110 protein-coding genes, 3 pseudogenes and 2 other annotated features (1 of these 115 only partly in view) are annotated in these 115,343 nt (G+C 41.5%); of the genes and pseudogenes, 87 read left to right on the top strand and 26 right to left on the bottom strand.

The genetic code is table 11. From position 1 onward, the window contains the following. The 3 genes from CJ483_RS08040 to CJ483_RS08030 all read right to left on the bottom strand — a co-directional run. Positions 1–718, bottom strand: the 5' portion of a protein-coding gene (locus CJ483_RS08040; protein WP_120033848.1) for an ABC transporter ATP-binding protein. Its footprint begins 44 nt before the window's first position; only the first 718 of its 762 coding nucleotides appear in the window; the start codon lies at positions 716–718; its stop codon lies off the left edge, out of view. Between the two features lie 117 nt (positions 719–835). Beyond that, positions 836–1,831, bottom strand: coding sequence for a sensor histidine kinase (locus CJ483_RS08035; protein WP_120033846.1), 996 nt, complete (start codon positions 1,829–1,831; stop codon positions 836–838). Next, the gene (locus tag CJ483_RS08030) at positions 1,828–2,520 is read right to left on the bottom strand and encodes a response regulator transcription factor (RefSeq protein ID WP_120033844.1); all 693 of its coding nucleotides are present in this window, start codon (positions 2,518–2,520) and stop codon (positions 1,828–1,830) included. Before CJ483_RS08030 ends, CJ483_RS08035 begins: the two co-directional genes overlap by 4 nt. 538 nt (positions 2,521–3,058) lie before the next feature. Between CJ483_RS08030 and CJ483_RS08025 the strand changes: the two genes are divergently transcribed. From CJ483_RS08025 to CJ483_RS08010, 4 genes are all read left to right on the top strand, one after another. Beyond that, positions 3,059–3,397 carry a metal-sensitive transcriptional regulator gene (locus CJ483_RS08025; RefSeq protein ID WP_120037860.1) on the top strand — a complete coding sequence of 113 codons (339 nt, stop codon included), beginning with the start codon at positions 3,059–3,061 and terminating at the stop codon, positions 3,395–3,397. A 16-nt stretch (positions 3,398–3,413) separates the two neighbouring features. After that, positions 3,414–3,620, top strand: a complete 207-nt coding sequence (gene copZ, locus CJ483_RS08020; RefSeq protein WP_120033842.1) for a copper chaperone CopZ — start codon at positions 3,414–3,416, stop codon at positions 3,618–3,620. Positions 3,621–3,922: 302 nt separating this feature from the next. Next, complete coding sequence (locus CJ483_RS08015) at positions 3,923–6,646, top strand: response regulator (RefSeq protein ID WP_120033840.1); 2,724 nt, start codon at positions 3,923–3,925, stop codon at positions 6,644–6,646. Positions 6,647–6,664: 18 nt separating this feature from the next. Further along, entirely contained in the window at positions 6,665–7,516 is an 852-nt protein-coding gene (locus CJ483_RS08010; protein ID WP_120033838.1) for a CheR family methyltransferase, read from the top strand. A gap of 52 nt (positions 7,517–7,568) precedes the next feature. Here the strand turns inward: CJ483_RS08010 and CJ483_RS08005 are convergent, their stop codons facing one another. From CJ483_RS08005 to rpsD, 3 genes are all read right to left on the bottom strand, one after another. Continuing rightward, positions 7,569–8,705: a SpoIIE family protein phosphatase gene (locus CJ483_RS08005; protein WP_120033836.1), complete on the bottom strand. Its 1,137-nt coding sequence runs from the start codon at positions 8,703–8,705 to the stop codon at positions 7,569–7,571. A 242-nt stretch (positions 8,706–8,947) separates the two neighbouring features. Continuing rightward, the gene (locus CJ483_RS08000) at positions 8,948–9,388 is read right to left on the bottom strand and encodes a GNAT family N-acetyltransferase (RefSeq protein ID WP_120033834.1); all 441 of its coding nucleotides are present in this window, start codon (positions 9,386–9,388) and stop codon (positions 8,948–8,950) included. Between the two features lie 298 nt (positions 9,389–9,686). Then, entirely contained in the window at positions 9,687–10,289 is a 603-nt protein-coding gene (gene rpsD, locus CJ483_RS07995) for a 30S ribosomal protein S4 (protein WP_120033832.1), read from the bottom strand. A 423-nt stretch (positions 10,290–10,712) separates the two neighbouring features. Here rpsD and CJ483_RS07990 point away from each other — a divergent pair, with 423 nt between their 5' ends. Then, positions 10,713–12,539, top strand: a complete 1,827-nt coding sequence (locus CJ483_RS07990) for a sensor domain-containing diguanylate cyclase (RefSeq protein WP_182916995.1) — start codon at positions 10,713–10,715, stop codon at positions 12,537–12,539. Between the two features lie 78 nt (positions 12,540–12,617). On the opposite strand, the gene CJ483_RS07985 is transcribed toward CJ483_RS07990, so the two are convergent. Beyond that, on the bottom strand, positions 12,618–13,097 hold the full coding sequence (locus CJ483_RS07985) for a GAF domain-containing protein (RefSeq protein ID WP_120033828.1): 480 nt from the start codon (positions 13,095–13,097) through the stop codon (positions 12,618–12,620). Between the two features lie 28 nt (positions 13,098–13,125). Next, entirely contained in the window at positions 13,126–13,944 is an 819-nt protein-coding gene (gene hisJ, locus CJ483_RS07980) for a histidinol-phosphatase HisJ (RefSeq protein WP_120033826.1), read from the bottom strand. Between the two features lie 192 nt (positions 13,945–14,136). Here hisJ and ezrA point away from each other — a divergent pair, with 192 nt between their 5' ends. The 9 genes and pseudogenes from ezrA (at position 14,137) to rarD (ending at position 24,445) form a co-directional block, all read left to right on the top strand. Beyond that, on the top strand, positions 14,137–15,825 hold the full coding sequence (gene ezrA, locus CJ483_RS07975; protein WP_120033824.1) for a septation ring formation regulator EzrA: 1,689 nt from the start codon (positions 14,137–14,139) through the stop codon (positions 15,823–15,825). 145 nt (positions 15,826–15,970) lie between these two features. Further along, on the top strand, positions 15,971–17,107 hold the full coding sequence (locus tag CJ483_RS07970; protein ID WP_120033822.1) for a cysteine desulfurase family protein: 1,137 nt from the start codon (positions 15,971–15,973) through the stop codon (positions 17,105–17,107). Between the two features lie 5 nt (positions 17,108–17,112). Next, complete coding sequence (gene thiI / locus CJ483_RS07965) at positions 17,113–18,315, top strand: tRNA uracil 4-sulfurtransferase ThiI (protein WP_120033820.1); 1,203 nt, start codon at positions 17,113–17,115, stop codon at positions 18,313–18,315. Between the two features lie 353 nt (positions 18,316–18,668). Continuing rightward, positions 18,669–19,337 (top strand): annotated as a pseudogene (locus CJ483_RS07960) (sensor histidine kinase); the annotation flags it as partial. A gap of 170 nt (positions 19,338–19,507) precedes the next feature. After that, complete coding sequence (gene mbcS, locus CJ483_RS07955; protein ID WP_120033815.1) at positions 19,508–21,088, top strand: acyl-CoA synthetase MbcS; 1,581 nt, start codon at positions 19,508–19,510, stop codon at positions 21,086–21,088. A 297-nt stretch (positions 21,089–21,385) separates the two neighbouring features. Further along, entirely contained in the window at positions 21,386–21,715 is a 330-nt protein-coding gene (locus CJ483_RS07950) for a PadR family transcriptional regulator (RefSeq protein ID WP_120033813.1), read from the top strand. Further along, positions 21,702–22,259 carry a DUF1700 domain-containing protein gene (locus tag CJ483_RS07945; protein ID WP_120033811.1) on the top strand — a complete coding sequence of 186 codons (558 nt, stop codon included), beginning with the start codon at positions 21,702–21,704 and terminating at the stop codon, positions 22,257–22,259. Before CJ483_RS07950 ends, CJ483_RS07945 begins: the two co-directional genes overlap by 14 nt. Next, positions 22,256–23,260 (top strand): DUF4097 family beta strand repeat-containing protein, encoded by a 1,005-nt coding sequence (locus CJ483_RS07940; RefSeq protein WP_120033809.1) that lies wholly within the window; start codon positions 22,256–22,258, stop codon positions 23,258–23,260. The genes CJ483_RS07945 and CJ483_RS07940 overlap by 4 nt, the downstream gene beginning before the upstream one ends. Positions 23,261–23,515: 255 nt before the next feature. Further along, complete coding sequence (gene rarD, locus CJ483_RS07935) at positions 23,516–24,445, top strand: EamA family transporter RarD (protein WP_120033807.1); 930 nt, start codon at positions 23,516–23,518, stop codon at positions 24,443–24,445. Between the two features lie 154 nt (positions 24,446–24,599). On the opposite strand, the gene CJ483_RS07930 is transcribed toward rarD, so the two are convergent. Beyond that, entirely contained in the window at positions 24,600–25,400 is an 801-nt protein-coding gene (locus CJ483_RS07930) for an NAD kinase (RefSeq protein WP_120033805.1), read from the bottom strand. Positions 25,401–25,544: 144 nt separating this feature from the next. Here CJ483_RS07930 and sppA point away from each other — a divergent pair, with 144 nt between their 5' ends. The 7 genes from sppA to CJ483_RS07895 all read left to right on the top strand — a co-directional run bounded on the left by sppA (position 25,545) and on the right by CJ483_RS07895 (position 31,268). Further along, a complete protein-coding gene (sppA, locus tag CJ483_RS07925) occupies positions 25,545–26,555 on the top strand; it encodes a signal peptide peptidase SppA (protein WP_120033803.1) in 1,011 nt (336 codons plus the stop codon). Positions 26,556–26,569: 14 nt separating this feature from the next. Beyond that, a complete protein-coding gene (locus CJ483_RS07920) occupies positions 26,570–27,148 on the top strand; it encodes an RDD family protein (RefSeq protein WP_182917151.1) in 579 nt (192 codons plus the stop codon). Positions 27,149–27,275: 127 nt separating this feature from the next. After that, positions 27,276–27,896: a DUF2953 domain-containing protein gene (locus CJ483_RS07915; protein WP_120033799.1), complete on the top strand. Its 621-nt coding sequence runs from the start codon at positions 27,276–27,278 to the stop codon at positions 27,894–27,896. A gap of 27 nt (positions 27,897–27,923) precedes the next feature. Continuing rightward, the gene (gene ytfJ / locus CJ483_RS07910; protein ID WP_120033797.1) at positions 27,924–28,355 is read left to right on the top strand and encodes a GerW family sporulation protein; all 432 of its coding nucleotides are present in this window, start codon (positions 27,924–27,926) and stop codon (positions 28,353–28,355) included. A 97-nt stretch (positions 28,356–28,452) separates the two neighbouring features. After that, on the top strand, positions 28,453–28,953 hold the full coding sequence (gene tpx, locus CJ483_RS07905; protein ID WP_120033795.1) for a thiol peroxidase: 501 nt from the start codon (positions 28,453–28,455) through the stop codon (positions 28,951–28,953). A gap of 74 nt (positions 28,954–29,027) precedes the next feature. Further along, on the top strand, positions 29,028–30,017 hold the full coding sequence (locus tag CJ483_RS07900; RefSeq protein ID WP_120033793.1) for a class I SAM-dependent methyltransferase: 990 nt from the start codon (positions 29,028–29,030) through the stop codon (positions 30,015–30,017). A 60-nt stretch (positions 30,018–30,077) separates the two neighbouring features. After that, the gene (locus CJ483_RS07895; RefSeq protein ID WP_120033791.1) at positions 30,078–31,268 is read left to right on the top strand and encodes an acetate kinase; all 1,191 of its coding nucleotides are present in this window, start codon (positions 30,078–30,080) and stop codon (positions 31,266–31,268) included. A gap of 87 nt (positions 31,269–31,355) precedes the next feature. Here CJ483_RS07895 and CJ483_RS07890 read toward each other — a convergent pair whose 3' ends face one another. Then, positions 31,356–31,919, bottom strand: a complete 564-nt coding sequence (locus tag CJ483_RS07890) for a YitT family protein (protein WP_259455790.1) — start codon at positions 31,917–31,919, stop codon at positions 31,356–31,358. A 269-nt stretch (positions 31,920–32,188) separates the two neighbouring features. Between CJ483_RS07890 and CJ483_RS07885 the strand changes: the two genes are divergently transcribed. Further along, positions 32,189–33,034: an EcsC family protein gene (locus tag CJ483_RS07885; protein ID WP_120037858.1), complete on the top strand. Its 846-nt coding sequence runs from the start codon at positions 32,189–32,191 to the stop codon at positions 33,032–33,034. Between the two features lie 77 nt (positions 33,035–33,111). On the opposite strand, the gene CJ483_RS07880 is transcribed toward CJ483_RS07885, so the two are convergent. From CJ483_RS07880 to CJ483_RS07865, 4 genes are all read right to left on the bottom strand, one after another. Next, positions 33,112–34,761, bottom strand: a complete 1,650-nt coding sequence (locus CJ483_RS07880; RefSeq protein ID WP_120033787.1) for a b(o/a)3-type cytochrome-c oxidase subunit 1 — start codon at positions 34,759–34,761, stop codon at positions 33,112–33,114. Between the two features lie 2 nt (positions 34,762–34,763). Beyond that, entirely contained in the window at positions 34,764–35,246 is a 483-nt protein-coding gene (locus CJ483_RS07875) for a cytochrome c oxidase subunit II (protein ID WP_120033785.1), read from the bottom strand. Positions 35,247–35,261: 15 nt separating this feature from the next. Next, positions 35,262–35,387 (bottom strand): cytochrome c oxidase subunit 2A, encoded by a 126-nt coding sequence (locus tag CJ483_RS07870; RefSeq protein WP_120033783.1) that lies wholly within the window; start codon positions 35,385–35,387, stop codon positions 35,262–35,264. A gap of 154 nt (positions 35,388–35,541) precedes the next feature. Continuing rightward, positions 35,542–35,883: a hypothetical protein gene (locus CJ483_RS07865; protein WP_120033781.1), complete on the bottom strand. Its 342-nt coding sequence runs from the start codon at positions 35,881–35,883 to the stop codon at positions 35,542–35,544. A 210-nt stretch (positions 35,884–36,093) separates the two neighbouring features. Between CJ483_RS07865 and CJ483_RS07860 the strand changes: the two genes are divergently transcribed. From CJ483_RS07860 to CJ483_RS07820, 9 genes and pseudogenes are all read left to right on the top strand, one after another. After that, positions 36,094–37,308: an argininosuccinate synthase gene (locus CJ483_RS07860; RefSeq protein WP_182917150.1), complete on the top strand. Its 1,215-nt coding sequence runs from the start codon at positions 36,094–36,096 to the stop codon at positions 37,306–37,308. Then, entirely contained in the window at positions 37,305–38,699 is a 1,395-nt protein-coding gene (argH, locus tag CJ483_RS07855) for an argininosuccinate lyase (RefSeq protein ID WP_120033777.1), read from the top strand. The genes CJ483_RS07860 and argH overlap by 4 nt, the downstream gene beginning before the upstream one ends. A 442-nt stretch (positions 38,700–39,141) precedes the next feature. Next, on the top strand, positions 39,142–40,218 hold the full coding sequence (locus CJ483_RS07850; RefSeq protein WP_406909365.1) for a putative 2-aminoethylphosphonate ABC transporter substrate-binding protein: 1,077 nt from the start codon (positions 39,142–39,144) through the stop codon (positions 40,216–40,218). Between the two features lie 22 nt (positions 40,219–40,240). Further along, on the top strand, positions 40,241–41,257 hold the full coding sequence (locus tag CJ483_RS07845; RefSeq protein ID WP_120037856.1) for an ABC transporter ATP-binding protein: 1,017 nt from the start codon (positions 40,241–40,243) through the stop codon (positions 41,255–41,257). Beyond that, on the top strand, positions 41,258–43,015 hold the full coding sequence (locus CJ483_RS07840; RefSeq protein WP_120033775.1) for a putative 2-aminoethylphosphonate ABC transporter permease subunit: 1,758 nt from the start codon (positions 41,258–41,260) through the stop codon (positions 43,013–43,015). Positions 43,016–43,025: 10 nt separating this feature from the next. Next, the gene (phnX, locus tag CJ483_RS07835; RefSeq protein ID WP_120033773.1) at positions 43,026–43,829 is read left to right on the top strand and encodes a phosphonoacetaldehyde hydrolase; all 804 of its coding nucleotides are present in this window, start codon (positions 43,026–43,028) and stop codon (positions 43,827–43,829) included. A 15-nt stretch (positions 43,830–43,844) separates the two neighbouring features. Next, positions 43,845–44,942 carry a 2-aminoethylphosphonate--pyruvate transaminase gene (gene phnW / locus CJ483_RS07830; protein WP_120033771.1) on the top strand — a complete coding sequence of 366 codons (1,098 nt, stop codon included), beginning with the start codon at positions 43,845–43,847 and terminating at the stop codon, positions 44,940–44,942. Then, positions 44,939–46,127, top strand: a pseudogene (locus CJ483_RS07825) (saccharopine dehydrogenase family protein). The gene phnW and the pseudogene CJ483_RS07825 overlap by 4 nt, the downstream one beginning before the upstream one ends. 30 nt (positions 46,128–46,157) lie before the next feature. Next, positions 46,158–46,943 (top strand): DeoR/GlpR family DNA-binding transcription regulator, encoded by a 786-nt coding sequence (locus CJ483_RS07820; protein ID WP_120033769.1) that lies wholly within the window; start codon positions 46,158–46,160, stop codon positions 46,941–46,943. 191 nt (positions 46,944–47,134) lie between these two features. Here the strand turns inward: CJ483_RS07820 and CJ483_RS07815 are convergent, their stop codons facing one another. Both CJ483_RS07815 and CJ483_RS07810 read right to left on the bottom strand, forming a co-directional pair. Then, positions 47,135–47,584, bottom strand: a complete 450-nt coding sequence (locus CJ483_RS07815; RefSeq protein WP_120033767.1) for a universal stress protein — start codon at positions 47,582–47,584, stop codon at positions 47,135–47,137. 80 nt (positions 47,585–47,664) lie between these two features. Then, positions 47,665–48,759 (bottom strand): M24 family metallopeptidase, encoded by a 1,095-nt coding sequence (locus CJ483_RS07810; RefSeq protein WP_120033765.1) that lies wholly within the window; start codon positions 48,757–48,759, stop codon positions 47,665–47,667. A gap of 143 nt (positions 48,760–48,902) precedes the next feature. Here CJ483_RS07810 and CJ483_RS07805 point away from each other — a divergent pair, with 143 nt between their 5' ends. From CJ483_RS07805 to CJ483_RS07795, 3 genes are all read left to right on the top strand, one after another. Further along, entirely contained in the window at positions 48,903–49,583 is a 681-nt protein-coding gene (locus tag CJ483_RS07805) for a metal-dependent hydrolase (protein WP_120033763.1), read from the top strand. A gap of 114 nt (positions 49,584–49,697) precedes the next feature. Then, a complete protein-coding gene (locus CJ483_RS07800; RefSeq protein ID WP_120033761.1) occupies positions 49,698–51,011 on the top strand; it encodes a DRTGG domain-containing protein in 1,314 nt (437 codons plus the stop codon). Between the two features lie 21 nt (positions 51,012–51,032). Then, positions 51,033–51,236, top strand: coding sequence for a hypothetical protein (locus CJ483_RS07795; RefSeq protein WP_120033759.1), 204 nt, complete (start codon positions 51,033–51,035; stop codon positions 51,234–51,236). A gap of 46 nt (positions 51,237–51,282) precedes the next feature. Here the strand turns inward: CJ483_RS07795 and CJ483_RS07790 are convergent, their stop codons facing one another. Further along, complete coding sequence (locus CJ483_RS07790; protein WP_120033757.1) at positions 51,283–51,588, bottom strand: YtpI family protein; 306 nt, start codon at positions 51,586–51,588, stop codon at positions 51,283–51,285. Between the two features lie 96 nt (positions 51,589–51,684). Between CJ483_RS07790 and CJ483_RS07785 the strand changes: the two are divergent. Beyond that, positions 51,685–52,622 (top strand): annotated as a pseudogene (locus CJ483_RS07785) (DHH family phosphoesterase). Here the strand turns inward: CJ483_RS07785 and ytrI are convergent. Next, entirely contained in the window at positions 52,619–53,128 is a 510-nt protein-coding gene (gene ytrI, locus CJ483_RS07780) for a sporulation membrane protein YtrI (protein WP_120033755.1), read from the bottom strand. The pseudogene CJ483_RS07785 and the gene ytrI sit on opposite strands and share 4 nt — an antisense overlap. Next, positions 53,125–53,460: a sporulation membrane protein YtrH gene (gene ytrH / locus CJ483_RS07775; protein ID WP_120033753.1), complete on the bottom strand. Its 336-nt coding sequence runs from the start codon at positions 53,458–53,460 to the stop codon at positions 53,125–53,127. The genes ytrI and ytrH overlap by 4 nt, the downstream gene beginning before the upstream one ends. 147 nt (positions 53,461–53,607) lie before the next feature. Between ytrH and dnaE the strand changes: the two genes are divergently transcribed. The 8 genes from dnaE (at position 53,608) to CJ483_RS07735 (ending at position 64,362) form a co-directional block, all read left to right on the top strand. Then, positions 53,608–56,961, top strand: coding sequence for a DNA polymerase III subunit alpha (dnaE, locus tag CJ483_RS07770; RefSeq protein ID WP_259455590.1), 3,354 nt, complete (start codon positions 53,608–53,610; stop codon positions 56,959–56,961). Positions 56,962–57,067: 106 nt separating this feature from the next. Further along, positions 57,068–58,306, top strand: coding sequence for an NADP-dependent malic enzyme (ystJ, locus tag CJ483_RS07765; RefSeq protein WP_120033750.1), 1,239 nt, complete (start codon positions 57,068–57,070; stop codon positions 58,304–58,306). A 4-nt stretch (positions 58,307–58,310) separates the two neighbouring features. Beyond that, positions 58,311–58,919, top strand: coding sequence for a FadR/GntR family transcriptional regulator (locus tag CJ483_RS07760; protein ID WP_120033748.1), 609 nt, complete (start codon positions 58,311–58,313; stop codon positions 58,917–58,919). A 76-nt stretch (positions 58,920–58,995) separates the two neighbouring features. Beyond that, entirely contained in the window at positions 58,996–59,868 is an 873-nt protein-coding gene (gene accD / locus CJ483_RS07755; RefSeq protein ID WP_120033745.1) for an acetyl-CoA carboxylase, carboxyltransferase subunit beta, read from the top strand. Next, positions 59,865–60,815: an acetyl-CoA carboxylase carboxyl transferase subunit alpha gene (accA, locus tag CJ483_RS07750; protein WP_120033743.1), complete on the top strand. Its 951-nt coding sequence runs from the start codon at positions 59,865–59,867 to the stop codon at positions 60,813–60,815. The genes accD and accA overlap by 4 nt, the downstream gene beginning before the upstream one ends. Before the next feature lie 241 nt (positions 60,816–61,056). Beyond that, positions 61,057–62,016 carry a 6-phosphofructokinase gene (pfkA, locus tag CJ483_RS07745; protein ID WP_120033741.1) on the top strand — a complete coding sequence of 320 codons (960 nt, stop codon included), beginning with the start codon at positions 61,057–61,059 and terminating at the stop codon, positions 62,014–62,016. A 28-nt stretch (positions 62,017–62,044) separates the two neighbouring features. Continuing rightward, positions 62,045–63,805, top strand: a complete 1,761-nt coding sequence (pyk, locus tag CJ483_RS07740; protein ID WP_120033739.1) for a pyruvate kinase — start codon at positions 62,045–62,047, stop codon at positions 63,803–63,805. Between the two features lie 170 nt (positions 63,806–63,975). Continuing rightward, on the top strand, positions 63,976–64,362 hold the full coding sequence (locus CJ483_RS07735; protein ID WP_120033736.1) for an FxsA family protein: 387 nt from the start codon (positions 63,976–63,978) through the stop codon (positions 64,360–64,362). Between the two features lie 29 nt (positions 64,363–64,391). On the opposite strand, the gene ytvI is transcribed toward CJ483_RS07735, so the two are convergent. Further along, positions 64,392–65,522: a sporulation integral membrane protein YtvI gene (gene ytvI / locus CJ483_RS07730; RefSeq protein ID WP_120033734.1), complete on the bottom strand. Its 1,131-nt coding sequence runs from the start codon at positions 65,520–65,522 to the stop codon at positions 64,392–64,394. 106 nt (positions 65,523–65,628) lie between these two features. Between ytvI and CJ483_RS07725 the strand changes: the two genes are divergently transcribed. The 22 genes from CJ483_RS07725 (at position 65,629) to rplT (ending at position 86,598) form a co-directional block, all read left to right on the top strand. Continuing rightward, positions 65,629–66,084, top strand: a complete 456-nt coding sequence (locus CJ483_RS07725; protein WP_120033732.1) for a DUF441 domain-containing protein — start codon at positions 65,629–65,631, stop codon at positions 66,082–66,084. A gap of 279 nt (positions 66,085–66,363) precedes the next feature. Continuing rightward, on the top strand, positions 66,364–67,482 hold the full coding sequence (citZ, locus tag CJ483_RS07720) for a citrate synthase (RefSeq protein ID WP_120033730.1): 1,119 nt from the start codon (positions 66,364–66,366) through the stop codon (positions 67,480–67,482). Positions 67,483–67,568: 86 nt separating this feature from the next. Continuing rightward, positions 67,569–68,858, top strand: a complete 1,290-nt coding sequence (gene icd, locus CJ483_RS07715) for an NADP-dependent isocitrate dehydrogenase (RefSeq protein WP_259455789.1) — start codon at positions 67,569–67,571, stop codon at positions 68,856–68,858. Between the two features lie 82 nt (positions 68,859–68,940). Then, positions 68,941–69,879, top strand: coding sequence for a malate dehydrogenase (gene mdh, locus CJ483_RS07710; protein WP_120033725.1), 939 nt, complete (start codon positions 68,941–68,943; stop codon positions 69,877–69,879). Positions 69,880–70,041: 162 nt separating this feature from the next. Continuing rightward, entirely contained in the window at positions 70,042–70,755 is a 714-nt protein-coding gene (locus tag CJ483_RS07705) for a response regulator transcription factor (protein ID WP_120033723.1), read from the top strand. Next, the gene (gene pnpS, locus CJ483_RS07700) at positions 70,752–72,548 is read left to right on the top strand and encodes a two-component system histidine kinase PnpS (protein WP_120033721.1); all 1,797 of its coding nucleotides are present in this window, start codon (positions 70,752–70,754) and stop codon (positions 72,546–72,548) included. The genes CJ483_RS07705 and pnpS overlap by 4 nt, the downstream gene beginning before the upstream one ends. Further along, on the top strand, positions 72,523–75,150 hold the full coding sequence (gene polA / locus CJ483_RS07695; RefSeq protein ID WP_182916994.1) for a DNA polymerase I: 2,628 nt from the start codon (positions 72,523–72,525) through the stop codon (positions 75,148–75,150). Before pnpS ends, polA begins: the two co-directional genes overlap by 26 nt. Before the next feature lie 30 nt (positions 75,151–75,180). Next, a complete protein-coding gene (mutM, locus tag CJ483_RS07690) occupies positions 75,181–76,014 on the top strand; it encodes a DNA-formamidopyrimidine glycosylase (protein ID WP_120033717.1) in 834 nt (277 codons plus the stop codon). A gap of 69 nt (positions 76,015–76,083) precedes the next feature. Further along, positions 76,084–76,716 (top strand): sporulation membrane protein YtaF, encoded by a 633-nt coding sequence (ytaF, locus tag CJ483_RS07685; protein ID WP_120033715.1) that lies wholly within the window; start codon positions 76,084–76,086, stop codon positions 76,714–76,716. 19 nt (positions 76,717–76,735) lie between these two features. Then, positions 76,736–77,338, top strand: coding sequence for a dephospho-CoA kinase (gene coaE, locus CJ483_RS07680; protein WP_120033713.1), 603 nt, complete (start codon positions 76,736–76,738; stop codon positions 77,336–77,338). A 130-nt stretch (positions 77,339–77,468) separates the two neighbouring features. Further along, complete coding sequence (locus CJ483_RS07675; protein WP_120033711.1) at positions 77,469–77,678, top strand: helix-turn-helix transcriptional regulator; 210 nt, start codon at positions 77,469–77,471, stop codon at positions 77,676–77,678. Further along, positions 77,671–77,985: a DUF2178 domain-containing protein gene (locus tag CJ483_RS07670; RefSeq protein ID WP_120033709.1), complete on the top strand. Its 315-nt coding sequence runs from the start codon at positions 77,671–77,673 to the stop codon at positions 77,983–77,985. Before CJ483_RS07675 ends, CJ483_RS07670 begins: the two co-directional genes overlap by 8 nt. A gap of 203 nt (positions 77,986–78,188) precedes the next feature. After that, positions 78,189–79,208, top strand: coding sequence for a glyceraldehyde-3-phosphate dehydrogenase (locus tag CJ483_RS07665; protein ID WP_120033707.1), 1,020 nt, complete (start codon positions 78,189–78,191; stop codon positions 79,206–79,208). 293 nt (positions 79,209–79,501) lie between these two features. Beyond that, complete coding sequence (speD, locus tag CJ483_RS07660) at positions 79,502–79,879, top strand: adenosylmethionine decarboxylase (RefSeq protein WP_120033704.1); 378 nt, start codon at positions 79,502–79,504, stop codon at positions 79,877–79,879. A 116-nt stretch (positions 79,880–79,995) separates the two neighbouring features. After that, complete coding sequence (gene nrdR, locus CJ483_RS07655) at positions 79,996–80,454, top strand: transcriptional regulator NrdR (protein WP_120033702.1); 459 nt, start codon at positions 79,996–79,998, stop codon at positions 80,452–80,454. An 85-nt stretch (positions 80,455–80,539) separates the two neighbouring features. Continuing rightward, a complete protein-coding gene (locus CJ483_RS25465; RefSeq protein ID WP_342753853.1) occupies positions 80,540–81,004 on the top strand; it encodes a replication initiation and membrane attachment family protein in 465 nt (154 codons plus the stop codon). Beyond that, positions 80,980–81,939, top strand: a complete 960-nt coding sequence (locus CJ483_RS07650; protein WP_342753851.1) for a replication initiation and membrane attachment family protein — start codon at positions 80,980–80,982, stop codon at positions 81,937–81,939. The genes CJ483_RS25465 and CJ483_RS07650 overlap by 25 nt, the downstream gene beginning before the upstream one ends. Then, positions 81,926–82,858 carry a primosomal protein DnaI gene (gene dnaI, locus CJ483_RS07645; protein ID WP_120033700.1) on the top strand — a complete coding sequence of 311 codons (933 nt, stop codon included), beginning with the start codon at positions 81,926–81,928 and terminating at the stop codon, positions 82,856–82,858. Before CJ483_RS07650 ends, dnaI begins: the two co-directional genes overlap by 14 nt. 63 nt (positions 82,859–82,921) lie before the next feature. Further along, positions 82,922–83,148: a binding site (T-box leader), on the top strand. A 50-nt stretch (positions 83,149–83,198) separates the two neighbouring features. Further along, a complete protein-coding gene (gene thrS, locus CJ483_RS07640; protein ID WP_120033698.1) occupies positions 83,199–85,139 on the top strand; it encodes a threonine--tRNA ligase in 1,941 nt (646 codons plus the stop codon). A gap of 119 nt (positions 85,140–85,258) precedes the next feature. Beyond that, positions 85,259–85,391: a sequence feature (ribosomal protein L20 leader region), on the top strand. A gap of 72 nt (positions 85,392–85,463) precedes the next feature. Further along, a complete protein-coding gene (infC, locus tag CJ483_RS07635) occupies positions 85,464–85,982 on the top strand; it encodes a translation initiation factor IF-3 (RefSeq protein ID WP_082028145.1) in 519 nt (172 codons plus the stop codon). Positions 85,983–86,005: 23 nt separating this feature from the next. Continuing rightward, entirely contained in the window at positions 86,006–86,206 is a 201-nt protein-coding gene (gene rpmI, locus CJ483_RS07630) for a 50S ribosomal protein L35 (RefSeq protein WP_041097707.1), read from the top strand. 32 nt (positions 86,207–86,238) lie between these two features. Next, positions 86,239–86,598, top strand: a complete 360-nt coding sequence (rplT, locus tag CJ483_RS07625) for a 50S ribosomal protein L20 (RefSeq protein WP_120033696.1) — start codon at positions 86,239–86,241, stop codon at positions 86,596–86,598. Positions 86,599–86,670: 72 nt separating this feature from the next. On the opposite strand, the gene CJ483_RS07620 is transcribed toward rplT, so the two are convergent. Then, on the bottom strand, positions 86,671–86,964 hold the full coding sequence (locus CJ483_RS07620; protein WP_142927218.1) for a hypothetical protein: 294 nt from the start codon (positions 86,962–86,964) through the stop codon (positions 86,671–86,673). A gap of 84 nt (positions 86,965–87,048) precedes the next feature. On the opposite strand from CJ483_RS07620, the gene CJ483_RS07615 reads away from it, so the two are divergent. The 5 genes from CJ483_RS07615 to CJ483_RS07595 all read left to right on the top strand — a co-directional run bounded on the left by CJ483_RS07615 (position 87,049) and on the right by CJ483_RS07595 (position 90,793). After that, complete coding sequence (locus tag CJ483_RS07615) at positions 87,049–88,500, top strand: aldehyde dehydrogenase family protein (RefSeq protein ID WP_120033692.1); 1,452 nt, start codon at positions 87,049–87,051, stop codon at positions 88,498–88,500. Positions 88,501–88,579: 79 nt separating this feature from the next. Further along, complete coding sequence (locus tag CJ483_RS07610) at positions 88,580–88,837, top strand: DUF1294 domain-containing protein (RefSeq protein WP_120033689.1); 258 nt, start codon at positions 88,580–88,582, stop codon at positions 88,835–88,837. Positions 88,838–88,851: 14 nt separating this feature from the next. Beyond that, a complete protein-coding gene (locus CJ483_RS07605; RefSeq protein WP_120033687.1) occupies positions 88,852–89,340 on the top strand; it encodes a dUTP diphosphatase in 489 nt (162 codons plus the stop codon). 77 nt (positions 89,341–89,417) lie between these two features. Continuing rightward, complete coding sequence (locus CJ483_RS07600; RefSeq protein ID WP_120033685.1) at positions 89,418–90,503, top strand: M42 family metallopeptidase; 1,086 nt, start codon at positions 89,418–89,420, stop codon at positions 90,501–90,503. 38 nt (positions 90,504–90,541) lie between these two features. Beyond that, on the top strand, positions 90,542–90,793 hold the full coding sequence (locus tag CJ483_RS07595) for a hypothetical protein (protein ID WP_120033683.1): 252 nt from the start codon (positions 90,542–90,544) through the stop codon (positions 90,791–90,793). Between the two features lie 147 nt (positions 90,794–90,940). On the opposite strand, the gene CJ483_RS07590 is transcribed toward CJ483_RS07595, so the two are convergent. After that, positions 90,941–91,378 carry a YueI family protein gene (locus CJ483_RS07590; protein ID WP_120033681.1) on the bottom strand — a complete coding sequence of 146 codons (438 nt, stop codon included), beginning with the start codon at positions 91,376–91,378 and terminating at the stop codon, positions 90,941–90,943. Between the two features lie 363 nt (positions 91,379–91,741). Here CJ483_RS07590 and CJ483_RS07585 point away from each other — a divergent pair, with 363 nt between their 5' ends. The 9 genes from CJ483_RS07585 (at position 91,742) to CJ483_RS07545 (ending at position 101,283) form a co-directional block, all read left to right on the top strand. Next, positions 91,742–93,562, top strand: coding sequence for an assimilatory sulfite reductase (NADPH) flavoprotein subunit (locus CJ483_RS07585; protein WP_120033679.1), 1,821 nt, complete (start codon positions 91,742–91,744; stop codon positions 93,560–93,562). Between the two features lie 25 nt (positions 93,563–93,587). Beyond that, positions 93,588–95,306, top strand: coding sequence for an assimilatory sulfite reductase (NADPH) hemoprotein subunit (gene cysI / locus CJ483_RS07580; protein ID WP_481747711.1), 1,719 nt, complete (start codon positions 93,588–93,590; stop codon positions 95,304–95,306). A gap of 130 nt (positions 95,307–95,436) precedes the next feature. After that, a complete protein-coding gene (locus CJ483_RS07575; RefSeq protein WP_120033677.1) occupies positions 95,437–95,754 on the top strand; it encodes a hypothetical protein in 318 nt (105 codons plus the stop codon). 238 nt (positions 95,755–95,992) lie between these two features. Next, entirely contained in the window at positions 95,993–96,499 is a 507-nt protein-coding gene (locus CJ483_RS07570) for a DUF1648 domain-containing protein (RefSeq protein WP_120033675.1), read from the top strand. Between the two features lie 77 nt (positions 96,500–96,576). Continuing rightward, positions 96,577–97,251, top strand: coding sequence for a response regulator transcription factor (locus CJ483_RS07565; protein WP_120033673.1), 675 nt, complete (start codon positions 96,577–96,579; stop codon positions 97,249–97,251). Positions 97,252–97,482: 231 nt separating this feature from the next. Further along, a complete protein-coding gene (locus CJ483_RS07560) occupies positions 97,483–98,655 on the top strand; it encodes a sensor histidine kinase (protein WP_259455588.1) in 1,173 nt (390 codons plus the stop codon). Positions 98,656–98,884: 229 nt separating this feature from the next. Beyond that, entirely contained in the window at positions 98,885–99,097 is a 213-nt protein-coding gene (locus tag CJ483_RS07555; protein WP_120033671.1) for a hypothetical protein, read from the top strand. A 205-nt stretch (positions 99,098–99,302) separates the two neighbouring features. Then, positions 99,303–100,511, top strand: a complete 1,209-nt coding sequence (locus CJ483_RS07550; protein ID WP_120033669.1) for a S1C family serine protease — start codon at positions 99,303–99,305, stop codon at positions 100,509–100,511. Between the two features lie 103 nt (positions 100,512–100,614). Further along, positions 100,615–101,283, top strand: coding sequence for a hypothetical protein (locus CJ483_RS07545; RefSeq protein WP_120033666.1), 669 nt, complete (start codon positions 100,615–100,617; stop codon positions 101,281–101,283). A gap of 57 nt (positions 101,284–101,340) precedes the next feature. On the opposite strand, the gene CJ483_RS07540 is transcribed toward CJ483_RS07545, so the two are convergent. Together CJ483_RS07540 and CJ483_RS07535 are read right to left on the bottom strand one after the other, a co-directional pair. Further along, positions 101,341–102,822 carry an amino acid permease gene (locus CJ483_RS07540; RefSeq protein ID WP_120033664.1) on the bottom strand — a complete coding sequence of 494 codons (1,482 nt, stop codon included), beginning with the start codon at positions 102,820–102,822 and terminating at the stop codon, positions 101,341–101,343. Positions 102,823–103,090: 268 nt separating this feature from the next. Beyond that, a complete protein-coding gene (locus CJ483_RS07535; RefSeq protein WP_120033661.1) occupies positions 103,091–104,107 on the bottom strand; it encodes an AI-2E family transporter in 1,017 nt (338 codons plus the stop codon). 568 nt (positions 104,108–104,675) lie between these two features. On the opposite strand from CJ483_RS07535, the gene CJ483_RS07530 reads away from it, so the two are divergent. Continuing rightward, positions 104,676–105,494, top strand: coding sequence for a squalene/phytoene synthase family protein (locus tag CJ483_RS07530; protein WP_120033659.1), 819 nt, complete (start codon positions 104,676–104,678; stop codon positions 105,492–105,494). A 55-nt stretch (positions 105,495–105,549) separates the two neighbouring features. On the opposite strand, the gene CJ483_RS07525 is transcribed toward CJ483_RS07530, so the two are convergent. Further along, positions 105,550–105,693, bottom strand: a complete 144-nt coding sequence (locus CJ483_RS07525; protein WP_120033657.1) for an acid-soluble spore protein N — start codon at positions 105,691–105,693, stop codon at positions 105,550–105,552. Positions 105,694–105,945: 252 nt separating this feature from the next. Here CJ483_RS07525 and CJ483_RS07520 point away from each other — a divergent pair, with 252 nt between their 5' ends. The 7 genes from CJ483_RS07520 (at position 105,946) to CJ483_RS07490 (ending at position 113,783) form a co-directional block, all read left to right on the top strand. Beyond that, positions 105,946–107,418: an N-acetylmuramoyl-L-alanine amidase gene (locus CJ483_RS07520; protein ID WP_259455587.1), complete on the top strand. Its 1,473-nt coding sequence runs from the start codon at positions 105,946–105,948 to the stop codon at positions 107,416–107,418. Between the two features lie 256 nt (positions 107,419–107,674). Next, positions 107,675–109,111, top strand: a complete 1,437-nt coding sequence (locus CJ483_RS07515) for an FAD-binding oxidoreductase (RefSeq protein ID WP_120033653.1) — start codon at positions 107,675–107,677, stop codon at positions 109,109–109,111. Next, positions 109,108–109,644 carry an MFS transporter gene (locus CJ483_RS07510; protein WP_120033651.1) on the top strand — a complete coding sequence of 179 codons (537 nt, stop codon included), beginning with the start codon at positions 109,108–109,110 and terminating at the stop codon, positions 109,642–109,644. Before CJ483_RS07515 ends, CJ483_RS07510 begins: the two co-directional genes overlap by 4 nt. A gap of 46 nt (positions 109,645–109,690) precedes the next feature. Continuing rightward, positions 109,691–109,981 carry a hypothetical protein gene (locus tag CJ483_RS07505; protein ID WP_142927217.1) on the top strand — a complete coding sequence of 97 codons (291 nt, stop codon included), beginning with the start codon at positions 109,691–109,693 and terminating at the stop codon, positions 109,979–109,981. A gap of 232 nt (positions 109,982–110,213) precedes the next feature. Then, complete coding sequence (locus CJ483_RS07500; protein WP_120033647.1) at positions 110,214–111,620, top strand: M48 family metallopeptidase; 1,407 nt, start codon at positions 110,214–110,216, stop codon at positions 111,618–111,620. A gap of 24 nt (positions 111,621–111,644) precedes the next feature. Continuing rightward, entirely contained in the window at positions 111,645–112,073 is a 429-nt protein-coding gene (locus CJ483_RS07495; RefSeq protein ID WP_120033645.1) for an RDD family protein, read from the top strand. Positions 112,074–112,424: 351 nt separating this feature from the next. Then, the gene (locus tag CJ483_RS07490; protein WP_120033642.1) at positions 112,425–113,783 is read left to right on the top strand and encodes an IS1182 family transposase; all 1,359 of its coding nucleotides are present in this window, start codon (positions 112,425–112,427) and stop codon (positions 113,781–113,783) included. Between the two features lie 142 nt (positions 113,784–113,925). Here CJ483_RS07490 and CJ483_RS07485 read toward each other — a convergent pair whose 3' ends face one another. Beyond that, the gene (locus tag CJ483_RS07485) at positions 113,926–115,308 is read right to left on the bottom strand and encodes an APC family permease (protein ID WP_120033640.1); all 1,383 of its coding nucleotides are present in this window, start codon (positions 115,306–115,308) and stop codon (positions 113,926–113,928) included. Positions 115,309–115,343 lie beyond the last annotated feature (35 nt).

Below are 115,343 nucleotides of genomic sequence, written 5' to 3'. Positions count from 1 at the left end.
TAATTTCTTGATAAAACTGCTGCTTGTTTTCACCTCGGTGTATCTTATTATAAAGAATACCGTCTTTTATAAAGATGACACGCTGCGCAAAACTAGCGACATAGGCATCATGCGTCACCATCAAAATAGCTGTGTGAAACACATGGTTAATCGATTCAAACAATGTCATAACGCTATTTACCGATTTAGAGTCCAAGTTTCCAGTCGGCTCATCCGCTAACAATAAGCCGGGTTCATGAATAACTGCTCTTGCAATGGCCACACGTTGTTTCTGTCCACCTGAAATTTCAAATGTGCGTTTCTTTACTATCTCCTCAATACCTAAAAAGTCTACAATTCTTGCTAAGCGTTTTCTCATTTCTTTCTCATTTACAGAATCAAGTGTCAATGGCAATAAAATATTTTCTTCTACTGTTAACGTATGAACAAGGTTAAAATCCTGAAAAACAAAGCCTAATTCCTTGCGGCGAAACTTCGCTAGTTCATCATCATTTAATTCATATGGATTTTTTGAGCGGACTGTAATGAAGCCGCTTGTAGGACGATCGATGGTTGAAATGCAGTTAAGGAATGTTGTTTTCCCACTGCCGGATGGTCCCATTACCGCAACAAATTCCCTCTCCTTTAAATCAAAGTCAATGCCTTTTAAGGCTTTATATGTGATTTCCCCTGTATATTCCTTCTGAAGTTGTTTTACATGTAAAATAGTATCTGCCATTAGCTTTTCGCTCCCTTGCGTCTTTCTTTGCTTTTAGTATAGACAAACCTTTCTGTTCCCTAAAATCTCTGAACGTGACAGCAATATGACAAAAACGTCACATTCAAAATGGCTGCCTCATTTGGCAGCCGTTTCTACTCTTCCAGAAAAGTCAATGGCAAACGTTGTTTCATGATTAATAGAAGACAATGTGTATGGATGGCTTAAGGTAGATAAAATCTTCTTCACTAAGTAAAGCCCAATGCCGGTTGCTTCACCCTTAGTACGTCCTTTAGTGCCTGTATAAAATAATTCAAAAACGCGTTTGATTTCACTTTCAGGTATCGTTTCCCCTTTGTTTTTGATGTATAATTGTTCATTTTCATAAAGAATGATAACGGAAGACTGTTTCTCCCCATATTTAATTGCATTACTTAACAGCTGGTAAATAACGACTTTTAGCCATTTGCGATCTGAATAGATCACTATATTTTCTCCAATGGTACTTTTAGGATATATTTCTTTTTCAATAAAATAGTCTTTTAAATCATTAATAACTTCCTGTACAACACTCTTTAATGAAATTGATTCTATTTTTAGATCCGCCAATAGTTTTGTAGAGCGACTATACGTCAATAATTGATTTAAAGAAAAATTCAACTTGTTGCATTCCGTTTTAACTTTCTGCCACTCTAGTAGTACACTTGGCTCTTCAAACTGATTAGATTGTATAAGTAGCTGAATGACAGAGAGGGGGGTTTTCATTTGATGAACAGCATGAGAAATCATCAATTGCTGTTCTTGTAAGAAATCCCTGTAACTATCGTCTTTTGAAAGAAGAAAAGACTGAATTGATTGCAATTGAGCTGCATATGCTTTTTCAATTGGAGCAACTGGCTGATGAATGAGAAAGTCCCCTGTCTCCAGGCTCCTTCCTTTGACACTTGCATACATTTTCTTGCGGCGTATATAACGAAAGAAAAGGAAAATAACCAGCAGAGTGATGGCTAAAAATATAAAATAGGGATAATGATTTTCCATGCCATCTAGTCGATGGATGACAATTGGCAAGCTAATAAATGTAATGATATAAAGGATAATAAAGCTGAAATGGTCCCGTAAAAAGAGTTTCATACACTTTTCTCCGTTAATTGATAGCCAATTCCTCGGATTGTTATAATTTCTAATGAGGAATGAATCGCCTCTAATTTCTTTCGCAATCTTACGATATTAACCGTAAGTGTATTTTCCTCAACAAACGTCTCATCATCCCAAATAGCCGTAAGTAGCTGCTGTCTTGCCACTACATTCGGGCATGCTTCTAAAAGCAGGGCACATAGCTGGAGTTCCTTTACTGTCAATAACACCTCTTTTTCACGTGTAGACAATCGAACAGTATCCAGGTTTAAAGTTGTATTCCCTTTCTTTAAAATCCGGGTTTGTGAATCCTTTGCATACTCACCATATATACGGCGAATTTGTCCATTTATTTTTGCAAGTATTACGTTCATTAAAAAAGGTTTTGTAATAAAGTCATCTGCCCCATTTTCAATACCATACACTTGATCTAGTTCACTTATACGAGCAGAGAGAATCATGATGGGGCAATTTGATACCCGTCTTATTTTACGGGACCAATAATAGCCATCAAAAGCAGGGAGATTAATGTCCATTATGACAAGATGCGGCTGGAAATCCTGAAACAGCTCAAATACTTTTTCAAAATCTACTACAAGCCGGCATTGATAACCATACTTTTCAAGATGACTTTTCAATGTATGGGAGATATTTATTTCATCTTCAACAATTAATATTTTATACATCCAATCCTCCTGTTCCCTCGTTCACATTGGCGTGTTATTCTTTTCTATCGGCACAATGCTGTTATACGGTCCTAAAATAACTTCACATGAAATGATACTTTTCATCCAATTTACTGAGCAATGGTTGTAACACTAACTAATTCGAGCATCAAGACTCAAATGGAATGCCTTTTCTTTAAATGAGTTTTTAGTAAATCCATGAGTCCGGACAAAAATAAAGTGGGAGACCGCATTCTTCAAAAGTATACGTTAAGCTAATAGTATAAAGTTTGTTTTTAAAAAATCCACCTTTTAGAAGAGGAAAGTCTGATAAAAATGGAGGCTTATTCAACAGAAAACAATGCAAATTGACACCTTATTTGCTTTTAGATTCCCCATTTTAGCTGCGCTAGTCTCAGTTTAAAACAAATCATCTGTGAAGGTGATAAATTCGTTCGTTTTTCTACAAACCAAGAAAATAGTAGATCATCTTTCGAACTCTCTCTTTACATACGGTAGGGGGGTAATGTACAATGAAGGGAGAGGGGGAGGAATGTTAATGAATAGTGAATACGAAGAGCTTTTCGAAGCTGATCATGGTGATTTCAATCATTCTGAGCGAAAAAGCCATCATTCTGATAAGGTGAAAAAGAATTTAACGACCCGTTTAAACCGGATTGAAGGGCAAATCCGTGGTATTAAAGGTTTGATTGAAAAGGATACGTATTGTGATGACGTCATTACACAAATATCAGCTACACAGTCAGCGTTAAACAGTGTGGCGAAAATTCTTTTAGAAGGACACATGAAGAGTTGCGTTGTTGAAAGAATTCAGGAAGGCGATTTCGAAGTTCTTGACGAAGTATTAGTTACCGTACAAAAATTAATGAAAAAATAATAATGGAGGGAAATTTATGAATAATATCACATTAAAAGTAAGCGGAATGTCATGCGGCCATTGTGTGAAAGCGATTGAGGGGAGCGTTGGCGAATTGCCGGGAGTGGAGAGCGTAAAAGTAGCTCTAGAAAGTGGAAAAGTTGAAGTACAGTATGATTTAAACAGAGTGGACTTAGATAAAATTAAAGAGACGATTGATGATCAAGGATACGATGTTGAATAAAAAATGGATGTGCTAGCCACATCCATTTTTTTATTATGGAAAGGTACAAATGGTTTAGAGAGAAAAAGCAGTCAACCTGAAAAGACAGAAATCCAGAGAGGATAAATAGCCAAAACCACTTTTTGCGTACTGATCTAAAATTAACAGGACAGGTTAGTTTTAGATTAATAGCGCTGAAACGTATGATAATGGTAGTGCATCTCTTTCTTGTACCTACAATGCGGCCATACTATCTAATCAACCGTAAAAACATTATAATTAACAACAGAGCATATTTTATAAAAAGGCAGGAATACATAAGGATGAAGAACTTTAGATTTGGAATACGCCAGAAGATTATTACCGGCTATGTGGTTATCATTATCTGTTTGGTTATAGCGATTCTTGCTGTGAATAAACAGTTGGACACGATGCAGGAAGAAAGAAATTTTATCATTCAACGTGATTTTGTCGTAAGGGATCTGACGAATGAAATAGAAAAAGATCTGCTTAAGATGGCAACTGGACAGAGAGGTTTTATCATATCGGGAGGGGAAGAATATCTCCGGTTGTATAATGAAGCGCGTTCTCGATGGACGGAGAATTTCAATAAACTGGACAATCTTCTGTCAGATAATCCGGCGCAGCAAAAAGAGGTAGCTGAGATTAACGAGAACATCAAAGATTGGGTATCGGATGCCGGTGATAAATCCATTAAAATGAAACAGCAGAACGATACAACAAGCATTATGACATTTTTTAAAGAAGATACTGGAAGACAAAAAATTGAGCAAGTACAGCAGCAGTTTGATTCTTTCCGAGACAAGGAGAAAGAGCTGATTGACCAACGTGCTGATAAACTAAATAAACAGAATAAGTATCTAGATATTGGGCTGTACAGCTTGTTGGCTTTTGTTATTATTGTTTCTTTTATTCTGTCCATGATCATTTCAGGCTCTATTATTAAAACGATTAAAGCGGTAGTAAATACTATTCGTGCCATGTCTACGGGTGGAGATCTTAGCAGCCGTATTCAAGTGAAAACGAACGATGAAATTAGGGATCTGGGAAGTGCGACAAATGAGCTTTTGGATTCTTTAGAAGAACGGGATTGGCTGCAAAGAAGTGTGGCAGATGTTATGAGCAAGAATCAGGGGATTTCTTCATTAGAAAATCTCGCGGAGACATTTCTCTCGATAGCCGCACAGATTACAGGTTCATCGTTTGGGGCTTTTTATAGCAGAGAGCAACAAGAAAATGATGTTATTTTAGTAAAAAAGGCTGCATTTGCTGATTCAGCTGATGACGTAGGCCGAAGTAGTTTTGCTCTTGGCCAAGGCTTGATCGGTCAATGTGCACTAGAAAAACGGATACAAGTGATTAACAAAGTTGGCGAAGACTACCGGCTAATTTCCTCTGGACTGGGAGAAACAAAGCCAAGGAGTATTTTAATTGCTCCTATCGTATATGAGGAGGAAATTATCGCGGTGGTGGAGTTTGCAAGCCTTAACGAATATACTTCACTGCACGTTGCTTTTATAGAAAAAGTACTGGAAACATTCGGATTAACGGTTAATAGAGCGATTGACCGAATGGAAATTGCTCGATTGCTGTCCGAATCCCAGGCCATGACAGAAGAGTTACAGGCGCAATCAGAGGAATTGCAAACGCAGTCTGAAGAGTTGAAGATGCAATCGGAAGAACTGCAGATGATCAATGAGCAGTTGGAATCGCGCACACAAGAAGCTGAGCAAAAAACGAAAGATCTTGAAGTGGCAAAAAAAGACTTGGAAGAAAAAGCAAAGCAACTGACACTTGGCTCTAAATACAAATCAGAATTCCTTGCTAATATGTCTCATGAGCTGCGCACACCATTGAATAGCATTTTGATTTTGTCAGAAATGCTCGCCGAAAACAGCAGCGGTTCCCTTTCGGAGGAAGAATTAGAGTTTGCGGGAATTATTCATTCTTCTGGACAAGACTTGCTGAACTTAATCAATGATATTTTGGATTTATCAAAAGTGGAAGCTGGAAAACTGGACGTTGTGATCAATGAAGTAAATATGACGGAGCTTCCTGCGAGTCTTGAAAGGAATTTCACCCATATTGCTAACCAAAAGGGGCTTGATTTTAACATTAGCATGAGCCCAGATGTGCCGGCCATCTTTCAAACGGATGAAAAGCGTTTTCAGCAGATTATTAGAAATCTATTGTCTAACGCCTTTAAATTCACAGAAGAAGGTTCTGTCTCTGCAAATATTAAGAAGGTGGGGGCGGACGCCAACCAGACAAATGTAGATTATTGGCTTGAAATCGCCATAACGGATACAGGGATCGGCATTCCAAAAGAAAAGCATGCGCTCATCTTTGAAGCATTCCAGCAAGGTGAAGGGGCTACTATCCGAAAATATGGCGGCACCGGTTTAGGATTGTCGATCAGCAGTGAATTTGCCAAACTGTTAGGCGGCAATCTTCAGCTCTTTAGCGAAGAAGGAAAGGGAAGTACATTTGTTCTTCTCCTTCCTAATATTTCAGATGGAAACATACCTGCTGACTTATTCACAGAGGCATCGAGAGAAATTGCAGCCACAATTTCACCTCCAGATTCTATGGGGGAGGAGACCACTCCAGTTATAGGACTGCAAGAAAAGCCAAAGGCTCAGGACAATGTATTCTATGGCAAGACGGCATTGATCACAGATGATGATAACCGCAATATTTTTGCTCTAAAGACAGCGCTTGAACAAAAAGGAATGAATGTACTAGTGGCAAACAATGGGATTGAATGTTTGGATATTCTCAGTTCCAGCAAGAGCATTGATCTAATTTTAATGGATATTATGATGCCGGACATGGATGGATATGAAACGATGCAGCGAATTCGCCAGTCGAAAGAATACGATGATTTACCAATTATTGCTCTGACGGCTAAGGCGATGAAAAATGACCGCGAAAAATGTCTCGAGGCAGGGGCATCTGACTACATTAGCAAGCCGCTGAAGCTGGAGCAGCTATTTTCCGTTATGAATGTCTGGATGACAAGGTAAGTGAGGATAAGATTTTAAATGAACAGTATGTGGAATAACGAAGAAGAACAAGACTTTAGTTTTAAAGAAGCAATCGAGATGGATTTATTGCTGGAGGGACTTTACCGTGTATCTGGATTTGATTTTCGGAAATATATGCGGTCCTCCATTTACAGGCGCATTAAAAATCGCATGCAGCTTGAGAAGATCTCAACGATTTCTCAGATTACTGACAGAATGATTCATGATCCGTCCTTCGTGACAAAAATACTTAATGATTTTTCTATTAACGTAACCGAGATGTTTCGAAATCCGGAGTTTTTTAAAGTTTTCCGACAAACGGTCCTTCCCCAGTTACGGGATTATCCGGAAATACGAATTTGGCATGCAGGCTGTGCGACAGGTGAAGAAGTGTATTCAATGGCTATTTTAATAGAAGAAGAAGGGCTTGGGCATAAGACGAAGCTTTACGCCACAGATATGAATGAAGAGGTGCTAAAGAAGGCTCGTAAAGGGCTCATCCCACTCAGTAAAATGAAGACATACACGAAGAATTATATGCTTGCAGGAGGAGCGCGAGCTTTTTCTGAGTATTATACAGCTGATGGGCATTTTGCTTATTTAAATCCTTCGATTTTAAATAAAATCAGCTTTGCCCAGCATAATCTTGTCACGGACCAGTCCTTTAATGAATTTCATGTCATCTTATGCCGAAATGTACTGATCTATTTTACAGTTGATCTGCAAAATCAAGTACACCAACTATTCTTTGACAGTCTTTGCCCGAAGGGATTTCTTGGTTTGGGGGATAAAGAGTCCCTTCAATTTGCAAGTTGCGCAGAAAAATATAAAAGTTTTGCTGAACATGTAAAAATTTATCAAAAAAATTAAAAGCAGAATAAAAAGGAGAATCATTCTCCTTTTTATTCTGCTTTTCACTTTCTTATTTAGCATGAATCATCATGATACACATATCATCGCCTTGTCCAGCATGCTGCTCTTCCGGGATGACAAGATGGATGGGAGAGCGTACATTGCTCCATTTTTGAGAGGCAATATATTTTAACTTGTTCAGCATAGACTGTTCGTCATTGCGATTCACTTCTATTACGCCGTCGGTAAAGAGCAGAAGCTGAATGTTGTCTTCATAACTGATGACTGACTTTTTGACTTCCATTTGATCAAAAAATCCCACGGCACAGCTGCTTCTTTCAATTGTGCATAATGAAGCATTATCAACGAGAACGTACCCTTCTGGGTGACCTGCATTCACATATTCAACGATTTTTCTTTCGGTATCAACCAAAAGATAAATGCCGGTAAAATAGTAATTGTAATCAATTTTCGGATGATGCAGAAGTGCCATATAGCGGTTTAATTCTTTAATGACCAGTTCAGGATCAGACAGTTCTTTAATAATATCTCTCAAGACGGAAGAGATAAACATGCAGACAAGAGAGGAAGAAATGCCATGTCCCATCATGTCTAAAAGAATAACGCCGTATCTGTGATCCTCAAATTTGTGCCAATAATACATATCACCAGCAAGTTTGAAGGAGGGAAGGTGTGAGACATTAATTGTGATATTGTCTGTCTCTAAAGGAGGATTCAAGAGTCCTTTCTGAACTTGCATGGCCAGATCAAGTTCATTTTGAATCTTTTGTTCTTGTTCTGCATGCCAGTCTTTTTCATATTTCAAGCGAAGTGCCACTCTTATTCTCGCCAGCAGCTCAACTTTATTGATCGGCTTTGTAATATAATCCATTCCACCTGCGTCCAGCGCATCGGCAAGTTTATTGGAGTCTTCAAGAGCTGTAATAAAAATAACCGGGATATCTTTAAGGCAGTCATCCTGCTGAAGGCGGCGGCAAGCTTCTATACCATCAATCTCTGGCATCATGATATCAAGCAGGATAAGGTCAATAGAGACTTTGTTGGCGTGTTGCTCATTTTTCTCAATATAATTGAATAGCTGCTGAGCGGATGATAGAGAAACACAGTTCTCATATCCTGCGTTTTTTAATATTTTCTCGATTACAAATAAATTGACTTTGTTGTCATCAACAATTAGAATGGACATTCAAAATTCTTCCCCTTATTTACTATTTATTGTGCGGTACACGCAATGAGTTTTTCTATACAATTAGTATACAAATAAAGAGGAGAGACGTATATTTTTAGGAATCAATGATAGCTAAATTGGTAACAGTTTTGATAGATGATTAAAAGGGGGGATCATAGCTTTACACTGGTCAAAAAGTAATTGGGGGAAGCTAATCTAAATAAAAGCTGGCGACATTTATTTTAGGTTAAAGAAGGAGTTTAGAGAGGTCTTTCAAAAACAGTTAGTACTTCTTTAAAATCAAATTGTTGGCAAAGAGCTGTTGAGTGATTACCAGAAAAAATACTTAATTGAACTTTCTGGTAATGGTCTTGTTTCAATCGTGTTAAGGCTTCATGTGTAAGCTTTTTGGCTATCGCGGATTTTCTATAGTCGGGAAAAACATAAATATCGAGAAGATACCCAATTTCTTCAAGAGAATAAGGGTCAATAGTTGTTCCGACTAAGATCCATCCTAGCAATTTATTTTCTTTCTCAGCCACCAAATAGTAAGCCCCGTTTTGAAGAGCAGGTTCAAACATCTCAGTTACGATATTATGATGACCGGGTTTAAGATATCCCATTGAACTTTCTTCGATTACCTTTTGCGAAAAAGCAAAAATAAAATCTGTCTCTTTCCTATTTGATTTTCTAATAATCATTTATGAGCCTCCATCATACAGGGGAAATTAGAAAGGAAATGACGCAAGTTTACTTGATTATAATATGGATACTTACTTGTTTTTGCTACAAACAAAAGACTTCGTCTCTAGCGCTGGACCCATATAGCATTTGAAATAAAAAGCAAGGAAACTGCCCCCGACAAAAGAGAAAAAGTCAATTCTTTATTCTAAGAGAAGAGTCGATTGGTGAGGTTCTAAGGTAAAATAAAAACCCCAGAAATATTGGTATACCAATATTTCTAGGGTTTTGCCTATTGCTATTTGATAAGCAATAGAATTAACGAGAGTAGAACTCTACGATAAGAGCTTCGTTGATTTCAGCTGGAAGCTCAGAACGCTCTGGAAGGCGAGTAAATGTACCTTCTAGCTTATCTGCATCAAATGTTAAATAATCTGGTACGAAGTTATTTACTTCAACAGCTTCTTTAACGATAGCAAGGTTTCTGGATTTTTCACGAACAGAAATTGTTTGACCAGGTTTTACTTGGTAAGATGGAATGTCAACGCGCTTTCCATCAACAAGGATATGACCATGGTTAACAAGCTGACGTGCTTGGCGACGAGTACGAGCTAAGCCAAGACGGTAAACAAGGTTGTCTAGGCGGCCTTCAAGAAGGATCATGAAGTTTTCGCCGTAAACGCCTTTCATTTTACCAGCTTTTACGAATAAGTTTTTGAATTGGCGCTCATTTACACCGTACATATGACGAAGCTTTTGCTTCTCTTGTAATTGAAGTCCGTATTCAGACAATTTTTTACGTTGGTTTGGACCGTGTTGTCCAGGTGCGTAAGGGCGTTTTTCTAATTCTTTACCAGTTCCGCTTAGAGAGATTCCAAGACGGCGGGAAAGTTTCCAGCTTGGGCCAGTATAGCGAGCCATAATATAGCTCCTCCTTTAATGGTTTTATTTTGTTGTAAAATAAAAACCGGTGAGACAGCAATTAGGTCATTTTGTTTTCATGCACCATCGCCCCAGCAGCAGAGGGTTACGCGATGCACCATTTGCATTTAAAGGCAAAGGAACAAAATGAGCACATAAAGGTGTTCACATAGGCTGCGATATTTTACACAAATGTTAGTATATAATTGACAGGCCCTTCTGTCAAGGTAAGATTGCAATATATGAAAAAATAATAAATTTAGTAAGTCTTTAGGCTCATTTCATGTGGTATAATTATCCTATTGATGAGTAGGTCAGCTCTTCTTTAGATGTTTAAATTTGTAAAAGTGAATAATGTTCCAATAGTGGTATAAAAAGGAAGAACAGCTGTTTTGTCCAATTTGAATGGCAGGTGATTACTACATGAATCAGCGTTATGAAAGCAAGTGGGCGATAAGCTGGAAAGCATTGCTATATGACTTGATGGCCGGCTTCCGGGGTGCTTTATTCGATGTAGAACAACTTCAGAAGGAATGGCTTCGCCTCGTCAGCAGACAGTTTCGCACGTCTCAACTGTACTTGTTTAATGCAAGTAGCCAAGAGAAGTTAGACTGGACTAGAGAACAAAAGGAGGCGTTGAGCCAGGCTTTTACACAGCCATACCTTTTTTGTAAGGAAGAAATAGACGGATGGCCGCTACCTGCTGCCTACAATGTAGGATTTCGACTAACAGGTTTTTGTAAAGAAAAAAACACTTATTTATTCTTGCGGGCGGATAAGGAGGTAATGGCCGTCCTTACAGAAGAGGATTTGTTGTTTTTTACGGAAGAAAGCAGCCGCTTAATTGAATGGGCGAACTATGTCCATGTGATGGAAGGAAGAGTCAATAGATATAAAGAGTTGTTTAATGTAACAGGAAGATTGCATTCCTCTACAGACATTGAATTTGTGCTGAAAGAAATCATTACCACCTTACAGAAGATTTTCCCGCTATGTTCCTATCATTTCCTTATGGCAATGGAGGGATCCTATACCGGCCTGCCAGTAACTCACTTTAATTTTGATGAAGTAAGTGAAGCGGGGATGGCCTCATATACAAATGGAACAATCCAAGTTGATGATATTTCGAAGATTCTCTATGCTCCTTTAATTGGCAAACAGGGAGTATATGGTGTACTGAAAGTGAATTTTTCCGAAGAAAAAAATATCCCTGAGACAAAAAAAGAATTTATCCGTATGCTCGCTAACGCAGGAGGAGGCGCCATTGAGAAAGTAATGCTATATGATCAATCGCGACAGCTTAATTCAGATTTGCAGTTAATTAATGATGCATCCCACGAATTAAACTCCAGCTTGCGCTTTTCCGATGTCACTAATTTTTTACACTCTCAAATCATTCGTTCCTTTAACGCTTGTGCCGTTGGCTTTATTTTTTTTAATGGAAAAGAAACAGAAACATTGCCGGGCAGCAGTTCTTTTTTTTACGAGATGGAAGGAAAAGAACTCATTCATTTTACTGCTGAGAAGCTGATAAAAGATAAAGAAGCTTTTTTTATTGGTGAATTGGCGAATAAGCTAGAAAGGGACTGCTTGACTTTCCATGCGATGATGGCTGTTCCTATGGAACAGGGGAATGAGCTGAGAGGATTTTGTATCGTATTAAAAAAAGAGCCATATAGCTTTACGTTTGAAATGTATAAGCTTTTGCAGTCACTGATCCATCATTCTACACTTGCCTTAGCCAATGCCATGCTCAGAGAAAAATTAGAAGAAATGGTTATTACTGACCATCTAACACATTTATATTCAAGAAACTATTTAGATCAATTGCTTCAAAAGTCCGTTGAGAAAGATGAGAAGGGTGTCTTTTTGTTAATGGATATTGATAATTTTAAAAAGGTTAATGACACATACGGGCATCAAACTGGAGATGAGATACTCATTCAAGTTGCTCAAATTTTGAAAACGGCTATTCGGCAAGAAGACGTAGCTGCCCGTTGGGGAGGAGAGGAGCTGGCTGTCTATTTGCCCAATTGCTCTTTAGAGGAAGGGACGATGACAGCTAAAAGAATCATAAGTGAAGTAGCAGAAAATACTAAGCCTGCAGTCACTATTTCCTGTGGATTATCCTGTTGGTCAAAGGCGAATCCTCCCTCCAAAAAACAATTATTTAATTATGCCGATACGGCCTTATATAAAGCGAAGGAAGCTGGAAAGAACAGAGTGGCTATCGGCTATTGCTGTTTATAGAAAAAAGAGCTGGTTATCCAGCTCTTTTTACGCTATGACTGTCAATTTAAAAAAGCTTCTTATTTGGCAGTACAGACATCACAAGTATTCGACTAAAGCAGTCGCAAAAGCTTCAAGCATTTCTTCGTCTGTTTCATCAAAACGGTTTGTTTCCGGGCTATCAATATCAAGTACGCCAATCAAACGCCCGTCTTTTAGCAAGGGGACAACAATTTCAGATTGAGAGGCAGCATCGCATGCAATATGGCCTGGAAAGGAATGAACATCTGCAATTCTTTGCGTTTTTCTTTCACTGGCCGCTGTCCCGCATACACCTTTGCCAAATGGAATGCGCACACATGCTGGAAGACCCTGAAAAGGACCGAGTATAAGCTCTTCCCCTTCAGCTAAATAAAAGCCGACCCAATTTATGCGGTCGAGAAACTGGTTTAATAAGGCGGAAGCATTGCTTAAATTAGCGACTTGATTGCTTTCTCCTGCGAGCAGCGCTCGCAATTGTTTAATAACGAGTTGATAGTTTTCTGTTTTTTTCCCTGTATAACTAGTTGTTTGAAACATGATGGATGGCTCCTTTATCAAACGTATTTTATGGACGAGGAACGGCTTGCTCTTGCAGAGGGAACATTTCTTTGTAGCCTTGTCCGATATCCTTAGATTGATGAGCATCTGACCCGTATACAAGCGGGATGCCCATTTCCCGGGCTTTTTGGGCAACTTCTAACGGTGGATAAGATTCCAGGCAGAACGGTTTCATCAGACCAGCGCCGTTAAAGTCAATTTCATAGCCATTGGCTTTTATCGTTGTTAAGAGGTTTTCTATTTCAGCGCTGAAGTCTGCTTCGCACGGGAAGCGGTGTTGAAATTTATGCACGAGCGTCAAATGGCCAATTCGCTTCGGTTTGAATGGGCCGAGATCCTCTTCAACAGAGCGCTGTACAGTTTCAAAATACTTTCTATATAGAACAGTAGTCGATCCAAAGATTTTTATCATTTCTCCAAATAAATCCACGCTATAATCAAGACAGTACCAGTTAGATTGCTCTTTTAAAAAGTGAACAGACAAAACAGAGTCATCAAGAAGTGGACCATACTCATTCAAAAAAATGGACGTTTCTTTTTCGAAGCCCTCAATATAATCAACTTCCAGTCCGATTTGGATAGCTACATCGGTTGCATACTCTTGTTTTACTTGCTGCAAAGCAGAAAAGTAGGCATCTAAATCGCTTCGTTTCATTCCGCTGTCCTTTGTAGGCGTACTATCTACAAAGCCGAAGGGCAAGGGAGCGTGTTCAGTGAAAGTGAGCTGGGAAAAACCTTGGTTAATTGCTTCCTCAATGTAGCTGTTCAGCGAATCCTTCGTTCCGTGAGGACAAAAAGGTGTGTGAATGTGTCCGTCTCTTTTCATAGAACAACCTCCTGAAAAATAATCCTATTTATAGTGTAACAAAAATTTTAATCAGGAGCTTAAAAAAAAACGAGTTTTGTCGTCAAAAAATGCTACATCCTGTGGTATCATTAGTAATAATTGAGTGAAATTTATATCTTACCACATAGATGAAACGATTACTTTTGCTGGCAGAAGAACAGGGGGCTTACGATGAAATTCATCATTGCTGCGATTTTAATAGCAGCCATTTTAGTGATTATCGCCTATTTTAATAGAAAAAAAATATACAAAGAAATTAATATGTTAGAAAAAAGGAAAACGGAAATTATGAATCGGCCAGTCACTGACGAATTGGCTAAAGTGAAGCGCCTTAACATGACGGGTCAGACGGAAGAACTTTTCGACCGTTGGCGGCAAACATGGGACGAGGTGCTTGCTGTCGATTTAGCCGACGTTGAAGAAAAGTTATTTGAATCAGAAGAACGATTGGATCAATTCAGATTTGGCAAAGCAAAAGAGATCAATGAAACCATCGTCAGCAGGCTAGAAGAGGCTGAACAGAAAGTGGAAGGCATCCTGACCGAGCTGGATGAATTAATTGGCAGTGAGGAGAATAACCGTGAAGAGAGTGAAGAACTGAAAGAAAAGCGCCGGTCGGCAAGAAAGCAGCTGCTTGCTCATCGCCACACATTTGGCAAAGCTGCATCCGTGCTTGAAATTCAGCTTGATGCTCTATCCTCGGAGTTTGATAAATTTGAAGAGCTGACTAATGAAGGAAACTATCTGGCAGCTAGGGAGATCATTTTAAAGCTGACTCATGATATGGATACCATTTTACATAAGATGGAAGTTATTCCGGTGTTGATGGCTGAAACAACGAATTTGTTGCCGGCACAGTTAAATGAAATTGAATCTGGCTACAAAGAAATGAAGCAAAAGGGCTATTTGCTTGACCATTTGCAGATTGAAAAAGAAGTTGCCAGCTTGCGTCAGCAGCTTTCTCTTTATAAAGATTTTATTATTAAAACGGAGACGAACGAAGTAGAAGTGGGAATTCAAGATGTAAAAGAAAACATAGAATTCTTTTATGAGCTGCTTGAGAAAGAAGTCGACGCCAAGCACTTTCTTGTGAAAAATGAGAAGGCAACGAGGGAGCAGTTAGACAATGTGCGGACTGCCAATGAAGAGTTGCAGGCGGAGACGGAACATGTGCGACAAAGCTATCAGCTAGCAAAAGATGAATGGGTCGTCCCTCAAAAGCTGGAAGAAGATATTTTTCGCCTTGTAAAGCGGTACGATTTATTAGAAGCCAGAATTACCGAACAGAATACGGCCTATTCTTTTTTACATGAAGAATTACAAGAACTGCAATCTCAACTTGAAGAGCTGCAAAAAGAACAAGCGAGTTTTAGCCGCTTCTTAAAAACATTGCGCAAGGATGAGATGGCTGCCCGTGAAAGTCTGGCGGAGCTCCGCAAGAAGATCAATGAAATCTTTCGTATGGTCAATAAAAGCAACATGCCAGGCGTACCGGGGTTTTATCAGTCGTTAACAGAAGAAACAACAGAGCGTATTGGCGAGGTTGTACAGGCATTAAATGAAAAGCCATTAAATATGAAAGCCGTTCAGGAAAAACTAAGTGAGGCGGTTTCCTCTGTAAGCAACCTCGAGCGTAAAACAGAGGAAGTGATCGAGCAAGCCGAGCTTGCTGAGCGTATTATCCAATACGGAAACAGATATAAGCGTTCCCATCCGGCTATCAGTGATCAGCTTTACGAGGCAGAACGTGCTTTTCGCAATTATGACTATCGCTCTGCTCTTGAAGAAGCGGCTACAGCGATCGATAAAGTTGATCCAAAAGGGTTGAAACAGCTTGAGGATATGATGAATAAAAAATAAACAGAAGCGGTGCCGGCAGATTGGCCTTCAATTTAGCCGGGATCGCTTTTGTTATGTTTACAGCTATGTATATGGGAAGTTTTCTTCAACACATAGCTATGTTATGATAAATAGTTGAACAAACTGAAATGAAGCAGGTGCGATCATGATTTATTTTGATAATAGCGCAACGACAAAACCATACAAAGAAGCTTTGGCAACTTTTATAAAGACAAACGAGCAATTTTTTGGTAATCCCTCCTCTCTTCATCAGCTAGGCATGCAGGCGGATCGCCTGATGACGGAAGCTCGTAAGCAAATTGCTTCATTGATAGGCGGAAAGCCAGAAGAGGTAGTCTTTACTTCTGGGGGAACGGAGGCAAATAATTTAGCATTAAAAGGAGCGGTTCTTGCGAACAGGCAACGGGGAGATCATATCGTTACCCAGCAAACTGAACACCCTTCAGTGTTGAATGCGTGCCGGCAGCTTGAAGAGCTTGGATTTCGAGTAACCTACTTGCCGGTTGATGAATCGGGAAAAGTTTCTGTGCAAGAGCTGAAAGAAGCAATGACAGATGAAACGATTGTTGTTTCTATTATGCATGTTAATAATGAAACAGGGGCGATTCAGCCAATAGCGGAAATCAGCCAGCTGTTGAAAGGGTACCCGAAAGCTTTATTTCACGTGGACGATGTACAAGGCCGCGGGAAAGTAGAATTAGATCTTGACGGGATCGATCTTTGTTCTTTATCTGCGCACAAGTTTCACGGGTTAAAAGGAAGTGGTGTGCTGTACAAGAAAGAAGGAGTCAAGCTTTCTGCACTCTTATCCGGTGGCGATCAGGAAAGAGGCTGGCGGAGCGGCACAGAAAATACAGGCGGGGTTGCTGCCATGGCTAAGGCGCTGCGTCTGACAGAGGAAAAACGAGTGAAAAGCGTCCAAGAAATGAGGGGCATTCAGCAATTTTTGCGTACGGAACTGGAAAGGATCAGCGGGGTAACCATCCATACACCGAAAACAGGCTGTGCTCCCCATATTTTAAACTTTTCAATTGCTGGAATGAAAGGGGAAGTACTCATTCATGCTCTTGAAGAACAAGGTTGTTATTTATCTACAACGAGCGCCTGTTCCTCTAGACAGAAAAAAACGAGTACCGTATTAACAGCGATGGGACTGCCGGCAGCCGTAGCTGATAGCAGTGTCCGACTGAGCCTATCTTATAAGAATACAAAAGAAGAAGCGCAGACATTTATCCGGGTGTTAAAAGAAATCATTCCTAAACTAACGAAAGTCCAGAGGTGACAACGATGAATTACGACCGCGTATTAATTCGATACGGTGAGCTTTCTACGAAAGGACGTAATCGTAAACAATTCATAACTAAATTAAAAAGAAATATTTTGTTGGCTTTAAAAGAATTTGCGGGAATAAAGATTGAATTAAGTCATGATCGGATGTTTATCCATTTAAATGACGTACCGTTCGAAGCGATAAGGGATCGGCTAAGTCACGTGTTTGGCATCCAATCATTCAGCCCTGTGGTCCGTACAGCCCAGGATATCGAAGAGATGAAAGTAGCTGCTCTTGAACTCGTTAAACGAAATTTTAGTGCAGGAAAAACATTTAAAGTATCTGCCCGCCGTTCCGATAAGCAATTTGAGTTGGATACGAATGAAATTAATTACGCTATTGGCAGCCACGTACTCAGGAACATCGAAGACTTAACTGTGGATGTTAAACACCCTGATATTAATCTGCTTGTAGAGGTTCGCAAGGGAGGCGTCTTTTTATCATGTGAGAAGTATCCAGGGGCTGCTGGACTGCCGTCAGGGGCAAGCGGAAGAGCAATGCTTTTGCTTTCTGGAGGAATTGATAGCCCTGTAGCTGGCTATTTCATGTTAAAGAGAGGGGTAGAAATCGAAGCTATTCATTTTCACAGCCCGCCATATACGAGTGAGCGAGCAAAGCAGAAGGTGATTGATTTAGCTGAGAGGCTGACTGCATTTGGAGCGGAAATCAAGCTTCATATCGTTCCTTTTACCGCCATTCAGCAAAAAATTCAAGAGCAAGTGCCCGAGAATTATACGATGACCTCAACAAGACGCATGATGCTAGCCATTGCCGACAAAATTCGTCAGAAACGTGGTGGACTGGCCATTGCAACCGGTGAAAGTCTCGGACAAGTGGCAAGTCAGACGCTTGAGAGCATGAGAGCCATTAATGATGTAACATCTACACCGGTACTACGTCCGCTCATTGCAATGGACAAGCTTGATATTATCGATATAGCCAGAAAAATAGGCACTCATGACATTTCGATTTTGCCTTATGAAGATTGCTGCACAATTTTTACACCACCATCTCCAAAAACACGGCCAAAGCTTGAAAAAGTACAGCATTTCGAGAGCTTCGTTAACTTTGAAGAGATGATTGATCAAGCGATAGAAGAAATGGAAACAATTCAGCTTCCTCAAGAAAAAACAGCCAGTGAGTTTTTGGATTTGCTGTAATCATAAAAACCTTACATTCATTAAGTCTGATGAATGTAAGGTTTTTTGATTGGTTTTCTTGCTAGTTATTCCTTTTTAAAGTGTTTTTCGCATCTGTTTTTAAAATCCGGTTGTTTTCACATTAGAAAATCAACGAATTTCTTTATTTATCTTGTAAGATAAACATCAATAGGTGAATGGACATAGAATTATAAAACAAGTGTTTGTTTCATAAATAACAATAAACACCTGTCCTTTTAAAGTAAGGGTAACCGTGTTCAGAAAAGAGATAGATTAAAGCTTAAGAATTTTTAAGGATTTTTGTTCCTTTTTCTTCAGGTTTGAATTTTAAAGTAGGATTACAAATCTAAACCAATGAACTGATTACAAATGTTTCTCACGATTTAAGGACACCTTTAACATCTATTATCGGATATTTAGATTTACTGAAAAAAGAACAATACGTGAGTAAAGCGCAATTTCAAGAATACGTTGAAACTATTTATTCAAAATCGCAAAGACTAAAGCACCTAATTGATGAACTGTTTGAGTATACTCATTTATCAAGTCCAGATGTTACGTTAAACCTTAATGAAGTAGACTTGTCAGGTTTGTTGGAACAAGTAGTTGGAGAATACATGCCTATTTTTGAAAAGGAACAATTAAGTGTTCAAAAATCAATTACAGAAGAAAATATCCCTATTTTAATGGATATAGAAAAGATGGTTCGTGTTTATGATAATCTTTTTATGAATGCGATAAAATACAGTAGAAAACCATCTGAATTATTAATAAGCCTGGAACTTAAAGCAGACAAAGCGATCTTGAAAGTATCAAACAAAGTGGAGAATCTCCCTGTTAACGAGGCAAATAAATTGTTTGAACGGTTTTTCAGGGGCGATAAGGCAAGAAAGGATAATCAAGGCACGGGACTTGGACTTGCTATCTCAAAGAGGATTGTTGAACTTCATCATGGTATTATTCGTGCGGAATATAGAGAAGGTTGGTTGAGCTTTATTGTTGAACAACCTGTACGTATGTAATGGCTTATGGGATCGAATGTTCCATAGGCTTTTTTAAAAGCTGTTGTCTGCGCAAAACAAGTATTAAAAAGAGAAAAGTAAAGATAAAAGTAACAGATCGCTATGTTAAAATATTTTAAAGTTTTCCATTATTCTGTATAATGGAGACATATTATTAAGGGGGTAGAATAATGAAAAGAGAAGACTTGCTTGCACCTGAAAAATATAACATCGTCATGGAAGTAGAAAAATTTGCAAAAGACCCCGATCGACTGGCGCTAAAGTGGGAGAATGAAGCCGGGGAAAAAAAGGAAATTACATATGCTCAATTAATAAAAAATGTAAATAAGATTGGAAACGCTTTCCTTGCGAGCGGATTAAAAAAGGGTGATCCGATTCTTATTATGGTGCCGCGTTTAATTGAAGCATACGAGGTGTTTCTTGCCGCCTTAAAAACAGGCCTGATTATTATCCCAAGTGCAGAATTGCTGCGTACTAAAGATTTAAATTATCGTATCGAGCATGCTGGTGTACGAGGGGTTGTCTGCTACGCGCCATTTACCGAGCAATTTAAACAAGTAGAAAAGATAAAAGAATTAACTGCCTTTTCATTCGGAGGAAAGGTAGAAGGATGGATAAACCTTGAGGAAAAGATGGCCGAAGCTTCCAATGAGTTGGAAATCGTTGACACATCGAAAGACGACATTGCCTTTCTTCCTTACACATCAGGTACAACCGGCAATCCTAAAGGTGTCGTTCATACGCATGCATGGGGGTATGCGCATCTTAAAACAGCAGCGCCAAACTGGCTCGGTATCAAAGAGGGAGATACTGTTTGGGCCACTGCAGGCCCAGGTTGGCAAAAGTGGACATGGAGCCCGTTTATGTCCGTTCTTGGTTCAGGAGCTACAGGATTTGTATACAATGGAAAATTCGAACCGAAAAAATATCTGGAGCTGCTTGAGCAAAATAAAATCAATGTATTGTGCTGTACACCAACCGAATACCGACTCATGGTGAAAGTAGATAACTTGGCAGACTATGATTTATCAAGCCTTCATAGTGCTGTGTCCGCTGGTGAACCGTTAAACCGCGAAGTCATTGACACGTTCCGAAAATATTTTAACGTTGACGTGCGAGATGGGTATGGCCAGACAGAGAGTACACTTGTAATTGGTGTATTAAAAGGAATGGAAGTCAAACCTGGATCCATGGGAAAACCAACGCCGGGCAACCGTGTAGAGATTATTAACGATGAAGGAGAGCCTGTAGGGGCAGGGGTCGTAGGAGATATTGCTGTTCACATCGATACACCGGCTCTATTTAAACAATATTATAAAGATCCAGAAAGAACGGCTATGCAATTTAGGGGAGATTACTACTTAACTGGTGATAAAGCTAAAAAAGATGGGGACGGCTACTATTGGTTTGAAGGGCGCGGAGATGACATTATTATCAGTTCAGGCTATACGATCGGACCATTTGAAGTAGAGGACGCGCTCGTTAAGCATCCGGATGTTAAAGAGTGTGCCGTTGTTGCCAGTCCGGATGAAATTCGTGGCCACATCGTTAAAGCATTTGTTGTCTTGCAAGAAGGGGTGGATGCAAAAGATCCTCAATTGGTGGAAAAGCTGCAAAACCATGTCAAGGAATTAACCGCTCCGTATAAGTATCCTAGAAAGATAGAATTCGTTGAAGACTTGCCTAAAACTACTTCCGGAAAAATTCGCCGCATTGAATTGCGTCAGGCCGAACAGCAAGTGAAAAGTTAATTTCAGAAAAATTAAACATACTGCCGTGAAATAAAAGCGTCTGTTTCTAAAGAATTCGAAAAGCACCTCGCTCATCAATGCATGAATGAGCGAGAGCTAGATCATATAAGAGTACCCCTTAAGTCGGATCATCGCTATAGATCCGGCTTATTTCTTTGCTTGAATGATGGGTGATTGAATCATTTTCCATTTTTATTGTTCAGTACCTTGCATTGATCAGTACTATCGGATATGATATAGCTATCGACTAGTGAATAATATTTAATAGCTGTTATTAATTTATAGGAGGTGAAATCCTTGAACGTACAATTTAAAAAAGGTGTTTTAGAATTGTGTGTTTTGATTTTAATCAAATCAAAGGACCAGTACGGATATGAATTAGCACAAAGTATTTCCGGGAAAATTGAAGTGGCTGAAGGAACACTTTACCCATTATTGAGACGATTAACAAAGGAGGACCTCTTAACAACTTATCTTTTAGAGTCAACAGAGGGGCCGCCAAGAAAATATTATTCAATTACAGCAAAAGGAATCGATTATATGAATAGTTTAATTCAAGAATGGCAGCAATTTTCAAATGCAGTGAATCAGTTCATTGAGGAGGGGATGAAAAATGAAAAGGAATGAATTCATGAAAAAACTGGAGGCCTATCTTGCGAAGGTTCCTCAACATGATCGAAAAGATATGCTTTATGATTTTGACGAGCATTTTACAGTGGGAATAGAAAATGGAAAAACAGAAGAAGAAGTCGTAGAGGAACTCGGAGATCCTCATCTCATTGCCAAGGATTTAATTGCGGATTATCAGATGATAAGGGCAGAAAAAGGACCATCTGTTCCTAATACATCCCGTATGGTCTTCGCAACGATAGGTTTAAGCTTTTTTAACCTAGTATTTCTGCTAGGACCAGTCATTGGGCTGATTGGAGTATATTTTAGCCTATGTGTAACGGCATTTTCATTCACAGTCTCTCCATTGTTGGCTGTGCTTTGGGGAATTTTCACGGGTTTTGAGGACTTTATGATTCAGTTTTTTATGTCCGTTACTTTATGCGGCATTGGAATTTTACTAAGTATAGCTATCATTCATATCGGGAAATTTTCTTACAAAATCATGCTGCGATATGCAAAATTTAATATAAAAGTGATGAAAGGAGGGAAAATATCATGAAAAAACTGGTTATTGTTGCATTTGCACTAATTATCATAGGACTGGTCGGCACAGCCTCTTCACTTTACTTTTCAGATATACACTTGCTTGAACCTGTTAAATGGAAGGAAGAGCAAACGGTTGAAGCCAGTTCAATAGACAAAATCGATATCGATTCGGCTGCTGTTGATACTATAATTGAAAAAGGAAATAGTGATCGTGTGAAAGTTGAATTAATTGGAAAAGAAAGCAGGAAAAGAGACGGAGAATATGATCTAGTCATTGATGAGGATCGTGATACATTGAAAGTTAAGGTGAAGCATCATATCAAGTGGGGAATTACCTTCTATAGCCATGTTCAATTGCATGTAAAACTACCAGAAAAAATGTATAAATCCATTGCCTTAAAGACTACATCGGGTGATATTACGTTGGAAGACGGTCAGGCAAACAAGGCGACATTCCAATCCAATTCGGGAGACCTAATCATTAAAGAGACTGTTTTAAAGGAAGAATTGAACGCTGAAACAACCAGCGGAGATATTGAGGGCGAAAACAATCATGCATACAACCTGTCACTCAAAAGTGGCAGTGGAGATATTTCAATAGATCATACGAAAGTTGAAAAACAGGTAAAGATACAAGGGGAAAGCGGAGCTATTATAGCCAATCAATTAGACGCAGAAAAATCTGATCTGTCGGTTAAATCAGGAGATATTAACCTTAAGGATATAAGTGGAAAAGTTTTAGCGAAAGCACAGTCTGGAGACATCGAGATTCGTCCTAATGAGCAAGCAGGCAACGTGAATTTAGAAACATCGAGTGGTACTGTCCTTGTAGATACAAGTCAAAATTTGTTGCCGTTTTCCATTGATTTTAAAGCCGGATCCGGGGAGGCCAGCATTCGTGCATCTAATGTGACTTACACAACGAAGGAAGAGCATCGAGTGATCGGGAAAATTGCCAATGGAAAACTGCAGCTTATCGTACGAACCAAATCAGGAGACTTCCAGCTAAAATAGGAAACGAGGGGAAACAGCAATGCAGTATTGCTGTTTTTCTTATGTTCAACGGCTTTTACCGTTCGGTCTTTGTTGTGTCTCATCTATAAACCTGCAGACGAATTGCTGCAGGCTATCTTAGAAAACTTACCTAGTTTGGCCTTTGGATAAGTTACTTTTGTTTAGCCCGGTTCTTTCTTAGCTGTTCTATTGATTTTTAAAAGGAAAGGAGTATAATGAAATTTATTTCGGGAGTAGAAGGAAATAGGTGATCACATGAATGAGCAGACAAAAAAAGGGGCTCTATACATATTTTTATCTTACTTACTATGGGGACTATTCCCAATATATTGGAAGATGTTGGAGCATGTAACCGCTCATGAGATTCTTGCTAATCGTGTACTCTGGTCGTTTGTTTCAATGGTGCTGCTGCTCGTGTTTACTAGAAAACTAAGAGACTTAAAAGCTACGCTCCAAACAATGAAAGAGAAGCCAAAGCAGGCAGCGGCTCTTGTCATTGCTTCTTTTCTTGTGAGCAGCAACTGGTTTTTGTTTATTTGGGCGATCAATGCTGAACGTGTGATAGAGACAAGTCTAGGTTATTACATTAACCCGCTCATGAGTGTGCTGCTCGGAGTTTTTGTTCTAAAAGAGTCTTTGTCTAAAGCACAGGTATTTTCTGTTGCTTTGGCAGCCATTGGTGTAGCGATTATTACGATATCCTATGGTCAACTGCCATGGGTATCCCTGGGGCTCGCTGTAACTTTCGCTTTATATGGATTAATGAAGAAAACCATTCAAGTGGAGGCAGCTGTCGGTTTAACGCTTGAGACTTTTTCGGTTACGCCAATTGCAGTTGCCTTTCTTGTTTATTGGTGGTCCAAAGGAGAGCTATTGTTATTTTCTGGCTCATTTTCTACCGATGTACTGCTAATGCTTGGTGGAGCCGTGACAGCACTTCCATTGCTGATGTTTGCAGCGGGCGCACCGAAAATTCCGTTGTCAATGATTGGCATTTTGCAATACATCACACCAACTATGACGCTGTTGCTTGGTGTGTTTGTTTATCAGGAGCCATTTTCTGTTATCCAGTTTGTTTCTTTTTCATTTATTTGGCTAGCGCTGGTTGTGTTTACACTTTCTCAGACAAAATGGTATCAAAAAAGACATTTAATAACGAGAAAACAAGAAAAAGGAAGCGCCTAATAGACGATAGTCCATTAGGCGCTTCTTTTTTCTTGTTCTAGCTGCATACACTAGCAAGTGAGCTGATTTCACACTCTCTATCGAAGGCTGAAAAGCGCCTACTTGTTGGGGAGTCCAATCCGCTGTCATACGGAGCATGTGCCTTGTGCTTTTCTTATAAAAAGGCCCGTTTTACTTTGTGCCAGAATGAGTTATCTTTTAGTTTCAATGTTTTTACGCGTCTATTGCTTAATGAGATGTTTACTTCTTCAATATGCTGGATACTCAGTGCTTCATTATCGATCCCCATAATTGGATAGTTGTTGCTCCCTTTCAGCATTTTCAGCGTTAGTGTACGATCGCCGCTCAATATAAAAGAGGAGCCGAGTGTGCGGTAGCGCTTATTGTTTAGCGAGGCTAGCTCGCTCACCTGCATGCAAGGAAGCAGCGGATCGACTACCGCTCCGCTTACGGACTTATTGTAGGCTGTACTGCCTGTCGGTGTAGCAATGATCATCCCGTCACCGCGGAACATTTCGAAATGGAGGTCATCGATATACACATTCATCTCCATTGTCTTAATAATGCTGGATTTAATGCTGAATTCGTTTAAGCAGTAAAAGACAGCTTCTTCATCGACAGAAATTTGTAAAACGGGATAACGGCGCACTTCCATTTCTGCTTTAGACATCACTTCAATGAGGCTTGCGATATTGTCTGCATGAAAATCACAATACATATTTAACTCATTAAAAATAGAAATACCGGCATATAGGCAATCCTCGCGGAATCCGGTTTTTTGAACAGCCTGCAAAAATGTGCCATCGCCGCCGATGCTGACAATGATATTTGCATCTGCTGATTTTTCAACGATAGTAAAGCCGTGTTTTACGGCAAGCTTTTTTATTTCTGCTACTTTTTCTGCCACATTTTTTCGGCGGGTTTCGTAAAAATAGACATTCCGGCGCTGATCCATAAGAAAGTCTCCTTTTTTTGGGAAAGTTAGTATGGTTGTTATTAAATGATTTGTTAGAATAAGGTGTACCTGTTTCAAGTTTACCATGTGCCAGCTGTTTTTTCGAAGCTGGTGAACTAAAAAGATAGGGAAGGAGAGAGTAAATTGAACAAAAAGAGAATGGTTGCCCTCGCACTGGCTGCTGGATTATTTATTGTTTCCATTATTGTTAATGTAGCATCCATGGCAATGAAAACAGACTTTTCTAAAGCGTTCGAAAGCGCGATGGGAGCCAGTGATGAGGATTTCACCGAGCAGGTGGAGCAAGAAGGGAATGCTGCGAAAAAGATTGCCGTTTTGCCAGTGGAGGGAGTTATCCAAGATACGGGCGCGGCCGAATCACTTTTTTCGTCCCCCGGCTATAATCATCGACAGTTTATGAAAAAACTCGATAAGGTTCAGGAGGATGACACGGTAAAAGCTGTTATTCTACAAGTAAATTCACCGGGTGGCGGAGTAGTAGAAAGCGCTCAAATTCGCGAGAAGATTTTAGAGATTAAAGAGAAAACGAAAAAACCATTTTATGTATCCATGGGTTCGATGGCGGCTTCAGGCGGCTACTATATTTCAGCTCCCGCTGATAAAATTTATGCGAGCCCTGAAACGTTGACTGGCTCACTTGGAGTCATTATGCAAAGCGTCAATTATTCAAAGCTTGCGCAAAAGTATGGAGTTGATTTTGTTACCATAAAAAGCGGTCCTCACAAAGACATTATGAGCCCGACGCGTGAAATGACAGAAGAAGAAAGAAAAATTCTACAATCAATGATTAATAACTCCTATGAAGGTTTCGTTCATGTTATCGCTAGTGGGCGCGGGATGTCGAAAGAGCAAGTCAAAAAAATTGCTGATGGCCGCATCTATGATGGCCGCCAGGCAAAAAAGCTTAACTTGATTGATGATTTTGGTTATCTTGAAGATACCATTGATGCATTGAAACAGGATAAAAACTTAAAAGGTGCCCAAGTGGTGACGTATGAGTCCAATCTTGGCCTGCCGTCTTTCTTAACAGCGAAAGCGCAGCAGCTGATCGGTGGAAATGATGAAGTCCAAGCGTTAATGAAAATCTTTTCACATCCAAATTCTCCGCGGCTGATGTATTTATATGCGGAATAAAGGAGGGACAGATGATGAGAGAAGATTGGAACAATGAAACGGAAGAGACAAAGCGTCCTGAGGAGGAGCAGCCAACAGAAGAGCCTGCGCATGCGTTCGATCCACCGGTAGAAGAAAAAGCGCCGTTGGCTGTTTCTGCTCCACCTGTTTTACATTATGCCGGCTTTTGGATGCGGTTCTGGGCGTATCTTCTCGATTTAATTGTAGTCGGAAGCATTTCCCGCCTTCTCGTCTATCCGTTATTTCGGGCCGTTGGGATCGATACGACAGGCGATGGGCTCTTTTCCGCAGTTAATATAGCGACCGCCCTTGTTTTTTATTTATATTTTGTTTTAATGACAAAATGGTGGGGGCAAACGGTGGGAAAAATGGTGTTTGGCCTAAAAGTTATTTCATTGACGGACTCCGGTCTTTCATGGAAGACGATTTTATTCCGCGAGTGGATTGGCCGCTACTTATCTGTAACCATACCTTTTTTATATGTACTTGTTGCCTTTTTATCAAGAAAACAAGGACTGCATGACTATTTTGCGGGTACAACAGTTATCCACGAGTATTCACTAGCTGTTCAGTCTCCTGTTCATTCCTTATAAAAAAGCTGCCGGCTGATTGCCGGCGGCTTTTTTATGCTCTTTGTAACCATTAGAGAATACGTTGGTTCCTCATGTTTACTTTCTTTTTCTTGCGGACAAACTGTTTAGCGAAAAAGGAGGGAACCGTATGGGTTACGTATGGTGGGGACTGGCTGTTTTTTTAATTCTTTGTTTATCTATATATTTCCTAAAAATCAGGCTCCTTTTTTACTTTTTTCGCGTACCCGAAAGCAAAGAGGCCTATGTCCGTTTTTCCTTCCTTCACGGACTGCTATCTTATACTCTCTATATTCCACTTACAGACAGTTCGATTTCTGAGACTCAAAGAAAAAGAGCAGATGAAGAAGTGACACCTGAGGAGGCGGAAAAATTTTTCATCCAAGTGAAGGAGAAGTTGGAGCACATTGAAAATCTTCATTATATTATTCGTTCATTTTTAAATAAAATAGAAATCCACACTTTTTTGTGGCGGACAGCTATCGGTATGAAGGACGCCGCCTGGACAGGGATGGCAGCAGGTTCGCTCTGGGCTATAAAAGGAAGTGTCCTTTCAGCCGCACATCGCATGATGAATATGACTGCCATTCCTGAAATCGAGGTCACACCCGTTTTTGGCCAATCTATTTGGAAAGTGGAATGTTCGTGTATGATTTCCTTTCGTGCAGGGCATGCTATAACTGCAGTTATTCAACTATTTTTTCACCGGCGAAGCCGAAAAAAACGTTCGAATACCGGGCTGTTTTTTTAAAATGCGTAAACAACTGGAGGGATGAACATGGGCGACCATCCAATCGAAGGATTAATGACCACAGCTATGGAAAACTTGAAAGATATGATTGATGTCAATACAATTATTGGAGATCCGGTGGAAACACCTGACGGAAGTGTAATTATGACTGTTTCTAAAGTTGGCTTTGGCTTTGCGGCAGGCGGAAGTGAATTTATGCTTGATAAGCAGGGAGAAGGCCAGGGGAAAAGCCCGTTTGGCGGCGGTAGTGGGGGCGGTGTGTCCATTACACCTATCGCTTTTTTAATTGTTAATTCAAGCGGTGTACGCATGCTTCATCTAGACGAAAACACACATTTGTTAGACAAGATTATTGACCTTGCGCCAGCTGTCATAGATAAAATTCAAAATATGCTTAACCAAAAAAATCAGTCCAAACAATCGTCATCTAAAAAATCTTCTTCAGATTTTACAATTTAGCAGAGAGATTGAGCAATAGCAGGACTTTTCCTTGCATTTCCCTCGTTCAAACAAGTATGATATTAAGTGTGAAAAAGATGGAGGAGGGATTAGGAATATGGCAAATATAACATTCAAAGGAAACCCGGTCACACTGCTTGGAAACGAAGTAAAGGTGGGCGACCAGGCACCTGCTTTTACAGTGCTTGCAACAGACTTATCAGAGGTTACGTTAGCCGATTCTAATGGCAAAGTGCGTTTAATTAGTGTGATTCCTTCCATTGATACAGGCGTGTGTGAGCAGCAAACACGCAAGTTTAATGAAGAAGCTTCTAAAATTAGCAATGCAGAAGTCATTACTATTTCTGCCGATCTTCCGTTTGCACAAAAGCGTTGGTGTGCGGGAGAGGGACTGGAAAATGTAAAAATTTATTCTGATCATCGCAATATGTCGTTCGGGGATGCTTATGGTGTTCATATGAAAGAACTCCGCCTATTGGCACGTTCTGTATTCGTCTTAGATAGCGAAGGGAAAGTTACATATGTAGAATATGTAAGTGAGGGAACGAACCATCCGGACTATGAAAAAGCGATTGAGGCAGCAAAATCCGCCAAGTAAAAATAAAAAATGAAAGGCTGGCTCTTTATGAGTCAGCCTTTTTAAAGCGATAGAGACTTACAGGAGGAACGAATATGAGTGACTTTTCCCCGATTGAACACCTATTTAAAATCTTCGATGAAACAGCGGCTATTCTTCAGCAAGAGCTAGAATGCTCTTATTTAGATGCATTAGCAGAAACTGCGGAAAACTTATTTCAACAAAAAGTTTTGCAAGAAGAAATGAGCGATTTTACGAAGAAACGGGTATGTAAAAAATATGAGGAAACAAACCTTGACAATTATTCGAAAGAGGAAGTTCGTCAAGCTTATCAGTTCGCTATTTTAAAAGGAATGCAAGAAAATGTACAGCCGCATCATCAAATGACACCGGATTCTATCGGGTTATTTATGAGCTATTTACTGGAAAAATTTATGCAAGAAAAAAAAGAATTTACCCTTCTTGATCCCGCGGCTGGAACAGGAAATCTTTTGATGACAGTTTTAAATCGCCAACCGGAAGCAGCCATTGCCGCTGCAGGGGTAGAAATAGATGATTTATTATTAAAACTCGCCTGGTGTGGAGCCAACTTGATCGAGCAGTCTGTCCAGCTTTATAATCAAGATGCATTAGAGCCACTGTTAATTGACCCAGTGGATGCAGTTATTTGCGACTTGCCAGTCGGCTGGTACCCTAATGATAGAAGGGCAGCAGACTTTGAGCTGCAAGCGGAAGAGGGACATTCCTATGCCCATCATTTATTTATAGAGCAAAGTGTAAAGCATACAAAGCCAGGTGGTTATCTATTCTTGCTTGTTCCAAATGGTTTATTTGAGGAGGCGGGAGCTGATAAGCTGCATCGCTTTTTTCAAAAACATGTTCATATTCAAGGGCTGATTCAATTGCCAATGACTATGTTTAAGAACAAGCAGGCAGCAAAAAGTATTTTGATTTTACAAAAGCAGCAAGTGGAAAGCCTTGCACCAAAACAAGTATTTTTGGCAACCATGCCATCTATGAAGGACAGAAAGGCCATGCAGTCGATCATGATAAAATTGGAGACATGGTTCAAAGAAAATAAGTAAAAGCTAGATAATTGAATATAATCGGCCGTGCCAGCACTTTGTGAAAATGAGGAGGTCTTTATGTCAAAAGTTATTGCCATTAACGCCGGGAGCAGCTCATTAAAGTTTCAGCTGTTTGAAATGCCGGAAAAACGGGTTATCACAAAGGGACTTGTGGAACGAATTGGCCTGCCACGAGCCTTATTTAACATTACAGTAGACGGGCACAAACAAAAAGAAATCATGGATATTCCAAACCATGCAGAAGCGGTCCGGATTCTCTTAGATAAACTGACCGACATGGGGATTATTCAATCGCTTGAAGAAATAAACGGTATCGGCCATCGTGTGGTTCATGGAGGAGAAATATTTACAGATTCAGTCATCATTACGGATCAGGTGATAGAGAAAATCGAACAGTTGTCCGATTTAGCACCGCTCCATAATCCAGCAAACGTAACCGGAATCCGGGCATTTAGGGAAGTGCTTCCTAATGTGCCGGCCGTTGCCGTTTTTGATACGGCTTTTCACCAGACGATGCCCGAGAGTTCGTTTTTATACAGTCTGCCGTATCATTATTACACAGATTACGGCATTCGAAAATATGGTTTCCATGGCACCTCTCATAAATATGTTTCACAGCGGGCGGCCGAGTTGCTTGAACGGCCCATTGAACAGCTGCGCTTAATTTCCTGTCACCTCGGAAATGGTGCGAGCATTGCAGCAATCAGCGGCGGCAAGTCGATTGATACGTCCATGGGATTTACACCGCTTGCCGGTGTTACCATGGGTACGAGATCAGGGAATATTGATCCAGCTCTTATTCCATTTATTATGGAAAAGACAGGGAAAACAGCGGATGAAGTACTAGATGTGTTAAACAAAGAATCAGGGATGCTCGGAGTTTCCGGTTTCTCCAGCGACCTTCGCGATATTGAAGAAGAAGCAGCCAAGGGAAATGAACGTGCTGAGCTTGCTCTTGAAGTGTTCGCCGGTCGAATACATAAATACATTGGCTCCTATGCAGCACGGATGTCTGGGGTTGATGCCATTATTTTTACAGCTGGCATTGGAGAGAACAGCCCTGTTATTCGCGGTCGTGTACTTCGCGGACTTGAATTTATGGGTGTCTATTGGGACCCTGCGCGCAATCAAGTGCGCGGTCAAGAGGCTTTTATTAATTATCCTCATTCCCCAGTTAAAGTTATCATTATTCCAACAGATGAAGAAGTGATGATCGCCTGCGATACGGTAAAACTAGCGGGATTATAATGATATAAGGAAGCTGTCAATTTCAATGATAGCAAGAGGAACATCCTCTGGCATTGTATGGAACTTCCATTCTATGGCAGAGGATGTTTATTTTGAATAAATATTTACTGAGCGAAACGAAGTAAGAATAGTTACTAAAAAGGCAACAGCCATTAGTGTAAGTAAAGAATAGATCATTGTGGGGTCCTTAAAAATCCATAAGCCGGAAGCAAGGATCAACGAATCCATAAAGAAGATAAAAAAACCAGCATTGACAGCCAGGTGTTTTGACAGTAAAAGAGCTAATAAATCCACCCCTCCTGGAGAGATATGATACCTTAGCATTAAACCGGTTCCGGCTCCAATGAATAGACCACCAACACAAGCACTCATCAGGATAGGCAGGTCAATTGTTCCTTTCAGAGGGAGAAGTAGATCGATTGCGACGGGCGTTAAAAGAGTCCCATATAAGCTGTTAAAAAAATAAGATCTTTCCAACTTAAAAGCGAGAAGATAGATTGGGAAATTTAAACATAAAATAGTAATTCCTATTTTAAATCCCCATAAATAGTTGAATAACAAGCCAATTCCAAACACTCCTCCTTCGAGAAGATGAAAGGGAAGAATGAATCCGTTAATCCCTATTCCAATGAGCACAGCTGCAAATCCAATAATAAGTATCTTTTTTACGATCTTATCCTCTCCTTGTCCAAGTCCTCGTTAAAAATTATGCATTGGAAAGGGTTCCTATTCCGAGGGAAAAGCAAAAGCTGCATTTGAACTTCTCTACGCCTTGATCCAGAGTGAGGACGGGGAATCCAGCTAAATAAAGGAGAAGCTACTTGTCAACCACTGTTTTCTGTCAATCCGTCGAAATTGACTTTTACTGGTTGATGATAGAAAATGAAAGGACGGAAATAGCATGGAAAGGGGACGCGAATATGGCTTGGACAGAACGGGAGAAAGCCGTTTGGGAAGAAATCATGGCGTGGGAACAGTCAATGGCTGACTATGACGGCAATGACTTTCAATATACATATTCGAAGTGGTTAAATGCAGCACTGGCAACTATTCCTGAAGAGGCGCTTTCGTCTTTTTTCGGACAGCTAGACAGTGTGCTGTTTCATATGCACTCGTTGCTTCAAGGCTCACAATTTCAAAATGAAGCGAGGGACCGAATTTTAACATCTGCTCGCGTATTTAGAGAAGATGTAGAAGTACTGGATGATTTAAAAAAGCTCACGATTGATCAACTTCGCTACTTGAATAGCCAGCAGTCATCAAGGCATCGACTTTATTCACTCATTCAGGGCGGGATTACCGGGACAGGAGGCGCCATCCCGCTTAGCACTGACTTTGCGGCCATGGCCGTTCTTAACCTGCGAGCCATCCAAATTACTGCAATGACGTACGGATATGATCCTCAGCTGCCATTTGAAATGATGGCTTCTCTGAAAGTCTTTCATGCTGCTGCTTTGCCTGAACGACTCAAAGCCGATGGATGGCAAGAGCTGCTAATTGATCTTGAGGAAAGGGAACATCCTTATTTTTACAATGAAACGGAACAACTGATCGATCCGTCGTGGATGGAAGGCCAGATAAAGCAATTTGGCAAGCTGCTAGCTATTACGTTGTTTAAAAATAAAAAAATGGCAAATCTGCCGCTTATTAGTCTAGCGATTGGTGCCGGAGCGAATTATCGCTTGACGAAAAGCATGACCGAATTTGCTGAAAAGTATTATCAGTACCGTTGGCTGCAGGAAAAGAAAGCGTCTAGAGCCTTTTAGGAGCTGTGTATAGAAAAGGTAATTGGATACTAAAAAAGAGCGTTCGGGTGCCGCAGCCCAAACGCTCTTTTTTACTTTTACCAAAGTTTATATCCTGGGGAACCTGGCGGTGCATGGTGAAGCATATGCATAAATGGAATAGTATAAGCAAGCAAAATCAAAACGATCACAATCACAATCCATAGCCACCATTTATCGAAAAACAACGGTGTTTTCTCTGCTCCTTCTTCCATTTCACCGATTGGAAATTCTTCCTCTCCTTTGGGTGCAAAACATAAAAGCTGAATAACAATATATAATACGAAAATAATGCCAAGAAAAAGCATAGTTCCGCCGACTGCTTGGGCAATTTGATAAGGAATCCATTCAGCCGCTTGAGTTGATTCTCCATAGGTGGAAAAGGATGAACGTCTTGGTGCTCCATAAAGACCTGCCCAATGCATCGCTCCTGACATAATCAACATGCCTAAAGACCATACAACAGCTTGAACAATGGCTAATTGGTTCAATTGTGCAGTAAAAGTTCTGCCCGTCAAATGGGGAATTAGCCAGTAGGCTGCACCAAAAAAAGTCAGTAGAACAGTAGTAGCAATAGTTAAATGAAAATGCCCAGTGACCCAAATGGTATTATGAATGACCTGGTTTAACTGATGAGATGCATTGATGATTCCCCCGGCGCCTCCTGGAATAAAAGCCACCATTCCAATAAAAGGAACGAGAAAGCGAGCATCTTTCCACGGAAGAAATTTGAGCCAGCCCAATAAGTTAGTGGCCCCTTGCGAACGCCCGAATCGTTCAAATGTAGCAAACATGCTAAATGCTGTCATAAGAGACGGGATAACGACCATTAATGTCAGCACAACCTGAATGTACTTCCACATAGGAGAAATACCGGGTTCTGTTAATTGATGGTGAAACCCGACTGGAATAGAAAAGAATAAGAACAAAATGAATGACATTCTTGCTAAAGAATCTGAGAAAATTTTTCCGCCAATGACCTTTGGAATGACAACGTACCAGATCATATAGGCAGGAAGCAGCCAGAAATATACGAGCGGATGTCCAAAATACCAGAATAGCGTACGGCTAACTAATACGTTAATGCCATCTGTCCAGCCGAGAGACCATGGAATAAATTGAAGTAAAACGGTAGCCGCCACTCCTAATGAACAAATCAGCCACAAAGCCATATTAATTACAATCATAAAGCTTAACAGTGGGCCAGCCTGGCCTGGGTGTTGCTTTTTCCATTTGGCATAATGAATGAACATAGCGAATCCGGAAATCCAACTTCCTACAACCACTAAAGCAAGGCCAATGTAAAAGCCAACGTGTGCTTGAAGAGGGGCATAAAATGTATAAAGAACGGAGGCCTCTCCAGTTAGAATATAAAAAGTAGTAATAGATGTACCAATTGTCATTGTCCAAAAGCCAATCCAGCCAGCTAGCCGAACCTTATTAGAAAGAGCACCGGCAGTCCGACTCATGCCAGCAAACTGAAAACCAATAATAAAGAATGTTGTTAAAACGAGAGCAAGTAACACGCCGTGAGCTGTAAGAAGCTGATAATAGCCGATGCCCGCTGGCAGCTCCATCTTCCCGGAGCGGACAAACACTTGCAGAAGACCACAGATGCAACCAAGAAATAAAGCGGTAAATGCAACAATCATATGTGCTAATGCAAGTTTTGCGTCTTTTCGGTTTACTTTCATTGCTGTATCGCCCATGATTAATCAACCACCTTTATTTTTGCGTGCATTAAGTGATGCCCGCTTCCGCAATATTCATTGCATAAAAGGGTAAATTCACCCTCGTTTCGAAAGACTTGCGTTGTTTCGCTGATATGGCCGGGCTCCAGCATCATATTGGCATTTGTGCCAGCAATTTCGAAACCATGAACCACATCCTTTGTAGTAGCGATAATATGAACCGTTGCCCCTTTAGGAATTTCTACTACTTTATCTTCCATACCGACATCAAAGGAAAAGGCAGAAGTTAGAACAACAAGCTCATATTCGTTTTCGCCAACTTTCTTTAATCCGGGCTGGTCGAATGGAGCAGCGGCTTCGACTGTTTTTGGATCTATAATCTTTCCTGAGCTTGGTGGATGATGACCAGAGACAAATGCATTCACCCCTACAATAACTAAAAATAAAATGAGTGAACCGATACCGAAAGTGAGCCATAGCTTTTCGTATTTGTGTAGATGCATAAAACTTCCTCCCCATTACATTCTGGATAAAAATAAATCCCATACAATAAACCATGAAAGAAGAACGAAGACTCCAACTGCAAGAACAGAAAAGAAAGTTCCTTTTAATGAGTCTTTTTGATGAGTTTTTTCTTTTTTCATAGGGTCATCCTCCTTTGTGATTAGGATAAAATATCTATTTTTATCTTAATAGAAAGATTGTGATTAATTTCACATAAATGTGAAGATTGTTTCACATTTATGTGAATAACTGATGAAATGTGTAATTTCTGTATAAAAAATAACAGCCGGCAGTTTATTGATGACGGCTGTTATTGTCGGCTGCATTGATTTCTCTAGGCTGATTTTTTATGGAAGGAGTCGTGCGGAACCAAAGCCATAAATCATTAATAATGGAAGCAAGCTCACTGATTTCTCCATTAAGACGGCAGGAGAGTGAAAAATCTTCTTCGTGATTCAGCTGGTGCTGTAGGATGTTAATCTGCTTCTCAAGCTCTTGTATGCGATCGGGAATACTTCCACGGATGTTTTCCCATTTTTGAAGGATTTTTTCTTGCTCCGCGGCTGGGTATTTTTCCCACTCTTTTTCAGAATAAGGAAGTAAAATACCAAGCCGTTCATTTAAAAGAAAGTGCATATAAGTCTCCTCTTTTTTCTTTTATCGTATCTGTTTTCCGGATTTTCTGCAAAAGAATTTGGGGGATTGATTATTTATTCAACAAAATGAATTTTTTTCAAATAAATGCTTGAAAGCTAAGAAATAACATGTTATATTTTATTCATACAAAAGAATAAAAATAAAAATAAATGTATATTTATACTAATAGATAGCAGCTAAGAGGAGGAAATATCAATGAACAAAAAAGTAGTGTTAGCTTATTCCGGCGGTTTAGATACATCAGTAGCCATCCCGTGGCTAAAGGACAAAGGATACGATGTAGTAGCCTGCTGCTTAGATGTAGGAGAAGGGAAAGACTTAGCATTCGTAAAAGAGAAAGCTTTGCAAGTGGGAGCTGTAGCCAGTTACATGATTGATGCAAAAGAAGAATATGCAAATGAATATGCATTGCTTGCTCTTCAAGGTCATACGCTCTACGAAGGGAAATACCCATTAGTATCCGCGCTGTCACGTCCGCTTATCGCGAAGAAGCTAGTAGAGGTAGCTGAAAAAGAGAATGCGGTCGCTGTGGCTCACGGATGTACAGGGAAAGGAAACGACCAGGTTCGTTTCGAAGTGTCGATTAAAGCATTAAATCCAAACCTTGAGGTGTTAGCGCCTGTACGTGACTGGAAATGGTCGCGCGAAGAAGAAATTGAGTATGCAAAACAAAACAATATTCCGATCCCGATTAACTTAGACAGCCCGTTCTCTATTGATCAAAACTTGTGGGGAAGAAGTAACGAATGTGGAATTTTAGAGGATCCATGGGCAGCTCCTCCGGAAGAGGCTTATGATTTAACCGCCTCTCTTGAAAACACACCGGATGTTCCGGAAATCATTGAAATTCAGTTTGAACAAGGCGTTCCAGTTGCATTGAATGGGCAAAACTACTCTCTAGCTCAGTTAATTCTTGAGTTGAATGAGATTGCCGGCAAGCACGGTGTTGGCAGAATCGACCATGTAGAAAATCGTCTGGTTGGGATTAAATCAAGAGAAGTGTATGAGTGCCCAGGTGCGATGACATTAATTTTGGCACATAAAGAATTAGAAGACTTAACACTCGTTAAAGAAATGGCTCATTTCAAACCAGTCATTGAAAAGAAATTGACTGAATTAATTTATGAAGGACTTTGGTTCTCACCATTGAAAAAAGCGCTTGAAGCATTTCTGAAACAAACACAGCAGTTTGTCACTGGAACTGTACGTGTGAAATTATTCAAAGGCCATGCGATTGTTGAAGGAAGAAAGTCTGAGTACTCATTATACGATGAAAAATTAGCTACTTATACAACAGAAGATCAATTTGACCATGAAGCAGCAGTAGGCTTTATCCAGCTTTGGGGTCTGCCGACAAAAGTGAATTCTATGGTTCAGCAAGAGAAAGTGAAAGTCCAGCAATGAGCAAGCTTTGGGGAGGACGCTTTCAAAAATCAGCTGAAGAATGGGTAGATGAATTCGGCGCCTCTATCCACTTTGATCAGGAGCTTGTTTTTGAAGATCTTGAGGGCAGCATGGCACATGTAACGATGCTCGGAAAAACGGGCATTTTAACAGAAGAAGAAATGAATCAAATTTTGGGCGGCCTTGAAGCTTTAAAGAAGAAAGCTTCAAAAGGTGAATTAATATTCTCGGTTGCCCAAGAGGACATCCATTTAAATTTGGAGAAATACTTGATCGAAGAAATCGGAGCGGTCGGCGGCAAGCTGCATACCGGACGCAGCCGTAACGATCAGGTTGCCACTGATATGCATTTGTACTTGAAGAAGCAAGTCAAACTTATCATTGGATTGATTGAACAGTTTCAAGCAACTTTGGTGGAAAAAGCAGAACAGCATGTGGAAACACTTGCGCCTGGCTATACCCACCTGCAAAGAGCACAGCCGATTTCATTCGGTCACCATTTAATGGCATATTTCTGGATGCTGCAAAGAGATAAAGAGCGGTTTCAGGAAGGCTTAAAGCGCATAGATGTCTCGCCTTTAGGGGCGGGAGCGCTTGCTGGAACCACTTTCCCGATTGACCGTGAATTATCAGCAGATCTGCTCGGGTTCTCCGGGGTGTATGCCAACAGCATGGATGCAGTCAGTGATCGGGACTTTATCCTTGAGTTCTTAAGCAGTTCCTCTATTTTAATGATGCACTTATCCCGTCTTGCTGAAGAAATGATTCTTTGGTCGAGCCAGGAATTCCAATTCATTGAAATGGACGACGCGTTTTCTACTGGCTCAAGCATTATGCCGCAGAAGAAAAATCCTGATATGGCGGAGTTAATCCGTGGAAAAACAGGACGCGTTTATGGAAATCTGTTCAGTTTGCTCACCGTATTAAAAGGCCTGCCACTTGCATATAACAAAGATATGCAGGAAGACAAGGAAGGCATGTTCGATACGGTACATACGATCATTGGTTCCTTGAAGATCTTTACAGGAATGGTTCAGACCATGAAGGTGAATGAGGGCCGCTTAGAGGAAGCTGTCCATAATGATTTCTCCAATGCTACGGAGCTCGCCGATTACTTGGCGTCAAAAGGCATTCCATTCCGGGAGGCACATGAGATTGTTGGAAAACTTGTGCTTCATTGCATTCAAAATCAATGCTATCTTGCCGATCTGTCTTTAGAGGAGCTAAAGTCAGCATCAGCGAACATTGAAGAAGATATTTACCAGGTGTTGTCTCCATATGAGGCCGTTAAAAGAAGGAAGTCTTTAGGCGGCACTGGTTTCGACCAGGTTCAGCTCCAAATCGAGACAGCCAAGCATTTGGTAAATGAAAAACAGCCCCTTAAGAAGTAAGGGGCTGTTTTTGTTATGCCTATTATTTGCGACATCCTCGTTTGCTCCTGTTTTGTGCCTTCCTCTCCCGCTCTCTCTGTTGTTATTCCTGCAGTTACACACTAAACCCTCATCATTCATAAGCAATAACGAGTAGCATCTCTGAAGATTACACTCCTTCCGCTCTCTCCAATTTATTTTCTTCTATCTATCTATCTATCTATCCCCTTCATGTGAAAAAGCCAAGTTATTTTTGTGGGAGTTTATGCCGTATGTTAAGCCAATGTAAAGAATATAGAGCGGAAATTGTGGTATTCGTTTGCTTTTAAGTTAAAAACACATAATTCAACGGTTTCCCATAAAAAACAAACGATTAACAATTTACCTAATCGGTTTTTACTTTTCTTTTTTATAGTGAATGTATAGAGAAACAACCAATTAAAAAGGGGAGAGAAACTTGAAGGTGAAAAAGCAAAGATTAGCTGCTCTAGCGGCCATATTCAGTTTAGCCTTAATGACAGGATGCTCAAGCAAAGAAGGAAAAACTGCTGCAGAGACTGGCGGTGAAAAGCTGGAGGGAGAACTAACCATCTATACAGCGATTGAGGAGGAGCTGGTTCCTGTCTATCTTGAATCATTTGAGAAGAAGTATCCGGAAGTAGACATCAATATTGTCCGTGATTCAACTGGGGTCATCACAGCGAAGCTTCTAGCAGAAGGGAAAAACACTCCTGCTGACGTTGTTTGGGGAACAGCAGCTTCCAGTTTGCTGATGCTTGATGAAAAGAATATGCTTGAGGGCTATTCACCTGAAGGAGTGGACAGAGTACAACCCCTATTTAAAGATTCAAACCAACCGGAGAAGTGGGTAGGAAATACAGCATTCATGACGGGGATTGCTGTGAATAAAAAAGAACTAGAGAAGAAAAACATTCCAATGCCTAAATCATATGAAGATCTGGTCAAACCCGAATATAAAGAAATGATCGTCATGCCGCATCCTGCATCCTCAGGAACCGGATTTTTAACGGTTTCTGCTTGGCTGCAAATGATGGGGGAGGAAAAAGGATGGGCCTATATGAAGAAATTGCATAAAAATATAGCGACGTATACTCATTCTGGATCAAAACCGGCCAAGCTTGCCTCAGCAGGGGAGTATCCGATTGGCATTTCCATGGTTTACAGCAGCGTAAAAGAGAAACAAAAAGGCTCACCAGTTGCTGTTATTTTGCCGAAGGAAGGATTGGGCTGGGAAGTGGAAGCCAATGCCTTAATTAAGAAGGATGAAAAGGAAAATGAAGAGATTGCTAAAGCATTTTTAGATTGGGCCATTTCTGATGAAGCCATGAAGGAATATTTTGAAGCCAATGGATTTGCCACGATTAAAAATAATTTCACAACACCAGACGGGTTTCCTAAAGGTGTATCCGATCAATTATTTACTGAAAATAATTTGAAATGGGCGGCAGAAAACCGGGAGACTATTTTAGAAAAATGGGAAAATGAATTCGGCCAAAAGGCAGAAGCAAAAGAAGAATAAGATAGAAAGGACGGCGAACGCTATGAAGGATTATTTAAGAATTGACCACGTTAAAAAAACGTTTGGAGAGCTTACTACGTTAAATAATCTCTCTTTTAATGTGTCTCAAGGAGAGTTCCTTTGTTTATTGGGGCCTAGTGGCTGCGGCAAGACAACATTGCTTCGTATTATTGCCGGATTGGAAAAACCATCCTCTGGGAGAGTCTTTATTAAAGGAAAAGATATGACTGCTGTTCCGCCGGCAAAAAGGAATGTCGGGGTGGTTTTCCAATCGTATGCCCTCTTTCCGAATTTGACTGCTTTAAAAAATGTTGAATTTGGTTTGAAAGCTAAAAAGATTCCGAGGCCTGAAGTGAGAGAGAAGGCGCTTGAAGCTTTGGAGATGGTAGGGTTGCTAGATAGCAAAGATCGCTATCCTGCACAGTTATCAGGAGGACAGCAACAACGGGTAGCACTTGCCCGCGCACTCGCCCTGTCACCGGACTTTCTTTTGCTTGATGAGCCGTTATCTGCCCTCGATGCGAAGGTGCGGGAAAAACTCAGGTTTGAAATTCGTTCCCTGCAAGAAAAGCTTGGTATTACGACGATTATGGTAACTCATGATCAGGAGGAAGCTTTAACCATGGCAGATAAGATAATCGTCATGAATAGTGCAGAGATTATGCAGATAGGGACCCCTCAAGAAATTTATCAAATGCCAGCTAATCCATTTGTAGCTGATTTTATTGGAGCGATGAACTTTATCCATGCTCATCAGGATACAGAGAATGGACAGATGCTTGCCATCCGCCCAGAAGAGATCATGTTAACCGATGAAGCAGGTATCTGTGCCATTGTAGAAAAACTTGAGTTTAGAGGCCCGATATACAGAGGATTAGTCAGACTTGAGGACGTCGATTCACCATTACATAAGAGGCTGTTGCTGATTGATATAGCTACAAATATCGTTCAGCAGCGAAAAATCAAAAAAGGCAGCCTGCTCACCTTGTCTTTAGGTGAAAAGCAGATGCTGTCATATCGGGAGAAAGTGGGCGTTTAAATGGAGTGGTTAGAAAAAAGTGGAACAGCCGCTGCGCTTAAGAGAATAAAACGAGAAAGCGGGAAAAATGACTGGCTGCAGCGATTGCTCCTTCTCGGATTAATCGGCACTTTTATGCTTCTTCTTGTTCTTCCGCTCTGCCAGTTATTTATTCATGCATTTTATCGGAAAGATGGCTCATTTGCCGGCTTAGAAAATTTCATTCAGTATTTTTCCTCACCGGCACTTGTTCAGTCATTAAAGCATACGGTTTTTATATCTGGCGCTACCACTTTCATCTCAGTTTCCCTGGCGTTTGTTTACGCCTATGCACTCGTTCGGTCAGCAATTCCGGGAAAGGGATTCTTTAAGTCTGCAGCACTTCTTCCGTTGTTTGCCCCAACCATGATGCACGGAATCGCCCTTGTCTATTTGTTTGGCAATCAAGGGCTGCTCACCAATGGATTTTTGGGGATTTTTCCGGGAGTATCACTGGAGTTATATGGCCCGATAGGTATTATCATAGCGGAAGTTATCTATACTTTCCCGCAGGCACTGTTAATTTTATTGGTCGCCTTTCAAGGAACAGATTATCAGATGTATGAAGCGGCTGATATTCTCCAGGCAGGAAAGCTTAAAAAGTTTTGGATAATCACGATGCCAGGGGTGAAATATGGATTGATCAGTGCGTCATTTGTTGTTTTCACTTTAAGTTTTACAGATTTTGGCGCACCCAAAATCGTCGGAGGACAATATAATGTGTTGGCAACAGACGTATACAAGCAAGTGATCGGGCAGCAAAACATAGCCATGGGGGCTGCTGTTGGCATGATTCTTATGCTTCCTGCTATTTTTGCTTTTGTTATCGATAGACTCACACAGCAAAAACATGCTTCATTCATTTCAGCTAAATCGAAGCCATTTCAAATCAAAAAAGGAAGATTACGAGATACATTGTTGTTCCTGTTTTGTTCAGCTATTACAGGAGCCATTTTGTTTATGATATTGGCCGTTTTAATTGCTGCTTTTACAAAAGTGTGGCCATATGATTTAAGCTTTACCCTTGAACACCTCGGGTTTTCCAGTTATACAGGCAACGGAATAGAAGCATTTACAAACAGCTTGATCGTAGCTGGAATTACAGCAATTATCGGAACTTGTTTGACCTTTTTATTCGCCTACGCAATAGAGAAGATCCGCGGGCTATCTCATTTGAGAAAAGTGGGCTATTTTCTATCAGTCATCCCATTGGCTGTGCCAGGCCTTGTAATTGGTCTTGGATATATATTTTTCTTCAGCCAGCCAGACATTCAGATTTTTTCATGGAAGTTGGCCAACCCTTTTCATTTCTTATATGGAACAGTAGCGATAGTCATTATGGCGAATATTATCCATTTCTATTCCGTTGCTTTTGTTACGGCGACGACAGCGTTAAAAAAGTTAGATAAAGAATATGAAGTTGTTTCAGAATCCATGGGGATTCCCATTTACAAAACCTTTTTCACTGTAACGGTTCCTATGTGCTTACCAGCTATTCTGGAAATGGCCATGTACTTCTTTGTCAATTCCATGGTTACCGTTTCTGCGGTCATGTTTTTGTACTCGCCGGACTTTAAGTTGGCGGCTATCTCAATTGTAAACATGGATGATGCTGGAAACTTGGCTGCGGCGGCTGCCATGAGTTCACTCATTTTATTAGCGAATATTATTGTGAAAATTTTGCATGAAGGAATAACAAAAACGATGCGCCTGTGGGTAACCCGTTGGCAGCAAAGGTAGGAGAGACAAGATGAAAACAAAAATTAAAGGAATCATTTTCGATTGGGCAGGAACAACAATAGACTACGGGTGCTTTGCACCTGTGCAAGTATTCATCCGCATTTTTAAGGAGAAAGGCATTGATATTACGATTGAAGAGGCTCGCAAGCCGATGGGGCTTTTGAAAATAGATCACATTCGCGTACTCACTGAAATGCCGCGTATCAAGGAGCTATGGCACACCATTCATGGACGCGATCCAGAAGAAAACGATATTAAAGAGATGTACGACCGATTTGAAGAAGAATTGTTTGCGATTCTTCCTGATTACGCTACACCAGTTCCCGGCTGTTTAGAACTCATGGAGAAACTCCGTCACCGGGGGATCAAGATCGGCTCGACGACCGGTTACACAGCAGAAATGATGAAAGTTGTTGCCTTCCAAGCAGAGAAACAAGGCTATGCTCCTGATTATCTCATTACATCCGATGGAGTGCCTGCAGGGCGCCCTTATCCATGGATGTGTTATCTAAATGCCATACACTTAGGGATTTATCCAATGAATTCTATGATTAAGGTAGGAGACACGATTTCAGACATACAAGAGGGAAAAAACGCTGGAATGTGGACAGTAGGGGTTATTTTAGGAGGCAGTGAACTCGGTCTTTCAGAAGAGGAAGTAAAATCGATGGAGATCAACGAGTTAGACAGAAGAATACAAGCAGTAAGGGAACGCTTTATTGAAGCGGGAGCCGATTTCACTATTTTAGAGCTGGATGACTTGGAAAAGGTAATTGATAAAATCGAATTCGAGCAATCTATAACTGTTTCATAAAGGAGAGATGTTCATATGGAAAACAAACATTATTTACTATTAACGCCTGGACCGCTTACTACTACTGAAACAGTGAAAGCCGTAATGATGAGGGACTGGTGTACATGGGATAAAGAGTATAATGATCTCGTTCAGGAAGTTCGTCAAAAGCTTGTAGCGTTGGCTGTAACAAATACGGATGACTATACAGCGGTTCTTATGCAGGGAAGCGGAACATTTACTGTAGAAGCCACGATAGGATCAGTTGTTCAATCATCCGGTAAACTATTAGTTTGTGTAAATGGAGCTTACGGAGACAGGATTGTCAAAATTGCGATGATTCTCGGTATCCCAACTGTTATATGCAGGACTGAGGAAAATAAACCGATAGAAATTGAACAACTGGAAAATGTCTTAGCTGCCAACAAAGACATTACTCATGTGGCAGCCGTTCACTGTGAAACGACTACGGGAATATTAAATCCCGTACGGGCCATTGCTGAAACAGCCAAAAAGTATGGCAAACGAACAATCATTGATGCGATGAGCAGTTTTGGCGGAGTTGAAATAGATATGGAAAGCTGGCAAATTGATTTTCTAATCAGCAGTGCCAACAAATGCATTCAAGGAGTGCCTGGGTTTGGTTTTGTTATTGCTAATCGTGCGGAACTCCAGAAATGCAAGGGACAGGCACGTTCCCTGTCGCTCGATCTGTATGATCAGTGGCAAACAATGGAACAGTTTAACGGAAAATGGAGATTCACTTCTCCCACCCATGTAGTAAGAGCGTTTTATCAAGCGTTGCTCGAGCTTGAAGAAGAGGGTGGTGTCGGGGCGAGACAAACACGCTATGAGCAGAATCAGAACTTATTAGTGCAACGGATGAAGGAAGCTGGCTTTCAGCCTTTTATTAAAGAAGAATACCATTCACCCATTATCACGTCATTTTGTTTTCCGAACGAAGAGTTTGACTTTACATCGTTTTATAACTATTTAAAAGAACAAGGGTTTGTGATTTATCCAGGAAAGGTTTCTCAAATAGATACTTTTCGAATTGGCAATATTGGTAATGTGCATGCCGCTGATATTTTGGCATTAACAAAAGCTGTTGAAAGAAGGGCGGTTTGTCTATGAAGGTATTCTGCTTAGGAGGAGCCGGGAAAATTTGCCGCGAAGCGATTTTAGATCTCGTTCAGTACTCTAAATTCGAAAAAATTACAGTAGCTGATTTCAATGAACAAGAAGGACAAGCGGTTGTAAAGTGGTTGAATGACCCAAGAATAGACTTTGTCCAAGTGGACGTGACCAACGTAGACGAAACTGTGGAAAAAATGAAGGGATACGATATCGTTTTAGATGGAACGACGATTAAGCTGAATGGTTTGTCTTCCGAATGTATTGCGAAAGCAGGATGTCATGGCGTTAACTTAAATGGATTTGGCGAAGAATCAAAGTGGAACAATCTATTTGTGAAAAATAGAAAAACACTTCTCCCGGGTTTCGGCATGACCCCAGGATTAACGCAAATGATGGCGATGCATGCGGCCAATCAATTAGATACCGTTGAAAGTGTACGGGTAAGCCATGGTTCTTTCCGGCCGATTGCTTTCTCAGCTTCCATTGCTGAAACAACTACTTACGAATACGACCCGAACTTGCCGACAAGAGTGGTATTTGAAAACGGAGAAATGAAGCAAGTGCCACCCTTTGCTCGGCCGCGAAAAGTCAAGCTGCCGGACCCTTATGGAGAAACGATTCAATATATTATTCCACATGCTGAAACGATCACCCTCGCTCAAGCACTGAAGGATAAAGGGGTTAAATTAATTGAAACCCGGGGAGCATGGCCTGAAAAGAACATGAGTCTAGTAAAATCGTTATTTGATTATGGAATGTTGAAGAATACACAGATTACTGTAAACGGTCAAGAGATTGGAATTATGGATTGTATATCCCAGTATTTATTGGCATCTGACGAAGGGCAGACAACAGAATTATATGGATATGCCCTTCATGTAGAGGTGGAGGGAACAAAGCAAGGAAAACAGATGCGGCATACATTGTATCATACACATCCTGCTTCGGATGGATCTGTGCCTGGTTGGGAGAGGTTAAGAGCTTATACTCGAAATGTAGCAATCCCTTTTGCTATCGCAGCTAGTTTAATTGCCGAAGGGCATGTAAAAAAGCAGGGATAATCACGCCAGAAGAAGCGTTTGCTAATCCGTCTATCATCTTTGAAGAGCTAAAAAAAGAGAGATTTTTATCCATGAAAAGGTAAGTGTTATAGAAAAAGAAGTTGCCCTGCCGCACATTTAACAAAAAGAGACTGGCATTGGAGGTGCAGCAGTGTCCGTTATAAGTGAAGAGAGAAAGCGGATCATCGTAGAAAAAGTGGAAGTGAAGGGAAAAGTGAAGGTAGCAGACTTAGCGAATGAGTTTGCTGTATCTACAGAAACGATCCGCCGCTATTTAGAAGAATTGGATAGAGAGCGGAAGCTGAAGAAGGTATACGGGGGAGCTGTTAAGTCGGCGAACTCCCCATTAGTGGAGCCTTCGATGATAGAGAGGAAAATTTGGAACATAGAACAGAAAAAAAGAATTGCTTACAAGGCTGCTGCCTTTATACGCGATGGAGATGTGCTGATGATTGACGAGGGAAGCACTACGTTGCAACTGATTCCTTATATGCTCCATTACAAAAACTTAACGGTAATTACAAATTCTTTTGCACTAGCTAATCAATTGATTTCAGCAATCAATAAAAAGTTTTTTGAGGGGGAAGTGATATTTATTGGGGGAAAGGTTAGTTCTCAGCACTATCGGGTAGCTGGCCCAATGTCCCAGCAAATTATGAACCAACTTCATTTTGAAAAGGCATTTATTTCAGTAGACGGCATATTGCCAAAGTTTGGACTCTCGTGCTATGAATTAGAGAACGCTACGTTGTCAGAGCAAATGATTAAGCAAGCGAGCCAGACATTCGTACTGGCCGATCACTCGAAGCTAGACAAAAAAGCTACTTATCAAATTACTAATTTAAACAAAGTGGATTATATTTTTTCTGATGCATCTTATCCGGATGGATGGGGAGAACAGCTGGCCAAAGACAAAGTGAGTTGGATAAAATGCTGAAAAATGAACGACTGCTCCAAATCGGCTGCTAAAAGTAGTTAGGAAATAGCCATTAGAAAAGAAGATGGAAGAAAAATAGTTAGTGATCAAAAAAAGGGAAAATGTATCGTAAATTCTATAGAAGAGATTATATGAAAGCTGCTTACAAGCCAGAAAGACCGAAGCATCCTTATGCTTCGGTCTTTCTTCTATTACTCGCCTTTATCTGTGCGGACAACAAGTACATCACAATTAGAAGAACGAGTAATGTGTTCGGAAACACTTCCAATGAGGAAGCGTTCCATGGCATTCAAGCCGGTTGCTCCACATACAATTAAGTCTGCTTTTACTTGCTTTGCTGCTTCTTTAGGAATGATAACTTTAGGAGAGCCGTATTCAACATAAGTGTTGACGGTTCCGACACCTGCCGATTCAGCTGCTGATTTGTACTCTTTTAGCAAATCACTGCCATAAGTAGTAGCCCGTTCGGCGATGGAGCGGTCATATGCTTCAATGGCTGCAAAGGAGCGTGTGTCGATTACATGTACAAGGTTGAGTACCGCATCATTGCGTTTAGCGATTTCGATTGATTTTCGAAATGCCCACTCCGCTTCCTTCGACCCGTCAACCGCCACAAGGATGCTTTCATACTTCATGCTCATTATACATTCCTCCTTTTCTTTTATTCTACATGAAAAGGAGGAAGATGACAGCTGAGATGTATCCAAAAATATGAAAACTCTTAAACAAATGTTAATTGTTTAGGGAAGGCGGTCAAAATTTCAACGCCGTCCGCTGTAACGTATACATCATCTTCAATGCGCACACCGGCCACATCCGGCACGTAAATCCCTGGCTCAATTGTGAATACCATGCCTTCTTGTAAAAGCAGCTCATTTGTTTCAGTGATGCTTGGGTATTCATGAACACTGATTCCAAGACCGTGTCCGAGCCGGTGTGGGAAAAAGTCGCCGTATCCTGCGTCTGCAATCACCTTTCTTGCAGTCAGGTCAATCTCTTTAGCAGTCATTCCAGGCTTTACAGCAGCCACAGCTGCCTGTTGAGCCTGTAACACCGTTTCATAAATTTCACGTTGTTTGTCTGAGATTTCTCCAAAAGCGACCGTACGCGTAATGTCAGAGCAATAGCCCTCATATACAACCCCGAGATCGAATAAAACGAGATCCCCTTTCTTCACTTTTGTGTTTCCAGGTGTCCCGTGTGGAGAAGCGCCATTCTTACCGGTCAATACCATCGTAGAAAAAGACATTTCAGCAATGCCTTGTTTTTTCATTTCGAATTCAACTTCAGCGAGAATTTCTAACTCCGATTTGCCTTCACGAATGGCTTCTGCTCCGGTTTTTACAGCTAAATCTGCATACTCTGCAGCTTTTCTTAAAGAGGCAAGTTCTTTTTGGTCTTTTATCAATCGAAGCTGCTGCATTTTCTCCTCGGCGGCAACGAACGCGGCACCCGGAAAACGGCTGGAAAGCTCCTCGTAGCGTTCAACATTTAAATGTTGTTTTTCAACGGCTATTCGATTGATGCGACCGGACCGTTTTTTTACACGGGTTTCGATCATTTCCCAGGGATTTTCGATATCTGTATGGCCGACAATTTCAAATGCCCAGCCGCTGTTTTTAGCATCGGATGCATCTAATTTTGGACAAATGAGAAAAGGCTCAGATTCAGGGAAGATGGCTACGCCAAGCAGACGTTCGTGCGGATCACTTCTGAAACCAGTTAAATAAAAGACATTCTCAGGAGCAGTGATAAAGGCCAAGGAAATGTCTTTTTCTTTCAGCCACTCCATTAATTTTGTTAGTCGATTGTTCATGTTGTTTCCTCCTTAGACAATGCATTTACCAGTTAAAAGCGTATCAATAAATGAAGAGTAAGTAAATAAGTAGACATGCAGGGGAATTTATTGTTTCATCGAATAGTAGGAGTGGAAATCATTTTAAGAAAGGGGTTTTACCTATGAAAGTATCCTATCATGGACATTCAATTGTAAAAGTAGAAACGAACGGCCAGACAATTTTAATCGATCCGTTTATCTCAGGGAATGACTTAACCGATCTGCAAGTGGAAAATGAACAGCCGGATGTCATCATTTTGACGCATGGTCATGGTGATCATGTGGGTGACACAGTAGAACTTGCGAAAAAAAATAATTCTCTCGTTATTGCTGTAAATGAGCTGGCTACTTATCTCAGTCACCAAGGAGTTAATACTCACCCTATGCATATCGGTGGAAGTCGTGAGTTTGAATTTGGCCGCGTAAAATTTACTCAGGCATTTCACGGTTCGGGAATTGAACAAGAAGACGGGACCTTCCTTTATATGGGCATGCCGGCGGGCGTTTTATTAATGATTGAAGGAAAAACAATCTACCATGCGGGAGATACGGGGATCTTTTCCGATATGAAATTAATTGGTGAATTGCACCCGATTGACCTGGCATTTCTTCCGATTGGTGATAATTTTACAATGGGACCAGATGATGCAGCGCTTGCGGCTAAATTTTTACAAGCAAAGCAAGTCGTTCCTATTCATTTCAATACTTTCCCGCCGATCAAACAGGACCCTCATGCATTTATTGAGAAGCTAGAAACGAAAAATGGACAAGTGTTAGAACCTGGACAAGCTATCGAATTGTAACAGAATTCAGGCTGCGAGAAGAACCTTGCAGCCTTTTCTGAATTGAATTGAATCGTTGTGCTTTTCAAAGTATAATAACTGTATTAGCGAGTCTGAAAGGGACAGGTGAAACAGTTGATTACAAAACACGAACAGATTCTACAATACATAGAGGGGCTACCGATAGGGGAGAAAATTTCTGTCCGGCAAATTGCTAAAGCGCTCTCAGTCAGTGAGGGAACAGCTTATAGAGCCATAAAAGATGCGGAAACTAAGGGGTTTGTCTCAGCAATCGAGCGAGTTGGCACCATCCGGATAGAGCAAAAGAAAAAAGAAAATATTGAAAAACTGACCTTCGCTGAAGTAGTGAATATTATTGATGGGCAAGTACTAGGAGGCCGGGCTGGCCTGCATAAAACGCTAAACCGTTTCGTGATCGGCGCCATGAAACTAGAGGCCATGATGAGATATACTGGGCCTGATAATTTATTGATTGTCGGCAACCGGACGAAAGCACATGAACTGGCCCTGCAAGCAGGAGCAGGCGTGTTGATCACGGGAGGATTTCAGGCGGATGACCATGTAACAAAACTTGCAGATGAATTAGAGTTGCCGGTCATCACCACAACATATGACACTTTTACAGTGGCGACCATGATCAATCGTGCCATTTATGATCAGTTGATCAAAAAGGAAATCGTGCTTGTCGGTGATATTTTTACGCCATTTGACCAGACAGTTTCACTCACTATCGGTGATAAAGTTAGCCATTGGATTGACAAAAATCGATTGACGCTCCACAGTCGCTTTCCTGTTCTTGATCGCCATTTAAAAGTACAAGGAATTGTGACAGCGAAAGATATCATGGGAGCAGAACAGGAGACACCTATTGAGAAAGTCATGACAAAGCAGCCGATCACCGTCACCATGAAAACGAGTGTAGCTGCTGCTGCTCATATGATGATCTGGGAAGGGATTGAGCTTTTGCCGGTCGTCGATGATCAGAGTCGTATCCAGGGAATTGTCAGTCGTCAAGATGTATTAAAAACATTACAAATGGCCCAGCGACAACCGCAAATGGGTGAAACGCTTGATGATACGATTACCAACCAGATTGATCTTTCGGGCGATAAGTCCGAAGAAACCTATACATTTGAAGTGACGCCCCAAATGACCAATCAGCTGGGAGCTATTTCTTATGGAGTATTTACAACGATTGTTACAGAAGCAGCAAGGCGCTCGCTGCGGGCTAAGAAAAAGGGCGACATTGTCGTAGAGAACATTACTATCTATTTCTCAAAGCCCGTACAAATGGAAAGCTTGTTGGAAATCCATCCAAATGTACTTGAAGTCGGCCGAAAATTTGGAAAAGTGGACGTGGAAGTATACAACGGAGGCATGCTCGTCGGAAAAGCCCTCATGATGTGCCAAATCCTAGATAGGCAATAAAGAAAAGCGAAGCCGACTGCTATGTCCCGTCAAGCACAAGACAAGTCGTTTGGAAGGTTGCTCTATAACCTTCCGGACGGATGGGATTGTGACCTCGAGGGACAAGGAGGCGGAGCTAGCCAAAGAAAAGCGAAGCCGACTGCTATGTCCCGTCAAGCACAAGACAAGCCGTTTGGAAGGTTGCTCTATAACCTTCCAGGCGGATGGGGTGTGACAAATAAATAAAGAGGATGTCCCAAAGATTTTTTTAGGTCATCCTCCTTTTAGGTCATTATTGATTTTTTAATTCTTCAGCTTCTCTTTGGGCGTAAGGAAGAACATGACGGTAAGCTTTATACCCTGCCCATAAGCTAGAAAAACCGATAAGTAAAAACAGAGCAGCAATCACATAAGATATAGTCGTCTGCTGGATAAATAATGTATTCAAACCAAAGAAGCCGACAAATAGGCCAAGCGCCATGCTGGATTTAGCAGATAGCCATTTTTTCTCCATGGGACGTCTGCTTCTAACGTATTGGACCTTATAAAAAATGTAAAAAGCGAACGATAAAACAATAATAAATGCTAAAACGGGCATAAGTTTTCCTCCATTTATTTGTTCAGACATCTTCATTTTAACGAGAACAAGAAGGAAATTCTACTAAAAAAACGGAATGTCACAAAGGAGACAGGAATGAAAAGTCAAATTATCCAAAAAATTAAAGAATATGATACGATTATTATTCATCGTCATGTACGTCCCGATCCAGATGCCTACGGATCGCAGGGGGGCTGGCAGAAATGATCCTCGCTTCTTTTCCCCATAAGAAGGTATACACGGTTGGAAAGGAAGAGCCGACACTTGCTTATTTGCGCAAGCTCGATGTCATCGCGGATGAAGTATATGAGGGAGCGCTCGTGATTGTATGTGATACAGCCAATCAGGAGAGAATTTGTGACCGCCGTTATCGTCTTGGAAAAGAGTGGATCAAAATTGACCATCATCCAAACGAGGACCCGTATGGCGATCTTCTGTGGGTAGATACCTCTGCCAGCTCGGTGAGTGAAATGATTTATGATTTATATAAAAGCGGCAAAGAGGAAGGACTAAGCTTGAATGATGAGGCAGCCCGGCTATTGTTTGCTGGCATTGTCGGTGACACCGGACGCTTTCTGTACCCTAGTACAACGAGACGTACCATGGTGTTTGCAGGAGAGCTTCTTCAGTTTGATTTTGATCGTGACGAGCTGTTTAACCGGATGTATGAGACGGATGAGAAAGTATTGAAATTGCAAGGGTATATCCTGCAAACATTCAATCTATCAGCAAGTGGAGCGGCTTCTGTCGTTTTAAGAAAGGAGCTTCTTGAGGAGTTTCAAGTAGCCCCTTCAGAAGCCTCCTTGCTTGTCAGCACACTCGGCAATGTAAAAGGGATCAAGGCTTGGGTTTTTTTCATCGAAGAAGAAGATCAAATCCGTGTCCGTCTTCGCTCTAAAAAGCCTGTAATTAATGAGATTGCGAAAAGGTATAAAGGAGGCGGCCATCCACTCGCTGCCGGGGCTTCCGTTTATTCCTGGGAAGAGGCAGAAAACGTAGCGGCTGATCTTGAGAAGCTTTGCCGGGAGGCTTAACCGCCTTCTAAATCCATCTCGAGCTGAATATGGATAGTGGTATAAAAATACCACTCTTTTACATGAAGGGAATAACTTCGTTTATTGATTTTTAGTGTTTTGTTTTCAATTGTCTGTCGAATCAGTTCTTTATGAGAATAAACTGTTTCGAGGTCCTTCGCATATAAAACAGATAGATCTTTTTTTAGTTGTTCCTTTGCATTGAAAATGCTTTGGGAGTCATCAATGCCATACTTTTTATAATTGAGAATATCAATTTCAATTTCCTGCACAATCAGCTTGTGCAGGTTTTTTTTATTAAGCTCTTTATACTCCTCCTGCCAAACTTCTAGCTGGACCTTTAATTCATCAATTGTTTTCTTTTGCTTTTCCAGTAAAGCAGCTTGCCTTTCCTGGGAAGCTCCAAACATATAAAGAAAGAGCACCCAGCTAAGGCAGAAGCCGATCGCTGCCCCGGCCAGCAGCCGCTGCAAGCTCTTTTGCTTATGCAAAGTTGGCACTCTCATGGCGAAATATGCTCCCCAGTCAGCCATACGATAATAGCCGTTCCGGTAGCTGTTCCGCCCATTGCCGACAAAATGAGCAAGAATTGTTTAAATAAATCTTTTGTTTCACCATTTAAAAAGCCTCGTTCAAAGCTATAAACGGTATCAAAGGTTCCTCCGATGGCAGCGATAATTGCCCAAATTCGCAAGCCTTCACTAATTTGTGAAATGCCCGTAAAAAGCGGTCTTCCGGTTGCAAACGATGCCAGTCCCCCGATTAGCGAGCCGCCGAGTAAAACGCCAAATGCGATAAAGTAACATTTAAATAATTCATCAAAAAAGGTTTCTGCCATACGCCCTCCATAATAGCTTGTCTTTCTATGTATATATGTAAAGAAAGAGTCTCCTATGAAAGCAGAACATATTTTCTTTTTTATGGCGGCCGTCTTATAATGAAGAAAGAGGCTAGGGACGAAAAGTGTCAAGGAAGGATGAGAAGGATGTTCACACATCTGCAAGTTCAAACAGGCTACAGCCTATTGTCTAGCTCCATAGCTATTGACAAGTTGACTGTCAAGGCAAAAGAGCTGGGCTATGACGCACTCGCCATCACAGACCGCAATGTTATGTACGGGGCGGTTCCTTTTTACAAATCATGCAGGCGGGCTGGAATCAAGCCGATTATCGGCTTAATTGCCGATGTTGAAAGCAGCCTGGAGGAGGGACGTTCTTATCCGCTTGTACTGCTGGCGAAAAACAATATAGGTTACCATCATCTATTGAAGATTTCCAGTGCCATTCAAACAAGAGCTAAAGAAGGCATTCCATTAAAGTGGCTCAAAGGTTATTCAGCTGGTTTATTTGCCTTTACTCCAGGGGTAGAAGGAGAGGTGGAGCAATGGCTCTTAATCGATCCTGCACAAGCGAAGAAGGCAGCTAAATTGTTAGAGCAGCATTTTGATCCAGGCCATTTTTTCTTATCGGTTGCACGTCACGGAAGAAAGAATGAGGAAACAATTATCCAAGAAATGAGAGAATTAAGTCATTCCCTTTCAATTCCGCTACTTGTGTCTAATCGAGTTACTTATTTAAATGAAGAAGAAGCATTTGCCGTTCAATGCTTAGAAGCGATCAGGGATGGAGTGAAGCTGGCAGATAAACAGATAGATGATAATAATCAAGCGTACCTTTCTTCCAAAGAGAAGATGGCTCAGTTATTCGCAGACTTGCCGGATGCTCTGGCACAAACGGTAAAAATCGCAAATGAGTGCAAAGTGGATATTCCACTCGGACGACGTCTGCTTCCTAAGTATCCGCTGCCGGAGGGCCAATCTGCTTCTCAATATTTAGAACAGCTTTGCCATAAAGGGCTGGAGGAAATAGGAGCTTCCGGGAAGCCATCTTATGCAGAGCGGCTTTCTTATGAACTTGAAACAATTAAAAAGATGGGATTTTGTGATTATTTTCTTATTGTCTGGGACTTTATGAAATTCGCAAAAGACAATCATATTTTGACAGGGCCGGGAAGAGGATCGGCCGCTGGCTCGCTCGTAGCTTATGTGCTCGGCATTACAACAGTCGATCCGCTTGAACATGGGTTGTTATTTGAGAGGTTCCTTAATCCAGAGCGCGTAACCATGCCGGATATCGACCTTGATTTTCCCGATCACCGACGGGATGAGGTCATTCGTTACGTTGCTGATAAATATGGGACGCTTCATGCGGCACAAATTATTACGTTTGGCACATTGTCGGCAAAGGCAGTTATCCGCGATATAGCCCGAGTGTTCGGTTTGTCCTCAAAGGAACTTGAACAGCTTTCCAAAATCATCCCATCACGGCCAGGGGTGACACTTAAGCAGCAGTATGCGGACTCTGACCGTTTTCGTGAGTGGGTGCACCAAACGGGAGAGCACGAAAAAATCTATCAGACGGCTTTGACACTTGAGGGGCTACCGCGCCATACATCCACACACGCCGCCGGAATGGTTATCACGGAAGAGCCTTTAACGGAACTCGTTGCTGTGCAAGAGGGACATGATCATGTGCTTCTGACCCAATTTCCAATGGATGCCCTCGAAGAACTTGGTTTGTTAAAAATTGATTTACTCGGTCTGCGCAATTTGACCATTCTGGAAAGAATGATTGATTCCATTTATTATGTTGAAGGAAAAAGGCTAGATTTGCAGAATATACCTTTACAGAATAAAGAAACGTTTCAATTGCTCGGAGAAGGAAAGACAACAGGGATTTTTCAATTGGAATCAGCGGGAATGCGAAACGTACTGATGAAGTTGCAGCCGAACCGTTTTGAGGATATTGTGGCAGTTAATGCGCTTTACCGGCCAGGTCCGATGGAAAGTATCCCTCGTTATATAGAGCGCAAGCATGGACGACAGCCGGTCCATTATCCCCACCCTGACTTAAAGGACATTTTAGAGCCGACGTATGGTGTACTTATTTATCAAGAGCAAATCATGCAGATTGCCTCAAAATTCGCTGGTTTTTCTCTAGGGGAAGCGGACTTATTGAGAAGGGCAGTCAGCAAAAAGAAAAAGGACGTGCTTGACAGCGAAAGCCATCATTTTATAGAAGGAGCAGTGAAGAGGGGCTACAGCAAAGAAGCAGCAGAAGCAATCTACCATCTAATCGTTCAGTTTGCGAATTATGGATTCAACCGAAGCCATGCGGTAGCCTATAGCTTTATTTCCTACGGAATGGCGTATATAAAAGCTCACTATCCAACCATCTTTATGGCTGCGTTGTTAAGCTCCGCTGTCGGCAATGAAGAGAAAGTGAGACAATATGTAGCAGAAGCGAAGGAGATGGGAATTTCTTTACTGCCGCCGTCTATTAATCACAGTTTTTATCCTTTTAAAGCTGAAGGAAACAGCATCCGCTTTAGCCTTGCAGCTATCAAAGGCATTGGGGCAAGTGTACTGAAAACAATTATAAATGCCCGGGAAAAAGGACCCTTTACGGACTTGTTTGATTTTTGTCTGCGTGTGCCTATTCATGCAGTGAATCGTAAGGCGCTAGAAGCCCTCTTATTTGCAGGTGCATTTGATGAGTTTAATGAAGATCGAGCTGTCCTTCTGGCCACACTTGACGTGGCGATTGAACATGCTCAGTTGATTCAGCCAATGGATAGTCCAAGCGTGGAGGACTTATTTATAGGAGATGATTTCTTCCCAAAACCAAAATATGCACAGGCAGAGCCAATGAGCATGGAAGATAAACTTCAATTTGAAAAGGAAGTCATCGGCTTCTACTTGTCTGCTCATCCAATAGAACAGTATAAGCAGCTTTTTGAGCAAGAGGGAGCTCTTCCAATTGTTCGATTGTCTGCTGGCAGCCGCAGTGTGTCTGTCGGTGTTTTTGTAAACGAAGTAAAAGTCATCCGCACGAAAAAGGGAGAAAATATGGCATTTGTTCATTGCTCAGATAACAGCGGTGAAATAGAAGGTGTCTTATTCCCAACTTCATATAGAAGGTATTCCACTCTTCTAGAAAAAGGTGCTATTCTTTATCTATCAGGAAATGCGGAAGAACGAAACGGCCGTAAACAATTGATAGTGAATCAGGTGTACAGCTTGGAAGAGGTGGAAGAGCGGCAGGTAGAAAGAGAAAAAACGCTGTACATAAAAATACCAGAGGTACCGGATGAACATTTAATTCTTGAGGATATTCACCGGCTGATCAGCTTTTCCAAAGGAAATGTGCCTGTTGTTCTTCATTATGAAAAGAACCGGCAAACGGTTAAGCTTCATGGAAGAAGCGCCGTTAAGCCGGCAGAATCGCTGCTGGAGGAATTAAGAAAGCTCGTCGGCAGCGAGAATGTAGTACTTAAATAATTCTTTACTTTACAACTGATCGCTGATAGTTTATTGTGTGTAATAGACAAAAACGTGGTCTGACCACTGAGAGCGGTTAGAATTGCCGAAATAGGGAGAGAAAAAGATGTCACTTAGAGAAGAAGCATTACATATGCATAAGGTTAATAGAGGAAAGTTGTCTACTGGCATTAAAACAAAAGTGAAAAATGCAAGAGATTTAAGCCTGGCCTATTCACCGGGTGTCGCAGAGCCATGTAAGGAAATCTATGAAAAGCCTGAAACAGTGTTTGATTATACCATTAAAGGGAACACGGTAGCGGTCGTTTCTAACGGAACCGCCGTTCTTGGGCTTGGAAATATTGGGGCAGAGGCAGCGATGCCTGTTATGGAAGGAAAAGCAGTGTTATTTAAAAGTTTTGCTGGCGTAGATGCGTTTCCAATCTGCTTAAATACAGAAGATCCAGAGAAGATCATAGAAACTGTAAAGCTGATGGAGCCAACATTCGGAGGAGTCAATTTAGAAGATATTGCAGCTCCTCATTGCTTTGAAATTGAGGAACGCCTTAAGAAGGAAACGAACATTCCCATCTTCCACGATGATCAGCATGGAACGGCTATCGTCACAGTGGCAGGTCTGTTGAATGCTCTGAAATTAACGGGAAGAAAGTTCAAAGACATTAAAGTAGTGGCCAATGGTGCTGGAGCAGCTGGCATTGCTATCATCAAGCTGCTTACAAGCTATGGAGTGCGTGATGTCATTATGTGTGACTCTCGTGGGGCTATTTATGAAGGGCGTCAAGAAGGAATGAACCCTGTGAAAGAAGAAGTGGCCAAGTATACGAATGTTCACCGTCAGGAAGGTTCACTTAAGGACGTCATTAAGGGGGCGGATGTGTTTATTGGTGTATCTGTTGCCGGCGCCCTCACAAAAGAAATGATTCAAACAATGAATCCAGAACCTATTATTTTTGCGATGGCAAATCCGGTACCGGAAGTCATGCCGGAAGAGGCAAAAATGGCAGGAGCCCGTGTGATTGGAACTGGGCGTTCAGACTTCCCGAATCAAGTAAATAATGTTCTCGCTTTTCCGGGAATTTTCCGTGGTGCACTTGATGTACGCGCGACGCACATCAATGAACAAATGAAGCAGGCAGCTGTAGAGGCTATTGCGGGACTGATTGAGGATCACGAACTAAATGCTGACTACGTGATACCAGGTCCGTTTGATCCGCGTGTAGCTCCAGCGGTAGCATCGGCAGTGGCAAAGGCAGCAATGGAAACGGGCGTAGCCCGCTTGAAAGCTGATCCTGAGGAAATTCGCCAACGTACGATGCAGTTGTCTCTTATCGGAAAAGGTGAATAAAGCTGTGGAAAATGAACGACCGCAATCAAAGTTTGCGGAAGTGGTAGACAAAATCCGTGAGATGATCGCAGCAGACGGCTTGACTCCGGGGGACAAGATGCCATCTGAGAGGGAGCTGTCTGAGCGGCTGTCTGCTGCCCGGTCCTCTGTTAGAGAGGCATTGCGGGCTCTGGAACTACTTGGATTGATTGAAACAAGACGAGGAGAGGGAACATTTCTTCGTGATTTCAGCGATCATCAGCTCGTTCAATTGCTAAGCACATTTATTTTGCAAAGAGAACAGACTCAAAAAGATGTTCGGCTAACGAAAGAGATTATGGAAATCGGCTGTTTATCCTCTGTTGTCTTACTTCCACATTTAGAGGAATCAATGTCAGAGCTTGCTGAAAGAATAAAAGACGAATCGTTTACGGAGCAGAGCTTTTTTGCTTTCTTAATGGATATAAGCGGTAATTCGCTTTTAAAAAAGATCTGGTTGATCGTATCTGATTATGCCGCGGCAATTCACAAAGAGGATAGACTATTAACGAATAAAGAGGCTTTTATCCATTTGATTTCTATAGTGAAGACTAGAAACATAAAAGATGTTATTGACGCTTACAAACAGCTTTAGGCTGTTCTGTTTTTTGCTGTCCGTCTCATAAAGTCAGATAACTAGGTTCAAGCTTTTTACAGGGAGAGGATGCAACTTGATTAAAGATTTATTTAACAAACAAAAACCAAAAAAAAGAAAGTATGCGACGATACCTACAGAAGCTAGTAAGCAAGACGTACCTGAAGGCATTATGCAAAAATGCCCTAACTGCAAAAAGATCATGTATACAAAAGAACTAAAGAAAAATTTAAGTGTTTGCTTGCAGTGTGGCCATCATCATGGAATGACGGCAATTGAACGTTGTAATTCTTTTATTGATGAGGGAACATTCGAGGAATTCGACGCCGGACTTTCTTCAACAAATCCGCTCAATTTCCCGGGGTATCTGGAAAAGCTGGAGGCAGACCGGCAAAAAACAAAAATGAATGAAGCTGTTTTAACCGGCATTGGCCGGGTCGAAGGCTTTGAAGCCGTTGTTGCCATTATGGATGCTAATTTCCGGATGGGAAGTATGGGATCAGTGGTTGGCGAAAAGATTACGAGAGCAATTGAGGAAGCAGGGCGCCGGGGAGTACCGTTTATTATTTTCACTGCCTCAGGTGGAGCCAGAATGCAAGAGGGTGTGCTTTCGTTAATGCAAATGGCGAAAACAAGTGTAGCTTTAAAACGTTTTAGCGAAAATGGCGGGTTGATTATTTCCATTATGACGCATCCTACCACTGGCGGCGTATCCGCAAGTTTTGCTTCCCTTGGAGACTATAATTTCGCAGAACCAGGCGCATTGATTGGATTTGCAGGCAGGCGGATTATTGAGCAGACGATCCACGAAAAGCTGCCGGAAGATTTCCAGACAGCCGAATTTTTATTAAAGCATGGCCAGCTGGATGCAGTACTTCATCGTCATGAAATCAAGGAAAAGATCGCCTTTTTACTGGACATACATCAACCGGGTGGTGAATTGGCATGATTGGTTTAGAATTTGAAAAACCAGTGATGGAACTAAAAGGAAAGATTGCTGAATTAAAAGAGTTTACTTCAACTTCGGATGTTGATTTGACGGAAGAGATTGAAAAGCTGGAACAACGCTTGAAAAAGCTTGAGAAAGATATTTATGAAAGCATGACACCATGGGACCGTGTACAAATGGCCCGGCATCCGGAACGGCCGACAACGCTGGATTATATTAGCTATTTATTTACCGATTTTATGGAGCTTCATGGCGATCGATTGTTTGGCGATGATGGAGCGATTGTCGGTGGAGTAGCTAAATATCACGGCCTACCAGTAACTGTTATCGGTCATCAGCGAGGACGGGACACGAAGGAAAATATTAAGCGGACATTTGGCATGCCGCACCCGGAAGGATATCGAAAGGCACTTCGTCTAATGAACCAGGCAGTAAAATTTAAGCGCCCGATTATTTGTCTGATCGATACGAAAGGTGCTTACCCAGGGAAGGCCGCTGAAGAGCGAGGACAGAGCGAAGCAATTGCGAAAAACTTGTTTGAAATGGCTGGCATGGAAGTGCCTATTATCTGTATTGTTATCGGCGAAGGCGGAAGCGGAGGAGCCCTTGGTCTAGGCATCGGCGATAAATTATTTATGATGGAAAATTCCACTTACTCTGTTATTTCCCCAGAAGGGGCTGCGGCTTTGCTTTGGAAAGATGCCTCTCAGGCAAAAAGGGCTGCAGAAACAATGAAGATCACAGCAGGAGATTTAAAAGACTTAGGAGTCATTGATGCCATTGTCCCTGAAGTGAGCGGAGGAGCCCATCGAAATGTTGCCCAACAAGCAGCATTAATTGATCAAACGCTGAAGCCGGCTCTTGAAGAGCTTCTTCATTTATCGATTCCGGAATTATTGGACAATCGCTATATGAAATATAAACAGATCGGAGAGTACACACTCTGATTGTTTCGTGCAAATAGACAGCGGGAAAAGAAGAACGTGCAGCGAAAGGCAAAAGCACGTTCTTTTTTAAATGTTTATAAAATATAGCCCTATCTAATTGATCATGGAACTCCATAAACATTGTGAAGGTCAGACCTTTCTGTTATTTTAGAAGAGACAAGTAGAGAATGAGCCAAACAATAAGAACTGTTTAGCTATGTCTGTAAAAAGATACATATCCAGGCGAGACGGAGGGATCCATGTGAAACGTATCGGAGTGTTGACGAGCGGTGGTGACGCACCGGGAATGAATGCAGCCGTTCGTGCTGTTGTCCGTGAAGCGATTTATCATAACCTGGAAGTATATGGGGTTTACCAAGGATACCAAGGGTTAATTTCAGGCAATATTCACAAGATGGAAGTAGGTTCAGTTGGCGATATTATTCATCGGGGAGGAACGATTCTCCGATCGGCAAGATGCCCCGAATTTCAAACAGCAGAAGGGCAGAAAAAAGGATTGAAACAGTTGGAAGAAAATGGAATAGAGGGGCTTGTTGTGATTGGCGGCGATGGCTCTTACCGCGGGGCAAAAGCACTTACTGAGCTTGGCTATCCGTGTGTCGGTGTACCCGGGACAATCGATAATGATATTCCGGGCACCGAATTCACAATCGGTTTTGATACGGCTTTAAACACGATCATTGATGCAATTGATAAAATCCGAGATACGGCAAGTTCTCATGAACGCACATTTATCGTGGAAGTAATGGGAAGAAACGCCGGAGATCTGGCGTTGTGGGCCGGCCTTGCTGGCGGGGCGGAAACGATCTTAATTCCGGAAGAACCACTTGATATGGAGGCGATCAAAGTCCGGCTGTTGAATGGGCTTGAGCGCGGAAAAAGACACAGTATTATTATTGTGGCTGAAGGCGTAATGAGTGGAAATGACTTTGCTGAGAAAGTAAAAAAAATGACTGGAATTGAAACGAGGGTATCTGTGCTTGGCCATATGCAGCGAGGGGGCTCTCCAACAGCTGCCGACCGGATGCTTGCAAGCCGGCTTGGTGCTCGAGCTGTCGAGCTGTTGATAGCAGGAAAAGGCGGCCGTGCAGTCGGCATTGAGCGCAATGAGCTGGTTGATTATGACATTGTAGAAGCACTGGCTCTTCCACATAAGCTGGATCTAAATATTTCCCGATTAGCTAAAGAGTTATCTATTTAATTGATTTTCACGAGGAGGCTCTCAAAAGATGAGAAAGACAAAGATTGTATGTACGATTGGTCCGGCAAGTGAAAGCCCGTCCATGCTCGAAAAGTTAATGGAAGCTGGCATGAATATTGCCCGTTTGAATTTTTCCCATGGGAATCACGAAGAGCATGCACAGCGAATCAAAAATATTCGCGAAGCTGCAAAGAAGACCGGAAAAACAATCGGTATTTTGTTAGATACGAAAGGCCCTGAAATTCGCACACATAATATGGAAAATGATGCTATAGAGCTAACAGCTGGCAGTCAAGTGATAGTATCTATGCATGAAGTGCTCGGAACATCCGAAAAATTTTCGGTTACATATGAGGGATTGATAGAGGATATTAAGCCGGGAGGAAAAATCCTGTTGGATGACGGCTTAATTGCCCTTGAAGTAACAGACATCGATAGATCAGCAGGCGAAATCCAAACAAAAGTACTGAACAGTGGCACGCTAAAAAATAAAAAGGGTGTAAATGTGCCCGGTGTATCGATCAATCTTCCAGGAATTACTGAAAAGGATGCAGAAGATATCAAGTTCGGTATTGAACAAGACGTTGACTTTATTGCTGCTTCTTTTGTTCGTCGCGCTTCTGACGTTCTCGAGATTCATGAGTTGCTGGAACTGCATGGAGCGAGCCATATTCAAATCATCCCTAAAATTGAGAATCAAGAAGGAGTCGATAATATCGACAGCATTCTTGAGGTATCGGATGGATTGATGGTAGCACGCGGAGATCTTGGCGTGGAAATTCCTGCCGAGGAAGTGCCGCTCGTGCAAAAAAGGTTAATTCAGCGTTGCAACACTCTCGGCAAGCCGGTTATTACGGCGACACAAATGCTTGATTCCATGCAGCGTAACCCGCGCCCGACACGTGCGGAAGCAAGTGATGTAGCCAATGCTATTTTTGATGGTACAGATGCGATTATGCTTTCTGGGGAAACAGCTGCAGGAACGTATCCTCTTGAGGCGGTACAAACGATGCACAGCATTGCAGATCGCACAGAGACGGCTTTAAATTACTCAGAAATCTTATCTATACGTAGCAAAGTAAGCGGACATACAATGACCGATGCGATCGGACAATCAGTGGCCCATACGGCAAACAATTTAGATGTACAAGCGATTGTGACGCCAACGGAGAGTGGACACACTGCTCGAATGATTTCACGCTATCGTTCAAAAGCACCGATTGTCGCGGTTACATCCAGTGAACGAGTTTCACGCAGCCTTGCACTTGTCTGGGGAGTATTCCCAAATATCGGTCCTAAAGTAAAGACAACAGATGAAATGCTTGAGCTCGCTGTACAACAAAGCATAAGTACGGGTCTCGTCAAGCACGGAGATTTAATCGTCATCACAGCCGGTGTTCCAGTAGGCGAATCGGGTACGACAAATCTGATGAAAATCCATGTGGTTGGGGACGTTTTAATGAAAGGCCAAGGGATTGGGCGAAAATCGGCTTATGGCAAGGTCGTCGTTGCTAAAAACGCATCAGAAGCACTAGAAAGGATAGAAGAAGGGGACATCCTTGTAACGATCGGCAGCGACAGAGACATGGTGCCGGCTATCGAAAAATGTGCAGCGCTGATTACAGAGGAAAGTGGATTGACAAGCCACGGTGCTGTTGTCGGTATCAATTTGGGCATTCCAGTCCTAGTTGGAGTAGAAGAAGCGACGTCGATTTTAAAGGATGGACAAGAAATTACTGTGGATGCCTCCAGAGGCATTGTTTATAACGGGCATGCCAATGTCCTTTAATTAAGAAAATGAAAGCTGTTCAGCAACTGACAGATTGTCGGCTGCTGAACAGCTTTTTTTATAAGTAACAAGTGTATGAAGAGACAATAGATGCGTCTATTTTTGCGGACGGCTGGGGAGGGATGATACAATAAAGAAGAACATAAATTGTTTAAAAAGGGGAAAATCCGTTGCGATATTTATTATTTATTTTTATTGTTGCTCCGGCATTGGAAATTAGTCTACTGATGCTTTCAGGAAAAACTATAGGAGTTTGGCCAACATTTCTGTTGATTTTAACAACAGGTTTTTTAGGAGCTTATTTTGCTAAGAAACAAGGAATGCAGGCGGTTATAAAGTTGCGTGAAGATATTCAGAACGGCCGGTTCATTGGTGATACGGTAATCGATGGCGTATGCATATTGGTCGGCGGCTTGTTGCTTTTAGCCCCGGGCTTTATTACAGATATTTTAGGTTTTTTACTTTTGCTTCCCTTCACAAGAAAATGGGTTAAACCACTCTTATTAAAACTATTTCGTCGTTCTTTTCAAAATGGAAATGTCATTATCATGAAATAGAAAAGCGTCAGCCAGCGGCTGACGCTTTTCTATTTCATCGGAGGTGGCACATCTTCTCCTGTAATATAGTTTCGTAAATCTGTAAATACTCCTGCACTGCTGAGAGCGTTAATAATAACGAGTGTAACAGGGCCGAGAATCAGACCGAAGAAACCAGCAAGCTTAAAGCCGACAAATAAGGCAATCAGCGTAGCTAGAGGGTCCAGGCCGATGCTGGAGGACAATACTTTAGGCTCCATAATCTGACGCTGAACAATGATGATCACGTATAAAACAGTTAAACCAATGGCTAGGCCAGTATCTCCGGCAATAAATTCGTATATAATCCATGGCACGAATAGGGTGCCTGTCCCGAGATAAGGAAGCAAATCAACAAGCCCCGCAACAAGAGCGAGTGTAATTGCATAATTTACCCGCAAAATAAGCAATCCTACAAGAACGATAAAGGTCGTAATCGAAATGAGTGTCAATTGGGCGCGCAAAAAGCCGAATAACGCCCTTTTTAAAGCGGCAAACACGTTAATCAAGCTTGTCCTTGCTTTTACGGGTAAGTAATGAATCGTCCGCTTCTGAAGATTCTCCCAATCTTTAGTAATGAAAAAAGCAGCAAGAAATGAGAAAATTAATGCGGTCGCGAAATTAGGGACCCATGAGATTAATTTTGGGAGTTTCAAAAAGAAGTTCTGGATAAACTCTCCTGCTGTTGAGGCGAACTGTTCCCCTGCTTGGCGAATGTTTGTAGAGATGGTCTCCTGCTGGCCGGTATCAAGAGAATGAAACAGCCCTGCTGCCCGTTCATATATTGGGATCACTTGAGAAGCGAAGAGGTTTTCTATTTGCTCCACTACAACGTGAACGTGGCGGGGAACAACAGAGGCGAAATAATTCGCGCCTGAAACAATTTCAGCGATTAAAAGCGTCATTCCACCAGCGAAAATAGCCAAAATAAGAAGGATAGCTGTGCCGGCAGCAGCAGCTCGTGGCAACCTCACCTTTTTCTCCAAAAAACGAACGAATGGCTGAATAAGAAAAGCAACTGCAAAGCCGATGATAAATGGGTACGTTATTTTTGCAACATAATATAAAGAGAGTAAAAGTAACGCGGTGGAAATAATTACAATCAGAAAGCGTATCAACCTATGCCAGTTGGATGAATTCAAGGCTTCACCTCCTATGCCTCACATTGTATCAATCTGATCAGGGGAGAGAAAGAAAAATGGCTCGTATTATAACGACAAAAATTGCATAAAAGAAAGGGGTAGAGATATGCAGCCTTATCTATTCTTACTGATGTTACTTGCCATCGCGCTCATTGCGAAAAATCAATCGCTTCTTCTGGCTGTTATTGTTTTGCTCGTACTGAAAGTGATTGGTTTAGATGACAAGCTGTTTGCGGCTGTTCAAACGAAGGGAATCAACTGGGGAGTAGCAGTCATTACTATTGCGGTGTTGGTGCCGATTGCGACAGGAGAAATTGGGTTTAGGGAGCTGGGGGATTCTCTAAAGTCTCCTTATGCATGGATCGCTCTCATCTCTGGTATGCTTGTAGCCCTTCTCGGCAAAAGCGGCGTGACGTTGCTGGCGGAGGATCCTCATATTACGACCGCACTTGTCTTTGGAACGATTGCAGCGGTAGCTCTTTTTAATGGCGTGGCCGTTGGTCCATTGATCGGCGCAGGCATCGCCTACACGGTTATGAAAGTTCTTGAGTGGTTTCAATAGAAATTTTAGCCGCTCCCATGTATAATGAGTACAGGAAGAAAATAATTTTTTAGTATAACATGTTTTTTCCCCGTGTTTTGTTGAGAAACCATGGCGATTTTGTAGAATTTTAGACACTTTTCATTCACAAACATTAAATTATTGTTTATAATATCAGGTGAAAGCGCAATCTTTAAAAATGTTCGTGTTTTACATGAAACTTTACTGAGCAAGAACTCAGTTAAAAATGGTTTCAAAAAAGGCAATGGGGGAAATTAACAGTCGAAGGAGAGAATGATTATGACGACCGCTCGTGGATTAGAAGGAGTAGTAGCAACAACATCTTCAGTAAGCTCTATTATTGATGACACTCTTACATACGCTGGCTACAACATCGATGATTTAGCTGAAAATGCAAGCTTTGAAGAAGTTATTTATCTGCTATGGCACCGAAAACTTCCTACACAGGCAGAGCTAGATGAGCTGAAGCAGCAATTGTCAGACAGCTATGATCTTCCTCAAGAAGTACTTAACCACTTTAAAATGTATCCAATTGATAAAGTCCATCCAATGGCCGCCCTCCGCACAGCTGTTTCATTAATTGGTTTGTACGATGAAGAAGCGGATGTTATGAGCGAGGAAGCAAATTACCGCAAGGCAGTTCGTCTGCAAGCAAAAATCCCTGCGCTTGTAACTGCGTTTGCCCGCATCCGTAAAGGCGAAGAGCCGATAGCGCCACGCAAAGATTTCGGTTTAGCAGCGAACTTCCTGTACATGCTTTCCGGAAAAGAACCGGAGGCTGTCGAAATCGAAGCGTTTGACAAAGCGCTCGTTCTGCATGCGGACCATGAATTAAACGCTTCTACATTTACAGCTCGCGTATGTGTAGCTACTTTATCTGACGTTTATTCTGGAGTAACAGCAGCCATTTCTGCTTTAAAAGGCCCGCTTCATGGCGGGGCGAATGAGCAGGTAATGAAAATGCTCACTGAGATCGGTTCCGTTGATAACGTAGAGCCGTATATCTTGAGCAAGTTAAACAATAAAGAAAAAATTATGGGCTTCGGCCATCGTGTATACCGTCAAGGCGACCCGCGTGCGAAGCACTTGAAGGAAATGTCAAGAAGATTGACAGAATTAACTGGAGAGCCACAATGGTACGAGATGTCCACACAAATTGAGGAACTTGTAACAACGCAGAAGAAACTTCCGCCAAATGTGGATTTCTATTCTGCATCCGTTTACCATAGCCTGGGCATAGAGCATGATTTGTTCACGCCAATTTTTGCTGTAAGCCGTGTATCTGGCTGGTTGGCACACATCTTGGAACAGTATTCAAACAACCGTTTAATCCGTCCACGTGCTGAATACACAGGTCCTGGTATGCAAGAGTACGTACCGATCGGTAAGCGCAAGTAATTCTAATATTTACAAACACCCAAAAAATTGGTGTAATATAAATTGAGTAACAGAGGTTAGAGGGCGTATGCCTCTAACCTTTGATTATGGAATTGGAGGTATTTTTCATGTCACAAGGCGAAAAAATTACTGTATCAAATGGAGTTTTAAATGTACCAAACCATCCAGTAATCCCATTCATTGAAGGGGACGGAATTGGCCCTGATATCTGGGCAGCAGCTTCCCGTGTACTTGATGCTGCTGTTGAGAAAGCATATAACGGTGAAAAGAAGATCGAATGGAAAGAAGTATATGCCGGAGAAAAAGCATTTAACAAAACAGGCGAATGGCTTCCGGAAGAAACACTAGAGCAAATTCGTGAATATTTGATTGCTATTAAAGGTCCATTAACAACACCAATCGGCGGCGGATTCCGCTCTTTAAACGTAGCGCTTCGCCAGGAATTAGACTTATTCGTCTGCTTGCGTCCTGTTCGTTACTTCGACGGAGTACCTTCTCCGATCAAACGCCCTGAAGATACTGATATGGTTATCTTCCGTGAAAATACAGAAGATATTTACGCTGGCATTGAATACAAGGAAGGTTCAGATGAAGTGAAAAAAGTCATCGACTTCCTGAAAAATGAAATGGGTGTAAATAAAATCCGTTTCCCTGAAACTTCAGGTATTGGTATTAAGCCAATCTCTAAAGAAGGAACTACTCGCTTAGTACGAGCAGCGATCAACTATGCTATTAAAGAAGGCCGCAAATCTGTTACTTTAGTACATAAAGGTAACATTATGAAATTTACTGAAGGTGCGTTCAAAAACTGGGGCTATGAATTAGCTGAAAAAGAATTCGGCGAAAAAGTATTCACTTGGGCTCAGTACGATAAAATTAAAGAAGAACAGGGAACAGAAGCAGCAAACAAAGCGCAGGCTGATGCAGAAGCTGCTGGCAAGATCATCGTTAAAGATGCCATTGCTGATATATTCCTTCAACAAATTTTAACTCGTCCAAAAGAATTTGATGTAGTAGCAACAATGAACTTAAACGGTGACTACATTTCTGATGCACTTGCTGCACAAGTGGGTGGAATCGGAATTGCACCGGGAGCCAATATTAACTATGAAACAGGACATGCTATTTTTGAAGCGACACACGGAACAGCTCCAAAATATGCAGGACTTGATAAAGTAAATCCTTCTTCTGTTCTACTTTCAGGTGTATTAATGCTTGAACACTTAGGATGGAATGAAGCAGCTAATCTTATCACTGCATCTGTTGAAAAAACCATTGCGTCTAAAGTAGTTACTTATGACTTTGCCCGTTTAATGGAAGGCGCAACAGAAGTAAAAACTTCTGAGTTTGCTGATGAATTAATCAAGAACCTTTAATTAGTATCAACACCGTTCTTTTTACAAAGGAACGGTGTTATATGTATTCCATACCATACCTAATTTTAAGGGGGACTCACACATGTCTTTGAAACGTAAAAAGATTTCTGTCATCGGTGCGGGATTTACAGGAGCAACAACGGCATTTTTGCTTGCACAGAAAGAACTAGGAGACGTTGTACTAGTTGATATTCCACAAGCGGAAGGCCCAACCAAAGGCAAAGCCCTTGATATGCTTGAAGCAAGTCCTGTGCAAGGATTTGATACGAACATCATCGGTACATCCAGCTATGAAGATACGAAAGATTCTGATCTGGTCATCATTACAGCTGGAATTGCTCGTAAGCCAGGGATGAGCCGGGATGACCTGGTACAAACAAACCAAAAAGTGATGAAGGCTGTAACAGCTGAAATTGCGAAAAGCTCTCCAAATTGCCATATTATCGTGCTAACGAACCCTGCCGATGCGATGACTTATACTGTGTTTAAAGAATCAGGATTCCCGAAAAACCGCGTGATCGGCCAATCAGGCGTTCTTGATACCGCTCGTTTCCGTACATTCGTTGCACAAGAGTTAAATTTGTCTGTAAAAGATATTACAGGCTTTGTTCTTGGCGGCCACGGCGATGACATGGTCCCACTTGTACGTTATTCTTACGCAGGCGGTATTCCTTTAGAAAAATTGATTCCGCAAGATCGTCTTGAGGCCATTGTTGAACGTACACGCAAAGGCGGCGGTGAAATCGTTTCTCTTTTAGGTAACGGTTCTGCTTACTATGCACCAGCTGCTTCCCTTGTAGAAATGGCAGAGGCTATTTTGAAAGATCAACGCCGCATTCTTCCTGCTATTGCTTATCTTGAAGGTGAATATGGACACGAGGGCCTTTATCTAGGGGTACCGACAATTCTCGGTAAAGATGGCATTGAAAAAGTAATTGAGCTTGAGCTAACAGAGAATGAGAAGGCGGCGCTGCAAAAATCAGTTGATTCTGTGCGTAATGTGATGAGTGTTCTTTCTTGATAAATAGGTATTTACAAAAACCCCCAGTTTCCCCTGGGGTTTTTGTATTGATTTTTATCGTAAAAGACCGACATCGAAGGAGTCGCGTTTCTTCCTTTTTCAACAATAGAAGGTTAAGGTATAATTGAGAAAGAACGGTCATTACTTTCCAGGGAGGGCAAAATGAACAAAAGAGTCTTAGTGGTAGATGACGAGCCATCTATTGTAACGCTAATTAAATACAACTTAGAGCAGGCTGGATATGAAGTTATCACAGCATATGATGGGGAGGAAGCGCTCAAAAAAACATTGGAGGAACTTCCAGATTTGCTTGTGCTGGATTGGATGCTTCCACGGCTGGATGGAATGGAAGTATGTAAGGAGCTTCGGCAGAGAAAAGTGTCCACACCAATTTTAATGCTGACAGCAAAGGATGAAGAGTTTGATAAAGTACTTGGCCTTGAACTAGGTGCGGATGATTACATGACAAAGCCATTTAGTCCAAGAGAATTGCTGGCACGGGTGAAGGCTATTTTACGCCGGCTGCAGCATATGCCGAGAGTAGAAGAAACAAATGGACAGGAGAACGGACTGACCGTTTCAGAAATCGTTATTTATCCAGAAAAATATGAAGCATATTTTCGAGGGAACTTACTGGAGCTTACACCGAAAGAGTTTGAGTTACTTCTATATTTAATGGAGCATAAAGGACGTGTATTAACACGTGATCAGCTGTTAAGTGCTGTTTGGAAATATGATTTTGCCGGTGATACACGAATTGTTGATGTGCATATCAGCCATTTGCGTGAGAAAATTGAACATAATACGAGAAAGCCCGAGTACATAAAAACGATCCGCGGATTAGGCTATAAATTAGAGGAGCCAAAGCCTTCATGATTAAGTTCCGTACCCGGCTTGTGCTTGCTCTTCTTTCTTTAATTGTTCTTGTTCTGGTGGCACTTGGCATTATGCTGGGACAGATGTTCAAAGGCTATTATTTATCCACATTTAATGAACGTTTGGAAAAAGAGACAGAACTATTAGCCGGACAGATTACTCGGCAAGGTGGTCTGGAGTCCTTGAACGAGGACACTATAAAAGATTGGAGCAAACAGCTACATGTACGGATTTCCCTTGCCGATCCCTCTGGCCGATTAATTTTTGACAGCGGGGCTTTTGACGATCCATCTAGATCTGATCATCGAAAGGTCGTTAAAAGGCTGGCTAATACCGATCCCTCCACTGCTTATCAAGAATCGCTTGCTAGCAAGTTTGGTGAACATTATCATTGGCGAATGATAGAGAATCAGGCGGGTCAAATCGATGGAATGATTGTAGTAAATACAAAAGTGAAGGATCTTGATGATATTTACCAGCAAATTTGGCTTATTTTGCTTTTCTCTCTCGGGGTCTCTCTCGTGCTGCTCACATTGTTTAGTACCAAAATTACGAATCGCTATACTAAACCAATCGAATCGGCAACGAAAGTAGCGATAGAGCTTGCAAAAGGGAACTATCGGGCCAGAACGCATGAAATTCCTGCGGATGAAGTAGGGACGCTGAATACTTCCATTAATATTCTTGCTCGGAATTTGCAGGAAATGATGCAAGCGCAAGAAGTTCATCAAAATCGGCTATCGACCTTAATTGAAAATATGGAAAGCGGTTTGCTTCTAATAGATGATCGCGGTTTCATCATTATGGTGAATCGATCGTTTAAAAAACATTTCCATTTGGAAAACAAACGATTAATAAGAAAGAGGTATCATGAGGCAATCCCACAATCGGAAGTCATTGATATTATTGAAGAAGTGTTCATGACCGAGCAAAATATACGCAGGCAGCTGTTATTGCCACTTGGGATTGAAAGAAAGCATTTTGAAGTGTCCGGTGCGCCGATCATTGGAACGAATGCTGAATGGAAAGGCATATTGATTGTCTTTCATGATATTACAAGTTTGAAAAAGCTGGAGCAAATGCGCAAAGATTTTGTGGCAAATGTTTCCCATGAGTTGAAAACGCCTATTACTTCCATTAAAGGCTTTACCGAAACCTTGCTGGACGGGGCGCTCGAAGATAAAGAGGCACTGAAGATGTTTTTGAACATTATCTTAAAAGAGAGTGAACGAATGCAAACTCTTGTTATGGATTTGTTGGAATTATCGAAAATTGAACAAAAGGGAATTTCTCTTCACACAACAAACTTGTCTATAGATGAAGTGATAAAAGAAGTGATTCCCTCCTTGCAAAATCGCTTTGAAGCTAAGCGGATTGATTTGTCACTGCAACTGGAGAAAGATTTATGGATTACTGGAGACGCCAGTCGGCTAAAACAAGTATTTTTTAACTTATTGACAAACGCTATCTTGTATACACAAGAAGGAGGCCATATAGAAGTAAGGGCCTTTGATAAAGAGAACCGGGTAATCGTTGAAGTAGAAGATAATGGCATTGGCATAAATCCGGAAGAGATACCGCGGATTTTTGAGCGTTTTTACCGGGTAGATAAAGCGAGAAGCCGCAATTCAGGAGGCACTGGTCTTGGATTAGCCATTGTCAAACATATTATCGAGGCGCATGATGGGGAGATTTTTGTAAAAAGTAAAGCCAATGAAGGCACCACGTTTACCGTTTTCTTAAATAAGCAAGAGGAGGATGACCGCTTTGAAGAAAAAAATCGTATTAATTGACGGCAACAGCATTGCCTATCGGGCGTTTTTCGCCTTGCCCTTATTGAATAACAACAAAGGTGTCCATACCAATGCAGTTTATGGCTTTGCTATGATGCTTTTAAAAGTATTAAAGGAAGAGCAACCTACACATCTTCTTGTTGCTTTTGATGCCGGTAAAACAACTTTCCGGCATCAAACATACAGCGATTATAAAGGCGGCCGTCAAAAAACACCGTCTGAGCTGTCTGAGCAATTTCCTTATATCCGTGAATTGCTGAAAGCTTACGGTATTGCTCAATATGAACTGGAAAATTATGAAGCAGATGATATTATTGGGACCTTGTCGCTTCAGGCGGAAAAAGATGGATATGAAATTAAAATTTATTCAGGAGATAAAGATTTAACTCAGCTTGCCTCTGATGCGACTACCGTCTGTATTACAAGAAAAGGAATTACCGACATTGAAGAATATACTCCTGCTCACGTTGAGGAAAAGTATGGGCTAACACCAGAACAAATCATTGATATGAAGGGTTTAATGGGGGATTCTTCTGATAACATTCCGGGTGTACCTGGAGTTGGAGAAAAGACAGCGATCAAGCTATTAAAGCAATTTGGTTCTGTAGAAAACTTACTTGCATCTATCGATGAGGTGAGTGGGAAAAAGTTGCAAGAAAAACTACGCGAGCACGAGAATCTCGCTTTAATGAGCAAAGAGCTGGCGACGATTCTTCGTGAGGTTCCCATTAACTTTTCGATAGGCAACCTGGAATATCATGAAGCGGATAATGAAAAAGTATATGAGTTATTTAAGGAACTTGAATTTAACTCGCTGCTGGAAAAGCTGGACCGTCCGGTAGAAGAAGCTTCTGCTCATGAAGACGTACATTATGAGTCTGTGACAGAACTGACAGATGATCTTTTTAGTGGAGAGGATTTCTTCTATTTAGAAATGATTACTGAAAACTATCACCGGGCAGATATAGCTGGTTTTGGGATAAGTGGGGAAAAGGGAACGTACTTTATTCCGGCAGAAGCGGCATTTCAGTCAGCCGTTTTTAAAAAATGGGCAGAGGATGAAACGAAGAAAAAATCTGTTTATGATGCAAAGCGTACTATTATTGGATTAAGGCGCTATGGAATTGAACTCAAGGGAATTGACTTTGATATCTGGCTTGCTTCTTATTTGCTCAATCCATCTGAGTCACCGGAAGATTTCGCTGCCGTAGCGAAGCTGCATGGCATCTCATCTATTCAATCAGATGAAGCGGTATATGGAAAGGGAGCCAAACGCCAACTTCCTGAAGGATCGGTATATGCCGAGCATATCGCATCAAAAGCAGCAGCAATTGAGGAATTAAAAGCAGTTTGCCTAAAAGAACTTGAAGAAAACCAACAGCTTGAATTATTTTATGAGCTGGAGCTGCCGCTCGCACTCATTCTTGCTGATATGGAGTCAGAAGGTGTTCAAGTAGATATAAACTGTCTGAAGGAAATGGGCGAAGAGCTAAAAGGCAAGCTGGCTGATATTGAGAAGACGATTTATTCACTTGCAGGCACCGAGTTTAATATTAATTCGCCGAAGCAGCTTGGGACAATTTTATTTGAGAAATTGGGGCTGCCACCTATAAAAAAAACAAAAACAGGTTACTCTACTTCGGCGGATGTGCTTGAAAAACTGGCGCCGTCCCACGAAATTGTAGACCATATTTTACATTATCGTCAGCTCGGCAAGCTTCAGTCGACTTATATTGAAGGGCTTCTTAAAGTAGTAGATGCTGATACACACAAAATTCATACACGCTTCAACCAGGCGTTGACGCAAACAGGACGGTTAAGCTCAACAGAACCTAATTTGCAAAACATCCCCATCCGTTTGGAGGAAGGCAGAAAGATCCGCCAGGCTTTTATTCCGTCAGAGCCTGATTCAGTGATGTTTGCCGCCGATTACTCGCAAATTGAATTGCGTGTACTTGCTCATATCGCTGATGATGAAAAATTAATCGATGCTTTCTTGCATGACCTTGATATTCATACAGCAACAGCCGCTGATGTGTTCCACGTGTCACAGGAAGAAGTAGACAGCAATATGCGGAGGCAGGCAAAGGCAGTCAACTTTGGTATCGTCTACGGGATCAGCGATTATGGCTTGTCTCAAAGTCTTGGCATCACAAGAAAAGAAGCAGGTACCTTTATTGATCGTTATTTACAAACTTATCCGGGTGTGAAAGAATACATGGATTCCATCATCCGCGAGGCGAAAGAAAAAGGTTTTGTTACTACACTGATGCAACGCCGCCGTTACATTCCAGAAATCACGAGCCGCAACTTTAATTTACGAGGCTTTGGAGAGCGAACAGCGATGAATACGCCAATTCAGGGAAGTGCAGCTGATATTATTAAAAAAGCGATGATTGATGTGGCCGAGAGACTGGAGAATGAAAAGCTTCGTTCCAAGCTACTGTTACAAGTACACGATGAATTAATTTTTGAAGTGCCAAAAGAGGAAATTGAAATAATGAAGCAGCTTGTCCCAGAAGTAATGGAACAGGCCATTCAACTAAAGGTTCCATTGAAGGTTGATTATTCATACGGACCGACATGGTACGATGCCAAATAATAAAAGACAACATAGAGAGGAGAGATCTACTTGCCTGAAATGCCAGAAGTAGAAACTGTCCGGCGTACTCTTCAACAGCTTGTCGTCGGTAAAACCATCCAAGAGGTGGAGATCCGGTGGCCAAATATTATTAAACAACCAGAACAGGCAGAGCAATTTGCTGATGCTTTGATCGGTGAAACGATTCATGACATAGGGCGCAGAGGAAAATTTTTAATTTTTACCCTTGATCATTATTCACTCGTTTCTCATTTGCGAATGGAAGGAAAATACCGGTTGCATGGGTGCGGGGAAGAAGAAGAGCCTCATACACACGTATTATTTAAATTTACAGACGGCTCTGAGCTGCACTACCGGGATGTACGTAAGTTTGGCACGATGCATTTATTTCAGCGGGGACAGGAGTATAATTCCCTGCCGCTGTCACAGCTTGGCCCTGAGCCGTTTTCCGAGGACTTTTCGGTTGAATACGTAAAAAGTAAGCTGAAGAAAACTGAGAGAACTATTAAGGCAGTGCTGCTTGATCAAAAAGTGTTTGTGGGTCTCGGCAATATTTATGTAGATGAAGCTCTTTTCCGGGCGAGAATCCACCCTGAACGAAAGGCTAATTCACTCAATGAAGAAGAGATTGTTGTTCTTCAAAAAGAGATTATTTCCACATTGAAAGAAGCGGTAGATAAAGGAGGAAGTACTGTCCGATCGTATGTGAACAGCCAGGGGCAGGCCGGTACATTCCAGGAAACTCATTTTGTCTACAACCGTAAAGGAGAGCCTTGTAAATGTTGCGGTGAACTGATTGTTAAAATAAGAACAGCCGGTCGCGGCACGCATCTTTGTCCAAACTGTCAGCCGTTTCCAAGCTAATAAAATTGAACCTTCCCATCCCTCCTTCCATATACTACAGTAACGTTTTGACAGGGGAGGAGCTGTTTGATGGATGGGTATATTTCGTTATTTATGCTGGCAGCAGCGGTCAGTTTAGACAGTTTCAGTGCAGGCCTTGCCTACGGATTAAAAAAGCTAAAATTGCCGGTTAAATCTTCCATTATTTTATCGCTTTGTTCAGCGGTAGTGCTTCTCGTTGCCATGGGGGCAGGCCATTGGCTAAGCAGATGGTTCAGTGAGCAAGCAGCCAGCCGACTTGGCGGTATTATTTTGATTGTGCTCGGGGCTTGGGTCCTTTGGCAATTTTTCCGGGAGAGACAAGTGCATGAGCAGATGGAAGAGAAGCCGCTTATCCATTTAGAGTTGAAACGGCTTGGTGTGGTTGTTCATATTTTTAAACGTCCAACGGCTGCCGATTTGGATCAATCTGGCACAATTAATGGTTTGGAGGCCCTGCTGCTCGGCTTTGCTCTCTCTTTAGATGCATTCGGTGCAGGAATTGGAGCGGCTATGCTTGGCTATCCGGCGCTTGTACTTGCGGCAGCTGTAGCTGTGATGAACCTTCTGTTTATTACAGGAGGGCTGGCTTGTGGCCGGAAGTTTGCAGGGATTCAATGGGTACAGCGGCTTTCCTTTTTTCCCGGCATCTTATTAATCATCTTAGGAACGTTGAAAATTTAACCGTTAAGAGGAGGAAGTCATGGCAGCAATCATTGGATTGACCGGAGGCATTGCAAGCGGAAAGAGCACGGTGAGCCGCTTGCTACAAGAATTGGGGTACACAGTAGTGGACGCAGATGTGGCTGCCCGAGCAGTAGTTGAGCCGGGTAGGCCAGCTCTTTTACAAATTGTTGAAACATTTGGCGAAGGGATACTTTTACCTGACGGCTCCCTAGACCGAAGCCGACTCGGAGAGCTTATTTTTAACGATAAAGAGCAGCGGGAGAAGCTAAATAGCATTGTTCATCCTGCTGTGCGCCAGTTTATGATTGCGGAGAAAGATGCAGCTGTTGCAGCGGGAAAACAAACGATTATTATGGATATCCCGCTTTTATTCGAAAGTGAATTGACATGGATGGTCGAAAAAGTGATTGTCGTTTATACAAGTGAAGCCACGCAACTGGACAGGTTGATGGCTCGCAATCATTTAGATGAGGCAGCTGCTAAAGCCCGCATCGCTTCTCAGCTCCCGCTCGCTGACAAAGTCGAAAGAGCGGATGCGGTAATTGATAATAATGGCTCCATTATGCAAACGAAAGAGCAGCTTTTAGAAATCATCAAAGAATGGCAACTGACCCCTTAACCCGTCTCTATAATGGACGGGTTCTTTTTTGGGCTAAAACACTATCTTTGTAAAGTACGCTTGACATTAGAATGATAGTAAAGTAAACTTTACGTAAAGCTTACTTTACTATGTTGGGTTAGGAGGACAAATGAAAAATAAGATTCGTGAAAAACGCACAGAGAGAAATATTACACAGGAAGAATTATCAAAAAAATTAAATGTGTCAAGACAAACAGTTATTTCCCTGGAAAAAGGAAAATACCATCCTTCTCTCGTTTTGGCTCATAAGCTTGCTCAATTATTTAATTGCTGCATTGAAGACTTATTTATTTTTGAAGGGGATGAGAATATTGAGTGAAACGTTAGTAAATAATTTGACTGGCTTGTCAGGTTTACTACTTGGAGTTCTGTGTATCATTATTATTTATTTTATCAACCGCCGGGTCGGTAGGAACAAACGATTGTTCGATGAACGCCAGCAATATGTAACAGCTCGTTCCAAAGCAGCCGCCTGGAATGCTACATCAGTTATTCTTCTCGCTGCCTGGGCTTTTATTATTATCTTTGACGGCATTTCTTTCTCATTTTTCCTTATGACCGGCATCTGGGTAGCTCATAATCTCTCGCTTATCGTTACTAGTGTGTACTTTAGTAACCAAAATTAAAGGAGTGAGAAAAGCAGCGCAGATGGATAGGAGTTGTGCTAGTCAGATAGTCACAATTATATGGTTATCTTCGCTTTTTTCAGAATAGTTAAACTTATTAATTTGTGGTTTTTAGGCTTCCACTTGGAGGTAAATATGTTATACTAATTGCAGATAAAAAAACAATTAAGTATAACATTTATTGATATAGGAGGAGCCGGTGTATGAAGGCGAAAGTAGCAATTAACGGATTTGGACGTATCGGGAGAATGGTCTTCCGTAAAGCGATTTTAGAGGATAAATTTGATATTGTTGCGGTAAATGCAAGCTATCCTGCAGAGACGCTTGCCCATTTAATAAAGTATGACACAAATCATGGCAAGTTTGATGGAGATGTGCAAACAGAAGAGAATGCTTTAATTGTAAATGGCAAGCGCGTTCAATTGGTTAATAATCGCGATCCACGTGAGCTTCCATGGAAAGAACTTGGCATTGATATTGTAATTGAAGCAACAGGTAAATTCAATGCTCGTGAAAAAGCAGCCCTTCATTTGGAAGCTGGCGCAAAGAAAGTTGTACTAACGGCTCCTGGCAAAAACGAGGATGTTACAATTGTTATGGGCGTTAATCAGGACGATTTAGATATCGAAAAACATGAAGTGATTTCGAATGCTTCTTGTACAACGAACTGCCTTGCTCCAGTGGCAAAAGTACTTAATGATACGTTTGGTATTGAAAATGGTCTAATGACTACTGTTCATGCTTATACAAACGATCAAAATAACATCGACAATCCACACAAAGATTTACGTCGTGCTCGTGCATGTGCCCAATCAATCATTCCGACATCTACAGGAGCGGCTAAAGCATTATCGCTCGTTCTGCCTGAATTAAAAGGAAAAATTCATGGCATGGCGTTGCGCGTGCCAACTTCCAATGTTTCTTTAGTAGACCTTGTTGTTGATTTGAAGCGTGAAGTTACAGTAGATGAGGTAAATGACGCATTCATCAGAGCTTCTGAAGGCCCACTAAATGGGATTATTGAATTTACAACAGAACCATTAGTATCTGTTGATTTCAATACAAATCCTCATTCTTCTATTATCGACGGTTTATCGACGATCGTAATGGAAGGAACAAAAGTGAAAGTTCTAGCTTGGTATGACAATGAATGGGGCTACTCTTGCCGTGTCGTTGATCTAGTGAACTATGTTGCTGAAAATATGAAAAAAAAGTTGAAGTAACTGCATAATTTGTCTATAAAGGAATATGATTAATCGTGTAAGAGTAAATGAATCCCGCAGATAATTGTCTGCGGGATTTAGTTGCTTCCTTTATTTGTATGTAGAATTTTCTAAAAAAATCCTTCGGAAAAATGTCTGACAAGATGTTGCAAAATTAAACTGTTCACAGTATACTAATCTTCGTGAAATAAATAACCGCTTAAAGGGTTAGGACCTCTTCGGACTAACTTTCCCCCGTGGTGGTTATACTTTTACAACGAATCTTCTAAAAATTGTAAAAGGGGGAAGCGATCATGGATACTATGGGTCGTCACGTAATTGCAGAACTTTGGGGATGCAATCTTGAAAAATTGAATGATATGGAAACTATTGAACAAATCTTTGTGGATGCTGCATTAAAATCAGGTGCTGAAATCCGGGAAGTGGCGTTTCACAAATTCGCTCCTCAAGGCGTGAGTGGAGTCGTCATTATTTCCGAGTCGCATTTAACGATTCACAGCTTTCCAGAACATGGCTACGCAAGCATTGATGTCTATACTTGCGGAGACCTTGATCCAAACATTGCGGCTAATTACATTGCAGAGGCGTTAGAGGCAGAAACACAGGAAAAAATCGAAATGCCTCGGGGAATGGGCCCTGTACAAATGAAGCAAGAAGCAAGTGTGTTATAAAGAGAGGTGTATGCACAAGCATACACCTCTTTCATTTATTTAGGGGATCTTGCCTTGTGCATTTTGTTTCTTTTTAATATGATGAGAGTAATCAATTTATAATCGGAGTTGGTAGAATGAAGTGTCCGGCCTGCCAGCATAATGGCACCCGTGTAATCGATTCAAGGCCTGTAGATGAAGCGCGCTCCATCCGCAGACGCCGTGAATGTGAATCTTGTGCTTACCGGTTTACGACTTTTGAAAAGGTGGAAGATTTACCGTTAATTGTCGTAAAGAAAGAAGGTACAAGGGAGGAGTTTAATCGCGAAAAGCTTCTGCGCGGGCTCATCAAAGCCTGTGAAAAGCGTCCGGTTTCACTCGAACAGCTTGAAAAATTAACAATGGACGTAGAAAAAGAAATCAGAAGTTGTGGGTTTTCAGAGATTCAATCGGAAAAGATTGGTGAAATGGTCATGGACCGCCTGGCAGATATTGACGAAGTAGCTTATGTTCGCTTTGCTTCTGTTTACCGCCAATTTAAGGATATTAATGTATTTTTGGATGAATTGAAAGAGTTAATTAAAAAAGAAGAATAGCAGGCTGGAGGCAACGACCCGTTCTCTAGCTTTTTTTCATCGGTCAGCAAAAGAAGTTTCAACACTGAAAGGTTAGATGGTTAACATGAAAAGACATTGGAACGAAATACAGCCGGTGGATGAATACATAGTGTGTTTACACGGCACCCTCCATGAAGCCGACCGGCGCATTTTAACGTTCTTGTATCAACCGCTCCTCGGCACCACCTGTTTTAGTTTATATATGACTCTCTGGGCAGAGGTAGAAGAAAATCGACTTCGTTCTCGAATAGCTAATCATTATCATTTAATGAACTTTCTTGATAAAAATCTTCAGGAAATTTATGAGGCACGTCTAAAGCTGGAAGCATTGGGGTTACTAAAAACATTCATTCGAAAAAATGGTGATTTGCGTGAATTTGTATATGAACTTCAGCCGCCGCTCACACCAGAACAATTCTTTAACGACGGCATGCTTAATGTGTTTCTTTATCGTAAAATCGGCCGTGCCCACTTTTTAAGATTAAAAGAATTTTTTCTGATGACGTGTCCTGTACAGAGGATCATATAGAAATCACAAAAGACTTCCAAGAAGTGTTTTCTGCTGGTCCGCCACCACTAGATCAGGATGTTATAGAAGACAGCCTTCTCCCTGAAGACAAGCTGTTTATGACTAAGCCGGACAGAAGAGGGGTTTCTCTAAAAGTGGATCAGTTTGATTTCAGCTTGCTGGAAAGCTCCCTTCAAGGCATGATGGTATCCAAGTCAGCAATGACACCTCTTGTGAAAGAAACGATCGTAAAGCTGGCTTACCTGTATGGCATTGAACCGCTAGAAATGAAAAATTTACTGCTTACAGCAGTAGATGAAAAAGACGAGATTGATATTGAAGTGTTGCGTAAATCAGCACGTGATTGGTACCAGTTGGAGCGGGATGAGAAGCTTCCTGAGCTTATTCATCTAGCTCAACCGGCGGCATTGCGTACTATTCAAAGCGAACCGGAGACAAAAGAAGAAGAACTGATTTATTATTTGGAGACCGTATCTCCGCGGCAGCTACTCATCGATATTTCAGGAAGCCTCCCCTCAAGTTCGGATATGCAAGTGATCGAGGGTGTTTTGTTTCAGCATAAATTGCCAGCAGGTGTCGCAAATGTACTGATCCAATATGTCATGTTAAAGACTGACATGAAATTGACGAAAAGTTACGTGGAAAAAATTGCTTCCCATTGGGCGCGGAAAAAAGTAAAAACAGTAAGAGATGCGATGGAACTTGCGAAAAATGAACATCGCCAGTATGCGGAATGGGCCAAAAACAAGCAACAACCGAAACAACGAGTCATACGTACGGAAAAACTGCCTGACTGGTTCTATGAAGAAGAGAAAGCAAAAGAGCCTGCTTCTGAAAAGAATGAAGAGTTGGAAGCGAAACGGCGGGAGCTTGAGGAAAAAATTAAAAACAGGAGATTGAAAAGGCAGGTGACGAGCAGCGATGAAACGAATTGATGAAACGTTGAACAAATTGACAAAATCTCCGGACTTTAAAGCTCGTTATGAAAAAACGCGCCAGGAAATTTTAAGTGACCCGGCAGTCCAATCATTTTTGCTTGAGCATCAAAGTCAAATAACGCCGGACGTGCTAGATAGAAATTTAATGAAACTTTATGAATATAAAACCCAAAGCTTTTCCTGTGAAAAATGTCCAAGTTTAAGCGAGTGTGTGAACGTGATGAAAGGCTTTGAGCCAAAGCTCGTTTGGCGCCGTGGAGGCATCGATATCGATTACCACCGTTGTCCGCGCAAAATCCGCGATGACGAGCAAAGAAAAAATGAAAAGTTAATCAAAAGCTTGTACGTTCCGAAAGATATTTTAAGTGCGGACTTTTCTAGCCTCGACTTAGGGGATTCTGGCCGATGGCCGGCGATTGAACAGGCGCAGCACTTTACAGAGGAATATACAAAGAATAACGAGGCGAAAGGGTTATTTATTTATGGGCCGTTCGGTGTAGGGAAGTCTTATTTATTAGGAGCTGTAGCTAATGAACTGGCCAATGTAAATGTTTCGTCTTTAATTGTTCACTTTCCGGAATTCGTTCGGGAGATGAAACAGTCTTTAAATGATCAATCTATGAATGAGAAGCTTGAAGTTGTCAAAAAGGCACCTGTATTGATGATTGATGATATCGGCGCTGAAGCGATGTCGAGCTGGATGCGTGATGAAATTCTTGGGACGATTTTGCAATTCCGCATGCTGGAACGACTGCCAACGTTTTTAACGTCTAATTTCAGTTACAGTGAACTTGAACATCACTTAGCTCATTCCCAGCGGGGAGAGAGGGAAGAGATGAAGGCCAAGCGGGTAATGGAACGAATTAAGTTTTTGACTATTCCTGTCGAAATGAAAGGGATTAATCGTCGAAAATAGAGAACCACCCTATTGATTTTTCAATAGGCAAGGCATATAATACGGACATACATGTAAATAATGCAACAAGTTTTGATAAGGACATGAGTATTTTCTTACGGTTTCCAGAGAGGGAAAGCAAGGCTGAAACTTTCCTAACACGAGGAATATGCTTACCGCCTTTGAACTTCGGCCGTGAACGCAGCAATGTTAGTAATGGACCGCCGGCAGCAGCCGTTATCTGATCTGGAGATTTCAACGTTTTTTGTTGAAAAGTAGGGTGGAATCGCGATATAAACCTCGTCCCTTCATTATTGAAGGACGGGGTTTTTTATTTTGTCAAAAATAAGGAGTGTGGACAATGTCTGAAATGCTGAATATTACATTTCCTGATGGATCAGTCAGGGAGTTTCCAAAAGGAACAACAACAGAAGAAATTGCCCAGTCAATCAGCCCGGGCTTAAAGAAAAAAGCACTTGCTGGAAAAGTAGATGGCAAGCTGCTCGATTTACGCACGCCGATTGAAGAAAGCGGCAGCTTGGAAATCGTGACACCGGACCACGAAGATGCCCTGGAAATTCTTCGCCACAGCACAGCCCATTTAATGGCTCAAGCGATCAAGCGCTTGTATGGCGAAGAGAAAGTAAAGCTCGGTGTTGGTCCGGTAATCGAAGGCGGTTTCTATTATGATATTGACCTTGATGAATCCATTACACCAGAGGACTTGCCAAAAATTGAAAAAGAAATGAAAAAAATTATTGGTGAAAACCTAGAGGTAGTCCGCAAAGAGGTAAGCCGCAATGAAGCTAAAAAACTGTATGAAGAGATTGGTGACGAATATAAGCTTGAGCTAATTGATGCTATTCCAGAAGATGAAACAGTGACTATCTATGAGCAAGGGGAATTTTTTGATTTATGCCGCGGCGTGCATGTGCCGTCTACGAATAAAATTAAAGAATTCAAGCTGTTGAGCATTGCGGGTGCCTACTGGCGCGGCAACAGTGATAATAAGATGCTCCAGCGTATTTATGGCACTGCTTTCTTCAAAAAAGAAGATTTGGAACATCATTTAAAAATGCTCGAGGAAGCAAAGGAGCGCGATCACCGCAAAATCGGCAAAGAGCTCGATCTCTTCATGAGCTCACAAAAAGTCGGACAGGGACTGCCGATGTGGCTGCCAAAAGGCGCAACGATCCGCCGCATTATCGAGCGTTATATCGTCGATAAAGAAGAAAGCCTTGGCTATCACCACGTGTATACGCCTGTTATGGCGAATGTAGAGCTATATAAAACGAGCGGACACTGGGATCATTACCAGGAAAATATGTTCCCAATTATGGACATGGACAATGAAGAGCTTGTGCTTCGCCCAATGAACTGCCCGCATCACATGATGATTTATAAAAATGGCATCCACTCCTATCGTGAACTGCCAATCCGAATCGCGGAGCTCGGCACAATGCACCGTTATGAAATGTCAGGAGCGCTCTCCGGCCTTCAGCGTGTCCGCGGTATGACTTTAAACGATGCCCACGTATTTGTCCGTCCGGATCAAATTAAAGATGAATTTAAACGTGTCGTTCACTTGATTTTAGAAGTATATAAAGATTTTGATTTACATGATTACTCATTCCGTCTGTCTTATCGGGACCCAGCTGATACAGAAAAATATTATGATGACGATGAAATGTGGAACAAAGCGCAAAGCATGCTGAAAGAAGCGATGGATGAAATGGGGCTGGATTACTTCGAAGCAGAAGGTGAAGCAGCGTTCTATGGTCCGAAGCTTGATGTACAGGTAAAAACAGCTCTCGGTAAAGAGGAAACGCTATCCACTGTACAGTTGGATTTCTTGCTGCCAGAGAGATTTGATCTGACTTATATCGGCGAAGATGGAAAGCCGCATCGTCCTGTTGTTATTCACCGCGGTGTTGTTTCTACAATGGAACGCTTTGTTGCCTTCTTGATTGAAGAATATAAAGGTGCCTTCCCGACTTGGCTTGCACCGGTACAAGTGCAAGTTATCCCGGTTTCTGTTGATGTTCATCTTGACTATGCTAAAGAAGTCCAAGAAAAGCTGCGTGCAGCAGGTATCCGTGTAGAACTCGACAGCCGTGATGAAAAGATCGGTTATAAAATTCGTGAAGCACAGATGCAGAAAATCCCGTATATGCTTGTTGTCGGCGACAAAGAGATTGAAAACGATTCTGTTAACGTTCGTAAATATGGGGAGCAAAAATCAGAGACGGTTGCTTTCGAAGATTTCATTGAAATGATCAAGAAAGAAACAAAAAAAGCATAAGTTTTAAAAAGATGTTGCTTAATTTTATAAACTTTGCTAGAATTGTTTCTGTTGAATTGCTTTCGATGAGTTGACGAAGAATATTCGTTATGATATAATGCTATGGTGAACTGAATATACAATTTAAGCAGGAGCACCCGCTTCTCACCTGATTGACGCATAAGCAGTTGGCAGGTTTGAACGTAAGAACAAATAGCTGATTTACGCTGTTTAATGCGGGTATGTACATCATACCCGCATTTTTTATTGTGTCAAAGCAATTAGGTGCTAAGTTGTGTATTCTGGAATAGAAACGTTTATTCTCAAAAACCTTGGAGGTGGCTCATTATTAGCAAAGATATGTTTGTAAACGAGGGGATTCGCTCCCGTGAAGTTCGTCTAATCGATCAAAATGGAGAGCAGCTTGGTGTTAAGTCAAAGAACGAAGCGCTCGAAATTGCTGGACGCGTTAACCTTGATCTTGTGCTTGTTGCGCCAAATGCAAAACCGCCGGTTGCCCGTATTATGGACTACGGCAAATTTAAGTTCGAGCAGCAGAAGAAAGAGAAAGAAGCTCGTAAAAATCAAAAGATCATTAACTTGAAAGAAGTGCGTCTCAGCCCGACAATCGAGGAACATGATTTTAACACAAAACTGCGCAATGCGATCAAGTTTCTAGAAAAAGGCGACAAAGTTAAAGCTTCCATTCGCTTCAAAGGACGCGCCATTACTCATAAAGAGATTGGCCAACGCGTACTTGACCGTTTTGCTGAAGCTTGTCAAGAAGTAGCTACTGTGGAGACGAAACCGAAAATGGACGGCCGCAGTATGTTCTTAGTATTAGCACCTAAAAACGAAAAGTAATCAGTTTGAGGAGGAATACGAAAATGCCAAAAATGAAAACTCACCGCGGCTCAGCGAAACGTTTTAAGAAAACAGGTTCTGGTAAATTGAAACGTTCTCATGGCTACACTAGCCACTTATTTGCCAACAAATCTACAAAGCAAAAACGTAAGCTTCGCAAAGGAACTCTTGTATCTAAAGGCGATTTCAAACGCATTCGTCATATGTTAGACAATCTTAAGTAAGATCAGGACTTATATTTTAGGAGGGAAATATTATGCCACGCGTAAAAGGCGGAACAGTAACTCGCAGACGTCGTAAAAAAGTTCTTAAATTAGCAAAAGGTTTTTTCGGTGCTAAACACCGTTTATATAAAGTAGCCAACCAGCAGGTTATGAAATCCCTGCAATACGCTTACCGTGACCGTCGCCAGAAAAAACGTGACTTCCGTAAGCTTTGGATCACTCGTATCAATGCAGCTGCACGCATGAACGGTCTTTCTTACAGCCGTTTAATGCATGGTTTAAAGCTTGCAGGTATCGAAGTAAACCGTAAAATGCTTGCTGACTTAGCTGTGAATGATCTACAAGCGTTCAACCAATTAGCTGAAGCAGCTAAAGCTCAGTTAAATAAATAAGATATTTTTAAGAAGCAGGCCCGCTTTCAGCGGGTCTGTTTTTTTTGTGATTTCCCTAGGAAATAAAAGCTTTTATTCTTTTCCGTCAAAGAACTGTTTAAACCGTTCCATTTCCGGGTCCTTTTTTAAACTTGTGACTTCATAAGCACTTTCAGACTGTTTTCGGTCTACGCGAATGCCCATTTGCGACGTGCCCTCAGGGTGAGCAATAATGCCTTCATATCTCCCGTCAAAATGCGGATCGCCGTTGTTCGTTTGGATATTTTCTCTTTCCCGCGGCATTGGATCTTCACCTGCTTCCGTTCGTTCTTCTTTGTATTGTTCTCCCGTCTTACTTTCGTTATACACAAGGCAATAAGTGAACAAAAATAAAAATCTTAAAGAACGGCCAAAATAGTTAATATGCAAGGAAGAGCATAAGCAGACAACAAGGAAAAAGGATGGGATGAGATGTACAAAAACTGGGACAAACAATTTATCGGTGGAGAATGGAAAGAAGGAAACAGCCAAACGGTCTACGCAGATAAAAACCCTTACAATGATGAAACATTAGCAGAAATTCGATTGGCTAACAAAGAAGATATCGATGAAGCATATCGTGCGGCAGAGAAGGCGCAAAAAGAGTGGGAACAGGTCAATCCTTATCAAAAGGCGGCCGTCATTGAAAAAGCCGTCGAGTTAGTAAAAGCAAGAAGAGAAGAAATCGTTCATATTTTAGTGGAGGAAAATGGAGCCTCTTATACAAAAGCAAATATTGAAGTAGATGCAGCGATTGGGATTATGAAAGAGGCGGTTACCTTTCCTGTTCGTATGCAAGGTAGAATTATGCCCTCTGTGATCCCTGGAAAAGAAAACAGGATTTATCAGAATCCCGCAGGAGTCGTTGGTATTATTAGTCCTTTTAACTTTCCATTTCATTTAACGATGCGTTCACTTGCTCCCGCTTTAGCAGCAGGAAATGGAGTAGTCCTGAAGCCTGATTTGCAAACAATGATTTCAGGCGGCCTCTTTATGGGAGAAATTTTTGAAGAAGCAGGCATCCCGAAAGGATTGTTAAACATTACTGTTTCTAGTTCTTCAGAAATTAAAGATGCTTTTGTTGAACATCCAATTCCGCGGATTATTTCATTTACAGGTTCTACTTCTGTGGGCCGTCATATTGGAGAATTATGCGGAAGGCATCTTAAGCGTGTTGCCTTGGAATTAGGTGGCAATAATGCAATGATTGTATTAAAAGATGCCGATATTGGGAAAGCAGCTGGCTCTGCAGCCTTTGGCAAGTTTCTCAACAGCGGGCAAATATGTATGTCTTTAAACCGGATTATTGTGGAGAGGCCTGTCTATGAAGCATTTTTAAAAGAATTTGTAGATAAAGCGTCGCAAATTAAATATGGAAACCCGAAAGATAAAGAGGTCGTGGTAGGTCCTCTTATTAACCATAAGCAAGTAGAGCGCATTCAAAGGCTAATTGACGAAAGCTTGGCCAAGGGAGCTAAATATGCTCTGCAGGGAGAGGTGAAAGGAAGTGTATTTGCCCCTACGATCCTTACAGATGTAACAAATGATATGCCGATTGCTCAAGAGGAAATATTTGGCCCAGCGGTAGGCATTATTGTAGTGGAAAATGAAGAAGAAGCAATCCAAGTCGCTAATGACAGCGAGTATGGACTGAGTGGCGCGGTGCACGCTGGATCGATTGAACACGGAGTAGAAGTGGCAAAAAGAGTAGTGACCGGAATGATTCACGTGAATGACCAGGGAGTGAATGATGAGCCGATCGTTGCCTTTGGCGGTGAAAAAGCTTCCGGGTTGGGCCGATATGGCGGAGAATGGGCTCTTCATGAATTTACGACAACAAAGTGGATATCCGTTCAAACAAAGGCAAGAGAATATCCGTTTTAATGTGACCATATAAAAATGATCTTTCTTCCATGCACATCCTCACTCTGTCCGGACTTTTTTGTTAAACTAACAGAGAGGAGTGAAGGGTGTGCTTATTTATTTTGTTCTTATTAACCTAATTAGCTATATTGCAATGGGAAATGACAAGCGAAAAGCGAGGCAGGGAAAATGGCGGACACGCGAGAGTACACTGTGGCTGTTGGCGCTTATTGGAGGAGCGATCGGCAGTTGGGTAGCCATGCAGACACATCGTCACAAGACGAAGCATCCTTCGTTTAAGTATGGGATGCCTGTCTTAGCGCTTATTGACCTCAGCCTGCTTATTTACTTTTCATGAATGGAGGAAGAAAGATGGATTTAGCTAAGTTGTTCCGCATGCAGCGGGCGCTCGATGGATATATTGAAGCGGAGCATGGCCTACAAGAAGCGGACTTGTTCGATAAAAAGGTACTTGCTTTGCTTGTTGAAATTGGCGAACTTGCCAATGAGACACGCTGTTTTAAATTTTGGAGTCTAAAAAAACCAAGTGCACGTGAAGTGATCTTGGAGGAATTTGTGGATGGCGTGCACTTTATTTTATCACTTGGCCTGACATGTTCTTTAGAGCAAGAGGCAACTGCAGAGGATAAAAAAGCGGAAGGCTCAATAACCGACCAGTTTCTACTCGTCTATGAGGCTGTTCAATCATTCAAGCAGGAAAAATCGGCGGAGGCATATCAGCAAATGCTTCAAGAGTACTTTACACTGGGCGGCCTGCTCGGATTCTCGGCGGAAGAAGTGGAAAAAGCATATGTTTCGAAAAATGAAGTGAACTACGAGCGGCAACAGCAAGGATATTAAGCGGTAATTTTTGTATATATCTGAAAAAATACGTATAATGAAAACGGATCCATATTTTTTTATAGGAGGAATGATGTATGGCGAAAATGGACGAAACATTATCGATGCTCAAAGATTTAACGGACGCTAAAGGGATTGCTGGAAATGAGCGTGAAGCCCGCGCCGTTATGAAAAAATACATAGAGCCGTTCGCGGATGAAGTAACGACAGATAATCTCGGCAGTTTAATTGCCAAAAAGTCGGGTGCACAGAACGGACCAAAGATTATGGTTGCCGGCCACTTGGATGAAGTTGGCTTCATGATCACACAAATTGATGACAAGGGGTTTCTCCGCTTTCAAACAGTCGGCGGATGGTGGAGTCAGGTCATGCTTGCCCAGCGCGTGACCATTGTGACGAGAAAAGGTGACATTACGGGAGTCATCGGTTCTAAGCCACCTCATATCTTATCTCCTGAAGCGCGTAAAAAGCCGGTAGATATCAAGGATATGTTTATCGACATTGGTGCCTCCAGCAAAGAGGAAGCACAAGAATGGGGTGTGCGTCCGGGCGACATGGTCGTGCCGTATTTTGAATTCACGGTAATGAACAATGAAAAAATGCTGCTTGCCAAAGCGTGGGATAACCGTATCGGTTGTGCGATTGCTATTGATGTCATGAAATATGTTAAAGGCAAACAACATAAAAACACAGTATATGGCGTTGGAACTGTACAGGAAGAAGTAGGATTGCGTGGAGCGAAAACATCTGCCCAAGCCATTCAGCCGGATATTGCATTTGGCGTGGATGTGGGCATCGCTGGTGATACGCCAGGAGTCTCCAGCAAAGAGGCGATGAGCAAAATGGGCGATGGTCCACAGATTATTCTGTATGACGCCTCCATGGTTTCCCATAAAGGGTTACGTGATTTCGTAACAGATGTAGCGGATGAATTAAATATTCCTTATCAATTTGATGCAATGGCAGGTGGCGGAACAGATTCAGGTGCGATTCATGTGACCTCAGGCGGAGTGCCAAGTTTGTCCATTACGATTGCTACCCGCTACATCCACTCACACGCAGCGATGCTTCACCGTGACGATTACGAAAATGCTGTCAAACTTATCGGCGAGGTCATCCTGCGATTGGATCAGGAAACCGTCGACAAAATTAAGTTTGACTAATAGAAAAGCGGAAGGCGCTTGCCCAGCGCGATAGGAGGTTGGAGGGCTCGACAAGGAGTCGTTCTTTAGACTCCGACAGAGAGACCGAAACCGCTGTACGCGCTAGCGCCAGCAGCCGGACAATAAGAAAAGCGGAAGCGGCTGTTTATCGGCGACAAGCACAAGACGAGCCAGCCAGAAGTTTGTTCTTTAACCTTCTGATTGGATGGGCTTGTGACCTCGAGCCGATGGTCGCTGCAGCTGGACAAAGAAAAGCGGAAGGCGCTCGCCCAGCACGTAAATCGGGCTGAGTGGCTCGTATTTTAGAGGAAGCGGTTCGTTAATCTGTTAAAGCGGCCCAGTAAAACTATCTAACCCTGTTCTCAAGCAAAAAAGCTGTCATGTGTTTTCATGACAGCTTTTTTATGGATACGCCTAAATTTGTACAGGAAGCTTTGTTATTTGCGCCTCAGCCAATTAAAAAAGGAGGCAAGCTTATTTTTTTTTACGCTTTTTTGTTGCTTTTGCGGTCTAGAAAGATAAATCTCCTCTTTATCGATAGCATAGTCATAGGCAAAAACTAGCCCGATGTCTGTATCATGGGTTTTGTTAATGACAATCGTATAATCGATCCTGTGCTTTTCGGCAGCGGTAATATATTTCTTTAAATAAGTAATGTCAATGGAGCCGTTTAAGTACAGTTTTGCCTGCGGATGTTTCTTTATCAACTCAATGAACTCCGGATAAACCTCCGCTTCCCTTACCTGGCTCTGCCGGAGTGCAGCTATTATTCTTTCTCTCAATGTGCCAAGAAACTTCCGCCGCTCCTCTGGGTTAATTTCTTTTTTGCCGTACATCCCTTCTTGTAAAATATCCTCTACACTTTTTTTAGTCATCATCTAACTCCTTGTATTTTAATAATATAATAAAGAATATGCGCCTATCTTTAAATTGGGGAGTGATCAAGTTATTCATTTTCTAACGTGTAGCATTGAAAGGCAAAAAAGTCAAAATAATTGGAGAAAACCACAAGGTGCGGTCATAAAACCTACTTGACATATAGGATTAATGAATATATTATAAAAATTAATCATTAAGACGCTGATATGGCTTCTTTTTACTAGTACATAGCCGCGTCAAAAAAAGGGAAATTGTTTTGCTCATTCCTTTTGTCGCTTTTCTGATTGTGGCGAATACAATCATTTATCCTTCGAGGCTAAATGATTGATCATCTATATTCCTTTGTGAGGTGGATATCATTGCAACTTCAAGTAATGAACAGTCCTTTTAGTCAGGAGCAGTCGGAGCTCCTTAATCGTCTTTTATCAACGCTGACGGAACCCCAAAAAATGTGGTTGAGCGGATATCTTGCCGGAATGGCTGGTACTGTTTTGCCACAAGTGACAGGAAGCGAACTTGTCCCTCAACAAAATGGTTCGGCCCTGTCTAAGGAAGTGACTGTTCTTTTTGGTTCTCAGACAGGCAACGCCCAGGGGCTTGCTGAGAATGTAGCAGCTAAGCTAAAAGAACGTGGATTTCAAGTAACTCTTGCTCCAATGAATGAATTTAAAGCAAATAATATTAAAAAAATTCAAAATCTTCTGCTCTTGGTAAGTACTCATGGAGAAGGAGACCCACCGGATAACGCCCTTTCATTCCATGAATTTCTTCATGGAAGACGGGCTCCCCAGCTGAAGGATTTACGTTTCTCTGTCCTATCCTTAGGCGATAGCTCGTATGAATTTTTCTGTAAGACTGGGAAAGATTTCGACAAACGTTTAGAGGAATTGGGCGGTCAGCGCCTTTATCCGCGCTTTGATTGTGATTTGGATTATGATGAACCTGCTGCCGAGTGGCTGGAAGGCGTCCTAAGCAGTTTAGGTGAAGCAAAAGCTGAGGAAGCTGTTTCTCCACTTGCTTCAATAGGAGCGGGAACATCGGTAGGCCAGTCGGTCTACTCACGGACGAATCCTTTTAAGGCCGAGGTTCTTGAAAATATTAATTTAAATGGACGCGGTTCAAATAAAGAAACGAGACACATTGAACTATCGCTTGAAGGGTCAAATCTTGAGTTTGAACCGGGAGACAGCTTAGGTATTTATCCTGAAAATGATCCGGAGCTGGTTGATTTAATCATCGGGAAAATGAATTGGAATCCTGATGAAGTGGTCACGCTGAACAAGCAAGGAGAAACACGTCCATTGCGTGATTCACTCCTCTCTTATTATGAGATCACAGTGCTGACGAAGCCGCTTATTCAAAAAGCAGCTGAACTTACTTCAGATCATCAACTGCAGCAGCTAGTAGCACCAGGACAAGAGGAAGACCTACGAACTTACATTGAAGGACGGGATCTGCTTGATCTAATCCAAGATTTTAGCTTTGAAGGCATAACAGCTAGCGCATTTGTTTCGATTTTGCGTAAAATGCCGGCCCGGCTTTATTCCATTGCCAGCAGCTTAAGAGCGAATCCTGATGAAGTACACTTGACGATTGGAACCGTCAGATACGATAGTAACGGACGCAGCCGTAAGGGCGTATGCTCCATACAATGTGCTGAACGGGTTCAGCCTGGGGATTATTTGCCAGTTTATATTCAACGCAATCAAAACTTTAAGCTGCCAGCAAACCCGGATACACCGATTATTATGATTGGACCTGGCACAGGAGCAGCTCCATTCAGATCGTTTTTACAAGAACGAGAGGAGCTGGCTGCTCAAGGGAAAACATGGTTATTCTTCGGTGATCAGCATTTTGTAACGGATTTTCTCTATCAAACAGAGTGGCAGCAATGGCTCAAAAAAGACGTTCTAACGAAAATGGACGTTGCTTTCTCACGTGATACAGAGGAAAAAGTCTATGTCCAACATCGCATGCTAGAACAGAGCAAAGAGCTTTATCAATGGCTTGAAGAAGGAGCAGTCATTTATATTTGCGGCGATGAAAAAAATATGGCGCATGACGTCCATGAAACACTGATTCAAATTATTGAACAGGAAGGCGGCAGAAGCCGGGAGCAAGCAGAGGCTTATCTTGCTGAGATGCAGCAACAAAAGCGTTATCAGCGCGATGTATATTAAGCCTTGAGGGGAAGGAGTTAGGAAAATGATCGAAGAGAAAGTATTAAAGGCGCCAGAAGGTCCTCCAAGTGATGTCGAACGAATAAAAAGAGAGAGCGATTACTTGCGTGGCACACTTGCAGAAACGTTGGCAGATCCTATTACCGCAGGCATTCCTGATGATGATAATCGACTGATGAAATTCCATGGCAGCTATTTGCAAGATGACAGGGATTTACGAAATGAACGGGAGCGCCAGAAGCTTGAGCCCGCTTATCAATTTATGGTGCGCGTGCGTGCGCCAGGTGGAGTGGCAACAGCAGAACAGTGGCTTGCCATGGATGACATTGCTCAAAAATATGGCAATGGCACACTTAAATTAACGACTCGCCAAGCATTTCAAATGCATGGAATTCTAAAGTGGAACATGAAGAAAAGCATCCAGGAAATTAACGCAGTGCTAATGGATACATTAGCCGCTTGTGGAGATGTGAATCGAAATGTTATGTGCAACCCTAATCCTTATCAGTCCGAAATTCATTCAGAAGTGTATGAGTGGTCACGAAAATTGAGCGAATACCTTTCGCCGCGTACGAGAGCGTACCATGAAATCTGGCTTGATGAGGAAAAAGTGGCAGGCACTCCGGAAGAAGAAGTAGAACCGATGTATGGAGCGCTTTATTTGCCCCGAAAATTCAAGATCGGCATCGCGGTTCCGCCTTCCAACGATGTAGATGTCTTCTCCCAGGATCTTGGTTTTGTGGCAGTGGTAGAAGAGGGAAAACTAGCTGGATTCAACGTGGCGATTGGCGGCGGAATGGGGATGACCCACGGCGACAAAAACACATACCCGCAGCTGGCTAGAGTGATTGGCTTCTGTACGCCGGAAAAGATTCTTGACGTAGCTGAAAAAGTAATCACTATTCAACGTGATTACGGTGACCGCTCTGTTAGAAAGTATGCCCGCTTTAAGTATACAGTTGACAGACTGGGACTGGAATCTATTAAACAAGAGCTTCATAAACGATTAGGGTGGGAGCTTGAAGAGGCACGTTCTTTCCACTTTAATCATAATGGGGATCGCTATGGATGGGTAGAAGGAAGCGATGGAAACTGGCATTTTACCTTATTCATTCAAAATGGCCGTGTAGCTGATATAGAGGGATATCCACTCATGACCGGCTTAAGAGAAATTGCTAAAGTTCATACGGGTGATTTCCGTTTGACGCCGAACCAAAATCTTGTCATTGCTAATGTGTCGAATGAGAAAAAAGATCAAATTGTGGAGCTGATTAAGAAATACGGACTTACAGACGGCAAGCATTATTCAGCATTACGCAGAAATTCAATGGCTTGTGTGGCTCTTCCAACGTGTGGCCTCGCCATGGCGGAAGCAGAACGTTATCTTCCTAGTTTACTTGAAAAAATTGAGGACATTGTAGAAGAGAGCGGTTTGCATGAAGAAGAGATCACGATCCGTATGACGGGATGTCCGAATGGTTGCGCTCGTCCAGCTCTGGCTGAAATTGCCTTTATCGGCAAATCTCCTGGAAAGTATAATATGTATTTAGGAGCCGGTTTTTCTGGAAACCGCCTGAGCAAGCTTTATAAAGAAAATGTTGGGGAAAAAGAGATTTTGGCGTTGCTTCGTCCGATTCTCTCTCAATATGCTAAAGAGCGTCAGGAAGGCGAACGCTTTGGAGATTATGTGATTCGGGCTGGCATCGTTAAAGAAGTTCATTCCGGTACTGATTTCCACGCTTGACAGAAAAAATGCAAAATCCGCACGTTATAAAATTTTTAAAACAAAGCAGGATGCCGTCTGGGCATCCTGCTTTGTTGTGTGATACCCATGAGGCGGAATAATTGGTACAATTAATAAAAAAGGAGAAAATATGCAAATCTATAGTTTGTCATCTGTCATCTTTTCTTTTATAGGGATGTTATTTGTCGGTCTCTCTTTTATTTTAAGCAACTTTGTGGAGTATTTGTTTGCTGTCGGAATGATTTTTTTGCTCGTTGGCGCTTTTGTCAGTTTGAAAGCAATGACTTATCAGGAAACAGGATATGTGAAATTTGTGAGCATGGCTGTATTTTTTCTCACCCTCCTCATTGTGGTGATGGTGGCACCTTTCCATATTGTCCGGCTGTTTACATGGGTAAAAAACTGGCCGATGATTGAAGAGCTGTTTTTAAGAATGAAAAAGACATGAAAAGAAAAAGGAATAAAAAATCCGGAAAGAAGAATGTTGATTGCGGATTGTTAACTGATAAGCACTTTGTAGGATGGACAGGTTGTTTAGAAAAAAGAAATGAATAGTATCATCTTGTTGTCAAGAATGCAGCAGACAGCGGCTATCATTTTATGAAGAAAAACGGATTGTAACAAAATAAGCTAAGCTAGATACGGTTTTAAGCATCCGAGAATGAGCATGACAAAGGAGGAAGTAAATGACTGATAACAACCAATTAGCCAAAACAATGTTTGAAAAAGTCTCTACTGTTATTTCGCTGCTATTTATCTTTGCTAATGTCATCTACTTGTTTACACAATGGAGCCAATTGCCTGAACAAGTACCCATTCATTTTAATGCCAAAGGAGAAGCGGACGGCTGGGGAAGCAAAGGGATGATCTGGTTTCTTCCCTTCATCACTTTGATTCTTTGGGCAGGTATGACAGTTTTGGAACGAAAGCCGAGTCTTTATAACATTCCTCATCTAACAGAGGAAAATAAGGACCAAATGTTTGCTAATACTAGACTTATGCTAAATACCATTAAAACGGAGATTATTCTTTTTCTTATCTATACTAGTTGGCAAAGTGTTCAATGGTCATATGGAAAGGAAGCAAGATTAGGCTATTTTGAACTGCCTGTCTTTCTAGTTGTTCTATTTGGCACGCTTGGTGTATTTCTTTATCGAAACTGTAAAATAAGAAAATGGGGCAATGAACTGTAAGAAAGATAGGCGCTATTTTCACTTGTTTTTCATTAAAAGGGATTAGCATAAAAAGAGAAGAGAAAGGAGGAGACAACATGAATATCCTCTTAGCTGAAGATGATGAGCAGCTTGGCGAATTAGTTGCTTTTATGCTAAAGAAAAAAGGAGGATACCGGGTAGAGTGGGTAAAGGAGGGGGAGGACGCTTATGACTATGCAGCTGCTTCCCATTATGATGTATTAATACTCGATTGGATGATGCCAAATGGAAGCGGAATAGACGTATGCCGCCGTTTACGAAAAGAGGGTTATTCGGGAGCGATACTCATGTTGACAGCGAAGGATACAGTGGAAGATCGGGTGGAAGGGCTTGATTCGGGTGCAGATGATTATCTCATCAAGCCGTTTGAAATAGATGAATTACTTGCACGGCTGCGAGCGCTATCCCGAAGAAATTATGCGCCAATCTTGGAAGAAACATTAGCGATTCAGGACCTTCTTCTTAACAGAACGAGCCAAATGATTCACTGTGGTGATGAAAGTATTCAGTTAAGCCCGCGTGAATTTCAATTGTTAGACTTGCTTGTTCAAAACAAAGGGCAGGTATTGCCGCGTGAAGTGATTTTAGACCGGATCTGGGGATACGATGCGGACGTATCTACAAAAACGATAGATGCAACCGTGAAGCTGCTGCGGAAAAAGCTAGACATCGTAGGAAAACAGCACCTCCTTCATAGCATTAGAGGGGTTGGTTACAAAGTTGAAAAATAAGAGTTTTTTGCGGCGGAAACATCAACAAGCAGATATCTTTAAGAATACACAATCTCGGCTTACTTTTTTCTATAGCGGTTTAATGGTATTGTTTCTCTCGTTATTCGTTATTATTGTTTATTTTCTAGTATATATAATTGTTTTAGAGGACCAAAAAAAGAGCTTGGAGAGCTAACTCACCACGAATCGAGAATTATTTTAGATTATTTGGCAGACAATGCGATAAAAGAATTGCAAGGCCTTGAAAGTCAGCAAATTGTTTTAGCTGGAGTCGATCAGTTTTTTTATTATGTAGTGGATACAGATGGAGACCTTATTATGGGACAGGAAACCATTCCTCAGATTCGCCCGGATTTATTGCAGCTTTTACAAGGTTGGATTCCGAGAAAAAATGACGTCCGTGAAGAAACACTACAGATCACTTTTCCGAAAAGAGAAGAAATAGGAAAAGGCCCGCATCGCATAGGAGATTCGCAAATGGTCAAGTTGATGATTGATGGACGGCCGCTTTTTTATAACGGACAGTTTATTGGGATGCTGTATATCGGAAAAGATATTTCATTTGCTTATCATTTATTTAAATGGCTCCTTGTTATTCTTACTTTGTTAGCTGTTTTGTTTTTTGGCATTGCTTTGTTTATTAGTCGGTATATGTCAAAGAAAGCGATGATTCCAATCTCTAAGGCATTTGCCCGCCAACAGGAATTTGTCGGTGATGCTTCACATGAATTGCGCACACCATTGAGCATTATGCTGTCATCAATTAATGCTATGGAAATGACGGATTCAATGAACGAAGATCCATTTGCTCGTAAGTTGCTCGTCAATATGAAGACTGAAGTGAAACGAATGACGAAGCTAGTGAGTGATTTATTGACACTTGCCCGCACAGATTCGGGAATGATGGAAAGACAGCAAGAGACGTTCGATTTTTTCAAGACTGCTGAAAAAGTGGTTGGATCTGTTCAGTCACTCGCCCAGGCAAAGCAAATCAGGCTGCATTTTGAGGCGTCTCCATCCATCCAGGTGAACGGTGATAGCGAAAGGCTTACTCAACTTCTCTACATTTTGCTTGATAACGCAATTAAATATACGCCAGACGGAGGTGAAATTTCTCTTCTCTTAAAGGGGCAGAAAAAGGAGCTGACTATAATTGTAGAAGACACAGGTATCGGTATTCCTTCTGCTGATTATGATCGTATCTTTGATCGCTTTTACCGTTCTGACAAATCAAGATCAAGATCGATGGGAGGCTATGGGCTAGGGCTCTCCATTGCTAAGTGGATTGTTTCTACTCATGGAGGCTCTATTGAGGTGGATAGCAAGCCTGAGCAAGGGAGTGTATTCACCGTGCGCCTGCCAATACGTGCCGAGGAGGAGAACGAGAAGCATTTTTCATCATAGAATTAATTTAAACGGAGGTTCTACAAGAATCTCCCTGTTTCATGTTTTTCTCTACTACTCTAGCATTTAGAGCAATGAGCTCTCCTTTGGTTTAGACCATTCTCCTTCAAGTGAGCGCTCTTTATTCAGTATTTAATAGGTAATTTTTTAGCTTTTAGAAAATAAAATTGATAAAATTGGAATTGGCATATTAAATAAGGATGATTCATCCAATTACTGGAGGTATTTGATGTTCAATAATGCATTGTTTGCGTCGGAAGGGATGATTGTTTTTCTTACTCTTCTACCTATAGTTATTAATATAATCCTTGTTGGATTCGGCATTTATTTCGCTATACAAGTGATTAAGTTTATGAATGCAAAGCTAAAGCTTGATCGGGAAAGGAATGAAAGGCTTAGCGAACTGCTTAAAGATGCCGGCCAATCTAAAGAAATAGAGTAGATTTTTTTCCTTTATGAAAGCCGTATAGTGATTCATCCTATACGGCTTTTAAAGATGCATACACCCCTAATTTTCCCCCCGTTGACCTTCCCAACCATCCTTCCTATTTAATTTATTTATTTTTATCTTTTCACCGTCTTTTCACCATTGTTTTTTAACATCAGTAATAGGTAAAAAAGAGGACAGTGAAAAGGAGAGAGTAGATATGTATGATGAGACAAATGAAAAAAACAAGAGAAAAGGGATACTTCAGCCGCTTATGACTTCGTTTACCGGTGCCATTGCCGGTGGGGTTGCAGTCTTATATTTATCGCCAATTCTTGGAGTAAATGGAGAGGTGCCGGCTGTGGATAAAGAGAAGGCCGCTGTTGTGGAGAATGATCAAGCTGCTGGTTCTGACCTAAATATACAGCCAACAGCGGCTTCCTCTACCAGCTTGGTCAGTGCGATTGATACAATCAATGAAGCCGTCGTGGGCGTAGTGAATCTTCAACAACAGTCAGCAAGCTTTTTTCAGGAAAATGGAAATATCGGAGAAAATGAGCAAGAGGCTGGTACTGGTTCTGGAGTTGTCTTTAAAAAGTCTGGTGCTAATGCCTTTATCGTGACAAACAACCATGTCGTTGAAGGAGCAGATAAGGTAGAAATAGTGCTTAATAATGGAAAGAAAGCGACAGCGGAAATTGTCGGAACCGATCCATTGACAGACTTAGCCGTTCTTAAAACAGACAGCAGCATTATCACCAAAGTAGCCAGCTTTGGTGAATCATCGAAGCTTAAGCTCGGTGAACAAGTAGCCGCAATCGGCAATCCGCTTGGCCTCGACTTGGCAAGTTCAGTAACACAGGGGATTGTGAGCGGGAAGGATAGAACTATACCTGTCTCTACATCAGAGGGACAGTGGGATTTAAATGTTATTCAAACAGATGCCGCTATTAATCCTGGCAACAGTGGTGGCGCCTTAATTAATAGTTCTGGACAAGTTGTCGGTATTAATAGCATGAAAATTGCAGAAAGCGGCGTGGAAGGATTAGGGTTTGCTATTCCAAGTGAAGATGTGGTTCCAATTATTGATCATCTACTGAAAGATGGAAAAGTGAAAAGACCGTATCTCGGGGTTAGCCTGCAGGATGTCGGTGATCTTCCTGCTACTGTACTGCAAAGCCAGCTTGATCTACCTGCAGATGTAAAGGAAGGAATAGTAATTGCCGCGATAGAGACCTCTTCACCCGCAGCAGCAGCTGGCCTTCAGGCTAAAGATGTGATCCAGTCAGTCAATGGGACGAAGGTTAGCGATACAAGCGACTTTCGAAAATATCTCTATTCCAAAGCGGAAGTAGGAGAAAAGATTAAAGTAGGATTGTATCGGAATGGCCAGCAAATGAGCATAACCTTAAAGCTTAATGAAAAATAAAGTAGCGAAAAAGTAGTCGCCCCATTGAATTTTCACCATCTTTTCACTATTGACGGATAAAGTAAATGTTGTGTCAGCCCCATTCATAAAGGAGGAATTTATAATGAAGAAAAACAAAGTATTCAGTTACGTAATGACAGGAGCTTTATCTTTAAGCATCTTAGGAGGAGCAGGAGCATCAGTATTGGCTGCTACCAATTCAACCTCATCGGTGTCTACGGTTCAGCAGGGAACAAATGCAAAAGCTTCGGAAGATCACACAACGGAGAAAAAAGTAAAAATGATCATGGATCAACTTAAATCTGATTTAGTTGAGCTAGGCGTGAAGATACCGGAAAGAGGAGACAAAGGAGACCTGTTTGCCAACCTGGATCAAGCAACGAAGAAAAAAGCCGAAGCCATTATGGAAAAGGAACGAGCGGGGACGATTACTCGTGAAGAGGCCCACGCGCAGCTTGAAAAACTGGGGGTGAAGATGCCGGAAAGAGGAGACAAGGGAGACCTGTTTGCTAACTTAGATGAAGCAACAAAGAAAAAAGCCGAAGCCATTATGGAAAAAGAAAGAGCGGGAACGATTACTCGTGAAGAGGCCCACGTGCAGCTTGAAAAACTAGGGGTGAAGATGCCGGAAAGAGGAGACAAGGGAGACCTGTTTGCCAATTTGGATGAAGCAACGAAGAAAAAAGCGGAAGCCCTTATTGCCAAAGCAAAGGAGCAGTTAGCGGAATTAGGAGTCGATCATCTTCCCTTTGAGAAACACAAACTGGACTGATAAGTAAATACTATGTGAAGAACCGCCTGGAGATTCTCCAGACGGTTCTTTTTTAGCTTATTTAACTTGTGGATCTTCATCCATAGTAATTTCGCATTCTGTTAAAGGAACGACTTTTGTTTTTTTGATGAATTTATAGCTAAACCAGACGATTAGGAATAACGGAATACCGAGATAGGAAGAAACTACATTCGTCCAGTCGATATGATCACCAAGAAAGGCTTGATAGTTCTGTGCCAATAATACGACAAGACAGATGCTGAATGCGAGAATTGGCCCCAATGGATACCACTTTGCCCGATAAGGAAGCTGATCAAGTGAATACCCTTGAGCTAAAAATGCTTTTCTAAAACGATAATGGCTTGCTGCAATCCCTAACCAGAAAATAAAACCGGTGACGCCAGCAGAATTTAGAAGCCAAATATAAATGACACCGTCTCCAAAGATGGAAGCAAGAAAAGCTAGTAAACCTACTAATGCAGTTGCTACAAGGGCCGCAACTGGAATGCCTCTTTTATTTAACACTCCAAAAAGCCGAGGGGCTTGTCCTTCTTTTGCCATAGCGTATAAAATCCGAGTTGAGGCGTATAAGCTTGAGTTCCCTGCAGACAATACAGCTGTCAAAATGACCGCGTTCATTAGGGAAGCTGCAAAAGCCAGACCAGCCTTTTCAAATACTAACGTAAATGGGCTTACCATAATGTCATCACTTTTAAGATTTTCATTTGTATAAGGAATGATTAACCCGATGACTAAAATGGCAAGCACGTAAAATAATAAAATTCTCCAAAAAATAGTTCGTGTCGCTTTGGGCACATTTTCGCGCGGGTTTTCACTTTCCCCTGCTGCGACACCGACGATTTCAGTTCCTTGGAAAGAAAAACCTGCTGCTAGAAACACACCAAACATGGCTAGAAATCCTCCGTGAAAAGGAGCATCACCAATAGTAAAGTTTTTGAATCCAACGGAATCGCCGCCATTCATAATACCAAAGATCATAAGAAAGCCAACAATAATAAAGATAATGATTGTAGTAACCTTAATAAAAGAAAACCAATATTCCCCTTCCCCATAACCTTTAACGGACAATATATTTAAGCCAAATATTAATAATAGAAATAAACCACTCCACAACCAGGATGGACTGTTTGGAAACCAAAATTTCATAACGAGGGTGGAGGCAGATAACTCAGCGGCAAGTGTAATCGCCCAGCTGTACCAGTAATTCCAACCTAGTGCAAAGCCAAGAGAGGGATCGATAAATTTAGTGGCGTATGTGCTGAATGCACCACTTGTTGGCATAAGAGCTGCTAGCTCTGCCAGACTGGTCATAATGAAATAGACCATCACGCCAATAATAAGATAGGCAAGCAAGGCGCCACCAGGGCCTGCTGAATAAATAGAAAAACCGCTGCCCAAAAAAAGACCGGTACCAATTGAGCCGCCCAGCGAGATCATCGTTAAATGTCTTGCTTTTAATCCTTTCTTTAATTCGCCGTTTTGGCCAATGCTACCATTTTGTAATGATTGATTGCTCATAGTTCTACCTCCAAGATGATTAAATACAAATGTTGCATGGTAACTATGCTTTATCTTAAATACCACCGCTAAGAGAAGTAGTAAACATCAAAATGTTGAAAGCGTATACATATCATAAATCGAAAAGAGTAAAAAAGAAAGAGGTTTTTTGTATTTTTTTGTCGGAAAATGTTGTATTTTTACTATGTGAAAAATGAATTGATAGATAACTTTATGAAAAATCCCCTCTCATTTGGTGAGAGGGGAGAATAAAAAGCTGTTAAACATATTATGACAAACGGGTGGCTTCTTTATTTGTCACTTCCAAAACATCAAGCAAGAAAACAAAGACCGGAATCCCGATAATTAACCCCCATACACCGAAGAAATGCTCCGAGAAAAGGAGGACAACGAACGTGTAGAAAACGGGCAGATCGGTTTTTGAGGACATCAGCTTTGGATTTAAAATATAAGCCTCGATTGCATGAATAATAGCGATGGCTATTATTACGTAGACGACTTTAATAAAACCGCCAATCGTATAGGCAATTAAACAGAGAGGGACGAGTGAAATGATGACACCGGCAACGGGGATAAGTCCCAGAAAGAAAATCATTATCGCCAATCCGAAGATTTGCTGAAATCCCATAATCGACAGTGCGATCACGGATAATAAGCAATTAATAAAGGCAATAATAAATTGTGCCTCAATCACTTTTCCAAAGGTACGTGTGAACTTTTTTCCGAAAAATTCAATTTCATAATAAAAAGGAGCAATTTTACTATCTTTAAATTTTTTGGTGAACTCTTGTAAGCGCGGTTTTTCTAAAAGGAAAAACAAGCTTAAGATTAAGGAAATGAATACATCAATGCTCGTCTTGCTAATATCGCTGAATGATTTGAGCAAGAAAGATACGCCATTCTCTAAGTAAGCATTAATTTGATCACTAGAGATGACTTTTTCAATGTAATTCATAAAAACATTATCGTGAGGCTGGGCATAAAAAGCGGTGATGCGCTTAATTAACTGGCCGATCTCTATCGTAATAATCGGCAGGTATTTCACGAGTCCAAATGTTAATAGACCCACGATGAGGGAATACATCAATAAAACGAGAAGCCTGCGGTTTAATGGGATGCGCCTAGCTGCAAATTCTACGAGACGGTCCATTAAGAAGGCAAAAATAAATGTAAGAAGGAGTAAATTAATCATGCTTCTCATTGCAAATAAAATCAAAATAATCAAACCGGCAATAATAATACGTTTAACGCTTTTTTTTTGGAAAAACCCTTTTATCTCATCCATCTCTACTATGACTCCTTAGCAAGTTTCTCACCTTTCAATACAGCCAATTACATTCTGTTCTTTCTATTTCATTATCAACTCGCGGGGGAAGTTTACAAGTATTTAAAGAGGTTTTTTTCATATAGGAATAATTAACAAGGCTGCCGTATCAGATATATGTATCAATAGTGTATGTTAACAGGAGTTGTCTCGTTTTTTCTTTTAGAGACCATAGCTTAAAACAGTAGAAAAGAAAATGATCTATTGTATGTTTATTGAGTAAGGGGGGCCAGAGTTCCTTCTTAAAGCAACCAGAAAATGACGTTTTTTAGTCATATTCTGCATGTGACTATTTTTCAATTACCGGGACGATTATAATAGATAAAATAGAAGGACGGGCAGAAAGTGACTTTTTAGTCAATTGTTCACTTGTCAGCTTGCAAAAACTTTATACTAAACTTTTTTTCTCTAAAATCAAATGTAATGAGAAGTGGGTCTTTTATGTTAGAATATTGTTATGAGTGAAAATAACATCGGTTTTTGAGAATATTTAGCGTAGGACCGCGAAAATAGTGGGAGGCAGCAACAGATGAGCGAAATGAATCATTTACAAAGAGATGCAATCAATGTGCTAAAGGAGACGAGCAGGACATTCTTTATTCCGATCAGTCAGCTTGCACCAGGGGTGCAGGAAGCCGTGGCTTCAGCTTATTTATGCATGAGAGCAATCGATGAGATTGAAGACCATCCGGAACTTGAGCCAGCATCGAAAAACAGCCTGCTAAACTCTATCAGCCAGATTTTGAAAGGATCGTTTAATACTGAAAAGTTCGAGTCTATTGTCGAGCCATATAAAGCCTTGCTGCCAGAGGTTACTTTACGGCTTGGTGATTGGATCAAGTACTGTCCGGCAACAGTTGTAGACACTGTTCTAAGTGCTACTTCGATCATGGCCAAGGGCATGGCAGATTGGGCAATGAAGGGATGGAAAGTAAAGGACGAGAAAGATTTGGACGACTATACTTTTTATGTGGCCGGCCTTGTTGGAGTCATGCTCTCCGATATATGGAAATGGCACGATGGCACAGAAACCGACAAACAATTAGCGATTGCTTACGGACGCGGATTACAGTCTGTTAATATTCTTCGCAACCATACGGAAGATCGAGAACGGGGAGTAAGCTTCTTCCCTGAGGGTTGGGAATTGGAAGATATGTTCAATTATGCTAAGCGCAATTTGGCTTTAGCTGATGTTTATATAGAAGGGATTAAATCCGGCTCTATTCTTAATTTTTGCAAAATCCCTCTCGCTCTTGCTCATGGGACGCTCCATGCTTTAGAAAAAGGAAAAGAAAAAATGAGCAGAGCAGAGGTAACAGAAATGGTGAGTCAAGTCATAGAGAAATAGGATCAAGGCAAAAAGCTGTTTCCACAGCTTTTTGCCTTTTTTTGATGAGAGGCAGTTATTCCCCTTTTGTTTGGATAACTTGGGCATGTTTTCCTGATGTGTCCTGCATTTTCTTTCCTTTGTTGCCCTCAAAGGAAGTTGGAGGTGAACCGGTCTCATTGGAAGCAAAGTGATTTCTGCTTGTTTTAGGCTTACTCATAATATCCCTCCTTTCGATAGATAGGTTTGCCAAAGTGAAGAGAAATAATTTATTTTTCTCCTATTTTCCTCCCTTCGGAATATTTTGTTTCAAAAACATTACAAAGATGTTTTTGTTGTTACAAAGATACAATAAAGCTACATAATTAGCCCTTTATTACCGAAAAGTACAATAAGAGTCGAAAATTGTATGTTTAGAAGTATATTTGTATGCTAGAATAAAATGGTAAAATTTGTGAAGGGAGACAAACTTGTGAAGAAGAGTTCTATTTTTATGGCGTTTGCCTTTTTCTTAATTATTCCTCTTTTTGGATTTCATACGACAGCCCAGGCGAGCGGCTTTACCGATGTACCTAATCGGGCGTTAAAAGAAGTCAATTACTTGGCTGAGGGAGGAATTGCAAATGGTTCATCAGCAACTATATTTGCTGCCGAGAAAGTGGTGACCCGCCAAGAAGCAGCTACTTTTATCGCACGTGCCTTGCAATTAGATGGAGCAAAACGTGAAACCGTCTTTAAAGATGTATCAGCAAGCAATTTTTCTTCAGGGTATATTCAATCAGCGGTAGATAAAGGCATTCTATCAGGCTATGACGGTGGAAGGTTTCTCCCACAGAAAGAGGTAACACGTGGCGAAATGGCCGTTATGCTCTCAAAAGCATTTGGTTATGAGTTTGGCGGAAGCCTTTCGGGTGCAGCGAACGCTTTAATGTCCCGTGGAATTGCAAGCGGTATGGAAGATGGTACATTTGGAGCGAATGAGCAAATTATCCGTGCAGACTTCTCTGTTTTTCTTGCACGTGCCATTAATCCTGAATTCCGTATAAAAAACACGGCCACCTTTACAAAAACATTTTGGGTAAACACCAATAATTTAAATGTACGTACAGGCCCATCTACAAGCTATCAAAAGAGCGGCTCATTACAGAAGGGTGTCAAAGTACTCGGCAGCCATGAAATCGGGAGCTGGATGTATATCAAATCAGAAAATATAATCGGATTTGTTCATAAAAGCTATCTGAGCAATACAGAGAAACCAGGCAACACAACGGATCAGCCAGCAACACCGGATAAAGACAATAACCAGGATAATGATGAGAAACCTGGGGTAATCGACAACGTAGATCCGCGTTTAGCTAATCAAATTATCGTTCTTGATCCTGGCCACGGCGGCAGTGATCCTGGAGCTTCTGGATTCGGCCTCAAGGAAAAAGATGTGGTCTTAGATACGGGACTGAAAACAAATGAACTATTGAAAAAAACACCGTTTAAAGTGTATATGACTCGCACAGGTAACACGTTCCCATCACTACCAGACCGCACGGCGTTTGCTAAAAGTAAAAAGGGCAATGTATTTGTCAGCATCCATGCGAATGCCAGCAACGGAGCGGGCAACGGTACGGAAACGTATTACTATTCAGCAGCAGCAACTAATCCTTACGTATCTGACAGTAAGCTGCTGGCGACTAAAATTCAGAAGCGCATGGTAGATGCTTTACAGTTGAAGAACCGTGGAGTAAAAACAGCTAATTATTATGTGATTAAGTATAATAGCATGCCAGCCGCTCTAGCTGAACTTGGTTTCATTGATAACGCAAAAGATAATGAAAAGCTAAAATCAGACTATTGGCGTACAGCTGCGTCTAAAGCTATCTATCTTGGCATTCTAGATTACTATAAAGAAAAAGGTTATCAAGTCGATTCTCTTTATAACGTAGCAAAATAATATTGAAAAGACGCTCTCTGAAAGCTCACAAATCTTGCTTTTAGAGGGCGTCTTTTTTGTGAGGATTTTCATAGCCAGACTCATCCGTTTTTGCCCGTTATGTCCTAATTAAGTTTCTAAAGGGGCATTTTAAATGGGTTACTAAAAAGTCATCCATCTATATTAAGCAAATGATTCCATTTTTTACACTGATAGAAAAATAATGCCAATGATTATGATAAGATAAATATAGATATTTTTTCAGGAGACGTTATTTATGAAGAAAAAAGCAATGGCTTCTTTTTTAATTGGATATACGCTTCTTTTTACAGGATCTGTTTATTGGCACGGGCAACAATTCTCACAGCCAATTGCAAGTGATGCTGGTCAATTGTTGCCAACGGCAGTGAAAAGCATCGAGCAGGCAGAAGGGGAGAAGCAACTCCAAGAGATGGTTCGACGGGCAAATCGAACAGGTGATAAACTCTCTATTGCTGGCATGCAGCATAGCCAGGGAGGTCATACCTATTATCCTGGTGGAACGATCATTGATATGAAAAAGTACAATAAAATTCTTCAGTTTGATCCGAAAAGGCAAACGATTACTGTTCAAGCTGGAGCTACATGGGATGATATTCAACGACGAATTAATCCATACGGGCTCTCTGTCAAAGTCATGCAGTCGCAAAATATTTTTACAATTGGCGGGGCGTTGAGTGTCAATGTCCACGGCCGAGATATCCATTATGGTTCATTAATTGATACAGTGGAATCGTTTCGGCTGCTAACTGCTGCAGGTGAGATTATCAACGTGAGCAGAGAAGAAAATAAGGAGCTGTTTCCACTTGTTATCGGAGGCTATGGTCTATTTGGGATCATTCTCGATGTTACGTTTTCATTAGCAAAGGATGAGCTGTATGAAACACATACAAGAGTGATAGATTACAGCCAATATTCTTCCTATTTTCAAAACGCTGTAAATAGCTCGCAAGTTAAAATGCATCTTGCCCGCATTTCGGTTGCACCTGACACCTTTTTACGAGAAATGTATGTAACAGACTGGACAAATGCTAAAGATGAACATAAATTGACTGCTTATAATCAGTTAAAAGAGGATCGGATCATTGCAGCACCAAAATTACTTCTTGGCTTATCCCGATACAGTGACTGGGGGAAAGATAAATTTTGGGAACTGCAGCGAACGTATATGAAAAAGGGAAATGGGAAGCTGGAAACGAGAAATAATGTGATGAGATCAGAAACAGCTTTTATGGAGTATGAAAGCAGCAGTCGGACAGAGGTGCTTCAGGAATATTTTGTTCCTGTCAGTGAATTTGCAGACTATATTGATGATTTGCGGAATGTTCTTGAAAATGAAAAGGATTTTAATTTGCTCAATATTACCGTCCGCTATGTAGGAAAAGATGAACAAGCTGTCTTGTCTTATGCGAAAGTAGATATGTTTGCCCTTGTTCTGCTCATTAATCAGGGGAGGTCTTCAAAGGATATGAAGCAAACGGAAGAAGTTATCCGTAAGATGATCGATATTACCCTTCAGCATAACGGCAGTTATTACTTGCCTTATTATTCCTACCCAACGAAGGACCAGTTTGATACTGCTTATCCGCATAGCAAAGAGTTTTTTCGCATGAAAAGAAAATATGATCCGGATGAGCGCTTCATGAACTTTTTTTACAGGGAGTATGGCCAATGAATTTTCAACGGTTTATATTGTCACAAAGCTTAATGATAATGGCTGGCAGCATGATTTTTCCTTTTTATGTTCTGCTATTGAGAAATGTGGGCGACAGCTATGCTCAATTTGGCTGGGCCTATGGCTTATTTGCCTTAACTTCTGCTCTAGCTTATCCGATGATTGGAAAAATGGCTGATCAGCTAGGCGATAAAGTGCTGCTTGTTACGTATACATGGGGGACGGCTGTTACTCTATTGTTTTTTCCGCTTGTTACCGAAGCATGGCAAGTATATATTCTGCAAATTGTCATGGGTCTGCTCGGTGCTTTGCAGAAAAATACGGAAAAAACAGCACTTGCCCGTCACGTTATGAAGGAGACAGCAGGAAAGCAAATTGGCAGTTATCATACATGGACGTCGATTGGGGCAGCTGTGGCGGTCATTTTAACGGGATATATCGTTGACTTCCTCACGATCGGAACGATCTTTTACTTGGCATCCCTTGTCTATGTGATCAGCGGGATGATTTTGTTAAAAAAAGACATGAGCTAAGTGATTAAGGCATTCTGCTGTTTGGCTGTATGAAAACAATGGTGTAATGGCTATTGTTCTTACCGCTGGAAGAAGAAGTCACACTGTTATGGACGAGGCAGAAGCGGTGGGGGAGTATGTGCTGGGGCATAATGGGCACCCTGCAGCTATCTTAATTGATGAACAATCAAGAAGTGCTGAAGAAGATCTTAAGCAGTGCAAAGAGCCTGCGAAGGAGACAAGGGATGCCCAGCTTTGCCATTGTCAGTCATCCTCTCCACATGATGCGGGCAATCATATTGGCAAGGAATACAGGAATCAGCGTTTATTCTTCACCAACTCCTCGTTCTGCTTATAAAAGTGCAGAGGCAGAATGGCTCTGTCTCTCTAGTAAATTAGTCGTGTGTTCATCAAACTATTTAAATAGTTTGAAACGAATAGCAGTGAGCCTGATTATCCATGGTGAGTACAGACTTATTGTCTGCCTTTCTTCTATATTATAACCAAATATACCACTATATTCCTATAGTATATTCTTCCCTTCACTGTTATTCTAAGATGATGATAAATAAAGGAGTTACGACAATCTAATGAATCAAGATGTACCACTTAAAAGCCTCATCCACAAAAATGAGCAAAAATATTTTTGGTTTGTTCTTCTTATAAGCCTTATTGCGTATGTCAGTTTAATCATTTCTATTGTGGGTATTGTAATTATTTTAGTCTTGATGGCCATTTCGCTATTTTTGCACGCCCTATCGATTGGGTATATACGGACGAATGCTGTCAAGTTGACAGAGAAACAATTTCCGCAAGTATATGAGCAAGTAAAAGAACTATGCCGAAAAATGGAGATTTCACATGTGCCTGACGTATATGTCCTAGAGTCTCAGGGCGTATTGAATGCATTTGCCACCCGTTTTTTTGGACGGAGCATGGTTGTATTATACTCTGAGATTTTTGAACTGTCAGAGAAACAAAATAGTGATGAATTAACGTTTGTTATCGCGCATGAATTGGCTCACATTAAGCGAAATCACCTGTCAAAAACAATGTTTATTCTGCCTGCTATGTGGATTCCGGGCATCGCTGAATTATACTTACGGGCTTGTGAATACACATGTGACCGGTACGCTGCATATTATATAGATAATAGGGAGGCGGCTAAAAAGAGTTTAACTATCCTTGCGGTCGGTAAGACGCTTTACGAACAGGTGAATAGAGATGAATATTTAGATCAAATCAATCATGAAGCGGGTTTTTTCGTCTGGCTGAGTGAGATTCTTTCTACTCATCCGCCTTTGCCGAAACGAATAAATGAGATTGCTTTGTTCTTTAATGAGCCTGAGGGAACAGTTATTGTAAGAAAAGCATCGAAGGTCGTTTGGCTCTGGATACCAGTGATTGCCCTGATTTTCGGTTTATTTGTGGCTGGTATGATATATGCTTTCGAGAAATTTGATGAATTTATCGCTTCCGATGACTATGAAAATTATGAAGAAGAGGAAGCTCATGCAGAGCCTATTCCGCCAATTATTGAAGCAACGGTAAAGGGAGATACAGCTGCAGTTGCTGCTTTTATTACAAAAGGCGAAGATGTTCACACGATGGATAATCAAGGATATACGCCGCTTCATTGGGCTGTGCTTGATAATAATAAAGAAATGGTCGATGAGTTGCTAAAAGCTGGAGCAGACCCTAACCAGGAAGACTATTATGGCATGACTCCTTTTACAAAGGCGGCCGAGCAAGGGAATGCAGAGATGGTGCAACGTCTGGCAAAAGCAGGAGGAGATCCGAATTATCAAAGTGAGGGAGAAGATGAGACGACTCCTTTAGTGCACGCTGTTTTTAGCGAAGATGAATCTACAGTGGCGGCTCTATTAAAACTAGGAGCTGATCCAACGTATAGAGACAGCGGCAACATGACGGCATTAATGTATGCAATTGAGACAGGCAATCGTAATATAATTGAATTATTAAAGAGAGAAAGTTAATCACAAAAAAGGAGAGAGCATTCAATGATTAGACAACCAGCAGGGTTTTGGAGAAGATTAGCTGCCAATTTGTTAGATGCACTTATTATTGGGGTTCCTTTATCCATTATTAGTTATTTTATTACAGGAGATTGGGATGGCGATACGTTTACGAATATATTGAATCTCGTATACGCTTTAATTATCCCTGTTGTCTGGTCCGGCTATACGGTGGGGAAAAAAATTATGGGCGTCCGTATCGCTAAAGTAAATGGGGGAAAACTAGGAATCGGTGCTATGTTGCTGAGAACAATTGTCGCCGGCCTTGTTTACGTATTAACTTTAGGTATTGGCCTTATTATCAGCGCCTTCATGGTCGGCTTGCGGGATGACAAGCGCGCCATCCATGATTTTATTGCCGGCACGTATGTAACCACTGAAGACATTCAAATAGAAGAAAACATCTCGCTCTAAGAGCTGGGTTCAGGAGCAAACGTCCGCTTTAAAAGTATATAAAAAGCTATCTCTTTTCAGAGATAGCTTCAGACTGTAGACAAACTCAATGAAATTCTAGAGTTTGTCTACAGTCCTTTTTATTTTGCTTGTGAATGGGGGCTGTTGATTTCCATTCCAGGCGCTTCGCTTTCCGCGGGGCGGGCGGTGAGCCTCCTCGCCGTGAAAGCGCCTGCGGGGTCTCACCTGTCCCGCTGATCCCGCAGGAGTCTTTGCGCCATCCATTTCAATCAACAGGGGTTACAAAGTTAGAGTAGCCGTACAACCATACCTGTTTTAAAATAAATAGATCAAACGCTTGAGGTGAGAAAGATGCTTTCGAAAAACAATCCAATCCAACGGAATCAAATAGAAATGATCGCTCTAGACCAGCTTGTACCAGAGAATCACCTGGTCCGTAAAATGGAGGCAGCGATGGATTTCTCTTTTATTTATGACTTGGTGGAAGGATTGTATGCGGAAGTGGGCTGCCCAAGCATTGATCCAATTATTTTAATTAAACTAATATTTATCCAATATGCCTTTGGCATTCGATCCATACGCAAGACGATCGAGGAAGTGGAAACGAATATGGCCTACCGCTGGTTTCTCGGTTATGGATTCCATGATAAAGTGCCGCATTTCTCTACCTTCGGTAAGAACTACGAGCGTCGCTTTAAAGATACCGACCTGTTTGAACAGATCTTCTATCGTATCTTAAAAATAGCTGCCGAGAAAAAGCTCATTAGTGCGGAGCACGTTTTTGTGGATTCCACTCATGTAAAAGCTAGCGCGAATAAGCGTAAATTTGAAAAGAAAATGGTTCGCAAAGAAACACGCGCGTATCAGGAACGCCTCCAAGAAGAGATTAATCAGGACCGAGAGGATCATGGAAAAAAGCCGTTCCCGCCAGATAAGTTCGATAAAGAAGAAACGAAAGAAATCAAGGAAAGTACAACCGATCCGGACAGTGGCTACTACGTTAAAGACGAACGAACCAAACAATTTGCCTATTCCTTTCACGCGGCCGCAGACCGTAAGGGATTCGTAATTGGCACAATGGTCACACCAAGCAACACACATGACAGCCAGATCTTAGAGCCGTTAATGGAGAAAGTGATAGAAAAGGTAGGAAAACCTAAAGCTGTTGGTGCAGATGGAGCTTACAAAACACCTGCCATTGCCAGTTATTTAATGGAAAACGGCATGACACCTGCTTTGCCTTATACACGGCCGCGCACAAAAGAGGGCTTCTTCAGAAAGCATGACTATGTGTACGATGAACATTTTGACTGTTACCTTTGTCCGGCAGGGGAAGTATTGAATTACTCAACGACGAATAAGGAAGGCTATCGTGAATACAGATCACCCAAACAGGTTTGTACCTCCTGCCCTTTTTTAGCTAAATGCACGGAAAGCAGAGATCATCAAAAAGTGGTGACACGCCATATTTGGCAGAAATATATGGAAGAGGCCGACCATCTTCGCCACCACGAAGAAGTTAAAGCGATTTATGCGGAGCGAAAAGAAACGATTGAGCGTGTATTCGCAGATGCAAAAGAAAAGCATGGCATGCGTTGGACAACGTTAAGGGGACTTAAAAAATTGTCGATGCAAGCGATGCTTACTTTCGCTGCCATGAATCTCAAGAAAATGGCCAGCTGGACTTGGCGAGAACCAGAAATGGCTTAAATGATGACCTCGGAGAGGTCTATCTTTCTCTCGAATGGCTTTAAAACTACCGAAAAATCAAAAGGGGTTCGGAATAAGACTATTCCGAACCCCTTTTGTCGACAAACTGAAGCTATCTCTTTTCAGAGATAGCTTTTTATATTTACAGGTTTTCAAAGATAGAAATCTCTCTTTTTAGAAATTTCAAGGTGTACATTAACAGGCAAAAACCAGCGGACAACCAGATGAAACCAATCGTTTTTCCAATCGGGCTAATACCAAAGAAAATGTAAACGCAGACAGAGAGACCGAGCAGCGGAAATAACAAATTGGTGATGAATTGCCATCCCTGCCTTTCTTTCCGACGAAAGTAGAACTCTTTGACGACTGAAAGGTTAACACAAACAAAACCAAAGAGGGCTCCTATGACAATCAGCTGGAAAAGAACGGATAAAGGAATGAAAACAGCACCAATATAGCCGACTATTGCTAATGAGGCAATACTGTTGACGGGCGTTTGATATTTCGGATGCAGCCGGGCAAAAAAATCCGGCAGCATTTTGTCGCTACCCATACTGAATAAGATTCGAGAAGCGGATGCCTGTCCGGCCAAAGCAGTTGATATTCCCGACACGGCAATAATCAACGTACAAATGGTGGCAAGGGGGCTGCCGCCGACAGCGGTAGCAATTTCAAAAAAAGCTGTTTCCTGAGAGGCAAATGAAGTGAAGTCTGGCGCTGCAAGTGTAGCAAAATATACTTGACATATATAAAAGAAGGAACTGATTAACAAAGAAAGAATAGCGGCGCGGCCGACCATCTTTCCTGTAACTTTAGAATCTTCAGACATAGTTGTTACGGCGTCAAATCCCAAATAGGAAAGGACAGCAATCGAGGCGCCTGTAACCAGTGAATTCATTGAGAAAGTATCCCGATTATAGATCCCCTGTAAAGAAAAAAGACTGCTGATTCCGCCTGAAGAAATGATGCTTTTGACAGCAAAGCCGATAAATAATGCGAGGCTGAAGAACATGAGCAGCATCATATACATATTCACACGCGAGGTAACGCGGGCGCCAAAGTAGTTACTTAATGTGACTGGAACGACGAAAATCAATAGAACGATCCACAAGGGGACAGAGGGAATGAGCTCCATCAGAAAGACAGCACTTAATTTATAAAGCAGCATCGGAATTAGTAAGTAATCGAGTAAAATCGCCCATCCAGCCATAAAGCCTAGTTGCGGATGAATGGCTTGGGAAGTATAACTGTAAGTGGAACCAGCCTTTGGAAAAGCGCCAGCCATTTTTCCATAACAAAAAGCGGTGAAAATCATAGCCACTAATCCTACTACATAGGAGAGTACCGCATGTCCTTTGGATAGCTGGGTCAGTTCTCCAAAGAGTGTCTGGGCTGAAACAGGTGCCATGAATACCATGCCAAAAATAACTAAATCACGCGTTTTTAAAACTTTTTTTAATGAATGGGCTGATGCCTCGGCTTGGATTCCATTCGTTTCAGTTGCTGAATAATTATATTCATTCATTATGCTTCTCCTCTCTGGAAAATATTGGCCAGTAA

Origin of the sequence: Bacillus sp. PK3_68, assembly GCF_003600835.1 — a bacterium.
Lineage (GTDB): Bacteria > Bacillota > Bacilli > Bacillales > Domibacillaceae > Pseudobacillus.
The sequence above is the reverse complement of the archived record's forward strand: the minus strand, read 5'-3'. Positions and strand labels throughout refer to the sequence as shown.

Bases quoted from the DNA above. Each gene is read 5' to 3' on its own strand.
- CJ483_RS08035 (WP_120033846.1), bottom strand. From the start codon at position 1,831: ATGAAACTCTTTTTACGGGACCATTTCAGCTTTATTATCCTTTATATC.
- CJ483_RS08030 (WP_120033844.1), bottom strand. From the start codon at position 2,520: ATGTATAAAATATTAATTGTTGAAGATGAAATAAATATCTCCCATACA.
- CJ483_RS08025 (WP_120037860.1), top strand. From the start codon at position 3,059: ATGAATAGTGAATACGAAGAGCTTTTCGAAGCTGATCATGGTGATTTC.
- copZ (WP_120033842.1), top strand. From the start codon at position 3,414: ATGAATAATATCACATTAAAAGTAAGCGGAATGTCATGCGGCCATTGT.
- CJ483_RS08015 (WP_120033840.1), top strand. From the start codon at position 3,923: ATGAAGAACTTTAGATTTGGAATACGCCAGAAGATTATTACCGGCTAT.
- CJ483_RS08010 (WP_120033838.1), top strand. From the start codon at position 6,665: ATGAACAGTATGTGGAATAACGAAGAAGAACAAGACTTTAGTTTTAAA.
- CJ483_RS08005 (WP_120033836.1), bottom strand. From the start codon at position 8,705: ATGTCCATTCTAATTGTTGATGACAACAAAGTCAATTTATTTGTAATC.
- CJ483_RS08000 (WP_120033834.1), bottom strand. From the start codon at position 9,388: ATGATTATTAGAAAATCAAATAGGAAAGAGACAGATTTTATTTTTGCT.
- rpsD (WP_120033832.1), bottom strand. From the start codon at position 10,289: ATGGCTCGCTATACTGGCCCAAGCTGGAAACTTTCCCGCCGTCTTGGA.
- CJ483_RS07990 (WP_182916995.1), top strand. From the start codon at position 10,713: ATGAATCAGCGTTATGAAAGCAAGTGGGCGATAAGCTGGAAAGCATTG.
- CJ483_RS07985 (WP_120033828.1), bottom strand. From the start codon at position 13,097: ATGTTTCAAACAACTAGTTATACAGGGAAAAAAACAGAAAACTATCAA.
- hisJ (WP_120033826.1), bottom strand. From the start codon at position 13,944: ATGAAAAGAGACGGACACATTCACACACCTTTTTGTCCTCACGGAACG.
- ezrA (WP_120033824.1), top strand. From the start codon at position 14,137: ATGAAATTCATCATTGCTGCGATTTTAATAGCAGCCATTTTAGTGATT.
- CJ483_RS07970 (WP_120033822.1), top strand. From the start codon at position 15,971: ATGATTTATTTTGATAATAGCGCAACGACAAAACCATACAAAGAAGCT.
- thiI (WP_120033820.1), top strand. From the start codon at position 17,113: ATGAATTACGACCGCGTATTAATTCGATACGGTGAGCTTTCTACGAAA.
- mbcS (WP_120033815.1), top strand. From the start codon at position 19,508: ATGAAAAGAGAAGACTTGCTTGCACCTGAAAAATATAACATCGTCATG.
- CJ483_RS07945 (WP_120033811.1), top strand. From the start codon at position 21,702: ATGAAAAGGAATGAATTCATGAAAAAACTGGAGGCCTATCTTGCGAAG.
- CJ483_RS07940 (WP_120033809.1), top strand. From the start codon at position 22,256: ATGAAAAAACTGGTTATTGTTGCATTTGCACTAATTATCATAGGACTG.
- rarD (WP_120033807.1), top strand. From the start codon at position 23,516: ATGAATGAGCAGACAAAAAAAGGGGCTCTATACATATTTTTATCTTAC.
- CJ483_RS07930 (WP_120033805.1), bottom strand. From the start codon at position 25,400: ATGGATCAGCGCCGGAATGTCTATTTTTACGAAACCCGCCGAAAAAAT.
- CJ483_RS07920 (WP_182917151.1), top strand. From the start codon at position 26,570: ATGAGAGAAGATTGGAACAATGAAACGGAAGAGACAAAGCGTCCTGAG.
- CJ483_RS07915 (WP_120033799.1), top strand. From the start codon at position 27,276: ATGGGTTACGTATGGTGGGGACTGGCTGTTTTTTTAATTCTTTGTTTA.
- ytfJ (WP_120033797.1), top strand. From the start codon at position 27,924: ATGGGCGACCATCCAATCGAAGGATTAATGACCACAGCTATGGAAAAC.
- tpx (WP_120033795.1), top strand. From the start codon at position 28,453: ATGGCAAATATAACATTCAAAGGAAACCCGGTCACACTGCTTGGAAAC.
- CJ483_RS07900 (WP_120033793.1), top strand. From the start codon at position 29,028: ATGAGTGACTTTTCCCCGATTGAACACCTATTTAAAATCTTCGATGAA.
- CJ483_RS07895 (WP_120033791.1), top strand. From the start codon at position 30,078: ATGTCAAAAGTTATTGCCATTAACGCCGGGAGCAGCTCATTAAAGTTT.
- CJ483_RS07885 (WP_120037858.1), top strand. From the start codon at position 32,189: ATGGCTTGGACAGAACGGGAGAAAGCCGTTTGGGAAGAAATCATGGCG.
- CJ483_RS07880 (WP_120033787.1), bottom strand. From the start codon at position 34,761: ATGGGCGATACAGCAATGAAAGTAAACCGAAAAGACGCAAAACTTGCA.
- CJ483_RS07875 (WP_120033785.1), bottom strand. From the start codon at position 35,246: ATGCATCTACACAAATACGAAAAGCTATGGCTCACTTTCGGTATCGGT.
- CJ483_RS07870 (WP_120033783.1), bottom strand. From the start codon at position 35,387: ATGAAAAAAGAAAAAACTCATCAAAAAGACTCATTAAAAGGAACTTTC.
- CJ483_RS07865 (WP_120033781.1), bottom strand. From the start codon at position 35,883: ATGCACTTTCTTTTAAATGAACGGCTTGGTATTTTACTTCCTTATTCT.
- argH (WP_120033777.1), top strand. From the start codon at position 37,305: ATGAGCAAGCTTTGGGGAGGACGCTTTCAAAAATCAGCTGAAGAATGG.
- CJ483_RS07845 (WP_120037856.1), top strand. From the start codon at position 40,241: ATGAAGGATTATTTAAGAATTGACCACGTTAAAAAAACGTTTGGAGAG.
- CJ483_RS07840 (WP_120033775.1), top strand. From the start codon at position 41,258: ATGGAGTGGTTAGAAAAAAGTGGAACAGCCGCTGCGCTTAAGAGAATA.
- phnX (WP_120033773.1), top strand. From the start codon at position 43,026: ATGAAAACAAAAATTAAAGGAATCATTTTCGATTGGGCAGGAACAACA.
- phnW (WP_120033771.1), top strand. From the start codon at position 43,845: ATGGAAAACAAACATTATTTACTATTAACGCCTGGACCGCTTACTACT.
- CJ483_RS07815 (WP_120033767.1), bottom strand. From the start codon at position 47,584: ATGAGCATGAAGTATGAAAGCATCCTTGTGGCGGTTGACGGGTCGAAG.
- CJ483_RS07810 (WP_120033765.1), bottom strand. From the start codon at position 48,759: ATGAACAATCGACTAACAAAATTAATGGAGTGGCTGAAAGAAAAAGAC.
- CJ483_RS07805 (WP_120033763.1), top strand. From the start codon at position 48,903: ATGAAAGTATCCTATCATGGACATTCAATTGTAAAAGTAGAAACGAAC.
- CJ483_RS07795 (WP_120033759.1), top strand. From the start codon at position 51,033: ATGTCCCGTCAAGCACAAGACAAGTCGTTTGGAAGGTTGCTCTATAAC.
- CJ483_RS07790 (WP_120033757.1), bottom strand. From the start codon at position 51,588: ATGCCCGTTTTAGCATTTATTATTGTTTTATCGTTCGCTTTTTACATT.
- ytrI (WP_120033755.1), bottom strand. From the start codon at position 53,128: ATGAGAGTGCCAACTTTGCATAAGCAAAAGAGCTTGCAGCGGCTGCTG.
- ytrH (WP_120033753.1), bottom strand. From the start codon at position 53,460: ATGGCAGAAACCTTTTTTGATGAATTATTTAAATGTTACTTTATCGCA.
- dnaE (WP_259455590.1), top strand. From the start codon at position 53,608: ATGTTCACACATCTGCAAGTTCAAACAGGCTACAGCCTATTGTCTAGC.
- ystJ (WP_120033750.1), top strand. From the start codon at position 57,068: ATGTCACTTAGAGAAGAAGCATTACATATGCATAAGGTTAATAGAGGA.
- accA (WP_120033743.1), top strand. From the start codon at position 59,865: ATGATTGGTTTAGAATTTGAAAAACCAGTGATGGAACTAAAAGGAAAG.
- pyk (WP_120033739.1), top strand. From the start codon at position 62,045: ATGAGAAAGACAAAGATTGTATGTACGATTGGTCCGGCAAGTGAAAGC.
- CJ483_RS07725 (WP_120033732.1), top strand. From the start codon at position 65,629: ATGCAGCCTTATCTATTCTTACTGATGTTACTTGCCATCGCGCTCATT.
- citZ (WP_120033730.1), top strand. From the start codon at position 66,364: ATGACGACCGCTCGTGGATTAGAAGGAGTAGTAGCAACAACATCTTCA.
- icd (WP_259455789.1), top strand. From the start codon at position 67,569: ATGGAATTGGAGGTATTTTTCATGTCACAAGGCGAAAAAATTACTGTA.
- mdh (WP_120033725.1), top strand. From the start codon at position 68,941: ATGTCTTTGAAACGTAAAAAGATTTCTGTCATCGGTGCGGGATTTACA.
- CJ483_RS07705 (WP_120033723.1), top strand. From the start codon at position 70,042: ATGAACAAAAGAGTCTTAGTGGTAGATGACGAGCCATCTATTGTAACG.
- pnpS (WP_120033721.1), top strand. From the start codon at position 70,752: ATGATTAAGTTCCGTACCCGGCTTGTGCTTGCTCTTCTTTCTTTAATT.
- ytaF (WP_120033715.1), top strand. From the start codon at position 76,084: ATGGATGGGTATATTTCGTTATTTATGCTGGCAGCAGCGGTCAGTTTA.
- coaE (WP_120033713.1), top strand. From the start codon at position 76,736: ATGGCAGCAATCATTGGATTGACCGGAGGCATTGCAAGCGGAAAGAGC.
- CJ483_RS07675 (WP_120033711.1), top strand. From the start codon at position 77,469: ATGAAAAATAAGATTCGTGAAAAACGCACAGAGAGAAATATTACACAG.
- CJ483_RS07665 (WP_120033707.1), top strand. From the start codon at position 78,189: ATGAAGGCGAAAGTAGCAATTAACGGATTTGGACGTATCGGGAGAATG.
- speD (WP_120033704.1), top strand. From the start codon at position 79,502: ATGGATACTATGGGTCGTCACGTAATTGCAGAACTTTGGGGATGCAAT.
- nrdR (WP_120033702.1), top strand. From the start codon at position 79,996: ATGAAGTGTCCGGCCTGCCAGCATAATGGCACCCGTGTAATCGATTCA.
- CJ483_RS25465 (WP_342753853.1), top strand. From the start codon at position 80,540: ATGAAAAGACATTGGAACGAAATACAGCCGGTGGATGAATACATAGTG.
- dnaI (WP_120033700.1), top strand. From the start codon at position 81,926: ATGAAACGAATTGATGAAACGTTGAACAAATTGACAAAATCTCCGGAC.
- thrS (WP_120033698.1), top strand. From the start codon at position 83,199: ATGTCTGAAATGCTGAATATTACATTTCCTGATGGATCAGTCAGGGAG.
- rpmI (WP_041097707.1), top strand. From the start codon at position 86,006: ATGCCAAAAATGAAAACTCACCGCGGCTCAGCGAAACGTTTTAAGAAA.
- rplT (WP_120033696.1), top strand. From the start codon at position 86,239: ATGCCACGCGTAAAAGGCGGAACAGTAACTCGCAGACGTCGTAAAAAA.
- CJ483_RS07615 (WP_120033692.1), top strand. From the start codon at position 87,049: ATGTACAAAAACTGGGACAAACAATTTATCGGTGGAGAATGGAAAGAA.
- CJ483_RS07605 (WP_120033687.1), top strand. From the start codon at position 88,852: ATGGATTTAGCTAAGTTGTTCCGCATGCAGCGGGCGCTCGATGGATAT.
- CJ483_RS07600 (WP_120033685.1), top strand. From the start codon at position 89,418: ATGGCGAAAATGGACGAAACATTATCGATGCTCAAAGATTTAACGGAC.
- CJ483_RS07590 (WP_120033681.1), bottom strand. From the start codon at position 91,378: ATGACTAAAAAAAGTGTAGAGGATATTTTACAAGAAGGGATGTACGGC.
- cysI (WP_481747711.1), top strand. From the start codon at position 93,588: ATGATCGAAGAGAAAGTATTAAAGGCGCCAGAAGGTCCTCCAAGTGAT.
- CJ483_RS07575 (WP_120033677.1), top strand. From the start codon at position 95,437: ATGCAAATCTATAGTTTGTCATCTGTCATCTTTTCTTTTATAGGGATG.
- CJ483_RS07570 (WP_120033675.1), top strand. From the start codon at position 95,993: ATGACTGATAACAACCAATTAGCCAAAACAATGTTTGAAAAAGTCTCT.
- CJ483_RS07565 (WP_120033673.1), top strand. From the start codon at position 96,577: ATGAATATCCTCTTAGCTGAAGATGATGAGCAGCTTGGCGAATTAGTT.
- CJ483_RS07555 (WP_120033671.1), top strand. From the start codon at position 98,885: ATGTTCAATAATGCATTGTTTGCGTCGGAAGGGATGATTGTTTTTCTT.
- CJ483_RS07550 (WP_120033669.1), top strand. From the start codon at position 99,303: ATGTATGATGAGACAAATGAAAAAAACAAGAGAAAAGGGATACTTCAG.
- CJ483_RS07545 (WP_120033666.1), top strand. From the start codon at position 100,615: ATGAAGAAAAACAAAGTATTCAGTTACGTAATGACAGGAGCTTTATCT.
- CJ483_RS07540 (WP_120033664.1), bottom strand. From the start codon at position 102,822: ATGAGCAATCAATCATTACAAAATGGTAGCATTGGCCAAAACGGCGAA.
- CJ483_RS07535 (WP_120033661.1), bottom strand. From the start codon at position 104,107: ATGGATGAGATAAAAGGGTTTTTCCAAAAAAAAAGCGTTAAACGTATT.
- CJ483_RS07530 (WP_120033659.1), top strand. From the start codon at position 104,676: ATGAGCGAAATGAATCATTTACAAAGAGATGCAATCAATGTGCTAAAG.
- CJ483_RS07525 (WP_120033657.1), bottom strand. From the start codon at position 105,693: ATGAGTAAGCCTAAAACAAGCAGAAATCACTTTGCTTCCAATGAGACC.
- CJ483_RS07515 (WP_120033653.1), top strand. From the start codon at position 107,675: ATGAAGAAAAAAGCAATGGCTTCTTTTTTAATTGGATATACGCTTCTT.
- CJ483_RS07510 (WP_120033651.1), top strand. From the start codon at position 109,108: ATGAATTTTCAACGGTTTATATTGTCACAAAGCTTAATGATAATGGCT.
- CJ483_RS07505 (WP_142927217.1), top strand. From the start codon at position 109,691: ATGGCTATTGTTCTTACCGCTGGAAGAAGAAGTCACACTGTTATGGAC.
- CJ483_RS07500 (WP_120033647.1), top strand. From the start codon at position 110,214: ATGAATCAAGATGTACCACTTAAAAGCCTCATCCACAAAAATGAGCAA.
- CJ483_RS07495 (WP_120033645.1), top strand. From the start codon at position 111,645: ATGATTAGACAACCAGCAGGGTTTTGGAGAAGATTAGCTGCCAATTTG.
- CJ483_RS07490 (WP_120033642.1), top strand. From the start codon at position 112,425: ATGCTTTCGAAAAACAATCCAATCCAACGGAATCAAATAGAAATGATC.
- CJ483_RS07485 (WP_120033640.1), bottom strand. From the start codon at position 115,308: ATGAATGAATATAATTATTCAGCAACTGAAACGAATGGAATCCAAGCC.